Genomic DNA, 115,343 nt, shown 5'->3' with positions numbered 1-115,343 from the left:
TCGATGTAGGTCGGCGGCATGTTCGTTCGCAGACAACGGTGTCTGCACATGCTTCCGGACGGAAAGGACGCTACGACTGGCATCAGGGTTGCAATCGTGACTGGGACGGCGCGCGGCATCGGACGCGGCATCGCCGTCAAACTCGCCAAAGACGGCTTCGACGTCGCCGTGGCTGACCTCGAGGGTCAGCGGCAGGAGGCCGAGGAGACGATCCACCAGATCGAATAGGAGGGACGCCGGGCATTCTTCCGCCCTACCGATGTATCACAGCGTGATCAGGTATTCGATTTGGTTGACGATACCGTAAATGAGCTCGGCACGCTGGATGCCATGATCAACAACACTGGCATATGCCAGATCAAGCCGATGCTCGACGTTACGCAAGAGGAGCTTGAGACGATTTACCGCATCAACCTGTTCGGCATGGTCTATGGTGTGCAGGCGGCGGCGAAGAAGATGATCGAGCTCGGCAAGAAGACCGGGCACATCGTCTCCGCATCCTCGATCGCCGGGTTCGAGGGCTTCCCCACCCTGTCGGCATACAGCTCGACGAAGTTCGCGGTGCGCGGGTTCACGCAGGCCGCAGCGCAGGAGCTCGCCCCGTACAACATCACAATCAACGGGTATGCTCCGGGCATTGTGGCCACACCGATGTGGACGTTCATCGACGAGGAGATGAGCAAGCTCAACGGCAAACCGCTCGGACAGAATTTCAAGGACATGGTCGACACCATCGCATTGAAGCGCTGTGAGACTCCGGATGACGTGGCGGGTGTGGTTTCATTCCTCGTCAGCAATAATGCCCGCTATGTGACAGGTCAGACCGTCATTGTCGATGGCGGCATGCAGTACCGCTAGCCAGTTCAGCACTGCATACGGCGATGGGGTGCGACAGGCAATCCGGCCCGCACCCCATCGCCGCTTCATATGCTATCGGTCACTCATTGCTTATTGAGCGAGCCGCAGGGCTTGTAGGCTATGCCGTCGCTCTTCACCTGGAAGAAGCTGCGAAGCTGCTCGATGAGCGTCTTGGCGCTCATGATCTGCTCGCGAACACGATTCGGCGCGGTGCCGCCCTTGCCGGCTCGGGCCGATACCGATCCTTCGGTGGAGAGCACTTCCCGAACCTCCACCGCGACATCCGGTTCGACGAAGCCACGGAAAATCTCAATGAAATCGTCATCGGAAAGATCCCATAGCTCCACCCCCCTGTTTTCCGCCACCTTGACGCACGCGCCGGAAAGCTCATGGGCATGGCGGAAGGGCACACCGTTCTTCACCAACCATTCCGCAATGTCGGTGGCCAACGCGAATCCGGTGGGAGCTTCCTCCTCCAGCCGCTGCTCATCAAAGCGCATCGTACGAATCATGCCCGTGAATGCGGGCAGCAGCACTTCGAGCGTGTCGACCTGATCGAACACCGCTTCCTTGTCTTCCTGAAGGTCGCGCGCATAGGCTGTGGGCAGACCCTTGAGCGTGGCAAGCAGGCCAGTGAGGTCGCCTATGAGACGGCCAGCCTTGCCTCGGGCGAGTTCGGCGATGTCTGGATTCTTCTTCTGAGGCATGATCGACGAGCCAGTGGAATAGGCATCGTCAAGCTTCACGAAACCGAACTCCTGGGTATTCCAGATGATGATCTCCTCCGACAGACGCGAGATGTCGACACCTGCCATGGCCATGACAAATGAGAACTCGGCAACGAGATCGCGACTTGCAGTGCCATCGATCGAATTCTCCGTCACGTTGGTGAAACCGAGCTCCCGGGCCACGGCCACGGGCTCCAATCCCAACGTGTTACCGGCGAGGGCTCCCGAACCGTATGGGCTGGCGTCCACGCGCTGATCCCAGTCGTGCAGACGCTCCACGTCACGCAGCAACGGCCAGACATGGGCCATGAGCTGATGTGCAAGCAGCACGGGCTGGGCATGCTGCATATGGGTGCGCCCCGGCATCACCGTATGGCCGGCGTCCTTGGCCTGCACAATAAGCGCATCGGCAAGGTTGAGCAGCTGGTTTGCGACCACGCGGGCATGACGGCGCATCCACATGCGGATGAGCGTGGCGATCTGGTCGTTGCGCGAGCGGCCGGCACGAAGCTTGCCACCCAATTCGTCACCGGCAATCTGCAGCAGGCCGCGCTCCAATGCGGTGGCTTCGTCCTCGTCGTCGTCAATCGGCGTGAATTCACCGGAATCCACCTGACGCTGCAGTTCATCCAATGCGGCTTCCATGCGCTGCAACTCATCTGCGGTGAGCAGGCCTGCACGCCCCAGAGCGCGGGCATGGGCACGGGAACCGGCTATGTCATCGTCAGCGAGACGCCAATCGAACTGAGTCGACTTGCTCAGCAATGCGAGCTCGGGCGAGGGGCCGGACGAGAATCGCCCTCCCCACAAAGCCAGGTGATCGTGGGATTCGGGCTTGTGATCGTCGCTCATATCTCTCCTTTTGCGAAGACGGCCATGCCGTCCGTGTTGGCTTGGAATACGAAAGAAGAGGCGTTTTCACGCCTCTTCCCCGCATAAGCATTCCATGGGAACTGCGCCGTGAGACTACTCTACGTCGTTCTGCGGAACTTCGATGCCGTTGCCGAAGCGAACATCCCGGGCTGCAGCGACCTTCGTCGGCAGTCCGTAGATCTCGATGAAACCGTTCGAAGCGTTCTGGTCGAAGGTGTCACCGGAATCGTAGGTGGCGAGATTGTAGTCGTACAACGAGCTGTCGGAACGGCGCCCCACCACCACGGCACGGCCGCCGTGCATGACCATGCGAATCTCACCGGACACATACCGCTGGGTGTCATTGATGAACGCGTTGAGCGAATGCACGGCCGGGGAGAACCATTGCGCATCATAGACCAGTTCGGCCCAGCGCTTGTCGATGTCGCGCTTGATGCGATGCTGCTCACGTTCGAGACACATGTTCTCGAGTTCCTCGTGGGCCGTGATGAGAGCGATGGCACCAGGTGCCTCGTAGAGCTCACGGGACTTGATGCCCACCAGGCGATCCTCGATCAGATCGACACGGCCGATGCCCTGAGCACCGGCACGGCGGTTCATCTCCTCGATGGCCTGCAACGGCGTCACCTCGCGACTATCGATCTTGACCGGCACACCTTCCTTGAATTCGATGACCACTTCATCTTCGACCGGCGGGAAGTCCGGATCGTCGGTGTAGGAATAGCAGTCTTTGGTGGGCGCATTCCACGGGTCCTCAAGGAAACCGGTCTCGATGGCGCGACCCCACACATTCTGGTCGATCGAGAACGGGCTCTTCTCGGTCTGCACAATCGGCAGGTCATGCTCATTCGCATAGGCGATCTCGACATCACGGGTGAGCGAAAGATCGCGAATCGGGCTGATGGCCTTGAGCTCCGGGTCTATGGACTGAATCGACACCTCGAAACGAACCTGATCGTTGCCCTTGCCCGTGCAGCCATGGGCGATCGTGTCTGCACCGAACTGGTGCGCCGCACGAACCAGATGCTTGGTGATCAACGGGCGGGAGATGGCGGAGACCAGCGGATAGACACCCTCATACATGGCATTGGCCTTCAGGGCCTGCATGCAGTATTCATTGGCGAATTCGTCGCGGGCGTCGACAATATATGCCTCGACGGCACCGCAGGCCAGAGCGCGCTCCTTGATCGTCTCAAGGCTCTCACCACCCTGTCCGACGTCCAGAGACACTGCCACGACATCTTTGCCTGTGCGGTCTTTGAGGTATGGGATCGCCACGGAGGTGTCGAGACCTCCCGAATATGCCAGCACAATACGGTTCTTGTCGCTCATATTCAGCCTTTCACAATTGCAGTTGATATTACAACTATATACAGCTTACTGTATATTTATTCATTTTCGACACGCAGTCTCACGATCGGGACGAGATTCTGAGCATCCATTCGGCTCGGCGGCCAGCTGTGTCGTCATCCGAACAGATGATGAGTATCGTATCGTCGCCGGCGATCGTTCCCAGCACCCCATCAATCGAATGCTTGTCGATGCCGCTGGCCACGTACTGTGCGGCGCCGGCCGGCGTGTGTACGATCACGAAATTCGAAGCGTGGGCCACGGAGACGACAAGACCGGTGAGAATCTTTGCAAGCTGCTGCTCACCCCGTCCCTGACCATTCGATTCAGGCACGGTGGCCAGGGGGACCTGATCGGCCACAGCGTAGGCAATGGTACCGTCGGCGAGTCTGGTCTTCGCGGCGTTCACCTCATCGAGATCACGGCTCATTGTCGCCTGCGTGACGGGGAAGCCCTCCCGTGCAAGCAGTTCCGACAACTGCGCCTGTGACGTCACCACATTGTCGGCCAAAAGTTGACGCACCATCTGCAGACGCGCTGCACGCGTGCTCGGTCGGCCGACACCACTTGCGCCGTTGCTTGACTCCGATCCGGTCTGTTCACTCAACTGCGTACTCCTTAATCTTTCAGCTCAGCAGACTCTCATCACCACGCTGCTTGCCGATGAGCCATGTCAGCAGTGCCTTCTGCGCATGCAGACGGTTTTCCGCCTCATCCCAGACCACCGACTGCGGTCCGTCGATGACACCAGTGGTGACCTCCTTGCCGCGATATGCAGGCAGGCAGTGCTGGAAGAGCGCATCCGGCTTGGCCAGACCCATGAGACGTTCGTTCACCTGATATGGCCAGAACGGCTTCGAGCGAATCGCGTATTCGGCTTCCTCGCCCATCGAAACCCAGGTATCGGTGAAGATGCAATCCACATCGTCGACCGCCTGCTCTGGATCCACGGTCACCATGATGCTGCCACCCGTGGTCTCGGCGATGGCCCGGGCATCCTCGACGATCTTCTGGTCCGGCAGGTAGCCGTTCGGCCCTGCGACACGCACATCCATGCCGGCGACCGCGCCCGCAAGCAGGTACGAATTCGACATGTTGTTCGCGGCATCGCCCACATAGGCAATCTTCAGATTCTCCAGATTGTCCACGCCGCCCTTGAACTGCGCCAGCGTGAGGAAATCCGCGAGCACCTGGCAGGGATGGAACTCGTCGGTCAGCGCATTCACCACCGGCACGGTGGCGACACGTGCCATCTGTTCGACACGGGACTGCTCGAACGTACGCCACACAATGCCGTAAGCCATGCGTGTCAGCACTTCGGCGGTGTCGGCAACCGGCTCTCCGCGGCCAAGTTGCGAACCGGACTTGTCGATGACCAGCGGGTAACCACCCAACTCGGCCACGCCGATGGAGAAACTGGAACGCGTACGGGTGCTTGGCTTGTCGAAGATCACCGCCACACCCTGAGGGCCCTCGAAGGGTCGACGGTAGAACCGATCGGCACGGAATTTCATGCCGAGTTCGAGAATCTGCTTCTGCTCCTCATGGTTCACGTCGTCGTCGCGCAGCATATGACGCAGTTCGCCCATTGCAACACTTCCTTTGCTATAGATATTGGTTACCGATGCTCAGATAATCGTATGCGCCCACTGGCGCGGGTCGCTTGCGTATTTCAGTCATTGGGCAGGTCGGAGGGGATCGCAGCCAGTACGTGGACCGCCTCGTCAACATCGTTCTCGCTCACCACGAGCGGCGGTGCGAGACGTAGGGCGTTAGGTGCCACGGCATTAATGATGAGCCCGTGCTCCAATGCCCAATCCATTGCCGCATGCGCGCAGGGATGCGTAAGCACGATCGCATTGAGCAGCCCACGGCCACGCACGGATTCGAACAGTGGATTACCGCATGCGCGAATCTGCCGCCGCAGCTGTTCCCCGCGCGCCTCGGCGTTGACGAGCAGATCCTCACGTTCGATCACACCGATTGTCGCCAGTCCGGCGGCGGCGCCCAACGGGTTGCCCGCGAATGTGGAACCGTGGGTGCCTGGCGAGAACAGGGCGCTGAGCTCCTCGCCAAAGGCAATCATGCCTCCCATCGGGAATCCGCCGGCCACACCTTTCGCGAACGTGACCATGTCAGGCGTAATGCCCCCCAGATCGTCGCGTTGGAAGGCGAACCATTTGCCGGTGCGCCCCATGCCGGTCTGGACTTCATCCACGATGAGTTTGGCGTGGTGTTCGTCGCACAGACTCCTCACGCCGCGTACGAATTCGGGATCCAGCGGCAGCACGCCGGCCTCGCCTTGAATGAGCTCCATGATCACGGCCGCAACCGGTCCCGAGTCCGTCGCTTCGAATGCGGCACGCATCGCATCGAGGTCATTGGCCGGCACGAATTCGAAATTTGGCACCAACGGTTGGAACGGTTCTCGAATCGCCGGCTTCCAGGTTGCCGAAAGCGCGCCCATGGTACGACCATGGAACCCATGTTCCAAGGCGATGATGCGGTACGGCTTATCGGCACCCAGACTGCGGCCATAGAGCTTGGCGAGCTTCAACGCCGCTTCATTCGCCTCCGCCCCCGAATTGCCGAAGTACACATGGGAGCCCTGTGGCGCACCAGCGAGTTCGACGAGCTTGGCAGCCAAGGAGATTTGTGGTCTCGTGGCGAAATAGTTGCTCACATGGGCAGCCTGCGCGGCCTGTGCGGACACGGCCTCGATCCACGCGGGGTGTGCGTATCCAATGGAATTGACGGCTATTCCGGCGAGGAAATCGAGGTACTCGTTGCCATCGACGTCCCAAACATGGGTGCCTTGGCCATGATCGAGCACTCGAAGCGGCGTGCCGAACACATGCATATACACTTGCTCGTATTCGCCGATCAGTTCGGTGTCATGCGTCAGATCAATTTGTTCAGAGGTCATAGGAGCTCCTTAATTCCATACCCTCGCCGGGCTCCACCATAGTGCCCACACCGGCGGTGGTGAAAATCTCATTGAGAATGGAGTGCGGCTTGCGGCCGTCGATGATATGGGCCTGCTGCACTCCTCCATCGATGGCCCGTACACAGGCCTCCATCTTGGGACGCATGCCGGATTCCAATTCCGGCAGCAGGTCTCGTAGGTCCTCGACGCCGATGCGTCCGACCAGAGAGTTCTTGTCGGGCCAGTCGGCATACAAGCCGTCCACATCGGTGAGGATCACGAGTTTATGGGCACCCAGAGCCGAGGCCAGCGCGGCTGCCGCTGAATCGGCGTTCACATTCAGCACCTCGGTGGCATCGTCCTCGTTGGGGGCCACGGAGGAAACGACGGGAATGCGACCGGCATGGATGAGGTCGACGACGGCGGAGGCATCTACCCCCACCACATCGCCCACCAAACCGATGTCGGTGGGTTCGCCGTCGATGATCGGCTTGCGCTGGCTGGCCGAGAACAGGGCCGCATCCTCACCCGAAAGACCCACCGCCAAAGGTCCGTGGGCATTGATGAGCCCGACGAGCTCGCGTGACACCTTGCCGGTGAGCACCATGCGAACCACATCCATCGCCTCCGGAGTGGTCACGCGCAGGCCGCCCTTGAATTCCGAATGAATGCCCAACGCCTTGAGCATCTGGGAGATCTGGGGGCCTCCACCGTGCACGACAACGGGGTGGATGCCCACCTGACGCAGGAACACCATGTCTTCGGCGAAACACTCCTTCAAGTGGTCGTTCACCATGGCATTGCCGCCGTACTTGATCACAATGGTCTTGCCGAAGAACTCCTCCAGCCATGGGAGCGCTTCAATGAGTACCTCCGCTTTCTGATCGGGCCCCAGATCGGTATGCACATCGAGATGATACCCGGGTCCGCGCAATGGGCTTGCCATGAGTCACACTCAGCTTTCGTAATCCGCGTTGATATGTACATATTCGTGGGTAAGGTCGTCGGTCCACACGCAGGCTTCGCTCTCCCCGGCGTTCAGGTCGATGTCTATGTCGATCTCGCGCAGCGTCATGTCCACCTCGCTCCGGTCCCGGTCCGGACCGCCATTGGCGCAGATTCTCACGCCATTGATGGTGACTGAGACCTCGTTCGGATCGTAGGGGGCCACAGCGGCGGGAACGGTGCCGAGGGAACTGACCACACGACCCCAGTTCGGGTCATTGCCGCTGATGGCGCACTTGAGCAGGTTCGATGCGGCAACCGCTCGCCCGCACGCCAATGCGGCATCCTCACTGGTCGCACCGGTGACCCGGATTCGAATGTCATGGCTGGCGCCCTCTCCGTCACCGATGATCTGCCGCGCGAGACTGGAGCAACAATCGGCCACCAAGCCGTTGAATTCGTCGGGGTCCGGGGTGATTCCCGAGGCACCCGATGCCAACAGCAGCACGGTGTCGTTGGTCGACATGCAACCGTCCACATCGATGCGGTTGAAACTACGATCGACGGCGGCGGTGAGGGCGGCCTGCAGCTGACCTGCCGAGACGACGGCATCGGTGGTGATCACGCATAGCATTGTGGCCAGCTGCGGGGCGATCATGCCGGATCCCTTCACCATGCCGCCAATGCGGAATCCATTCGATCCCAGACGATTCACCGTTTTAGGCTTTGTGTCGGTGGTCATGATCGCATGAGCCGCGTCACTGCCTGCCTGGGCGCTGGAATCCAATGAGTCAAAGGCCTTCTGCGCGCCTTCGATCACTTTGTCGAGAGGCAGCAGTTCACCGATAAGGCCAGTGGAACACACGGCTATCTCCGACGGCTCCACATGCATCATCAACGCGACGGCTTCCGCGGTGCGCACCGTCTGCTGGTAGCCTTCCTCGCCCGTGCAGGCGTTGGCGCCTCCGGAATTGAGAATGACCGCCTTGAGCTCCCCGTCTGAGACCTGCTTGCGGGACCACTGCACGGGTGCCGCACAGAAACGGTTCGAGGTGAATACGCCTGCCGCGGCATTGAGCGGCCCGTTGTTGACCACCAATGCGACGTCCTGCTTGCCTGTCTGCGAGGAGATGCCGGCAACCACACCGGCCGCCTCGAATCCCTTTGCGAATGTAACGCTCACGGTGCCACTCCAATCTTGCTCAATCCTGTTGCGTCGTTCAGTCCGAATGCGATGTTCAACGATTCAATGGCCTGCCCCGCCGTCCCCCGGTTGAGGTTATCGATGGCGGCGAAGGCATGCAGTGTGCCGGATCGTCGATCGACAGCGACCTGCACATGGGCCGCGTTCGACCCGAGTACGTTCTGGGTGGCCGGCATGACGCCGGGATCCAGCACGAAGATGAATTCCTGACCTTCGTAGGCCTGCACCCAGATGTCATGGATCTGTTCATCGGTGAGCGCGAGGGCCTCATCGGTGAGCTTTGCACTCACCGAGGCCAGGATTCCACGTGACATCGGCACGAGAATGGGGGTGAACGCAAGCGAGAACATATCGGCCTGTGACGCACCACGTCCGGCTGCATGGGCGAAATTCTGCAGTATCTCCGGAATATGCCGGTGCGTTCCGCCAACCGAATATGGCGACGCCGACCCCATGGCCTCCGAAGCGAGCAGGTTAGTGCGCTTGAGGTTCTTGCCCGCACCGGAATACCCTACGGCCAGATCGGCGACAATGCTCTTCGTATCGACGAGCCCTTGGGCTATCGCAGGCTGCAATGCCAGAGTGGTGGCCGTCACGTTGCACCCTGGACCGGCGATGCGCTTGGCTCCGGTGAGTTCGCCGCGCTGACGAACATACTTGCCGTCGGAACCGATTCCAAGAATGAGCTCGGGCATGCCATAGGTCCAATGCGGGTAGAAATCTCCCCCATAATAGTCGTCCCACGCCTGATGCCGCTCAAGTCTATGATCCGCACCCAGATCGACCACCACCGCATCATCGTCGAGCTGCGTCGCCAAGACCCCCGAGGCTCCGTGAGGCAGCGCGAGGATGATCACGTCATGCCCGTTGAGCACGGCTGGCGTAGTGTCCTCCACAATCAGATCCGCGAGTTGCGGAATATGCGGCTGGTATTCCCCCAGTCGATGCCCTATGGACGAATGGCCGGCCACCGTCGTGACCTCGAAGGCCGGATGTGCGGCCAGGATCCGCAACGCCTCCCCTCCGGCATAGCCTGTGGCCCCTGCCACGGCAACCGTGTATTTCGTCATATGCTCTTCTCCCATGTCGACGTCATTACAACTTTGCCCATATCCTAACAAATATACAGTACATTGCATAAACATGCATGCCTGAATGATGTCAGAATATGGGCAAAGGAAATTTAACCGCTGGAATACTAAGCTTTTACGGAATCGGAGCCACCGGAACCATTATTCAAAGTATTCAACATTTGGTTGAGATATTCAGTTGGTGAGACACCTGAGACAAGGAAGTACAGCCACATGATTGTATAGAGCACGTTGATCACCAGCGCCGCCACAGCCAATCCATAGCCTTTCATATGGTAGATTTTCGTGCGACGCATGCTGAACCAACCGAAGAGCGCCGGCAACACCGGCAACGGGAGAATCAGCGCGAACACGAACGCGATGATGGCGCCCGGATCCCAATGCCCATACAGTGGATTCTGATTGGGATCGTCCGGGTTCATCTGGTTCATGCTGTTGATGAAGTTGGGGTCGTTCAGATTGAATGGCGGCTGGTTTCGTCCTCCATCGCCCTGACGTCCGGAACCGGGCTGGTTCTGAGTCTGGTACGGCAGTCCGGCCTGCTGCCCGTAGGCATTCTGTTGGGACGGCTGGCCATACTCGTTCCCCCGCTGGGCCTGGGCTCGCGCAGCGGCTGCCCCCAAAGCATCGTCGGTATCCGGATGCCCGTAGATATACGGGTCATAGGTGGCAGGGAACTGACTGTCCAAAGCGCCGTACTCCAGGCCATTGGAGGAACCGACGCTCGGCGGGGCGTCGTCGAAACGCCCATCGAGCACCAGACCCCTCACATCGTCCTGTGCGGCATCCGGATTGATCGCATGGCGTTCGCCGTGGGCGGTCGGAGCAGCATGATGCTGGTCGTTCGGCCCGTTCGGAACACCGTTGGGGGTGTCATGCTGCTCTTGTTCGCTCATTTCCCTACCTCATTTCATATGCCGGGATGCCTACCGACGCTAGGCACGCAACTGCGCACCAAGTGTAGCCGTCTTCTCAACAATACGCTGTCGGATTTCCTCACTGTCTTGCGACGTGAGCGTGCGATCCGGTGCACGGAATGTGACGGCATAGGCCAGTGACTTCTTGCCATCCCCTACCTGATCGCCCGTGTACACATCGAAGAGCTCGATGGATTCCAGCACATCGCCCACCGCCTGACGAATCGTCTCGGTGAGTTCGTGCGCCGTGACCGAGGTCGGCACCGTGAACGCCAAATCCTGCTTGACCGGCGGGAAGGTGGAGATCGGCTTCGCCTGAACCGGCTTGTTGCTCAGGGTGGAGAACAGAGCGGTCAGATCGATTTCGAATGCGGCGCTATGGCGTGGGAAACCGAGTGCATCGTCCACCTTAGGGTGGAGCTCACCTACAACACCGACCGGGGTGTCGCCAGCCATGATGCACGCGACGCGACCCGGATGCCATTGGGCACCCGCCTTGTCGCCGTCCGACTGGTCGAGCACGATCTTCGCCCCCAAACGATCGGCGATGCGATGCACAGCCTCGACGGCATCCGTCCAATCCGCAGGACGCTTGTCACCCAACCATCCATCGTCCTCGGCATTGCCGGTGAGAATGGCTGCAACGTGCAGCGGCTGCTCGGGCAACCCCGCATCAAGAGCCGCGAGCTGGTCGTCGCTGGGACGCTGTGCTCCGGGGAGGGCCGGAACAGCAGGAGCTTCAGGATCTGCCAGATATACATGCCCGAGTTCGTAGCAACAGATGTTCTCGAGACCGCGGTGCAGGTTTCGTTGCACCGCGGTCGCCAGCGTCAGCAGCACCTGCCGGCGCAGGAACGGGCGATCGCCTGCGAGAGGATTGACGATCTCGACACTCACCTTCTCGACCTCTTCCGGGTCGATTTGGAAGTTCTTGAAGTCCGCTTTGCCTACGAACGGGTAGCTGAGCACTTCCACCAGACCATATTCGGCAAGCTCGTCGGCCACCTGACGCTTGTGCAGCTGATCGTCGGTGAGTCCGACATGGCCTTCCACCGGGGCATGCGGGACTCGTACAGGAATACGGTCGTACCCATAGATGCGGGCCACTTCCTCCACCAGATCGCAGGCTGCGGTGAGATCGGGTCGCCAGCTGGGGGCCGTCACCGAGAATTCGCCGTTGCCACCTCCGGCGACACTGCATCCGATATCGGTGAGAATATCGCTGATCTTGTTGATGTCGAGATCGAGCGAGGTCAGTCGCTTCACCTCTCCGGCCTTGAAGGCGATCGGATGGCCACGCTTGACGTTGTTCACGTCTCGCGGGGTGTCGCTGGCCTTCGCATCACCGTATTTGGTAAGCAAGTCGACGGCCATCTGAGCCGCAGCGGGTTGGATCTGGGTGTCCACACCGCGTTCAAAGCGACGGGATGCTTCTGAGGGAATCTTGTGGCGGCGTGCGGAGCGTGCCACGGTGATCGGGTCGAAATGCGCTGCCTCAAGCAGAATGTTCGTGGTCTTGTCCGTCACCTCGCCATATTCTCCACCCATGACACCGGCGATGCCGAGAATGCGCGATCCCTGCTCGCCATTCGGGGAATCGGTGATGAGCAGATCCTCGGGGTCGAGGTCATGCTTCTTGCCATCCAATGTGACCAGCGTCTCACCAGCCTTGGCGCGACGCACGACGATCGGCCCGCTGATCTTGTCGAGGTCGTACGCATGCATGGGCTGCCCCAGATCGAGCATGACGTAATTCGTCACATCTACCGGCAGGCTCAACGAACGCATCCCCGCTCGCGACAGACGGTGACGCATCCAATTCGGTGTCGGGCTGCCTGGCTTGTAGTCATGAACCGCGCGTGCATAGAAACGGTCACATCCGACCACACCATGGATCGGATTGTCGTCATCAATGATCACATCGATGTCGTGCGCCTGACCGTTCTGGTCCTCAAGTTGTGGCGCACGCTCTTCAAGGGCGGCCACCGGATCGGTGAACTCCGCCCCGGTGGAGTTGTGGAACTCGCGTGCGATGCCGCGATACGAGAAGGCATAGCCGCGGTCGGGGGTCACATTGATCTCGAGGATCGGCTCGTCGAGATGCAGCAGGTGCATGGCATCATCGCCGGGTTGCAACGCCTCGTATTCCTCAGGCGTGAAGCCATAATCGCGCAGCAGTATGATGCCGTCATGGCTGTCGCCCAAGCCAAGCTCACGTTCCGAGGCGCACATGCCGTCGGAGATATGCCCATAGGTCTTGCGTGGCTCGATCTTGAAATCACCTGGCAGCACCGCGCCGGGCAGTGTGACGACGACCTTCTCGCCGGCTTTCATGTTCGGCGCGCCGCAGATGATGCCACGTGGCACCTTATTGCCGTGCTCGTCGACGTCGTTGTATTCTTCACCGACATCCACATGGCACCAGTTGATGACCTTGCCGTTCTTCTGCGGTTCAGGGGTGGCGTCCACCACATAGCCGACGACGATGGGACCCGTCACGTCGCTGGTGTGGATCTCCTCCTCCTCAAGGCCGACCCGTACCAGGTCACGGGCGAGTTCTTCATAGGTCTCGTTCTCCGGCACGGCCACATGCTCACGCAGCCAGCCCATATCTACCATTGGCATATTCTCACTCCCCCATCACGAACTGTTCACTGAAACGCACATCACCCTCGACGAGATCGTGCATATCGTTGATGTCATGGCGCAGCAGCAACGTGCGCTCCACGCCCACACCGAAAGCGAATCCGGTGTATATGTCCGGGTCGATGCCGGCTGAACGCAGCACATTCGGGTTGACCATGCCGCAGCCGCCCCATTCGATCCATCCGGGACCGCCCTTCTTGTCGGGGAACCACAGATCGAGTTCGGCGCTCGGCTCGGTGAACGGGAAATAGCTCGGACGCAGGCGGCTCTTGGCCTCCGGGCCGAACATCGCGACGGCGAGCTTGTCGAGCACGCCCTTGAGATCTGCCATGGTGAGGTTCTTGTCCACCGCCAGCGCCTCGACCTGATGGAACACCGGGGTGTGCGTGGCATCGAGTTCATCCGTGCGGAACACTCGTCCCGGGCATGCGATATACAGCGGCACGCCGTGGGAGATCAGCCCGCGCACCTGATCCGACGAGGTCTGCGTGCGCAGCACCATGTTGGAGCCGATGAAGCCTGCGGCATCCTTGGACTGGTTGCCCTTCACATAGAAGGTGTCCTGCATCTGGCGCGCTGGATGGTCCGGGCCGAAGTTCAGCGCATCGAAGTCGAACCATTCGGTCTCCACCTCAGGGCCGTCCGAAATCTGCCATCCCATGCCTACGAAGAAGTCCTCGACGTCCTCCATGAGCTTGGGCAGCGGGTGGCGGGCACCAAGCGGCTTGCGGCGAATCGGCAACGTCATGTCGACGGTTTCGGCGGCCAGCTCGGCAGCCTCCTGGGCCGCCTTCACGTTTGCCTCCTTCGTGCCATAGGCACGGCCGAAATCGGCACGCAGCTTGCCCATGACCTTGCCGGCTTCCTTCTTCTCATCCTTCGCCAACGAGCCGATCGCCTTGCTGGCCCTCGTCATCGCGGAATTCGCACCCGCGTACTTCGCTTTGATGGCTTTCAGTTCCTCCATCGTGGAGGCCTGTTCTATCGCGGCGATGCCTTCGGCGACGTCTTTGGACACCACATCGGCGTCGAATACTATGCCTTCTGCCACAAGAACCCTTTCCTACATCGTGCACACATATGCAAAACCCTGTTGCGACAATAGAGAAAGTCGCATCATTCCAACGGTTTACCGACTTCCCATTGTTTCAATACGACTCGACATGGCCAACGTGGTGAGCATCACCGCCGCACTGGTTCCCAGATTGAGCGATTCGGCTTTCCCGTAGATCGGAATGGAGACGCTCATCGCGCATTCGTCAAGCAGTTCCGTGGTGAGGCCACGAGCTTCATTGCCGAACAACACGGCCTTGGACCCCTCGACCAACTCTCTGTTGCGCAGCAGATCCGGCAGACTCACCGGAGGCTTGCCCTCGGTGCCGTACACGTCTGCGGCCAGCACGGTGGTGTCGCGCTCCCTGCACAGGTCAAAGAATGCCCGCTCATCCATGGCAAGCACCGGCAGATGGAACAACGAGCCGGTGGTGGCACGAATCACTTTCGGATTGAATATGTCCACGCAATCGCCCACCAGAACGACGGCGTCACAACCAGCGGCGTCGGCACTGCGGATCACGGTGCCTGCATTGCCGGGGTCGCGCACCTGCCAGAATGCGGCAAGGAACGGATGGGGGGTCTGCGGAACCCGTTCAAGCAGGTCACGGCAGGCATTCAGGTCGGCAACCGCAAACACCCCCTGAGCATCATGGGAAACCCTGTGCTCCACCTCCTGCGTCATCTTGTGCACATGGATCTGCTCTCCCATCGCCTCACCGGCAAGCTTGCCCAACGTGGCTGAGGCGATCGGGGAATCCGGTTCCGCACCATCGGTGCGCACATAGACATCCTGAATGATCTGCGGCTGCCATGTGAGCGCCTCGTGAACGCACTGCGGCCCTTCGATGAGGAACCTCCCCGCCTTCTGACGGTGCTTTCGGTTGGTGAGCTCGGCTATGCGGCGGATACGTTCCGCCTTGGTGTTCGTGAGTACCTGCTGATCTATGGGCATATCGCCAGCGTAGCGCGCGGTGCCCATTTTCAGAAAGCTCCCACCAAACTTACGGGAAGATGCCAGCGCGTTTGCCACTCCTCCCAACCCGCACCGGATACGCTATGGGCAAATGCACACCATTCCGATATTTGTATAAGGAGAGCCATATTCATTGTGCACAACGCCATACGGAATCTATGGCGCAACAAAGGACGCAGTGTGCTGATCATCATCGTGGTGACGATCATCGCCGCCGCTTCGACGATCGGCTTCGCCATTGTTCAGGCGGCACAACGCGCCCGTGCCTCTGCGTTGGAGAACACGACGATCAGCGCGCAAATCTCACTGGACCGAAACAAGATCATGCAATCCGCGAACTCCTCCGGGCAGAAGCCTGATATGAGCAGTTTCGGCAAGGCCATGCAGGAGAAGCAACTCACGCTCGACGACTATGAGCAGTACGCGAAATCCGAGTACGGCGTGAGCAGCTCGTATTACATCGAGACGAGTTCCGCAGCCGCAGTGGACGGAGGAATCGAAGCGGTCGACACGAACAACGGTTCCTCGCAGGAATCCTCAGACAACGCCAATTCAAGAACCGATACCGGGACCGCAGGAGCCGAAACCGAGGGCGCCATGCCGAATGACATGCCGCGGGACATGGGCGGTCAGAACGGCGGCCCGGCCATGACCACAGGCGACTTCTCGTTGGTGGGCTTCTCCAGCGACGAGGCACTGGAGAACGCACCGAACGGCTCGTTCACCATGGACTCCGGCAAAGCGTTCGACTATGATGCTTCCGACGGGAATCCGGTGCTCGTCTCGAAGACGCTTGCCGACGCGAACAATCTCAAGGTTGGCAGCATGTTCAACTCGCCAACGTCTCCGATTCGAAGAAGACCTACACGTTCACCGTGGCGGGCATCTATTCGAACACGCAGGAATCGAACATGCCGATGGGCGGCACCATGGCGTCGATCGCGAATGACGCCGCCAACGCAATCTATATGTCCGCCGCCACACTCGGCAAGATCGATCTCGACAGCACGAAAACCCTGAGCATCACCGATTCGAAGGACAATACGCGTGAGACCTCCGCCACCCAGTTGAGCTTCACATACGTCTTCGACGGCAAGACGGACTACGACAGGTTCACCGAGGAAGTGAAGAAAGCGGGACTCTCGGACGACTACACCGTCTCATCGATGGACATCGAACAGTACGAGCAGTCACTCGTGCCCATCGACAATCTCTCCAAATTCGCAAAGACGATGCTCATCGTCGTGCTTTCGGTGAGTGCGGTCGTACTGGTGATCCTCACGATCTTCAACATTCGCGAGCGCAAGTACGAGATCGGCGTGCTCACCGCCATCGGCGTGAAGAAGTGGAAGGTGTCCGCACAGTTCGCAGTCGAACTGCTCACCGTTGTACTCATCGGACTCATCGTCGGCACCGGGATAGGGGCATCGACCTCCGTGCCGGTATCGGATGCGCTGCTTTCCTCGCAGGTGGCTTCGCAACAATCACAGCAGGAATCCCGGCGAGCACAGTTCGGACGCGATATGCAAGGTGCCCCAGGCGCAGCACCGGACGGCAACGCTCAGTCTGCGAAACCGAATACCGACAATATCCAGGGCGAATCCGCGGAACCGAACGACGGGAAGCAGTCTCAAAGCGGCATGCCGCAAGGCCTGCAGCGCGCATCGAATGCAATCAAACAGGTGAATGCGACGGTGAGCTGGGCGACCATCGGATGGATGCTGCTCATCGGATTGGCGCTCACGCTTCTGGCTTCCGTCACCGCGGCGATATTCGTGATGCGTTACGAGCCACTGCAGATTCTCGCAGACCGTTCATGAACGGAATCCCCACCCACCTAACAGAATGGAACACCGGTGACTATGTATACCGAAACCGAAACACCCACCACGCATAGCGCCGCGGCGGGCGGCAAGATGCCCGCGCCGATTCTGCAGCTCAAGAACGTGAGCTATGCCTACGACAGAGGAGGACGCAATGTGCTCTCCGACATCAATTACACCTTCCCCAGCGGGTCGGTGACTGCGATCGTCGGCCCGTCAGGTGCCGGCAAAACCACGCTGCTGTCGCTCATCAGCGGATTGACCACACCCACCGGCGGCGAGGTGCTGTTCGAAGGGCGCAATCTGGCAAAGATGGACCGGTACAACTACCGCAGCCGCGATATCGGCGTGATCTTCCAGAGTTTCAACTTGCTTCCCGGTCTCACCGTGCTTGAGAATATCATGCTCACGATGGACGCGAGCGGTAAGAGATTCGACAGGCCGAAGCGCGACATTGCACTCGATCTGCTCAAGCAGGTGCATTTGCCCGAACGGTATGCAAACGAGCGCATCCTGCACCTGTCGGGTGGCGAACAGCAGCGCGTGGCAATCGCCCGCGCATTGAGCACGAACCCGCAAGTGGTGATCGCCGATGAGCCGACCGGCAATCTCGACCCTGCCACGCAGGACGACATCTTGCGTATCTTCCTTGAACTCGCGCATGAGCAGAACAAATGCGTGATCATCGTGACGCATTCACCCCAGATTGCCGAACGATCCGACCGCGTGTTCCCATTGAGCAAGCGTGATTGAGATCTGAAATATGCGAAGACCGCACGACATGTGCCGCGCGGTCTTTGCCTGCTCCCTGCGGAATCGCGAGAATAGCAGTGAGTCAATTCCCCATGAAGCTGAAGGTGCCGGCGAATGCCGCACTTGCCAACGCAATGACTGGGATGAGCAGGCATCCGGCAAGGAACCAATAGTCGCGGACATGCACATGGCTCACGCGCGCATGGCTTCGTGGTGCGGTGCCCCCGAACCCGCGCGCCTGCATCGCAACCGCCAGGGTGGTGGAACGGCGAATCGAGAGCACAAGCAACGCGAAGGATTGCGGGAAGAACGATGCCACTGCGCTGTCATCACCGAGTCCTCGCGAACGGCGCGAGGCGGTGAGCGCGGTCCAGTCATCCTGCAACACCGAGAACAGTCTCATGCCCGCCAAACCGCCATATACGAAACGGTCCGGCAGATGCAGGATCTGGCTGAAGCCATCCGCCAGATCGGTCGCATCGATGCCGAGCACCGCGATGATGGCCGGAATACCTATCGCGAGAATGCGCAGCGCAGTGGCCAACGCAAGCTCGGCGGATCGGTCGGTGATGTTCACCCACCCCCATTGCCACCAGGTGTCGCCACCGGACTTGCCGTACAGCAGCACGGCAAGGGCCGAGCCGGGCGCACCGATGAAGATGGGCCAGGTGGAGCGCACGATGCGCCACGGAGTGAAGCCGATGGCCATGAGCACCACGAACTCCAAGCCGAGCGCCACGCTGGATGAAACCCAGTCCAGACTGGCCAGCAACGGCAGCGAGGCGAGAAATGCTCCAAACAGGCGGTACACGGGATTGATTGAGGCCAGGAACCGCGAACGGCTTGCCGGCCTGGCCTCCTCCACACGCTCGTTCACTTGGCTGACCGGCACGAGTGTGGTGTCCGCCGCATCCTGGGGCGATGCCAGACGAGCGGCGATGGTCGCAGCAACGTCGTCGCCCAGATCCTGCGGATCGCGGGTCGGAACGAGTTCCACCACCCGTGCGCCCAACGCGGTGACGAGCTCACGGTCGTGGGTGACGACGACGATGCTCACGCCGTCGGAACGCAAATCGTGGATCAGCCGCACAATCTGCATCCAGGTACGTCTGTCCTGTCCGAAGGTCGGTTCATCGAGCAGCAGCACCTTCGGTGCGGAGGCGAGTGCGGAGGCGACGGTGAGTCTGCGTTTCTCGCCACCAGACAACGTGTACGGGTTGACGTGCGCGTATTGGTCGAGGTGGAATCTGCTGAGCAGGTCCATGCCCCGTGCGCGCGCCTGTTCCTCAGGCATCCCAGTGCGCAACGGGCCGAGCATGACCTCGTCGAGCACACTCGAACAGGCGAATTGGTGCTCGGGATTCTGGAACACGTAGGATATCCGCGAGGCAAGCTGACGTGACGTCCAGTCGATGGGCCACACCTTATCGAGTTCGCCGGCGAGCCCGTCATGGGCGATAACCTCACCCTCCACCGGTTTGAGCAATCCCGCCAGCGTGAGTGACAACGTGGATTTTCCGGCCCCATTCGCTCCCACGAGTGCGGTGATCTGACCTGGGTGGAATTCCAGATCGATGTGCTCGGCGATGGCGTTGCCGTCACGTCCGATGCCGAGCTCCTTTGCGGAGAGCAGGACTTCGGGCAGACCGGTCTGTGGAGCATATTCGGGTTCGTCCGCCGTGTGGATGCGCGTGATCTCGTCTTTCGCGGCACGGAACCTCTCCGGCACCCAGATTCCGAGTTCGTTGAAGTCGATGTCGGTGTTGTGGAACACCTCGTCAGGTGTGCCGTCCGCCACGACCACGGTGTTTCGGAAGTTCGTGCGGGCGATCTCGCTCTCCTCGCCGCTGTTGCCGACCTGCCGGGTGTCGTCGGTGCGCTCGAGACCGAGCACCACCACACGGTCGATCATGTCGATCCACCGGTCGGCGCGGTGCTCCACAAGCACCATCGTCGCATGCGTCTGCCGGAGCACGTCATCCACCGCACAGACCACCTGCACCACGCCATCGGGATCGAGATTGGCTGTTGGTTCGTCGAGCAGCAGCACCTCCGGGCGCATGGCGAGTGCACCGGCGAGGGCGAGCCTTTGCATTTGGCCGCCCGACAGGTGCATGACCGAACGGTCGAGCTGTACACCGGCCAGACCAACGGCATTGAGGGCCTCATCTACACGTTGCCATGCGAGATCACGCGGCACGTTGAGATTCTCCGGCCCGAATACCACGTTATCCCCCAGTCGTTGGAAGATCGCCTGTGCATCCGGATCCTGCAGCACCAGCCCGACCTTGCCGCGCGCGGCATGCACCTCGATGCCATCAACGCGGATGACCCCCTCGGTGATGCCGCCGTCGGCGTCCTCCACTGCAACCGGAGGCTCTCCCTCTGCCGCATTTTTCATCCGGGATGCATCGGTCTGCCCGGTCTCGTCACCGAGCAGACCGGCAGCCCCCTCCAGAATGGTGGATTTGCCTATGCCGGAAGCTCCAAGGAGCAGCACATGCTCACCGGCATGAATTTTGAGATCCAGGCCGCGCACCGCGAAATGCTTGCGCGAGGCATGACGGTAGCCCCAATGGTCGAATTGCAGGGCGATGCCCGTCGTGGGTTCCACGCAGGCGGATTTCACAGTGGTCATAACGTGCTTTCCGGTATTCCTCAGAGTTGTGGTGCTGAGCTCAATGCTTGGCGCCGCGCACGGCACGGCCCGATGCGAACTGGTCGAGCGCTCCGGTTCTGGCGATGCCAAGATACAGGTACCACATGGCCATGCCGGCGACGAGCGCGCCGGAAAGCACGGTGGTGATCAAATACACGACGCCGTAGGAGCCGCCCAGATCGATGGCCTGCAGGTGGGTGAAGAACGAATACCCCCAGCAACCCACGCCGCTCAATGCGCCAGAGAGCACGGTGACGCCGAGGTTCCATTTTTTGTAGGCGAAGACGGCGAATGCGATCTCAGCGAACAGACCCTGAACCAATGCGATGAGGAAGGTTTCGACACCTCCCCACATGTTGCCCATGAGTGCCTCGAGCACGCCGGCGACGATCTCCGCATAGAGCGCGGCGCCCGGCTTGCGCACGATGATTGCGGCGAGCGGTCCGGCGAACAGCCACAGACCGTTGAAAATACCGGCGAGCCCGGGCACTACTCCTTCGAGCAGCGACCACGGTGCCGCTGTGGCGAATGCCACGAACCAATAGATGAGCGCGGAAGCCACGCCGATGACCGAGGCGACGGCGATATCGACCACACGCCATTTGAGGACCGGTTTCGCTTCGATAACAGAAGCTGACATGATGTGTGCCTTTCTCAATTCCCTATTTGAATACAGGCACGGGTGTAGAGCGACGTCCGTGCGCCGGCATTGCCCGGATTCACGTTCAATCGGTCGAGGTTATCCTCTCTCAGCCGGTGCTTTGCACCAGCTCCCGTGTCGATGCCGAGTCTAATGCATCCCGCTGACCGGCGACGCACGTTCCCTCACAATGTGGGCGCACAGCGTGGGTGCGACTATCGTCATCTCATTCAGCGTCGCTTGAACAAGCGGAACAATTGCGATTGGCGCACTGTCATCCCCATGGCGATGGCGCCGACGAACGTTCCGGAGCACATGGCCAATGGTGCCCGGCAGGAGGCGAGCATCACCGATGCAACGTCACCAATGGCCATGCGCGCACAATACGCACAAATCAACGCGCATGCGCTCAATGCTCCCAATCCGGCCCAGACGAGCACCTCCGTGCAGATGCCGAGCAGCTGCGCCGGCTTCGACTCCCCCGAATGCAGCGCGGCGGCGTATTCCAGTCGCCGTACACGCACCGCAAGCGCACCGATGGCCACGCCGATGAGTATGGACAGGTAGGGAATCCAATGTGTCATACGCCCCATATAAGTGGCATACGGGTCGTAATGCGAGTCAAATCCCTTGTTGAGGGAGGTCACGCCAGCCTGCCCCGACCCCTTGCCTCCACCACTCGACGGCTGCACCAGCGACGCGCCGAGTTCACTGGTGATGATGCGCACCGGTACGACATGGGGATTGTCGAACGTGCCGATGGCGATGCATGCCGAGGTCCCATTGATACCGAACACCGAACCGGCCGGCACGCGTAGGGCCTGGATCGTCTTGTTGAGCGTGAGCTGGGCGTCCATGCCGGCGGCGCGTTCCTCGGCGCTCTTGCCTTGGTAGCCTTCGGTGGCTGCGATCCGCTGCAGCAGTTCGCCGTTCGTGATGTCGATGCTACCGGGCGCCAACGGGGCGGCTACGCCGAATACCGTGAGCGTGCGCTCTTCATCGGAAGGTTTGCCGCCGCGGATCGCCAGTCTCACCAGCCCTCCCGGCACGGTGCCCAACGGCGCTCCCGCCTGCATCGCGCTGCCCTGAGTGGCGCTCCATCCCTGCACCTTCACCGAATCCGAGGGAATCCACATCGTGTCCGACAGCCGCAGATTCATGTCGTCTTCGCCAGCGCCATCCGAATTTCCGGCGTCCACCATGAGCTGGCGCCAGCCATTGCCGGTGTTCCAGTTGTACTCACCGGATTGCGGCACGCTGTCGTATCTGAGCCGTGACAGTTCGTCGTTGAGCGAGCGCACATCCTCGCCGCGGTCGCCCACCTTGAGGTCGCGGTAGAGCGGTGTTGCGGTGTGCAGAACGACGACCGTGCGGTCGTTCACTTGGTAGGCGCGGGACCCGGAGCGCAGCTCGCCGCCCGTCCAGTTCTGGGTCACGGTTCCGGTGGCATTGCCGAGCAGCTGCCGGTCGGCCGCGACGGTGGGCACCACATTCACCTGTTGCGTGCCGGAATACTCCTGCGAGCTTGCAGGCGCCGATTCGACGGTATGCGGCATACCGAGCATCGTCGGAGCCCGATCGGGCAGCCAGAGCGCGCATGCCCCTGTCGTGAGCGCGGCCGCGGTGATGGCGGCGAGCAGCACCCATACCACTGCGGTACGGCGACCGCGGGTCTGTTCGCGGCGTGGCCTTGTCCCCTTCTGCTTCATGTTTCCGCACATCCTCGTCGATATGGCCTAGTTTCAGCCTTATATGGTTTGCCTCCGTTTCGCAACCTGTCTACACGTTTTGCTGATGTGGTTTCGAATTCGGCGCACCACCATCCTCCTGAGACGAGCCACGGCGTTTCTCAACAAAACACGCAGATTGCGGCACGCATATCGGGTGCTTCATGGTGGAGAGACTTAGGATGGGCATTTGCTTGTTCTGACACGTATCAAAGCGTTGCGATAGACATCTTTACCACCTTGGGAAGCCGAACATCGGCTATAGTTGACGTATCGTGTTTGGTTTTCCGTTCTGCAAAGGGGCATGAATGAAGAGAACACGCAGCATATCATCTTTGATCGCCGTCATCGTATGTGTCCTGAGCGTCTCAGCCTGCTCGGGGAACGACTCCAAGACCGACGACACCATGGCGGGGCCGACACGGGCAAGTTCGCAAGTAGTACAACAGATCTTATCAACTCAATGTTGAACAATAGACAGTATGGCGAATCTCAGAAGAAAGTGCTGCGCACCGCGTTGCAATATGATGGGAAGATCCCGTATGCGGCATACCGCACGGCGTGGGAATCCTATAAGCAATGCCTAGTGGAGCGGGGGTACACCAAGCCACCGCAGAACCAGAGCAACGGAGTATATTTCACGCCCACCTACGTTTCCTCCGAAGGCCTGTCTGACGCGCAGAGCCGGAAAATTGGACGAGGACATAGACGAATGCAAGGACCTGCATGTTTCTGCCATCGACCTGGTGTATCGAACCCAGCTGGGCAATCCCGAATTCTACGGAGATCCGGAGGTGGCGCTGATCGATTGCCTCCACCGCGGGAATCTAATACCCACGGATTACACGATCAACAAGTATCGGCAGCAATTCGAGGAATATAGGAACGACACCAAGGTAGGTAGCGTGCCTGACGATTGGTTCAACTTCGATTTGAATGACAACGCCGTGCTCACCTGCCTTGCATCGAACAAATCTCCACTGCTGCAGACCAGATTGGAGGCATGGAAGCCATTCGGGTGACTCTCAAACTTCCCTCCCTTACCGCAACGGGATCTCGACGGTGCCGTTCCATTCGCCGTCGCGGGCATCATGCGAGAAGTCGCCGCCCATCGAGGTGATGAGCGATTGCAGTGAGCGCAACCCGCTGCCACCGCCGGCCACCGACTGCTCGCCGATACCATTGGCGTAGCGGATGCATACGCGCGATGAAGACAGCGAGATCGAGACGTGGTATGGGCGTGCGGTCTCGGCATGCTTGAGCATGTTCGTATAGATCTCATGACAGATGAGGCTCAACAAGCCGCCAAGTTCCGACGAATGCATGTTTGCATCCTGTGCCGAGTCCAACACGGTCTCGCCGGAGAACCCATGGTCATGCAACAGCTTGTCACCTGCGGCGGCCTCCCGCCGCAACAGCGCCACCACATTCTCCGGCTCGTCGCCATCCTTTTTGAAGTCGCCGTCGTCGCGCAGTTGGGTGATGATGCCGCGAAGGTCCGCGAGCGCATTCTGCGTGTAATCGGACACGCGCCGCCAGCGTTCCTCGTCAGGCACGCTCTTGTCGACGGCGTGCAGCTGCGTCTCCATCGAGATGAGCGCCAACTCCTGAGACAATGCGTCGTGCAGATGCGCGGCCAGATACTGGTTCGCCTCGAGTTGCCTGAGGCGGCTTTCGACCATCACGCTCTCACGCATGCGCTCCGTTCGTCGCTGCTCCCATGCCATGTATCGGCCGACCGTCGACGCCACGGCATAGACCATGCAGAATGCCAGGCATCCGTAGCCGGTGAACGATCCTGGTCGGATCATCGTTTCTAGGCAGGTGTACGACATCATCAGCAGGCATAGTGCCGCAGCGATGCGATTGGACGTCTTGTAGCAGATCAGTATCACGGACAGGAACATGAAGTACGATGTGAACTGCGCATACCCCGGAATGGCGTATTCGCCTACGCCGTTGAGCAGAAGCAGTGCGACCGAACACCAGACCGGTGACCAGTAGCAGCCGATGGCGAGCGCCTGCGCAAGCATGAGCACACTGATGAACCACCATTGTTTTGGTGGTGTGAACAACCAGACATCGCATTCGAAGACCAAGGAGAATGCCGCGATGATGAATGCGAGGAATGGGTGGGCGATGTTCTTCAGGCGTTTCAGCATGGTGCAACCAGATGCATCAGCACCAACCCAACGCATGCATCCAAGCAGGGCACTCTCTTGCGGCCATTGTGGCCATTGCGGTCGCTGTGGTCGCTGGGAGAACATCGACCCGGGAAGACCAGACCATGTCGGCGCACACCGGCACCCCGACCTGCGTCGAGGCTGCAAACAACACCGAAACCACCGCTGATATGACCGACATGGCGTCTCCTCTCATTTGCCGCTACAGGGCATGGACTTATGCTCTGCCCAGTTTATCAAGAAGCAGCGCCTCGGCGACGACGTCCTTCCTCAACCCTGACACGCTCACGGATTCGTTGGGGCTGTGCGCGTTCGAGATCGGGTCCTCCGGGCCGGTGACCAACACCTGCGCGTCGGGGAAAATCTTCTGCAGTTCGGGAATGAACGGGATGGAGCCACCCTCACCCTTGTTCACCGGGTCGACGCCGAAAGCCTCCTTGAGCGATGCGAGCGCGTCCTGCGTGGCCTCGCAGCCCGGATCCATGGCCCAGCCCATGCCGGCCTCCAACGGTTCGACGTGCACCTCGGCGCCGAATGGCGCGTTCTTCTCGAAGAAATCCACCATCGCGTCCATGGCCTCATGCGGGTCCTGCTGCGGCGCCACTCGAAGGCTCACCCGGAACGTGGTCTCGGGGCTGATCACATTGAACGAGTCCTTGACCGGATGGGCGTCGAAACCAATCACCGTGGCGCTCGGCTTCGTCCACAACCGTGACGCCAGCGAACCGGTGCCCACCAACGTGAACGAGTCGACCACGCCGGCGGCCGCGCGCATGTCGGCCTCATCCAGATCGCGCTGCAGGCCGCCGATCGGCTCGCCCGCCATAAGCCCCGGAATCGCCAGTTCACCCTTCTCGTCATACATCTTCGCGATGAGCATCGAGGCCAGTGTGTTCGCGTCGAGCACCGGGCCTCCATACTGGCCCGAATGCACCGGGTGGCCGAGCACCTTCACATGCACATCACAAGTGGCGTTGCCGCGCAGACTCGTGGTGAGCGACGGCACATCCGGCGCCCAGTTGCCAGAATCGGCGACGATGATCACATCTGAGTCGAATTCGTCGTGATGTGCTTCGATGAACGGGATGAAGCTCGCCGAACCCATCTCCTCCTCACCTTCGATGAACACCTTGATGTTCACGCCAAGCTGGTCGCCCAACGCCTTGAGCGCCCCGTAGTGAATCGCGATGCCACCCGCGTCATCGCAGGCGCCACGCCCATAGAGCCTGTCACCTTTCAACGTGGCCTCAAAGGGTGCGGTATCCCATTCCTTCTCGTCGGGCACAGGCTGCACGTCATGGTGGGCGTACAACAGCACGGTCGGGGCGTCCGGATTGACTTCCAGAGAGCCGATCACTTCCCATGCGCTTGGATTGCCGTCCTTGTCACGCGCCTGCACAGCCTTGGCGTCCACGCCCACCTCGCGCAGCTTGGTCGCCACATATTCCGCCGATTTGCGCATATGCTCGCCATTGATGCCATGCGCGGAGATGGGACGCAATGCGATGCGGTCCTCCACCACGCCCAGGATCTGCGGCCAATCGGCGTCCACGCGTGCGCGAATCTGATCTGCTGTCAAAATCATGTCCGTCCTTTCCGAGGATTCCAAATTGTGTGAAATCCGGTTCCGTAACGCCATTGTAATCGGCTTTCCCCACGATTTCGCGTCGAGAGTTGCCCGTACCCTAGCAGATTATGGCTTTGTTCAAGAAGAAAGAGACGGAAAGCAAGCAGGACGCGGCTCAGGCTCCTGCGGAGCCGACCGTGGGCAAGGGACGCCCCACCCCCAAGCGCAAGGATGCCGAGGCAAGAAATCTGCGCCCATTGGTTCCCGAGAACACCAAGGAGCAGCGCAAGCTCGCCAAACAAAAGCTGCGCGAGCGTGAAAACCGCGAGTACGAGGCGATGCGTACCGGCGACCTCAACAACATGCCGAAGGCCGAACGCCTGCCATGGCGCGTATACACGCGCGACTACATCGATGCGCGCTTCAACATCGGCGAATACTTCATTCCCGTCGCATTGGTCATGCTCGTCGCCTCGGTCATCTTCACCGTGCTCTTCCCGTCACCGCTCGTGTCGATCATCATCATGACATTGCTGTACCTGTACCTGTTCGCCATCGTCATCGACGAGGTGGTGATGTGGCGCAAGCTCAAGAAACTGCTCATCGCCAAGTACGGAGAGCAGTCGGTGGCGCGCGGCATGCGCACCGGATCCTATGCGTGGAGCCGTTCCATCCAGTTCCGCCGCTGGCGCCTGCCCAAACCACGCTATGCCAAGCGCGGGCATTTCCCGGAGTAGTCGCACCCAATCCGAGACATACAAGGAGGGGAACGCATTGCGTTCCCCTCCTTCATTACGACCAGCCTTGCCCATGCCTACGGAAAGTATTTTCCGAGGAGGTCCTCCAAAACACCGGTTGCACTCTTGTGGCATGCGGGCTGGGCGAGTAATCTGTATGCAGCGTGCACGACGGCCAATGTCGCCGTGTATGGGAACAAACGAAACAGGAACGAAGCGTATGACGAGTGAACATTACGACGTGGTGATTATCGGCGCAGGCCCCGGCGGCTACACAGTGGCGCTGCGCTCGGCGGAACTAGGCAAATCAGTGCTGTTGGTGGAACGCGACGATGTGGTGGGCGGCACATGCCTTAACCGCGGGTGCATTCCGTCGAAGGCACTCATCACGGCAGCGCGCACCATTGACACGATACATCGCGGCGAACAGATCGGCATAGACTGCCAACTGCAGGAAATCGACTTTGGCAAACTATGTGCATTCCGCGACGACACGGTGTCGACGATGCGTGGGGGATTGCTCGGGCTGCTCACCTTCCGTGGCGTGCATATGGTGCAGGGCATCGCCTCAATCGAAGAGGACGGCCATGTGCGTGTGGTGCCGGCGCAGGGTGAGAAGACCGTCCGTGGGCGCAACGCGGGCGGTGATTTCGAAGACGGTGAGCAATCTCTCGACGTCACCGCAGGCGATGTGGTGATCGCCACCGGCTCCCGGCCAAAACCACTCGACGTGGCACCATTCAACCATGCACTCATCGACTCGACGGCCGCATTGGCGCTCAACTCCTTCCCACACAGCGCCGTGGTGATCGGTTCGGGGGCCACGGCGCTTGAATTCGCGACGATGTGGAATTCCGCAGGAGCAGACGTCACACTCATCATGCGCGGCGGCATCGTGCTCTCTCGCTCCGACAGGCGCGCGGCGAAAGTGCTGATGCGCGAGCTGAAACGGCAGGGCATCACGATTGTCACAAAGGCCACCATCACGGCAGTCGACACCGGGGAGAATCTGGGGGCCACCGTGCATTACATGGACGCTGACGGCAATGGGCAAGAGGTATTCGCCGAGTGGGTGCTCGCAGCCATCGGGCGTGTGCCGAACACCGACGGCGCATGGTTCGAGAAGGCATCAATCGAGCTCGACGAGAACGGTTTGGTGCAAACGGATGCCTACGGCCGCACCAGCCGAGAGCATGTGTGGGCGTTGGGCGACATCACCCCAGGGCACCAACTGGCACACCGTGCATATCAACAAGGTTATGTGGTGGCCGAATCGATTGCCGGGCTCGACCCTTCCCCGGTAAACGAGCATACGATCCCCACCGTTGTGTTCTCGAACCCGGAATTCGCCTCCGTCGGCTACACGCTGCGCGAAGCCAAGGCTGACCCCAGATTTGCCGATGTCAGTGAGACACTCATTCCGGTCATGGCAAACGCCCGCATGCTGATGAGCGGAGCCTCCGGTTCGGTGTCGGTGGTGAGCGGAAGAAAGTCTGCGGATCAATCGGATGACGTCCATGTGCTCGGCGTGCACATCGTCTCCCCCGACGCCAGCGATCTGATTGCCGAGACACAGCAGATCATAGGCAACCATGTCCCATTGAGCGCTGCCGCGCGTAATATTCACCCGCACCCGACCTTCAGCGAGATGCTCGGGGAAACGCTGCTCAAGGCCGATGGCCGACCATTGCATACCCGCTGACCCGTTGCCGGATACGCAACCGTCACATTGGGACAGCGCATGCTGATACAGTAAATACATTGCCCGTATTCGTGTTGAAACAAGCTAGAGAGGGATACATGGCGCAGCAAGAGAAGTCTGAGAAGCCAAAGAAACGCGGAATGTTCAAGCAGATCGCCACGATCTACAAGTTCACGGCAGCCGAGGACAAGGCGCTGCCATGGATCACTGGCGCAGTGTTCGCCGCCCCGATTGTCGTGGGTATCATCTGCGGCATCGTGTTCCATTGGGGTTGGGTCTCGTGGATCACGCTGATGATTCTCGCCGTGATGATTGGCCTGCTGCTGTTCACGATCGTGCTCACCCGCCGTGCCAACAATGTCGGGTACAAGCAGATGGAAGGCAAGTCCGGTGCCGCGATCAGCATTCTCGGCAACATGAAGCGCGCCGGATTCGATTTCCCGCAGGAACCGGTGTGGGTCGACCCGCGTACCCGTGACGCAGTGTGGCGCGGCACCGGGTATCAGGGCATCTACCTGATCGGCGAAGGCAATTACGGTCGCGTGATGCAGGCGATGGACCGTCAGGAGAAGCAGATCAAAGGCGTGACGGCGGGTTCGCATATTCCCGTCTACCGCATCTGCGTGGGAGACGGCCCCAAGCAGGTTCGTCTCAAGGATCTGCGCAATACGGTGCTCAAGAAGAAGACGTACGTGCCGAACAACTACACCAATCCGATCATGCGCAAGCTTCGTCCGCGCCATCGTTTCGCACTCTCCAAACCGCAGCTCATCACACTGAACGACCGCTTGCATACACTGCAGCGCCGTAGCGGCATGGGCATTCCCAAGGGCATGGACCCGATGAAGACGCACAAGGTGAGCCGTCGCGCTATGCGCGGCAGGTGAGCCATTCGCATTCGACGATCCCGGCCATCTGGCCGGGATTTCTTTTTGGACCTTCGGCTCTGTGAGGCATGCGAATCCAAAAGCCAGACAGCCCCGAAGGTGGCACGAATCTGGAATATGACATGGCATGGCACATGTCCACTATTTGAAAACCGTTGAAAACACAACGTTTTCGAAGTATCAATCTACGTATGAAACATGTTGTTAACTCAAATTACGAGTGGGCGAAATGCTAGTCCCTATGCTTGTGGAACGTAAGCAACATTGTGAAAGGAGCGGTCCCGTGACCCCACTCAAAACCAAGGCAGACGCCGAAGCTCTTATCAATCAGGAAGGCATCGAATATGTTTCCGTGCGCTTCACCGATCTGATTGGCGTTCAGCAGCACTTCACGGTTCCTGCCAGCGAATTCCTCAAGGACGCGTTCGATGAGGGCATGCCATTCGACGGCTCCTCCATCGAAGGCTTCCAGGCCATCAACGAATCCGACATGAAGCTCGTTCCGGATATCGAGACCGCCTTCGTCGACCCCTTCCGCAAGCACAAGACCCTCGACGTCGCCTTCTCAATCGTCGACCCACTCACCGACGAGCCTTACTCCCGTGATCCCCGTCAGGTCGCTGCGAAGGCGGAGGCATACCTCAAGTCCACCGGCGTTGCGGACACGGCATCGTTCGCTCCCGAGGCCGAGTTCTTCATCTTCGACAAAGTGCGCTTCGGCAACGACATGCGCGGTTCCTTCTACGAGGTCGACTCCATCGAGGCCCCATGGAACTCCGGACTGGACGTCGAGGAAGACGGCACTCCGAACATCGGCTTCAAGAACCGTGTCAAGCGCGGTTACTTCCCGGTTCCGCCGGCCGACCACACCCAGGATCTGCGTGACGACATGGTCGCCAACCTGCAGAAGGTCGGTCTGATCCTCGAACGTGCACACCATGAGGTCGCCGGCGCAGGCCAGCAGGAGATCAACTACCGCTTCAACTCCCTGCAGCATGCAGGCGATGACCTCATGAAGTACAAGTACGTCATCCACGAAACCGCCGCTCTCGCAGGCAAGGCAGCCACCTTCATGCCCAAGCCGATCGCAGGCGACAACGGCACCGGCATGCACTGCCACCAGTCCCTGTGGAAGGACGGCAAGCCGCTGTTCTACGATGAGAAGAACTATGGTGGCCTCTCCGACATGGCCCGTTGGTACATTGGCGGCCTGATCAAGCACTCCTCGTCGGTGCTCGCCTTCACCAACCCGTCACTGAACTCCTACCACCGTCTGGTTCCGGGCTTCGAGGCGCCGGTCAATCTGGTCTACTCCGCCCGCAACCGTTCCGCCGCGATCCGCATCCCGCTCGCAGGCACCTCGCCTGCCGCCAAGCGCATCGAGTTCCGCGCGCCGGATCCGTCGTGCAACCCGTTCCTCGCCTTCTCCGCACAGCTCATGGCAGGCCTCGATGGCATTCTCAACCACATCGAGCCGCCGGAGCCGGTCGACAAGGATCTCTACGAGCTTCCTCCGGAGGAGCATGCCGGCATCAAGCAGGTGCCGTCCTCGCTCGCCGAAGCCCTCGATGCGCTCGAAGAGGACCATGACTTCCTGACGGCCGGTGACGTGTTCACCGAGGATCTCATCGAGACGTGGATCGACCTGAAGCGCGGCGAGATCGATCAGGCTCGCCTGCAGCCGACTCCGCTTGAGTACGAGCTCTACTTCCACATCTGATCCGCTGTATACCAGCATTTCCAAGGTGGGTGCGCATACGTGCACCCACCTTTTCCGTTGTTATGCACACGCGCGTGCCCCGCGACCGGTCCGGGTCGTGGCAGTGAGACGAAGTATGCCCGATCCTGCATGCCCATGTGATGGCGCTGACGCCATTGGCTCAGCCAGTGGTACCTCTGGCGCGTTGGGAGGTTATGCAATATAGTGGGGCGTTGATCGTGACACCGATTTCTTTGAAGTTGAGAAAGGCATGGCATGACTGATCAGACGCAGATTATCGAAACCGCCGTCATTGAGCGGCTCAGCCACGTGATCGACCCTGAGCTTGGCCGCTCGGTCACCGATCTGGGTATGATCTGCGGCGTCGATGTTCGCCCCACAGGCCCGGATTCCTTCAATGTGCGGGTCAATGTGGAGCTCACCGTGCCTGGTTGCCCGCTGTCTGCCGAGATCAGCAGGCAGATCGAGGCGGCCGTGACCGGTTATGCCGAGGCGCGGCTCACCGCCGAGATCGTCGTCGGCGCGATGGACGAGGAGAAGCTCAAGTCGCTGGTGAACAATCTGAAAGCCGCCCGTCGTGAGAACCCGTTCACCAAACCAGGTACGAAAACGCGCATCTTCGCCATTGCCTCAGGCAAGGGCGGCGTGGGAAAGTCTTCCATCTCCGCCAATCTTGCGGCCACCTTCGCAGCCCTCGGCTATGACACTGCGGCCATCGACGCCGATATCTACGGCTTCTCACTCCCCCGCCTCTTCGGCGTCCACGACCAGCCCACGAATCTGAACGGCATGCTGATGCCGGTGACCGCGTGGGGCGTCAAACTCATGTCGATCGGCATGTTCGCCGGTTCCGACCGTGCCATTCTATGGCGAGGCCCCCGTCTGCAGCGTTCGCTCGAACAGTTTCTGGCCGATGTGTGGTGGGGCGAACCCGATGTGCTGATTCTTGATCTCGCCCCCGGCACCGGCGACATGGCGATTTCAGTGGCGCAGGCATTGCCGAACGCTGAGCTCGTTGTGGTCACGACTCCACAGCCCTCCGCGTCGGACATCGCCGTGCGCTCCGGTCTGGTCGCACTTCAGGTGCCGATGCGAGTGCGTGGCGTGGTGGAGAACATGAGCTATTTCGATCATGCCGGCGAACGGCTCGACATATTCGGCACGGGAGGTGGAGCGCGCGTGAGTTCCCAACTGACCGATGCGCTGCACTATGAGGTGCCGCTCATGGCGCAATTGCCACTCGACCCGCGCATCCGCGAGATTGGCGAAAGCGAGGGACGACCGGCCGTGCTCAACAACGACGGCACGCTCCGTGATGACGACTTCGGTCGTACCTTCGAACATCTGGCCAAGAGTCTTCTGGCATAGCAAACTGGCATGTGGGCAGCGTGGGATTGCAACGCTGCCCACATGCCATCGCCTTATCCGGATGTCGAATCATTGCACGTCGCCGGTGGCGAGCAAAGTGTCGAACTGTTGCTCGTCGATGATCGGAATGCCCAATTCCTCGGCCTTCGTGGCCTTTGAGCCGGGATTGGCTCCGACGACCACCCAATCCGTCTTCCTGCTCACCGATCCGGAGGCCTTGCCGCCACGGCGTTCGATGGCCTCCTTGGCCGATTCGCGGGAGAAATGCTCAAGGGTGCCGGTGACCACCACACTCTTGCCCTCCAAGGTCTGAGGAAGCCCTTCGTCATACGTGCTCATGCCCACCCCGGCGGCTTTCCACGCCTGTAGCACACGACCGCGCCAATTGCCCGGCATGCGAGCCTCCGCGAAGAATGTCGCAATGGAATCGGCGATCTCCGCTCCTATGCCGTCGATCTGTTCGAGTTCCTCGGCACTGGCGTCGGCCAACGCATCGAGTGTCTTGAAATGCTTGGCCAGCGTGAATGCGGTCGGTGGGCCCACATGGCGAATGGAGAGTGCTACAAGGACGCGGCTCAGATCGGTGTGCTTGGCCTTCTCAATCTCATCGAGCATCTTCCTGGTGTTCTCGGTGGGTTCCTCGATGCGCGGCCGCCCATTCCTGCCATGGCCCACGATCACGGCATCCGGTTTGACCTCGTATTCGGGGTTGCCTTCGGCGTCTCTCACCGTCTTGCGATTCGCGTCCTTCTTCAGCGGGGCATCCTTGACGCCGGACCAGAAAGCCGGCTCCCTATGCCACAGGCCGGAACCACCGAGACGATGGCGCACCTTCCTCTCCTTGCCATGCGAATCCACGTGCCTGCGCACTTCGATGATCTGCGCTTCACGCCACACATAGACATCCCGGAGGTCGCTTGCTTCGAGGTCGAACAGATTCGCTTCACTGGTGAGTACGGGCTCCTGGATGGGCGGAAGTTCCAGCCCGCTCGGAGCCAGATACGGCGCCGGCTCCTCGCCTGGCTCCACCACGATCTCGCGCACACCCGGGGCGTAGGCTTCCACCGAGTCCGGCCTGTTGTCTTCGGGGTTCGTCAGCGCCACCGCGCTTTGGTCACCCAGATGCTCGATGTCGAATGCCTTGCGGGCCGCCAGATTGATCACACGTTCGGCAAGCTGGGCCGGGCAGCTTTCTGAATTCGGGCATCGCAGGTCCTTGTCCCCCTCCTTCTCATACCGCAACACGGTGTCGCAGGATGGGCATCGCGTGGGCATGACGAACTCGCGTAGGTCCTGTTCATGCCCTTCACGTTTGGCGATTACTGGGCCGACCAGTTCGGGGATCACATCGCCAGCCTTGCGCACCACCACGGTGTCGCCTATGAGAATGCCTTTGCGTTTGACCTCGTATGCATTATGCAGCGTGGTGCGTGACACCGTGGACCCAGCCACATACACCGGGTTCAGTATGGCCACCGGTGTGACCCTGCCGGTGCGCCCGACCTGCACCACAATATTGAGGAGCTTCGTATTGACCTCCTCGGGCGGGTATTTGTAAGCGATGGCCCAACGTGGTGCGCGTGAGGTGCTGCCCAGCCTGCGTTGCAATGCCAGGTCGTCCACTTTGACCACAATGCCGTCGAGCGCATGCTCGATGTCACCCCGGTGCTCGCCGTAGTATTCGATCATGTCGAGGATCTGGTCGAAGTCGGTGACCTCGCGATTATGGGGCGAAGTCGGCACCCCCCATTTGCGGTACATCGTGTAGGCATCCGACTGATTCCGCACCTCGTCGGCCACATCCACCGGTTTGCCCGGCCCCCATATCAGTTCGCCGATGCCATGTGCATAGAAACTCAGGTGCCTCTGTGCGGTGATGCGCGGATCCTTCTGGCGTAGCGATCCCGCGGCTGCATTGCGTGGATTGGCAAACGGAGGTCTGCCCGCGTCTTCGTTCGCCTCGTTGAGTTTGAGGAAATCATCCCACCGCATGAACACCTCGCCGCGAATCTCCACCATATCGGGAATATCGCCTTCCGGACCCTCCAGATTGGCGGGGATGGAGTGTATCGTACGCACGTTCATCGTGATGTCCTCGCCGGTGACCCCGTCGCCGCGAGTGAGTCCCTGCGTCAGAACTCCGTTGCGGTAGATGAGGTTCAGGGCCAGACCGTCTATCTTCACCTCACAGGTCATGGGCAGCGGCTTGTCCTCCGGCCATTCGAGGTCCTTGCGCACACCATCGTACCAAGCACGCAGTTCCTCGAAGGAGAATACATCATCGAGGCTCATCATCTGGGAGGGGTGCCGTACCGCCGTGAAGTCGTTCGAGAAGGTGCCACCCACCCGATGGGTCGGTGACTGAGGCGTGTCAAGCTGAGGAAACTCCGACTCCAGCCGTTTGAGGCAATTCATGCGCGCATCGTACGCTGCATCGGAGGAAAGCGGGGCGTCCTTGACGTAATAGGCCACCTGATCGCCCTCCACCCAGGCACTCAGACGCGACCACAGGCGCACCGCCTGCTCCACATTGAGCTTCGACACGTCGAGGTCATCAAGTTCCATCGCATCACTGTCGATGTCACGCAATGAGTCAATCCACGGATCCGAACCGATCGGATACCTGTCGAGCTGCTCGTCTGCAATCAATGCATCTTCCATAACCGGATTCCTCCAAATCCTACCCAATCCGAAACGCCACGGTCATGGCCCATTGGTCAATCCTACGCATACACGCACCAGCGAGGGTGCCGGACGCGTCCTATGCCGTCGTCCTACGCATTCAGCGAGCGCAGGAACTGCATGCCTCCTGGACCCAGATTACCTCCCTGCAGCGCATACCAGCTCACGTTGAGTGCCTGTGCCACGGGGAAGATCTTCTCGTTGGTGGCGGTGAAGGCAGCGTCGCGAATAATCTGCGCGCATTCCACCTGCGGCCACACCGGCACGTCATGTCGCATCAGGACGCCGACGGCCTGGACACCGGTCTGTGCGATCTGTTCGCCCTGTGCCATGGCGAGGTTGCGGAATCGTTCGAGCTCGGCACGTTGCGCGGGTGCGAGGTTCTGGGTGAGCGACGTGGCGAGGTTGCCGGCCGCCACTGCGACGGCGGTGTCGCCTTTCATCCAGCTGGCGCAGGCGAAGTAGTAGTATGCGTTGGCGGCATCCACCGGGTCGCAGGCCACGCGCAGTGCGTTCAATGCGGCGGCGCGCACCGAGTTCCAATCCTCCGACGCGCATAGTCGTATGGCCTGTTGGATGTGTACGCCGGCGGTGGCGGGCGCATATCGCACCAACGTATTGAGATGGGTCATCGCCTCCTCGCCCCTGTCATAGCGGAACAGTACTTCGCCCATGTCGAGATGAGCTTGGAACAGCGCATCGGGCACGAGGGCGATGCGCTCGTCCGGCATGGCGAACAGCCGGTTGTACACCACCCGGTCGGTGTAGGAGGTGAAGTAGTGCGGCACCACGCCGTCCGATTCGAACATCTCGTCGAGTTCGCCGATCACGCGTTCCATGTTCACGATTGCCCCCTCCTCATCACCGGAGAACACCATCTCCTGTGATTTACGCCGTGCGTCGGCGAGTGCTCTCTCCACGGTGCTGGTGATCTGCGGTATGGGGGTGCCGTCGATGATTGCGGTGGTGATCTCGGTGGCATGCCCGCGCAGTTCGGGGTCGCCGCATTCCTCGATCAGATTCATTGCATAGGTGGCCTTCCGGTCGGCACGTAGGTTGTCGTTCTTTGCGGTGTCCGCAATGAGTTCTAAGGTGCCCCGGAACAGTTCCTCTCGCGAGATCGACAGGTCGCGTACATTGTGTGCGCCCAGTGATCGCGCCACTGTTGCATCGAGAGGCCTGTCGCGTCGTTCCGGAATCGTGTAGGCGGCGTCACCGGTGAAGCGTGTCTCGTCCATGCTGAAGCCTGGTTCGACCGGTCGGAATCCTTCGGTGCCATCGTAATCGTATTGCGCACCGAACGCGTCATATACGGCGAACGGGTCGGCACAGCTGTTGGCGTGCATGTAGTCGATGAATTCATCACGCGTGAATGTGACGGTGAGCAGGTGCTTTATGGAGGGATTGCTGTTGCGCAAGCGGTCGAATTCCTCGTCCACGTTCAGGAGGGATTGCACTGTGTCGTCCTCCGATTCGGCATGATGCATCGTCGTCTCATCGGACGATGTGGATCCGTCGTGCTCGAGCAGGTCGCGCAATTCGCGGTCGAAGTCGGTATCGGCCTGCATGTCCTGCGTCTGAACCCCATCATGCTCATCGTCGCCGACTCCCGAGGTTTCTTCCGGGTCGGAGAACAGGGCGCTCCCGCGTTCGCCGAATCTTCCCTGACCGGCGTGCGCGGTGAAATCCTCAAGATTCGTCAGATCGGAGATTTGCGTCATCGCGTTGTCCATGAGCGTCTTGATGGCGTTGTCACGCTCGTATACGGCCTCCTCCAATCCGAGGGAATCCATGCGCAGTGAGACGCATCTGACCTGCTCGCTGGCACCGAATGCGAGGGAGGCGAAAATGAGTCCGATCTGCAGATTGTATTCCGCACTGATCCGCGAACGCTCGGCCTCATCAAGTTCGGTCATGGCGCCGGATCGCATGTTGATGAGCTCGTCGGGCATAAGTGTGCGACTCGCCGAGGTGAAGGCGAAGGACACCTCACCTTGCTGCAGGTTCGAACGGAAATCCGTGTCGAATCTGAAGGGCAGCCATAGGGCATTGACTGCATTTGCAAGGGCATGCCGGTATATCCATTCGCTGCCGGCGAGATGCCGGACGTCAACGGCAATGCCGGCCTGTGAGGCGTCGAGCGACGCAGACAGCGACATACCTCTGCCGAAATGCAGGTAATCGTCTACGCGGAAACATTCGGGGTCATCGAGAATATGCACCGGATGGGTCGGCGGCAAGGCGGACAGCGATGGATTGCGCAATAGACGGCGGTCGATGCGGGCGACCTGTTTGAACGTCACGGTGTCTTCGATCGGCTGTTCGCTGTGGGCGGCATTGTAATCGAGCCACTTGTCGATCAGCAGGAACCGGTTGACCGCCCCTTCGAGCTTGAGGCTCGTGAGCATCGCATCATATGGCATGCGCTTCTCCCATACGAGGAAACGCGCATGGGAGACGGACGATTCGATCATATACAGCGGCTCCCTGCCATGGTCTGCCTCCAATTCGGACAGGTCGCCCATGACGCCTATGCGTCTCATCGTGTCGGCGAAATACTCCTCGAGACCACTCACCCGCATGCGATGCGCACGTGCCGTGTCCGTCTGCGCCACGCTGGTGCGAATGGCTGCGAGCGGTGAGAATCGACGGAAATTCGAAATGATGTTGCCGGCGCCATATCCCTGCAGACCGCCATTGACCGACACCGCAAGATAGAGGTGGAAGAAGCACACAGCCATGAGATCTCGGTATTCGAGATCCGTGCGCAGGCGTGCAGGCAATTCGGCACGGGCGTTTTCAATCGTATACCGGTTCGCCGATTTGAGGAAACGAGCGAGCCAGGCCATGCGTCCGTTGCCGTCACGACCCTGAATATCGCCGACAAGTGCTCGTGCCGAACCCTCCACGGTGGCGATGTGCGCCGGTTTCGTCCCGCCGAATCGGGAATCATCATCGGTCACGAGCGAATCGGTGACGTCAAGCTCCAGATCCGGTTCGCGCACATCGAGGTTCGCATACAGGTCGCCGGTCATATACACGGCGCCTGTGTCATCGGCCATCGCCAGCGTGCCAAAACGGCCATGGGAAGTGAAATAGCCGAGGGCGAATCTGCGCAGGCCGGGCATCTGCACCCAACCGACGCGATCGAACGGCAGTCCTGTCCCGTCCACCGAGAACGACCGGCGGCGCATCAGCGGATTGAGCACGATCGTCTCCGCCGACGGCATTTTGACGCCAAGCAGCGGATTCGTCGGAGTCGGCGTGAACATGTTATGCATGGGCAGCGCGCCTGCGAACATGCTTTGCGCCGTCGACTCCACCTGACGCGCATATCTGGCCGCATTGACACCCAGGTTCCTCAGCCATCGCGCCGGCTTGCGTGGCCGCGGGTCGGAAGTGTTCGAATTCGTGCCTGTCATGTGTTCCAATCTACACGCCAAGGCGCAATGTGTCTGCCGATTACCCGCACAACGTCACGGCAGTTACTCGCATGCCGTTAGAATGACGCATGTGAACACACCTGCACGCCGGACCCATCCGCTCATCGCCGCGCTCGTCGCCGCGCTCGTCATTGTGCTCGTGGAATGCCTCGTATTCAATTTCGCATGCCTGCGCTCACACTCCGCGCGTCCTGCCAATGCCTCGCAATCGTTGATCGAGCAGGGGGCGAACGGCGCCGCCAATCCGCTGGTGGCACTCGGCCCAGGCCTCGCATTGCATGGCACCGGTCTGCTGCGGGTCACCGATGCAACCAAGGCATATGTTGACGTGTCTTCGAATGGCTCATCACCCTACGCGCAGGTGCTCATGACCTCGCCGAATGACATTGCCCGCGCCAGAACGACCATGACCCAGGCCCAACGCGACGAGCTCTACCGCGAGCTTGTGCATGTGCGGCTTGACGGAGGTCGCATGCAGACCGTTGCCGTCGATGCCCCGCGCTCCACCTACCTGCCCTACCAGGATTCCGAAACCCGGCATGCGCAGTCTAACGGTGACCACACGGTGCGCCTGTGGATCGAGGAGGCAACCGATTCCCTCATTCCGATCGTGGGCCTTGACGCCAACGCACGCGTACCGTTCAGCTGGAACTGGGCGCAGGTGCTGCTCATGGCCGCGTTTGCCGCCTTGCTTATCGCATTCTCACCCAGAAGCCGCCTGTGGCTCATGCCACTCGACACCGGTTCGCGATTGCAACGTGGCGCATTCACCATTGGGGCGCTGGCGCTCGCCGGCTATACGGCTGTCCAGATCTACTGGCAGATCGCCGGGGCCGCACCGATGGCATACCATACCCCGGGCCGATACTCCTACGACTACGACCAATACGACCATGTCGCACAAGCTCTCATGAACGGCCATGCGTGGCTCGATCTTCCCGTGCCGGAACAGTTCGCCCAATTGCATAACCCCTATGACACGGCTGCGCGCGACCATCTGCTCGAGCAGGGCGTGACGCACATCTACTGGGATTACGCATATCACGATGGCCATTGGTATTCCTATTTCGGTGTGCTTCCTGCGCTGCTGCTCTTCCTGCCCTACCGTGCCATCACCTCGCTGTTCGTTCCCGGCGGTCTCATGTTGCCGAATGCGAGCGCCGACATGCTGCTCATGCTCGGTGCAGCGATCTTCGGCTGCCTGCTGGTAATTCGCCTGCTCAAACGCATGCCGGTGCAGGTGAGCGTGGCCACCTGCGCGCTCTCCTGCCTTGCATTCGTGCTCGGTTCGAACCTGCTGTATTTCTGGCATCGCACGAATTTCTATTCGATTCCCTTCGCCTCCGGCCTGTGCCTGACCTTCCTGGGAATGTGGCTTTGGCTCGGCGCCCCCGTCACGCGAAAACGCACATGCACGCTGGGGTGTTCCGATTCCGCGGATGACTCCCCCTCACTGAGCCTTCGGCATGTGGCATTCGGCGCGCTGTGCATCGCCGCTACCGTCGGCTGTCGCCCCACCTTCGCATTGACGGCATTGCTTGCCATTGCCCTGTTCTTCCCGCAGGTGCGCGCGGTGTTCAGCGCATCCACATGGAGGGAACGTGCCATGCGCATTCAGGCGTTGCGTTTCCTGTGCGCGCTCATCATACCTGCCATGCTCATCGTGATTCCGGTGATTGCCTATAACGCCATGCGCTTCGGCTCGCTCACCGATTTCGGCAATGCCTACCAGATCACTGTGGCGAACATGACCGACTTCCACACGCCGCTCTCGCAGATGCCACGCGCATTGTGCTATTACCTGTTTCTGCCGCTCACCTTTGGCAATGACTTCCCATGGCTTGAGCTCACGGCTGCACCGACGCCCACCTGGTTCTTCACCGAGACGACGCCCGCCGGCCTGTTCGTGCTGATGCCGCTCGCCCTGTTGGCCTTCGCCGTCCCGTTCATGAGACGCCCGCTCGGCAGACTGTATGCCACGCTGACCTCCATGCTCGCCCTGGCCATGGTGCTGCTCGTGTTCGATGCCTATGTGGGTGGGTTCGCGTGGCGGTATTTGGCGGATTTCTCCTGGCTCGTCATGCTGTGCGCGTTGGCGGTGATGGCATGGCTTGTGGAACGGCGCCCCATCTGGCGTGTGGTCTTCGTCATCGTGCTGGTGTATGCCATCATGCTCGCATTGGCCTCCATGTTCGTCATCGGTCGTGATGACGCCATGATCAACATCATGCCCTCGAGATTCGCCGACGTGCGTTCATGGTTCACGTTGCTGCCGTGAGGCGGCATGCAGTCGCCCTCCGCTGTTCGTTCTGCGTGTAGGCCACCATGCACATATTTGCAGACTACAATGTTCGGCATGGGATTGCTCACATCGCTGTTCAAAACGACCAGACCCGTAACACCGCCGCAGAAGGTTCGGTTTGGCTTCGACCATGCCACATACGCATACGATGCTCAGACGTACGGCGTGCGCGACATCTCACTCGATCTGTCATGTTCAAACGGCAACACGGCGATCATAGGACTCAACGGAGCTGGTAAATCCACGCTCATCGACCTCATGAACGGCACGCTCACGCCGAGTTCCGGGAAGATCGTCGTCGAGGCCGATGGCAGGAGCTACGATGCGTCGCATGGCGGCAGGGCGCAGATTCAGCGCATTGTGGGCACCGTGCAACGTGAGGCGGATCTGTACCGATTGCGGCACAATGTGAGCATCGAGCAATCCATCGATGAACTGCTCAGGAAATACCGGCTCACCACCGTACAGCGTCTGGCGATCGCCGGTGACGCACTCGCGAAGTTCTCATTGGACGCGAACATGCGCACCCCGCTCGACGAACTCGATGGCGAGCAGTTGCACCTATTCGCCATCGCCCGCGCATATGCCGCCAATCCGGGTGTGCTGCTTGCAGACGAGCCCATGCGCGGGCTTGATGAGATCAGTTCGCGGCATGTCGCGCGCCGTTTGTTCACCTGCGGCAAGCCGGTTGTCTTCGCCACGCATAATGTCGATCTCATCCGCAATGACGAATTCAACATCACGCGTGTCGTTGTGATGGACGAGGGTGAGATTGCATTCGACGGCGAGCCGGCGAGTGCATCGGCGTACTATGCACAGCTCATCCGCAGCAAATACCGTCAGATCTCCTCGACACAGTGACGCACGGCACTGAGCACCAGACGCACATGCGCGTCGAACCGGTCCGGTTCCGGCAGCAGTGATATCGCCAAATACCCATTGGCTTCCATGTCGAAGAAGTAGCCGGGCTGGCCGGACGTGGCATTGTCGCGAATCATCGTCGTCACCAGCTCGTTCTCGTCGATGAATGAAGGGAAGCGCAGCAGCACGTTCCATCCTCCTTCGGCGCGGAGCACGCTCACCACACCGAGATCGTCCGCATCGAGCAGCCGGTGCAACGATTCCAGATTCCGTGTGATGCGCTCCTGCACGCGGTTATGTTGACTGTCGAGTTTAGCGATCATGTCATCCATGCGTTCGGCAATGAGTTCGCTCATCGGCAGGAAGTCATCGGCGATCACGTCGAGCCGGCGCATCGCCTCCCGAACATCGTCGTCGGGACCGCTGATCTCGATCCAACCCACCTTGGCGTGCGGCGCGGCGAGACGCTTCGAGAAACCGTCGAGCGCGAACGTGAGCGCACCGCGCTCGCCAGCGAATCTTCTGTTGCCCTCGAATGGCTCCAGCGCATAGTCGAAGAACACCTCGTCCGCAATGAGTGCGATGTCGAACTCGCGGCACAGTTCGATGAGATGCTCCCGTTCGCCGGCTTTGACGTATTGGCCGGTCGGATTGTTCGGATTGATCACAATAAGCGCACGGATGTGTCGCGCCTCTTGCCTGTCGCGCTCCAGCATGGCCCGCAATGCCGGGATGTCCATGTACCAGGAACCGTCGAATTGCAATTGGTATTCCACCGTCTTCGCGCCGCAGAGACGTGCGATCGACTCGATGAGCGGGTATCCCGGTTTCGGCGCGAGCACCGTCTCCCCCGGATTGCATAGCAACATCATGAGCCATGCATAGGCCTGCGATGTGGAACTGAGCAAATACAGTCGCTCCGGATCCGGGCATCCTATTGCCTCGGCAAGGCGACGCCGTGCCTCCATCTGGCCACGTGGCTGTGCCCGATACACCTGCGGGAGCAATTGCGGCGCGAGGCCGTGCGCCGTGGGATTCGAGTCATTGAGTTTGTCGAGGTCCACCCCACGAGCCTTGGCCTCTGCTTCGCACGCGGCGATTGGATTCGGCTGGCTCACATCGATTCTGCTGGAAAAACGCACGACATAATACTACTCCCATCGTCGTCCATATCAGGGCGAATACGATTGGAGGCGCCATGGGATCCCATGGCGCCTCCAACCTTGCATGAATGTAATGCGACCTACTTACTTGGCCGACTGCTGGCTGGCGTAGTAGGCGGCACCCACGATGCCCGCCTCGTTATGCAGCTTGGCGGCGACGATCGGGGTTTTGATGTCGATGTACGGCAGGAACTTCTCGGAGACGCGGCTCACACCACCGCCGACCACGAACAACTCGGGGCTGAAGTACAGCTCCATGAGACCGTAGTACTTGGTGAGGCGCTTGGCCCACTTCTTATAGCCCATGTCGAGCTTTTCACGGACCGAAGATGCCGCATACTTCTCCGCATCGCCCTTGCCCTTCGGCAGTTGGATGTGGCCGAGCTCGGTGTTGGGGATGAGCACGCCATCGTAGATCAGAGCGGTGCCGATACCGGTGCCGAGGGTGGTGGCGATGACAAGCCCCTCCTGGCCTGCCGCCGCACCGAACGCCTGTTCCGCCAGACCGGCCGCGTCCGCGTCGTTGACCACGGTGACCGGGCGACCGCATGCCTCCGAGAACACCTCGGTCACGTCCACACCAATCCACGACTGATCGAGGTTCGCCATGAAGTCGAGCTTCTTGCCCGGCTTGATCGGAGCCGGGAACGCAATGCCCACCGGCACGTCCTCGGGCACTTCGAAATGCTCGAGCTGCTGGCGCACGATATCTCCCACGGCCTTGGGAGTGGAGTGCTCGGGGGTGAGGATCTTCAGGCGGGGTTCGGCGAATTCGCCCTTCTCCAGATTCACCGGGGCGGCCTTGATGCCCGAGCCACCGATGTCAACGCCGAATGCTTGTGCAGTGTCAATCATTGCAATCTCCCTTGCCGTTCGAATCCGAGGCGTGCACTCGTTGCATGCCCCATACCCCATATTGTGGCGTATTTGTCGGACATGAAAACGCTGGATAGCTTGATTTTCCTTATACGGTACACAATTGGTAGGCATCGGAAAGCAATCGTTTGCCGTTCCGGCGATTCATTATTAATACATCGCATTAACAAATAGGCGGCCGATACGGGCCGCGCCCCATCCGATATCGCCCATATTGTGGATAACGGTTCGGCAAATCCGTGCGGTGGACTATACATGGGTAGTGCAATTTCAGGGAAGGTGAAACTCCTTACTGGCGGTAGCGCAACGGGCCCTGCCCGCATGCGGAGCCCGCAACCCGCGCAAGCGGTGGATCTGGTGCGAGTCCAGGGCCAACGGTTACAGTCCGGATGAAAGAAATGAGCTCACATGAGTGTTTTTTCACACCCAGATTCGACTTCAACCAACCAAGTCTCCAGCAGTCACTCCACTGGGACGGCAGACCGTGGACGTTGGTCCACGCAGCGCATCGCCATGTATGCGCTGTTCGTCGCGCTCGCCATGGCGGTCAGTTTCATCGAGATCCCGTTGATGCCCGCCGCACCTTGGCTCAAATACGACCCATCGGGCATCGTCTGCATTCTCGCAGGCTTCGCATTCGGCCCCTCGGGTGCGGTCATCGTCAGCGTGCTCGGGTTCGTGCCTCATCTGTTCGTCAACCCGCTGGGCGCAGTGATGGCGATTCTCGTGGCGCTCGGATATTCGCTGCCGGTCGCCTTCATCTACCGCAAGCGCCCCACACGCGCAGGTGCGCTCACCGGCATTCTCTTCGGCGCCGCTGTTGCACTCGTGGCGGCCATCGTGGGCAATCTGTTCATCACCCCGCTCTACGCGCATATGAGCATGCAGCAAGTCGCCTCGATGATCGTGCCGATTCTGCTGCCGTTCAATCTGCTCAAATTCGTAATCAACGGCGTCGTGAGCTTCCTGTGCTACCGCCCAGTCTGCAAGCTGCTCACCCGATGAGCGACACGGGATTCCAGATCGAACTTCGGCATGTCGGATTCTCCTATGACGGCGGCGCGACATGGGCACTCGACGATGTGAACCTTGGCATTCGTGCCGGCGAGCGCGTGTGCATCGTCGGTGCGAACGGGTCGGGGAAATCCACATTGTTACGTGTGATGGCCGGACTCAGCGCGCCCGACACGGGTTCCGTGACGCTCATGGGGCACACGGTGTTCACCGACGAAGGTGGTGCCGACGCCGATGCGTATGCATGTGCACGGCGTGGCATCGGCGCGGTATTCCAGAATCCCGAGGATCAGATCGTCACAACGGTGACCGCCGACGATGTGGCATTCGGCCCGGAGAACCTCGATGTGCCCTCCGATATGATCGGAGCGAGGGTGCATGATTCACTTGCCTGCGTCGATATGCTCGCGGCATGGGGGGCCGACCCCACGCATATGAGCGGCGGTGAGCAACAACGCATCGCCATCGCCGGTATGCTCGCCATGCGCAGCCGTCTGCTTGTGCTCGATGAACCCACCGCCATGCTCGACCCGCAGGCGCGCGCCGAGGTGCTGGCGTTGCTCGACCGCATCCAGGCATCGGGAACGACCTTGCTGATCGTCTCGCACCTGCCCGAGGAACTGCGGCATGCCGATCGCATCGTGCATATCGAGCACGGCAGGATCACCAGTGAGGATTGCGCACGGCACACGCCGCAATACGACCAACATTGCCCCAGTGTGACCACGTTCGCCCAGCTCGACGCGTTGGCCCGACATGTCAACACCGAGCATGCCGCCATAATTGGGGCCGCCCTAACCGCCGTGGAGTTCGATAACGTGTCGTTCCGCTACGAGCGGGAATCGGCGGACGTGCTTAACCATATGAATCTACGGATTCCACGAGGATGCCTGACGGCCATCATGGGCCCGAACGGATCCGGGAAGACCACATTCGCACGCCTGCTGTGTGCGCTCGACAAACCGCGCGACGGCCGAATCGTGGTGGAGGGCATCGAGGTGACGCGAGCGAGACGACGCGAGCGCAGACGCTTGCGTCGAGTGCTCGGATTTGTGATGCAGCACCCCGAACGCCAGCTATTCGCCGGAACGGTGGCCGACGATGTGGCGTTCGGTCCAACCAACCAGGGTTTGGATGCGGCACAGGTGCGTGAACGCGTCGATTGGGCTTTGGAGCTCGCCGGCGTGTCTGACCTGCACGACAGGAATCCGTTCGAACTGTCAGGCGGCCAGCAGAGGCTGGTCGCCATCGCCGGAATCATCGCCTGCGATCCGTCAGTGCTGGTGTTGGATGAACCATGTGCAGGGCTCGATACCTCGGCGAGCAGACGCATCGAGCATCTGATGCAGACCCTTCGCGACAGGGGGGTCACCATCATCCTCATTTGCCATGACCCCGATCAGGTGGACCGTTTGGCCGATCAGGTTATCCTGTTCGGCAATGATCAACAGGCACTGGATCACGCAGATAGCGGCGGTGAGATCCAGCGTGAGGCACTCTCCCCCACCGACACGGGTTACTCCTGGGTGTCCGGCCTCGACCCACGCGTGAAGATCGTATGCCTCCTCACGGTGATGTGTGCGGCCTTCGCCATGAACACCTGGGCCCAGTTGGCCGTGGGTGTGCTGCTGACGGCCGCTCTCTGGGCCGCCAGTCGTGTCGGCTTCACCGGACTATTGCATTCGGTGCGTGGCTTCCTCGCCCTATTCACGGTCATGGGTGCCCTCAACATCGGTGTCGTTCATACCGGTGATGTGCTGGTAAGAATCGGTCCGCTGCCGATCACGACCGGCGGCGTGTCCGTCGCCATCATCTACACGGTGCGCTTTGCCATCGTGCTGATATTGGGTGCCCTGTTGCTTGAGACCACGACCCCCACCCGTCTGACGGCGGCGTTCTCTTCGTTGCTCTCACCGCTGCGTCGGCTGCATTGGCATACGCAGGAGACGGCACTAGTACTGTCATTGGCCCTGCGGTTCGTGCCCACGTTGACCCAAGAGGCACTCTCCATTCGAGATGCGCAGGCGATTCGTGGCGGTTCCATAGAATCGGGATCCCTGCCACAACGGGTCAACGCAATGTGCGCGACCATCATACCGGTGTTCGCCGGCGCCATACGCCATGCCAACAACCTGTCGTTGGCTCTGCAGGCTCGCTCCTTTGAAGAGGGGCGTCCCCGCTCCATCTGGCATGTCATGCGCATACGTGGCCGTGACATCGTGCTCATAGCGTTCACCGTGGCGACGTTGGCGGCCATAATCGCCATGAATGTGTTCACAATATGAATTGCAGTTGCGCTCAAAGCGAATACTCATGCAAAATATTCACAACGACACCCGTCATGTACGATGACACAATCACCGCGCACGGCGGCGCCGACGAATGAGGTTGACGCGAATGGCATTGAGCGCCGTTCCACCCACGTCGAATGTATGACGCACGGTTCGTCCCACAAGGACCCAATGCCGTAGGCGACGCACATGAGTCGTGACCACCCGCCGCATGGCGGGTGGTTTTTTATTTCCGCACTCCTCTCCACTGCCGCCTTGTTCTCACAGAGCACGATGCTGCATGTCCGTTGTTCAGGGCCATTAAGATGAAACGCAGAAGAATATGCCCACCGCAACTACAGAAACGAGGAAGTCATGGCATTGCAGGATGGCGAACATACCATCGCACTGAACAACGAGGTGCTCATGCCCGAAATCGGCTTCGGCGTATGGCGCGCCGAAGAGGGCCCCGAGACGGTGAACGCCGTCAAGGCCGCGCTGGCCAACAACTACCGCCTCATCGACACGGCGGCGTTCTACAAGAACGAGAAGTCTGTGGGAGAGGCCATCGCCTCGTCCGACGTGCCGCGCGACCAGATCTTCGTGACCACGAAGGTGTGGAACGACGACATTCGCGCCGGCAAGACGAAGGAGGCCTTCGACAAGAGCCTCAAGCTCCTCGGTCTCGATTATCTCGACCTCTACCTGTTGCACTGGCCGGTCGAAGGCTGGCAGCAGGCATGGAAGGAGCTGGAGACGCTCTACCGTGACGGCCGCGTCAAGGCCATCGGCGTATGCAACTTCGAGCAGGACCAACTCGAAGAGCTGCTGGACCTCGCCGAGATCAAGCCTGCCGTCAACCAGATCGAGTCCAATCCGCTCTTCGCCAATCAGGATCTCATCAACTTCTGCCACGGCAAGGGCATCGCAGTCGAGGCATGGCATCCGATGGGAGGTCGGGGCAGTGATTTGTTCGAAAACGAGACGCTGCGCGACATCGGCGACAAGTACGGCAAGTCCCCTGCCCAGGTGATGATTCGCTGGCACATGCAGCGTGAGGTGATTCCACTGCCGAAGTCGGTACACGAAACCCGCATCGTGCAGAACATCCACGTATTCGACTTCGAACTGGGCGAGAACGACATGGCCCGGATCAACGCGATGGACACCGGCGAACGTCAGGGTGCGGATCCCCACCACGTCGACTTCTGATCGCCACTGATTGGCTGCACGGCATGGCTGCCGGTTGGTCGCATCCGGAAGGGTTGAGGAACGTAAAAGGGCGCTTGCGATTCAGTGACGATACCCTTCCGGATGCGACCAACCGGCAGCCATGCCGTACATCCCTCGTCGCATTCAAACCGCCATTGCGGTCGGCACGCATTGACCCAGCGCTCCGGTACGATGGAGCGGACTGTTACGCACGGAATCTGTAAGACAACTGGGTTTCCAAAGGTAGGAACAAGAATATGGCATTGACGAAGAAGCAGATCAGGCAGCTGCGCGCGATGGCGAACCAGCTCAAGCCGCTCGTGCAGATCGGCAAAGGCGATCTGAGCGGCAACGTGATCAAGCAGGCGGACGAGACGATCGAGAAACGCGAGCTCATCAAAGTGCAGGTGCTCGACGGTTCGGGCATCGACGCCAAGGAGGCCGCACAGGGGCTTGCGGATCGCATGGGGGCCGAGGTCGTTCAGGTGATCGGCAACCGTGCCGTGCTCTACCGTCGTTCACATCGCGACGACATCGAGCACATCCAGCTTGTGCGCGAATAGAACGAATGCAAAGCCTTTACGGATGAAAACGCCCGGCCCACATGAGCCGGGCGTTTTCATTGGCACATCAGTCGCGTGCGGCGAGGCGCGGAGCATCCGCGAATCTGCACACCGATACCGGATCAGCGCGACGTGAGGCCCTCCCACTGCGGTTTCCAAGTCATCTGGCGGTCATAGGCGCTCGCCCAGAACATGTACTCGTATTCGACACCACGCACGAACGAATCCACCAGTCCACGCCGGCGCTCCTCGCCCACGTCGGCAACGCGGCGTTCGATCTGTGCGAGCAGCCATACGGAGCTCTGCCAGAACTCGTCGGTCTTGTACATGTCGATCCACTGCCGGTATGGATTGTGCTCGAGTCCCTGCGCAAAATCACGTGCCAGCCGCTCGCCATAGTCGGCGTACACCCACGCGCAGGGCAGCACGGACACCAGGATGTCGAGCAGATCGCCCGAATACGCGGTGGTGAGCATGTTCGTCGTGTAGGCGCGCGCGAATGCGGACTGCTGGCCGTGCAGCACCTTCTCCTCGGTCAGGCCGAATGATGCCAGATAGTCGCGATGCAGTGAGGTCTCCACATGCAGGATCGCGTCCTGCACACCCGCCATCCATGCCATCACCTCGCGGTCGTCGGTCTTCGTCACGGCGAGCGCATGCACCTTTGCATAGGCGCCAAGGTAGAGCTCGTCCTGCATCAGGTAGAACGCGAACTTCGAACGGTCAAGGGTTCCAGCGCCGAGTTCCTGTATGAACGGCTGCCTGTAGCCCTCTTCCCATACAGGATCGGCGGCCTGACGCATGCGCAATGCGAACGGTGGCAGGTCGGTTCTGGTGATGGTGATCGGCATGGATTTCGCCATATGATGTCTCCCTACGTAGGTATTGACCAACAGGTTCAAAGGGTCACGCTGCCGCGTTCTCAACTCGTCTGAGTTCCCCCGCATTCCCGTATTGTCACATGGTCGGCAGACGAAGCGGCATGTCGTCTCCATGCATGTTCGCCGATGGACATCGTGCGTTTGGCCGCGTATCCATGCCGGCCTACACTGTCGGTATGAGATTCATCGGTAATTTGATCTGGCTTGTTCTGGGCGGTCTGGAGATCGCCTTCGCCTGGTTTGTGGTCGGCCTCGTGCTTTGTGTGACAATCGTAGGTATCCCGTTGGGTGTGCAGTCGTTCAAAATGGCCCAGCTCACGCTCACCCCCTTCGGCAAACACGTCGTCTACGGCGGTTCGGTGGGTTCGCTGCTACTCAACATCGTATGGGTGGTCCTGGTCGGCTGGTGGATGGCGCTTGGGTATCTCATTGCCGGTGTGCTGAATTGCATCACGGTGATCGGCGTGCCTTTCGGCATTCAGTCATTCAAGATGTGTAAGCTTGCCCTGTGGCCTTTCGGCACCACCATTGACTGACCCCACACGCAATGACGGTGGCCGGCGACCTTGGTTCCCAAGGTCGCCGGCCACCGTCATTGCGTATATTCACCAGCATCAGTAGCCATGGGAGTGCAGGTATTTATCGTCGAATCCGAAATAGTGCCCCAGCTCGTGGAGCACGGTCTTGCGAATCTGTTCGATCATCTGCGCATGCGTGGCGCAGATGCGTTCATGGGGACCTTTGAAGATCGTGATGCGGTCCGGCAGCACGCCGGCGTATCCGGTGGTGCGCTGGGTGATTGGCGTGCCTTGGTAGAGGCCGAGCAGCTCGCCATCTCCGTGGGTCATGCTGACGTATTCGCTGTCCGTTGGCTCGTCGGCCACCGTGATCGCGATGTTGGAGAGGGCCTTTTTGAACCGTTCGGGGACGGAGCGGACCGCCTCGGTGACGGTCCGCTCGAATTCAGGTTCGCTCATATGCATGTCGACGCCTTTTCGAATCAGTCACGACCGAGCGGATTGACGCCCTCATTGGCCGGCGACGTCTCGTTGTCGAACATCAGCGCATGCAAGTGGTTGTCGAGGTAATCGGCTTCCTGATGCGCCTCGGTGTCCTCCTTCGGCGTGTGGGGTTCCATGGGCATCTCCATGCGACGCACCATGCCGCGATTCTCGTAGAAACCGTAGTCGCAATCTGTGTCGGTGTACAGGAAGTAGTGCTCCACATTGTTCACTTTGAATTCATTGAGCATCCAGTCGAACAGATGCTGCCCTACGCCCTGACCGCGCATGTCCTCGCGCACAATGAAGAGCACGATCTCGCCGTCATAGGCGTGGCCGTCCTTCTTCGCCTGCTCGATCATCTGCCGGTCGGCTTTCTCGGCGTTGAGCATGTTCTTCAGCGCCTGATGAGCCGACTTGTTGAAGAAGAGCGGTCCCATGATCTTCATGACGCTGCGATGATGCTGGTTGATTCCCTTGCGGGTCTCCTGTGCATCGATTCGTCCCAGAATGGCACCGACCACTTCACCATCGCGTACAGCCACTTCGGCGGTGGTCGTGCGTGCCAGACAGTATTCGAGATCTATCTGGGCAAGTTTCGTCTGCAGATCCTCATCCATCTGTGGATCCTGCTTGTGCCACGTCTCGCACAACATCTTCGTCAACGCGGGGTAATCGGTGCGCTGCAACGTCCTGTAACTGATCGAATCATTCATAACCCCAAGTGTATCCCCACAGCCGCATGTGGCCGCCAGCTTCAACCTATTGGCGTATGCGCCGTGACCGGCGATCCTTGCCTTCCTCCACAAGTTCCCTTATACGCTTGAGCAGCCCGACGAGCACGCCGTTCTCCAAGCATTCGGCAAGGTAACCGTCGGAACGGCGTTCACGGTACACAATCATGGTGATCAGAGCGCTCACCAATTCCATGTCCAATGAATGCACATTCAGAATCTTCGGGTCCACATCTGCATCGAGTCCGTAACGACGCAACGTCTTGGTGAAATCCGCCGAGCACCGGGTGAGTACGGAATCGATGAAGCCGAGCATGATCGGCTCGTATACCACGTACGACACGCTGCTCATCACGCCGGGCATTGTCATGAACTCGGTGTGGTACAGGTCGCCGGTGTCGCTTTCAAGGGGTTGAATGTATGCGGTGAGCCATTCATAGGTATCCCGGGAATCCTCATGCTCACGCATCACGTCGAGCATATTGGCGTAATGCTCGAACTGGCTGCCCGTTCCCCGCTCCCCTTCGCGCATCGACACGCCGCGTTCGACGTCGAGATCAATGGCGAACCGGAACTGCTGGGCCAACTGCAGAATCGTGGCCACCTCATGCCGACATACGTGCAGACTTTGTGCCTGCTCACACGAGCACATCATGCGCGACAGCAAATTATGACGCATAATGATGTCGACGGTGTGCATCTCGGTATCATCGGCCACCTCGGCATGGAAAATGCCGAATGGCACGAAATGCAACTCGCGGACATCACCGTTCTCCCATAGCTGCTTGCCGCCCATCAACGATTCAAGGGAGGCGAATCGAGCCAGTTCGGTGAGCGGCCTGCCGAGTCTCATCGACTTGTCAATGAGACTCAGTCGTGCATGCGTGCCGGTGAGCAGAAGCCTCTTGGCGACGTCGCTGATTTCGAGTTCCTGCGCCGCCCGCTTCATTTCATCGGTATCGGAGGCCGTGTGGCGCATGGGGTCCCGGTTCTCCTCGATCACCCGCCGCATGTCGGCGTTGAGTATTTCGGTCCCCGGCACACGATGCCATGCAGCGACGAGTCGCAGCACCTTGGAATTCTCATACAGCACGATGAAGTTGCGTCCGATCGAGGCCTGCCACCACTCATCGAGGGCACAGTTCTCGGGGTCGAGCAGCGCGTCCTTCACCACCTTCCAGCTGGGTAGGTGGTCGATGTCCGTGTCGAAGAGCTTCGCGATGTTCTCCTTGAACGCTTCGGAATACATGACGCCGCCAGTGACGCCCGAAAACATGAGCGCTCTGAACGAACGGTAAGTGAGGGGCACCGATTCAATGTCACATTGTTCGTACACGGTGCCGGGACCATAGGTGATGAGAGGGTCCTCCCCCCGTTTGGAACCGTCGAGGGTGGGGTATTCACACAGCACGATGGCACCACAGTTCTCGCATTGCTCGAGAATGCGCCCACCAGGTAGCGTGACTCCGGTGTTGAATTCGCAATCGTAGTTGTAATGCGCCAGTGATGACGACGGGATGAAACCGAACATGTTCGGGCCGGTGTGGCCGAGGCCATAGAGGTGCGCGCCGCAGATGCATTGCCGTCGGACCATGCCTACCCTCTTTCCACTCCCCTGTTCACATGTGCATTCCGTGTAAGCGTTACGAGAATTTCCAGAATGCACGTCCATCTGGACTTTATCCGATCCGAAGGGAGCTGTGCGTCGTAATATTTTTAGAGGAACCGTCTAAGATGCCATTGATTGTCTGTTCATTTGTCTAATTTGAGCATAGTTCGCTTTCAGCAAATTATCAAGCGCGATTTACACTCTTCAAGCTATTTTGTCTATTTTTGTATGGGACTCTATCGGCAGTTTTGCACGGCTTACGGGTTACTACGCCGTAGGAAACACCTAAACGGGATTTTGTATCCTCAATCCTGTATTCCTTAAGTATGACAAGTGAAAATCATTCCAACGCGCAGCAGCCCGCACCAAGCGCAGACGAAGTGACCAACGCCGGCATCGTCAAGGAGTACACCACCCCACTCAAGCACGAGATTGATCCGGACATCAATCTGTTCGACTTTCTGGAAGGGCGCGCGCAGCGCAATCCCGACGGCTCCATGGTGAGCTACAAAGACGCCAGCGGCATCTGGCAGACCTTCTCGGCCACCGAGTTCCGAGACAAGGTGGCAGACATCGCCAGGGGACTTATCGGATGGGGCGCACGCGCAGGCGAATCCATCGCGATCATCGCGCACACCCGTTGGGAGTGGGTTGCTCTTGACATGGCCATCATGTCCATCGGCTGCGTCACCGTGCCGGTGTATGAGACCAACTCACCTGCGCAGATCCGCATGGTGTTCAACGACGCCGAAGTGGTGCTCGCCTTCGCCGAGGACGACGCGCAACGCGACAAGCTCGAATCCATCGCCAACGACACCCCGTCGATGCGTGGTTCATTCGTCATAGATTCGGCCGCTATTGACGCAATCATCGCCTTCGGGGCCAACGTGACCGAGGAGCAGTTCCTCGAGCGCAAAGCTGCCGCCCATGGCGACACGTTGGCCACAATCATCTACACCTCCGGATCCACTGGCACCCCCAAAGGCGTGGAGATCAGCCACGGGAACATGGCCGCCGAATGCATGGACGCCCTACAGTACATGCCTCGCGCAATAGACATCCCCGACCGCCGCTTGCTGCTGTTCCTCCCGCTTTCCCATGTGTTCGCACGATTCATGGCCACGGTGGCCTTTGCCGGCACACTCACTCTCGGCCTCACCAGCAATATGAAGACGATCATCAAGGACTTCGAGGACTTCGGCCCCACTCTGCTGCTCGCCGTTCCGCGCGTATTCGAAAAGGTGTACAATGCCGCCTCCCAACGTGCCGGCACTGGTTTCGCCGGCCGCATGTTCGCCCGCGGCGTACGTGTGGCACGCGAATGGAGCAAGGCCGAGCAATCCGGCAACGGAATTCCCGCAGGCTTGCGCATGCGCCATGCGTTCTATGACGCCGTTGTCTACAAGAAGATTCGCACGGTGTTCGGCCCCAATGCCGACTTCGCCATCACCGGCGGTGCGCCGATGGATTCGGATCTGGCCCATTTCTACAATGGCATAGGCATGCCGCTGCTCGAAGGCTATGGCATGACGGAGACCTCGGGGCCCGTCTGCGTCTCATTGCCTGAGAACAACCACATCGGCACCATCGGGCAGCCTCTGTGCGGCACGACCGCAGGCATCGCCGAAGACGGTGAACTGTGCTTCAAGGGGCGCGACATCTGCATGGGGTATCACAACCAACCGGAGGTGACCAAGCAGCAGATCGTGGATGGCTGGCTGCATACCGGTGATCTGGGTGACATCGATGATGAGGGCTTCATCCATCTCACCGGCCGTAAGAAAGACCTCATCATCACCGCCGGCGGCAAGAACGTCTCCCCCGGGCATTTGGAAACCACCGTGATGACTTCGCCGGTCGTAGCCCAATGCCTGGTGATCGGTGACCGCAAGCCGTTCGTGGCGGCTCTCGTCACCCTCGACCTCGAAGATGCGAATGCATGGTTGACCTCGCAGGGAGCCAAACCGGCAGCCGATCTGGAAGAGCTTTCAAAGAACCCAATCGTGCACACCGAAGTGGAGCGCATTGTGAACAAGGCGAACGAAGGGGTCTCCCGGGCTGAATCGATCCGCAAGTTCGAAATACTGCCCGACGAATTCACTTCGGAAAACGGCATGCTCACACCAAGTCTCAAGACGCGTCGCAAGCAGATCATCGACCATTACCGCAAACTCATCGACACGGTCATCTACGTGCCACGCAAAAAGGCCAGCTGACCAGCTTTCGGAATGCATATAAGGAGGCCTGTGCGATTCCCGGGAATCGCACAGGCCTCCTTATATGCACATGGCCTCATGCACGCCGCTCCATGCGGGCTTTGTTCAGGGCAAAAGCCCGAGCCAGCATAATCCAAGACACTGCGACAATGGCCAGCATGACGGCGAAAGTCCATGTGCCGCCAACCGCAGTGGCACGCCTGTATACAGACGTTCCCTCGGCACCATGGCCAGCCTGCGCGATGGCCAGGATGGTGGAGAACAGCGTGGTGCCGGCCGCGCCACCGAATTGCAACGCAGTGTTGAATACGGCGTTCCCATCCGGCGTGAACTCATGATGGATGCCGGAGATGGCGTCCGTCATGATATTCGAGAAGCCGAGGGCATACCCCACACCGAAAATGAAGTAGAACGACGCCATAAGCACGGACGTCAGATGCAGGGAGAAGACCAGGAACAGCGCCAAGGCGCCAAGGCAGCAGGCGAATGCCCCCAGAATGGGCTTGGTGGGACCGTGCTTGTCGTACAGCATGCCGCCAACCGGTGCAAAGAACGCGCCGATGAGGGCCCCCGGCAGCACAAGCATTCCTGCAACGAGCGCACTCGTGCCAAGGCTCAGCTGCGCAAGGTTGGTGATGACATAGCCGAAGCCGATTCCCACCATGGGCAGCAGCATGTATGGAATGAGGTGGAGGACCACCACCTTGTCTTTGAGCCATCCCAAACGGATGAGCGGCGAGAACGAGCGGCGAGACGACCACACGAAGAACACAAGGGCAGCCATGCCCGCAGCGAGACTCACGATGGCGATGGCGGCCGACCGGCCCCACGGCTCACCGGACACGCCCTCACTTATGGCCACGCCACCTTGGTTCAGTGCAAGAATCATGCCGGCAAGCCCCACGATGATGGCGAGGAACTGCAACGGATTCAGACTCACCGCCTCCGTGGGCTTCGTCTGCGTGATGCACTTGAGTCCTATGGGCAACGAGATGAGCACAATAACGGGGATGACGATGACGAAAATCGAACGCCACGGCCAGATACTGGCCACAGCACCACCAACGGTGGGACCTATGGCCGGGGCGACGGTGATGACGAGCGACCCCACGCCCATGAGCCTACCCACCTTGGAGCGGGGAGACTGTTCAAGAATGATGTTGATCATCAGCGGCGTCGCGATGCCGGAACCCACACCTTGAATGACGCGGGCAATGATGATGACAGGGAAGCTGGTGCCCACGATCATGATGAACGAACCGACAACAGCGAGCGCCACAGCTGTCACGAACACGGATTTCATCGTGAAACGACGCTTGAGATAAGAGGAGACGGGCATGGTGACACCCACCGATAGCAGATAGATCGTGGTGATCCATTGCACGGTTGCAGTGTTCACCGAGAACTCCACCATAAGTTCGGGGAACAGTACGGTCATCACGGTCTCGGTCAGGATTCCTATGAACGCCAAGGATCCCACCGAAACGATCGAGCCAATGAGCTTCGGGGAGATGCGGTCGTCATTCGCCGCCGTGTTCGCGATCCTCTTCTTTCCGGCCTGTGTCGGTCGCGTCGTCATTCTTGCCTTTCATCTGTGAGCGTTGAGTTTCACCGGGATGCTCAGTATGCGCAGGATCCACCGGTTCCGTCGGTTTCCGTTCCGTCTGGGTCGGGGCCGGTGGAGCCGGTTCGCCGTGTATGATGGCGCGAATCCGGTCGAGCCGCGGACCTATCTCTCGTTCATAGCCGCGACTGTTGGGATGATAGTATTCACGCCCGACGAGCTCGTCAGGCATGTACTGCTGTTCCACCACCGCATTCGGGTAATCATGGGCATAGCGGTATCCCTCGTGATTGCCCCACGATTTCATCAATGTCGTGGGTGCATTGCGAATATGCAGCGGCACCTGACCTATGAGCCCCGCATCCACATCGGCCAATGCCTGATTGATGGCCATATAACTGGCATTTGACTTCGGCGCGGTCGCCACCGCTATCGCAGCCTCCGATAGAATGATCCGGGCCTCCGGCATGCCGATCATCTGCACCGCCCGAGCCGCAGCTACGGTGGTCTGCAGGATCTGCGGCGCTGCCATGCCGACCTCCTCGGCAGCGGCGATCATGATGCGGCGCGCGATGAACCTCGGATCCTCCCCGGCCCGGATCATGCGGGCCAGGTAATGCAGCGTGGCGTCCACATCGGAACCTCTCATCGATTTGATGAACGCCGAGATCACATCGTAGTGATCGTCACCGTTCCTGTCATACCTCACAGCCGCCACGTTCATCACGGTGGAGACCACGTCTGCAGTGATCTCGGCAGGAACGTTCGATCCCGATTCGTCAACGGCACCTGCTGCCGCCTCAAGTATGGTCAGAGATTTCCTGGCATCTCCACCTGCCAGACGAATGATCTCATCCACGGCATCGTCTTGCACACGCACCTTGCCCCCCAAGCCACGAGGGTTCGACACCGCCCGTTCGATCACCGTCCGGAGCTCTTCAGGTTCCAACGATTCGAGTTTGACCACGACGGAACGGCTCAGCAGCGGTTTGATCACCGAGAAGCTCGGGTTCTCCGTGGTCGCCGCGATGAAGGTCACGTCACGGTTCTCCACGCTGGGCAACAATGCATCCTGCTGCGATTTGGAGAAGCGGTGCACCTCGTCGATGAACAGAACGGTCTCTTTGCCCTGACTCACCAGTCGCTCATGGGCACGGCGCAGCACCTCGCGAAGATCCTTGACGCCGGACGTGACGGCGGAGAGTTCCTCGTACTGCCGCCCGGATTGCTTCGCGACTATATGGGCCAGTGTTGTCTTGCCCACACCCGGAGGGCCGAACAGAATCACCGAGCTCGGGGCGGTGAGCGAACCCGTCGAGGCGGGGTCGGCGAGACGACGCAATGGGGAACCCGGCGCAAGCACATGGCGCTGCCCCACCACCTCATCGAGGGTGGTCGGGCGCATACGCACCGCCAGCGGTCTCACCACGTCTTCGGATGGGTCGCTCGCCGCGAACAGGTCGTTCGTCATGTCATCGCTCATAGGCAACAGTGTAACCACTACAACGAATTCGAACAAATGTTCGACGTTATGGTGTGTCCATCATGCTCTTCGACTAGCATTGCAACGGAATATGGATGCGCAGGCGTGAGGAACGAACATGGCAGAGGTAGATGACGAACGGACGGCATTGATGAGATTGGTGCCCTCCCGCGGGGAGGACAACAGATCACTGGATGCCGATGAGATCTATGAACGATTCTTCGACTGGGTGGTCGAGGAGCGTGGCATAGAGCCATGGCCGCATCAGGAGGAGGCGGTGCTCGACCTGCTCGCTGGAGACCATGTAATACTCAACACACCTACCGGCTCGGGAAAGTCGCTGGTCGCGCTGGGTATGCATTTCGCGGCATTGTGCACTGGACGGCGCTCGTACTACACCGCGCCGATCAAGGCGCTGGTCTCCGAGAAGTTCTTCGAGTTGGTCAATGTGTTCGGCAGAGAGAATGTGGGTATGATCACCGGTGACTCGCATATCAACGCCGAAGCGCCAATCATATGCTGCACGGCCGAGATTCTCGCTAATCAGGCGCTGCGTGAAGGCCGTCGGGCTGACATCGGCTGCGTGGCCATGGATGAATTCCACTACTACGGCGATCCGGAACGCGGCTGGGCGTGGCAGGTGCCGCTGCTTACCCTTCCACAGACCCAGTTCCTTCTCATGAGCGCGACGTTGGGCAATGTGGACACGATTGCGGATTCGCTCGAGGACCTCACTGACACCGACGTGGACATCATCGCCGAGGCACGCCGGCCTGTGCCACTCAGCTACCGATATACCACCGATCCGCTCGAGAAAACGGTGGAACTGGCGGTACAGAACGGTGAGACCCCCATATACATCGTGCATTTCTCACAGGATGCCGCACTCGACACCGCGCAGTCACTGTCGAACACCGGTGTGTCCACCAAGGAGCAGCGCGAGGCAATCGCCAAGGCGATGTCGGGCACGAAGTTCACAACGGGCTTCGGGAAGATCCTCCAACGGCTGCTCCGTACCGGCGTGGGAATCCACCATGCAGGTATGCTCCCCCGTTACCGTCGTCTGGTGGAGCAACTCGCCCAGCAGGGGCTGCTGCCCGTCATTTGCGGCACTGATACGCTTGGCGTGGGCATCAATGTACCGATCCATTCGGTGATCCTGACGCAGCTGACCAAATTCGATGGCATCCATATGCGAAAACTGCGCGCACGTGAGTTCCATCAGATAGCCGGACGCGCAGGCCGCTCGGGCTTCGACACCGAAGGACTGGTGATCGCCGAAGCTCCCGAATACGAAATTGAAAACGCCCGTGCCGTGGCGAAGGCGGGGGGTGATCCGAAGAAACTCAGGAAGATCAAGCGAAAGAAGGCACCGGAGGGATTCGTGACATGGAATGAGTCCACATTCGACAAGCTGATCGAGAAAGAACCGGAAACGCTGATCCCCCATATGAAGATCACCCATTCGATGGTGCTCAATGAGGTCGCCCAGGGCGGCGATGCCAGAAAACGCATCGAGCGACTCATCGACGATTCCGCGCAGACCGAGGAGCAGAAGAATGCGTTGCGCACCCGCGCCGATGAGATCTTCCGCACACTCATCGACACCGATGTGATCGAAATCGAACAGGAGGACGGCCGCGACTACTACTACACCACCGTCGATCTTCCGCAGGATTTCGCGCTCGACCAACCGCTGAGCCCATTCCTCATTGCCGCCCTTGAATTGCTCGATCCCGACTCCCCGTCATATGCACTCGATGTGATCTCAATGGCCGAAGCCACGTTGGAGGATCCAAAGCAGATCCTGCGCGCCCAGGAGCGGCAGGCCCGGGACAGGGCGATGGAGGAGATGAAAGCCGATGGCGTCGATTACGATGAACGTCTCGACCGTCTGCAGGACATCACCTATCCCAAACCATTGAACGACCTGCTCACTGAGGCATTCGACCAGTATAGGAAAGACGTTCCCTGGGCCAACGACTACTGGATCAATCCCAAGTCCGTGGTGCGCGACATGGTCGAGACCGCTTCCGATTTCAACGGCTACATCACACGCTACAACGCGGCCCGTTCGGAGGGGACGCTGCTGCGCTATCTCTCCGATGCATACCGCGTGCTGGCCAGAACGGTACCCCCGGAGAAACGCAACGAGGAACTCGACGACATTATCGCATGGTTGCGCGTTCTGGTCCGCTCGATTGATTCCAGTCTCGTGGACGAATGGGAGAATGCCGGTACACAGGCGCAGGAGGCCGCGAACCTCGCCGCACCGAATGTGGCGAACGCCGTGGTGGAAGATCGTCGCGGGCTCATCGTGCTCATTCGCAATGCGATGTTCCGCCGTGTGCAGCTCATGGACCTCGACCGGCCCGATGAGTTGGGGGCACTCGACAAGGCATGGTATTACGATGTGCACACGTGGGAAGATGTGCTCGATGACTTCTATGATGAGCACGAATATGTGAACACGGATGCCAGAGCTCGCGGCGGTGAGTATTTCGTCCTCGATACCCGCCATGAGCAGGATTGCCACGAGTGGACGGTGCGGCAGATCATCGATGATTCCGACGGCGACCACGATTGGGCGATCACCGGCACTGTAGATCTCGATGCCACGCAAGATAGCGGAGAAGTGGTGTTCACCGACTACTCGGTGCGTGACGTAGTCAACGACAACGATGCCGCCACCGTGAAGGCGCGCTGAGACCCAACTGTTCACTCGACGCCGAGTCTGGCCAGAGCCTCGTCACGATCGGCGTCGAGTGGCGGCCATGTCTGATTGAAATTCTTCATGGTCGTGCGCAGCAACTCCGAAACGACCATGCGGGAGTACCATCTCTTGTCCGCGGGGATCAGATACCACGGTGCAATCGAGGTGCTCGTCCGTTCGAACACCTCCTGCCAGGCGGCCATGTAATCGTCCCATCTGTCACGGGCATCGAGATCGGAGGGGTCGAACTTCCAGTATCGTGTCGGATCGTCGAGACGTCGCAGAAAATGCTGCTTCTGCGCTTGCCTGCTCGACACGAGGAAAATCTTGATGATCGCACAACCTGACCCCGCGAGCTCTGCCTCGAAGTCATTGATCTGCCCGTATCGTGCGCGCCATGTCGCCTCAGGCAGGGAACCTGTGATGCGCGGCATCACGATGTCCTCGTATTGCGAACGGTCGAAGATGGATATCCAGCCATTTGCCGGCAACTCCCTGCGAATACGCCACAGGTAGTCGTGGGCGAGATCCTCCTCGCTCGGCTTGCCGAAGCCATGGTAGTGAATGCCCATTGGATCCACCTGACTGAATACATGGCGCACAATGCCACCTTTGCCGGAGGCGTCCATGCCCTGCAGCACGATGAGCACGCGATGCGCGTCACCATGGATGCCGTTGGCGTACATGAGCCGCTGATAGTTGGCTATTTCGGAGCTGCTGTCGGCGATGAACTGCTCACCGGCCGCCTGGTCACCGTCAAACCCTGGTTTTGATCCGGCATCGATATCGACCAAACGCGTATGCGAATGGAACCGCAATAACTGCGCCGGGGGCAACGACCATGCGGCGCTGAGCGTTTCACTGCTCTTTGCCTCCCGCGCGAGGCGCTCAGCCATCTTCCTGGCCTTGCGTTCCACCGCTGTGATGGCTTCGCCCTTTTTCGAACCTCTGCCGTTTTTCTTGTCGCTTGCCATACCAACATTCTAGGCATGTGACACGTGCACTGGTCAAAAAAGAATGTGGGGTGCGCAAGTGCGCACCCCACATCGCATGCCGTATGCGTTACGGTTCACATGGCACGGCCGGTCATCGACCCCCTGCACCCTTCGAACGGTGGTGCATGTGGTGCTCGGCCGGAACATGCTGGCTCTGCGGCTGTGTTTCATCATAGCCCTGCACATAGCGCGTGCGACGCCATCCGTGAATCCTCGCATTGGTGCCACGATGATGCACATGATAGAGACGCTGGGAGCCGCCGAGCGGGCGCCCCTCCTTCGCCACCGCGATCTGGTTGACGTTGGACGGGTCCATGATGGCGATCGGCGCCACCGGTTCGGGCTCGGTGGGTGCGAGCGTGTGTTGCTGCATGCGTACCGGCAACCATTCGGCCAGTCTCGACAGCAGCCAGCAGATGATGAAGTAGATCACAGCGGCCACAACGAGCGTCTGCAGAATATTGAAGTACATCGAGCCCAAGCGCCGCGATTCCTGTAGCAGATCGGTGTACATGATGATCGAACCGAGCGCCGTGTCTTTGAGCACGACGACGAGCTGGGTCACGGCAGCGGGGAGCATCGCGTAGATGGCCTGCGGCACTTCGATGCTCATCAGCGACTGTGTACGGGTCATACCCAGTGCCACTGCGGCCTCATGCTGGCCGCCCGGCAGGTTTCCGACACCCGAGCGGATGAGCTCGGCGACGACCGAACCGTTATAGAGCACGAGCGAGATCACGACGGCCCAATAGGAGGGGCTCGGCAAATCCAGGAAGGCGAATGCACGCCAGAAGAAGATCATCATGATCAACACCGGCACGGCACGGCAGAACTCGATGACGATCGCGCAGATCCCCTGCACGATTCTGCTCGGCAGCAGACGACCGATGCCGAATACCAGACCGAACACGACCGAACCGATCACCGCCAGGAACGCGGCGCGCAGTGTGGCCCACAGGCCCGGCAGATAGAAGTCCGACCACGCCTCGCCATCCAACGCCGGCTTCCACAATTCCCAGCTGAGCTGGTTCTCGCCGTCCGGTGGATTGTGCAGACGCAGCACAATGAGCACGAGCACGACCACGAACAGAATCGTGGCCACCCAGTTGATGATGCGGATGCGCTTGAGGCCCTTGGGGCCCGGCTGGTCGAACAGCAGGGAGCTTTCGTCTGAATTACCCACGGTTCACCTCCTGACTGCGAGCTTGTTGGACAGGTACGTGGTGAGGATGCCGATCGGCAGAATCAGAATCACGTATCCCATCGCGAAGATGAGGAAGATCTGGATGATCACATCGGGCCGGAATTCGATCATCTCGCTCATGAGCGACGAAGTCTCGGTGGCCACCGACGCCGCTGCGGCGACGGTCGAGTTCTTGAGCAATGCGATCAGCGTGTTGCCGAGCGGCGCAACAGATCCTCGAATGGCCTGCGGCATGATGATCAGTGTGGCGGACTGCATGAAGTTGAGGCCCATGGCCCGAGCTGCCTCCGCCTGCCCCTTGGGCACCGTGTTGATGCCCGAGCGCAACGATTCCGCCACGAACGCGGCGGTGTACAGACTTAGGCCCGTCGCGGCGAGCCAGAAGAAGTTCGTCTGGAAGTTGTCGGAGAAGCTCAGCTTGAGCTGCGCGAACGCACCCAGCACCATGAACACCATGATGATCGTCAATGGCATGTTCTTGAACAGCTCGACATAGCCGGCCGACACCCTGCGCAGCGACGAGACCGGCGAGATGCGCATCATGACGAGAATGAGGCCCAGAACCGTCGAGAACAGCGCAGCCCATAGCGTCAGTTCGATGTTGACGAGGAACGCACCGGGAATGTTATAGCTTCTGAACAGGGAAATGAATCCTTCCATGCCGCTCACTCCCCTTCGTCCGGTGTCGGTGGATTATATTTCGGATCCGGCTGGTAATCGGTGCCTTCGGTGTTCTTCTCGATGGCCCGTTCCCACTCACCGCTCTTGATCATGTCTTCAATGGCGGCATTGATCTGCTTGGCGAATGCGGTGTCACCCTTCTTGATGCCCACCCCGTAGTATTCCTGCGTGAAGGGCTTGCCCACCACACGCAGCTTGCCACGAGACGCCGAGGCCAGACCGGCCAGAATGATGTCATCGGTGGTCACGGCGTCGACAATGCCGGAGAAGAGCGCCGTGGCGCATTCGGCATAGCCGGGCTGCTCCATCAGCTGGACCTCCTTGGCGAATTTCTCCTTCACCACCTTGGCTGACGTGGAGCCGGTCACGGAGCACAGGCGCTTGCCATTGAGGTCCTCCGGGCCATTGATCGAATGGTCGTCTGCACGCACCATCAGATCCTGCCCTGCCACGAAGTACGGCCCCGCGAACGAAACCGCCTTCTTGCGCTCGTCGGTGATCGAATAGGTCGCCAGGATCATGTCGACGTCACCGTTTTGCAACATGGCTTCGCGTTGTTTCGACGGAGCCTCGAGGAACTCGATCTCGGCATCGGTATACCCCAGCTGGTTGGCTACATATCGCGCCACATCGACGTCAAAGCCCTCGAATGTGCCGCTCTTCTTGAATCCCAAGCCGGGCTGGTCGTATTTGATGCCGATTCTGATTTTCTTCTCGCCGTCCGCAGACGACGAACCGCAGGCCGCCATCCCGAACAGCGCACTGGCGGCGCACACCATGGCGATTGCCTTGCGCGCCAACCCCTTCTTGTATCTATGTTTCATCGTTCTCCCTTCACCGAGCCATGCATGACGAACCAGATTCCGCTCTCCTCAACGGGACCCATAGGACGTGCATGGCCCATACTGCATCAGTGCGTGAGAATCTTCGACAGGAACTCCTGGGCACGCTCCGTCTGGGGGTGCTCGAAGAACTCGTCGGGCGTGCCACGTTCGAGAATCTGGCCGTCGGCCATGAACACGATCTTATTGGCCGCCTTGCGCGCAAAGCCCATCTCGTGCGTGACACACAGCATCGTCATGCCTTCCTGGGCGAGTTCGACCATGACGTCGAGCACTTCGTTGACCATTTCAGGATCGAGCGCCGAGGTCGGCTCGTCGAACAGCATGACCTTCGGATGCATGGCCAGCGAGCGCGCGATGGCCACGCGCTGCTGTTGTCCACCCGATAGCTGCGACGGCATCTTCATGGCCTGCGAATCGACGCCAACTCGCGCAAGCAGGTCCATGGCCTCCTTCTCGGCCTGATCGCGGTCCATGTGACGCACCTTGATCGGCGCAAGTGTGACGTTCTCGAGGATCGTCTTGTTCGCGAACAGATTGAACGACTGGAACACCATGCCCACTTCGGCGCGCAACTGGGCCAGCCCCTTGCCCTCCTGGGGCAATGCCTGACCGTCTATGCGGATGACACCGGAATCGATGGTCTCCAGTCGGTTGATGGTGCGGCACATCGTCGATTTGCCGGAACCAGACGGTCCGACGATCACGAGCACCTCGCCCTTGTCTACTTTCAGATTGATGTCGCGCAGCACATGCAGATTACCGTAGTACTTCTCCACATGCTCGAGTTCCACGAGATGATGGGCGTTCTCGCCGCTCGGCGACAATTGTTCCACAGTGTTGTTTTCGCTCATAGCGGCATAGTTTATAATCCTATGTGTAACGAGATGTTACCTTCGTTCGCTCATCACGGAATATTGGGCCGATATCATGCAAAATCAATGCCACTGACGTCTCGCATTCCGAAATAACTAGACATATGAAGAACCTTTGCATAGTTCGGCACAATGAGTGCCAACGAGTCAGGCCACCTCGTGATGCGTCTGAAGGAATGCCACTGCCTCGCCTATCGCGCGCATGCGGTCATCGCCGTTGAACTTGTGGTCGAGGTTCGTGTACAGGCTCACGGTGCAGTTCGCCATCGCGTTGCCGTAGTTGCGCGCGCAGTTGGGATCGATCACCTTGTCCTGCTCGCCCTGAATCGCCAGAGCGGGTCCCTTGAACATGGCAGCCGCCTCATACACCGGAATCGTCTTGGCGATGCGAGAGTACTTGCCGGTGACCTCATGCTTGCCATCAGCGAGCGTAATGCGCCGCGGAATGTGATAGGGGTCGAATGGGACTCCCAGCACACGTCCGCGCAATGCGTCATCCTTGATCGAAGCCGCAGGCGCAAGCAGGGCCAGGGAATGGACCACATCGGCATACATGCCTGCCGTCATGCCTGCAATCACACCGCCCTGTGAATGCCCGAGCAACGAGATCTCCGCCGGTTCGAAGCGGTCGCGTACAAAATTGAGTACCGCGATGGCGTCCTCCACTTGATTGTAGACGTCGGAATTCGCAAATGAACCATCACTGTTGCCACGACCGTTGAAATCGAACCTCACGGACGTGAATCCCGCTTCGACGAGCTGGTCGCTCACCTGCTGAAGCAGGCTGCCGGGTTCATACCCCAGATCGGCCATGAACCCGTGCATCAGAATCACCACCGGCCCCTTCGGTTCGCCCTGCGGTGCGTCGATGCGTCCATGAAGCTTCAGCCCATCACGCATCACGGTGATTTCCTCGGTATGTGTGCTCGTCGTCATATTGCCTCCTGCATGGGATGCGCGTACTGGTGTTCTGCATCTCATCGTAATGCGAAGAACCCGGTTCTTCTCGATTCAAGCTATTGGCTATAACAGGCACACCATACATGACGGAAGCGGCCGACCCGCCTAGGGTCGGCCGCTTCCGTCATGTATGGTGGCGTGATTGCGACGTAATCACATGATGGCGTTGAGCCATTGCTCCTTGGTCGCCTTCTCGGCTTCCAGTTTGGCCTTCTTCTTGGCGTCGGACTCCTTGGCAATCTGCTCGTCCAGCTCGGCGAGCTGCGCCTTGAGTTGGCCTTCGAAGCTCGACTTACGGGCGTCTGCCTCGGGGTCGGTCTTCTTCCAAGCAGCATCTTCGACGGCCTTGATCTGGTTGTCCACGGCATCCAGACGCCCCTCGATGCGGCGCATGTCCTCACGCGGCACATAGCCGATCTGATCCCACTCCTCCTGAATCTGCGCGAGCTTGGCACGTGCCTGCTTGGCCTGTTCCTCGGTCTTCACCGGCACGAGTGCCTCGGCCTTCACCAACAACGCCTCCTTCTGCGCCAGATTCTCCTTCTCGTTGGAGCTGATCTGTTCACGGTCGGCCTGACGCGCATTGAAGAACGTATCGGCAGCAGCGCGGAACTGCGCCCACAGTGCATCATCCTCATTCCGACCGGCGCGACCTGCCTTCTTCCAACGGTCCATGAGTTCGTTGAACTGGCGCGAGGTCTCGCCCCAAGCTGTGGAATCCTTGATTTCGTTGGCTTCGGCGATGATCGCCTCCTTCTGCGCCTTGGCGTGGGACCGCTCGGCGTCACGGGCCTGGGCCCACTTGCGACGAGCCTGATTGAAGGTGGTGCGGGCACCTGAGAAGCGCTTCCACAGAGCATCCGCCTCAGACTTATCGATGCGGATCGTGGTGCGCTGATGCTCCTGCCACTGCTCGAACAGTGAACGGAACTTGTCGGCGGTGGAACGCCAGTTCGTATTATCGCCCAGTCCGGCGGCAAGGGCCTCGGCCTTTTCCACAATGGAGGTGCGTTCGGCGATCGCCTTGGCCATGGCCTCCTTGCGAGCCTTCGCGATGGCCTCCTTTTTCGCGGCGGCCTTCTTGCGCAGCTCCTCCAACTGGGATTGGAGTGCGGGGATGTTGCCCACAACAGCCGGCTGCTTAACCTCCTCGGTCAGCGCGGCGAGCGTCTCGTCGATTTCACGGGGCTTAATCGAGTTGGACTTGAGTCGGTTTGCGAACACGTCGAGTTTGGCCTTGAGATCGAGGTAACGTCGCGCGTACAGGGCCAACGCCTCGTCTGCCGACGCGTCAGGGAATTGCCCCACCTCACGCTCGCCCTCGCCTTCCTTCACATATACGGTGCCGTTGTCATCCACACGGCCGAAGCTCTCCGCCTCCTTGAGCTCGACATCGTCATGCGACGACGATGGCGCCGGATGCGCCACAGGGCTCTTGGCGAGAACAGCCGGGGAGGGAGCATGCGCCTTCATGGCCGCCGGGCTCGGCGCGGCTGCGGTCGGCTTCGTCGCCTCGTCGTTCGCGACTGCGTTGTCTGTGATCTTGGATTCGGTGACGTTGGAATCGGCCATGGTCAGCTCCTTAGCTTGCGAGATGGGGAGGGAAGCACATTCCCTTCCTCGGAACACACTAGCCCAGTATAGACAAGACTCACGATAGTCCGCCACCGACGTTTTTCCCCGACCTCACTTATTATATGGAACGTGGCAAAAGGTGCATCTATATCAGGTTTCCCAGAATGGCTCCCCGCTGAACGCGTGGTGGAGCAGCGTGTCATTGACACGCTTCGTGAGGTATTCGAGCTCAACGGGTTCATCGGCATCGAAACACGTGCCGTCGAACAGGGGTCGAGTCTGTTGAAGAAAGGCGAGACGAGCAAGGAGATCTACCTGCTCTCCCGTCTTCAGGAGGTCGGCCACGAATCCGACGCCCCTGTCGAACAGCGACTCGGCCTGCACTTCGATCTGACGGTTCCGCTGAGCAGGTACGTGGTGGAACATTCCGGCGCGTTGCCGTTCCCGTTCAAACGCTGGCAGATCCAGAAGGTGTGGAGGGGTGAACGCCCTCAGGAGGGGCGTTTCCGCGAGTTCGTGCAGGCCGACATCGACGTGGTCGGCGACGGCACGCTCCCCTCGCACTACGAGGTGGAGCTTCCGTTGGTCATGGTGAACGCATTGGAACGGCTGCGTGAGTTCGGCCTGCCGAAGGCCACCGTGCATGCGAACAACCGCGAGCTGTCCGAGGGCTTCTACCGCGGGCTTGGTCTGACCGACATCGAAGGCGTGCTGCGTGAGATCGACAAACTCGACAAGATCGGACCCCAAGCGGTGACCGATCTGCTCGTTGAGACCTGCGGTGCCACCGAGGCACAGGCTAATGCCTGCTTGGAGCTTGCACAAGTCACCGCAAAAGACGGCCAGGAGCTCATTGAGAAGTTCAATGGACTGTGCGAAATCCACCACATCCCGTTCGACGGCGACGAGTACGCCATGGCGAAGGAGGGTCTGGACACCCTTTCAATGATCATCGACGAGGCCTGCCGCATTCGCCCCGGCTCGGTCATCGCCGATCTCAAGATCGCCCGCGGTCTTGATTACTACACGGGCTCCGTATACGAGACGTTCCTCGAAGGTGCAAGCGATCTGGGATCGATCTGCTCAGGTGGCCGTTACGACAATCTGGCCACGCAGGGCAACCGCAAATACCCTGGAGTGGGTCTCTCAATCGGCCTGTCTCGCCTGGTCTCCTACATGCTGCACAGGGCGGGCGCCACGGCAAGCCGCATGTCGCCGGCGTGTGTGCTCGTGGCCGTATGGAACGAGGAGAACCGAGGGGACTCGAATGCCATCGCCAATACGTTGCGTTCCCGCGGCATCGCGGCCGATGTGGCCCCCACGGCGGCCAAACTCGGCAAGCAGATCAAGTACGCCGACAAACTCGGAATCCCATACGTCTGGTTCCCGAATGAGAACCCCGAGAACGACGGCGGTGACGAGGTGAAGAACATCATCACCGGAGATCAGCGTCCAGCTGATGCACAGTCGTGGCAACCGGATACTGTGTATGCCCAGCAAACCGTTTCCATCAATGCCGACAACCGTTGAAAAATCGGCGTTCAGAACAGTTTTACCCAAGAACAATGCAATGGAGAATAGAGGAAGCATGAGCCAGCAGACGGCTTATCGTACACATCACGCCACCGACGTGACCGAAGGTCTGGTCGGCGAGCACGTCACGCTTGCCGGTTGGGTGGACCGCCGCCGTGATCATGGCGGCGTGGCATTCATCGATCTGCGTGACAACACCGGTCTGGTGCAGGTGGTCATCAACGACGAGGAGATGGCTCATCCGCTGCGCAGCGAATACGTGATCGAGGTGGACGGCAAGGTTCGCCTGCGTCCGGAGGGCAACGAGAACGACCATCTGGCGACAGGTAAGGTCGAGGTCGTGGCCGAGAAGATCCGCGTGCTCGCAAAGTCCGACGCGTTGCCTTTCCAGGTGTCCACCGCACTCGAAAACGAATCCGAGAACAAGCTGCCGGGCGAGGATGTGCGTCTCAAGTACCGCTACCTCGATCTGCGACGTCCGGCCATGCAGCGCAACATCAAGCTGCGTTCCGACATGATGCGCGCCGCTCGCACCGAACTCGACAAGCTCGGCTTCACCGAGGTCGAGACCCCGACGATGATCAAGTCGACGCCCGAGGGCGCCCGTGACTTCGTTGTCCCGGCACGTCTGGTTCCCGGTTCCTGGTATGCGCTCCCCCAGTCCCCGCAGCTGCTCAAGCAGCTGCTCATGGTGGCCGGTGTCGAACGTTACTACCAGTTCGCGCGCTGCTATCGCGATGAGGACTTCCGCGCAGACCGTCAGCCCGAGTTCACCCAGCTTGACATGGAGATGAGCTTCGTGGATCAGGAAGATGTCATCGCCATGGCCGAACAGGTGATCAAGGCCATCTGGAAGGCCGATGGATACGACATCGAGACGCCGATCCGCCGCATCCCGTGGCAGGAGGCCATGGACAAGTATGGCTCCGACAAGCCTGATCTGCGCTTCGGAAACGAGCTCATCGAACTCACCGATTATTTCAAGAACACGCCGTTCCGCGTGTTCCAGGCCCCATACGTGGGCGCGGTGCTCTTCAAGGGCGGCGCCTCCACCCCCCGTCGCCAGTTCGACGCCTGGCAGGATTGGGCCAAGCAGCGTGGCGCCAAGGGTCTTGCGTACGTCGTGTTCGGCGAGAATGGAGAGCTCAAGGGACCTGTCGCAAAGAACCTCTCCGACGAGGAACGCAATGGGCTCAAGGAAGCTGTGGGTGCCGAGGATGGCGATGCCGTGTTCTTCGCGGCAGGTGCCCGCGAATCCTCCCAGTTGCTGCTCGGTGCCGTACGCGTCGAACTCGCCAACCGCGCCGGTCTGCTCGACCCGAAGAAATTCGCATTCTGCTGGGTGGTCGACTTCCCGCTGTTCAAGCGCACCGACGACCCGGACGACGATGACGTGGCAGTCGGCCATTCCAAGTGGACGTCGATGCACCACCCGTTCACAATGCCGTCGAAGGACTGGATCGACACCTTCGATGAGGATCCCGAGCATGCGATGAGCGATTCCTACGACATCGTGTGCAACGGCAATGAAATGGGCGGCGGCTCGGTGCGTATCCACCGTGACGACATTCAGGACCGCGTGCTCAATGTGCTTGGCATCACGCCTCAGGAGGCTCAGGATAAGTTCGGCTTCCTGCTGGAGGCCTTCAAGTACGGCGCGCCGCCGCACGCAGGCATCGCCCTCGGTTGGGACCGCACGGTCGCGCTGCTCGCCGGTGCGGATTCGATTCGCGATGTCATCGCCTTCCCGAAGGCAGGTGGCGGTCGCGATCCGCTGACAGGCGCACCTGCCCCGATTTCCGACGAACAGCGTGCGGAAACCGGTGTGGATTACGATCCGGAAGAGGATGAGGACTGACTTCCTCACTCAACCGCTCAGAGCATGGAAGGGGGATGCGCAAACTGCGCATCCCCCTTCCATGCGTTGTGGTGCGTTTTCCTCTCCGTACAGATGCATGCCACAACATCTGCCGTCGCATGCCCCCCCCTTGCACACCCGGCCTGATTCCTGTTTCCCTTTTCTATATGTGCCACCCTCCCCTATGCTTCCGACTATACAGCTTTCCGAAATACGATACCCTATTTCTTAAATATTCTTCACATACTACCCATATTCAGTATTTTTTCTTGTCTTTAACGGTGTTTTCCAATCACGATTCAACGGTGTCTTCAATGGAGGGAAAAAGAAGAGGCGGTGCAGACGAATTCCGTCTGCACCGCCTCCAATTCGGCGTTCGTTGTCTCGACTGTTATTCGGCCTCACTCGCCGCAGCCGCAGGTTCGGGCACGACATCCTTCGACTCGTCCCCTTCGCCTGCTGCCGGGAGCTCGAAAGGCTCGCCGCGGAACGTAAACTCCCCGAGAATGCCATCACCTTCGGCATCGACGATCACACGTTCGTTGTCGTGCAGATCGCCCATGAGGATCTTCTCGGAAATGGTGTCTTCAATATCACGCTGAATCACACGACGCAGCGGTCGGGCACCAAGCAACGGGTCGAAGCCCTTTTCCGCGAGCAGATCCTTGGCCTTGTCGGTCAGGTCGAGTTCCATATGACGTTCGAACAGACGATCGTTGATCTTCGTGACATCGAGATCGACAATCTGACGCACCTGCGGTTCAGTGAGCTGGCGGAACACGATGATGTCATCCAAACGGTTGAGGAACTCGGGGCGGAACTGCTGCTTGAGCTCGCTCGACACCTGGTCCTTCATGCGCTGATAACTCGACTCGGTGTTGCCCCCCATCGTGAAGCCCGTGTTGGCGGTCTTCGCGATGTCACGCGTGCCCAGATTGGTCGTCAGAATGATGATGGTGTTCTTGAAGTCAACCTTGCGGCCCTGACCATCGGTCAGGTGGCCATCATCCAGCACCTGCAGCAATGTGTTGAAGATGTCGGGGTGGGCCTTTTCAATCTCGTCGAACAGCACGACGGAGAACGGCTTGCGGCGCACCTTCTCGGTGAGCTCGCCGCCCTCCTCATAGCCAACGTATCCCGGAGGGGCTCCGAACAGGCGCGAAGCCGCGTACTTTTCTGAGAACTCCGACATATCGACACGAATGAGTGCGTCCTCATCGTCGAACAGGAACTGGGCAAGGGCCTTGGCAAGCTCGGTCTTGCCCACGCCAGTGGGGCCGGCGAAGATGAACGATCCCGCCGGACGCTTCGGGTCCTTGAGTCCCACACGCGTACGACGGATGGAACGAGACAGCGCAGAAACAGCCTCATCCTGACCGATGATGCGCTTATGCAGTTCCTTCTCCATCGACATGAGCTTCTTGGACTCCGCCTGGGTGAGCTTGAACACCGGAATGCCCGTGCTTTGCGAGATCACCTCGGCGATCACATCCTCATCGACGACCATACGGACGTCGGATTCGCCCTCACGCCAGGACTTCTCCTTCTCCTTGCGCTCGGCCTCAAGCTTCTCCTGCTTGTCGCGAAGCTCGGCAGCCTTCTCGAACTGCTGGTCCTTGATCGTCTGGTCCTTCTCCTTGGCAATGCGCGCGATGCGATTGTCGAGTTCCTTGAGCTCGGGGGGCGCGGTCAGGCGCTTGATACGCAGACGCGCACCCGCCTCGTCAATCAGGTCGATCGCCTTGTCGGGAAGGTTGCGGTCCTGAATGTACCGTGCTGAAAGTTCAGCGGCGGACTGCAGCGCACCATCGGTGATCGTCACATGGTGGTGATTCTCGTAACGTGCACGCAGGCCCTTGAGAATCTCAATCGTCTCGGCGATTGACGGTTCCGACACCTGAATCGGCTGGAAGCGGCGTTCCAGGGCAGCATCCTTCTCGATGTACTTGCGGTACTCGTCGGTGGTCGTGGCGCCAATGGTCTGGAGTTCGCCACGTGCCAGCATCGGTTTGAGCATATCGGAGGCCCCGAGGGCACCATCCGCAGAACCTGCTCCTACGATCGTATGAATCTCATCGATGAACAGCACGATGTCGCCGCGAGTCTTGATCTCCTTGAGCACTTTCTTCAAGCGCTCCTCAAAATCGCCGCGATACCGCGATCCCGCGACCATGGAACCCAGATCGAGCGAATACACCTGCTTGTCCTTGAGCGTCTCCGGCACGTCACCGGCAACGATCTTCTGCGCAAGCCCCTCGACCACCGCCGTCTTGCCCACACCCGGCTCGCCGATCAGCACCGGATTGTTCTTCGTACGGCGCGAAAGCACCACCATGACGCGTTCGATCTCCGTGCTGCGGCCGATGACCGGGTCGAGTTTGCCGTCCTTCGCCTCGGCCGTCAGGTTGCGCCCGAACTGATCCAGTATGGCGGAACCGCTCTGGCTGCGCTTGTCCTGCACGGAACCCGCGTTGGCCATGTCGCCCTTGTCACCCTCACCGTTGCCGGAGTTGCCGCGGATCATGTCGATCGTGGTGCTGCGCAGGTCGGAAAGATCGACATCCATCTTGATGAGCACCTGAGTGCCCACGCCCTCACCCTCACGGATGAGGCCCAACAGAATATGTTCGGTTCCGATGTAGCTATGCCCCAGCTGCAACGCTTCACGCAGCGAAAGCTCCAGCACCTGCTTGGCGTGCGGAGTGAAGGGAATGTGGCCTGTTGGAGCCGCAGTGCCCTTGCCGATCATCTCCTCGACCTGCTTGCGGGTGTCTTCCAACGTCACGCCTTTGGCCTCGAGAGCCTTGGCGGCCACGCCATCTCCCTCACGAATCAGCCCAAGCAACAGATGCTCGGTGCCGATGTAGTTGTGCTGGAGGGCACGAGCCTCTTCCTGCGCGAGCACGATGACCCGGCGCGCACGGTCGGTAAACCGTTCGAACATGCTTGTCCTTCCATAATCAATACAATTCCAAACCACTCTACAGAATTCATGGAACGTTTATTTCCGGTTTCCCGCGAAATTGCGGGATAGGCGTAGACGGCGCGTGCCGCATACGCCAGGTGAATGGTATGTATACGCTGAACAGGTTCGTCTATTGTGTTATTCCCGCCATTGCATTCCGCGCCGCGAGGCAGACCGGGGGCAACGCACCCTTTCCGGGCGGTTCATGGATATGCGCCGGAGCATGACACCTCCAACTGCTTACACTATGCTTAGGTGATAGTGATTATTCGACCAAAGGCAAGGAGATGTCATGGAACCGGCAACAGTGCAGTCGCTGAACCCACAGGGAGATCTGGTGGTGGGTGTGGATGGCTCTCAGGAATCGTTCGGCGCATTGCGTTGGGCGTTGCGCCAAGCCGCCCTTTCCGGGCAGACCGTGAACGCCGTGTACGGCTGGTCATACTCATGGGACATGGGCCCTGAACCCACCACCGACGACGAGCTTGCGAAACTGCGTACGCAGATTGCCGAGAAACTGCGGGATTGGGTGAAGGACGCAGCCGAGGGCATCGACATCTCCTCCGACCAGATCCGCCTTACTTCGTTCCGTGCCTCCGGCGCATCTGCGCTGCTTGAGATTGGCAGCGACGCCCAGCAGATCGTCGTGGGGCGGCGCACACTCGGGCGCGTCGCCCGCTGGTTCTCCGGCTCCCTGTCTTCCTCGCTTGCCGAGGAATCGCAGATTCCAGTGACGATCATTCGCGTGGAGAACGAGGATCAATCGGTGCAGGATGAGATTGCCAGCGCGCTGACGCCCGGTTCTCAGGAGGTCCACTTCGAACTTCCCGCCCCCGACACGCCTCGAACAAGTCGTCCGATCGTCGTAGGCGTGGACGGATCGGACACGTCCCGTCGAGCACTCGAGTTCGCCGCATGGTTGGCGAACCTGAACCATGCTCCCCTCCATGTGATGTACTGCTGGCAATTGAAGGACATGACCGGGATCCCCGGCTATGAGACAAGCGTGCCGCCGCTCGATGTGGCCCAACAGCATGCCGAGCAGGTGGTGCAGGAGCTCATCGCGTCAAGCACGTTGCCCGAAGGGCTCCCCATCAAGACGGACGTCTTCCATATCAGCGCAGGCAAGGGATTGGTAAGCGCCTCACGTTACTGCCGCCATATTGTGGTGGGTTCCCGCGGGCTCTCCGGTGCCGATGCGCATTTCCTGGGTTCGGTCTCCAAGCAGCTCATCAACCTCGCGGAATGCAACCTCACCATTGTGCACTGATACTCGGTTGTCTGCTTCCACCCGAGATATCGGCACCATGAATGAGCAGATGGCCTTGCGCTGACACGCCATCTGTTCACCTTGAGCGACACCTCTATTGCCGCAACCAGAGCCACTCCCTACACTGGGCTCTGGTATGGCAATGGATAGGTGAGTGGTTAATGAGTACGGATGACGAGTCTGCAGACAATGTCGGCGAAACGAGCGGCCAGATGACCGCAGACCCAGAGTCTGCGAAGCAATCGACAACGGACGATCAGGATGGAATGCACGGCGCGGCAGTCCCGCCATCGTTTCCCCCACACCATGATGAGGCGGATCCGGCCGAAAACACCCATGCCACGCGGCACCCTTCGGAAAGCGCCCGTGGCGGAACCAGACGGCGTCTGCCCCTGCATATCACCACGATTGTGCTCGGTGTCATTGTGATCCTAATCGCCGGATTGTACCTGTATGCCAATGGGAACATCTCGGGAACGCCCCGCGCGGCTGCGATGAGCGATTGCCGAGCCAACGTCTCCCATGCGAATTCGGCGCGCAACCTGCTCACCACCGCGGTGGGTGATGCGAAAACGTACCGGGCATCGCATGTCACAGATATGTCCGACGAGCAACTGCGCAATGTGACCTCGTATCTCGACCAATCCGCACAGCAGCCTTCGGTGCCGTCATGCTCAATCATCGCCAACGATGGCGTTCTGCAAACCAATGCCGTTAACGCCAAGAAGCTCGCACAGAACGCCACGACGCTGACCCATGACCTGCTGTTGGCGACGACCGGCGTGCTTCCCCAGGAGCTGCAGGGCGATGGACAGGCGGATGCGCCCACATATTCGCCGTCAGATACGCAGGAACCGACCGAATCACCGGAGACACGCACCTCCCCCAGCGCCGATTCCAACGCCCATGACATGACATCGGACGATGCGCAATCGCAGAACGACGAAGGCGAAGCCGGGGAATCCGCATCCCCTTTGCCACAACCATCCCGCACTTCCAAGCCTTCTCCGGAACCCAGTCCCTCGCAATCCGCCAGCGCCTCACCAGCCTCCGGGAACGCGGGCACCGGCAAGCACAAATCGAAGGAGGCTGACACTACGACATCCTCGCCATCCACAGGAAACGGTTCAAACACCACGAAATCCAGCGGAACGGAATCCGGGAACGACATGTGATCGACCCGATATTGCATACGAATTCAGAAGGGTGTCTTTCATATGGATTCACATATGAAAGACACCCTTCTGAATTCGTATGGCGTTTTATTCGCCAGCTTCCTCCGCAATCACCGTCTCGCTGGTGCGCACCGAATCAATCTGCTTGGAATCTTCGCCCTCGGGTATCTCTGCGGCAGCGGGTGGCTCCGCTGTAGATCCTCCTTCCGGTTCCTGCGCGTCGGAAGAATCCTGCGGCGGTACCGACTCGACACTGAACGCATTGACGTCGGATGGGTCATCGTTCGTACTGAGCGTCTTCTGTTTGAGTTCTGCCAGCGATTCCGCATCGATCTCATCCAGGCTTTCGAGCAGTTCCTCATCCTTGCGCTCGTCACGGCCCTGCTGGGCCACCACATCAATATGCAGATCATCATAGGCGGGCTTTGTCTGCACCCACATACGACTCGGCTCTGGCGGACGAATCTCGGAATGTTCTCCACAACCATGATCCACTGAGACCACTTTCCCGTCATCCGGGCTCCAACGGTTTGCGCATACGCCGAACATCGTTTTGAGGCTTCCGGTGAGCGGAATGAAGAACCCGCAGGTTGAACACAAGTTGCCATCGGCGGTTTTCGTGGAGAGCGACTTGGGGCCATGGGGACCTTCATACCAACGCTGCGCCGTCTGCGTCTGCCCCAATTCCGAAAGCACATGACGCCTCGACAGGTCGAGTTCCTCGACGGCCTCCACCACATCTTCAACGGCGGTCAACGCGTCAGCCTGCTCATCGGGGGATCCCGCCTCCTGAGACTCCACGGCTTCAGCCGCCTGCTGTTCGGCATTGAGCTCCTCCGTGCGGCTGACCGCCTCGTCAATGCTGATGCCATCATCAAGCCGTTCATCGTCCTCCGAAGTACCGATTGAATCGGTCACGGAGAGGTCACTGGGAAGCAGACGATCCTTCCAAGGCACCCATTTCGGTGGCAGAAGGGCCTTGTCCGTGGGGATCAGCGACGATTCGTCGATGGTCCAATGGTCGAGCTCGACATCGTGGTACAGCGTCACCGACCACTGCCAGCCCTCGTATCCCTTCATGAGCGCCTCGAAGCGGAAATCGGTCACACCATCATCGTGGGACTCGCTGGTGACGAACTCACCAACATCCTCCGGTTCATGCGCGGTGTCGATTGCCTCCGCCCTCGCCAAGGCGATGGGATCGAATTCACTTGTTGCCATATCAGTCCTGTACATCGAAGTCATCGGCCACGGCACGCAGCAGTGTGGCCAGCTTTCGGCTATCCGCCGCCGACGGGTAGCGGTGGCGTCGCAAACCATTGCCGGCGGAGTCGAGGAGCTTGATGAGATCCTCCACAATGGCGGCCATGTCATCCGGTTTCGGCCTGGTGGCCTTCACCAAGGATGGCGCCGAAGCGACCATGGTGACCCCCATGGCGACCTGTCCACGGTTGCCCTCGATCACCGAATACTCTACCTTCGCGCCTTTTCTCGGGTTTCTCACTCCCTGCGGCAATGCGGTCTGGGGCAGGAACACATCCTTGCCGTCATCGCCTGCAATGAATCCATAGCCTTTCTTCGCGTCAAACCAACGAATGCGTCCGCTGGGCATGTTCACCTCTATCGTCTCGAATATGTGCGGCCCCGCCGCATACCAAAAGTTCATTCTACCGCCAGCGCGCAACGCTGGCAAAACCATTGCAAGCTTACGCGGGGGCTCACCTAACAACCAAGCTACCCCGTGCGCTATTCCGGTACAAGCCCTCTGGAGCCTTGGGCGAACGTCGCCCCGTCAGTCCGTGCCGGCCTCCATGGGCAGAATGATCGTGAAGGTTAGCCCATTGCCCTCGGTCGGACTGGCATAGATGCGACCCCCGTGCGCATTCACAATTGACAACGCGATGGCGAGGCCAAGGCCGGTGCCGCCCTTCTGACGATCCCTGGATGGATCGGCGGTGTAGAAGCGTTCGAATATGTTGTGCAGCGATTTCTCAGGCACGCCAGGGCCATGGTCGCGTAACACGGCCACCGCGTACATGTTCAGAAGCTTGCCGGACTTGCTTTTGCGAGCCCTCTGCAACAATGCTCCAAGCATGTCGCCGTCCTGAGGCATTGCGGCGAGTTCCTCGGGGGTACGGCTCGACTCTATGACGCCCAGACCGATGTCGACGGGCGAATCCGAAGGAGTGTAGCGGTGGATGTTGCCCACGATATTTGTAATCACCTGATGAAGCCGAGTGGCGTCACCGGTCAATGCAATCTTCGGCAACGGCCCCGGAGTCTCGCTCAGCTTCGGTTTCCTCGGCACACTCAGATCGAGGTCGAGTTGCATGGTGGTGATTTCACGATCCGGATCGAGTGCATGAAGGTCATCCACGGAATCTTGCATCACCGAGGTGAAATCGACACGCTGATTCATTGAGACGCCGCGCCCCTCATCCAAGCGGGCCAACGAGAGCAGATCCTCGACCAGCACCGTCATGCGCGAGCTCGATGCCTCGATATGAGAGATGGCATCATCCGCCCGTTCCAACGTTCCGGGCGCATCCCGTTGCATCTTGTACAGTTCGGCATAGCCATGGATGGCGGCAAGTGGCGTGCGCAACTCGTGACTTGCGTCGGAGACGAACTGCCGCATCTTCTGTGTCACGGCCTCCTGCTCATGGAAACTTCGCTCGATTTGCGTGAGCATGCTGTTGAGCGATCTGGCCAGCGAACCTATCTCCGTGGATTCACCGCTTTCGGGCACGCGTTGGGAAAGGTCTCCGGCCGCAATCTTTGCAGCGGTCTTCTCGATTCGTTTGAGCGGGCTCAGGGTGCGTTGTACCACCAGTGCGCCCAAGGACCCCCCAAGCAGCACCACGGCTATGCTCACCATGATGCAGAACCGGGTCAATGTGCTGATCACATCAATCTGGTCACCCAGCGAGAGGCCTATATACACGATGCCGAGATCCTGGAACTCCCCCTTGCCTGATTTCGTCAGACCCTTGAGGGCCACAACGCGCCAGGGGCATTCGGCGAACTGCATGGTGGCATGATCGGGAACTCCCACCACGTTCTTCGTATTCACCACGGCAGGCGTGGTGAACGGCACCCCGAGTTCATGGCCGTCCAACGAACCGTCATCCGGCAGCTTCGGACTGGAGACTACACCATCTTTGAGCACTGGCTGCAACATCACCGCCGATGAGCCGGTGTTGGTGTTATACACCTTCACGTAATAGCTTGTGAAACCGTTTTGGGTGTTCGCGTCCGTATTGAGCATCTGCGGGAACACCAGATCCGCCTGCTCCAACAACTGCTGATCCACACGCTCCATCAGATAGCTACTTACCAGCCACCGTATGGAGAAGGTGATGACGATGGTGCCGATCGAAAGCATGACCACAATGATTGACATGAGCCGCACGCTCAACGGAATGCACTCATTGAGCGCAGTAAGGCGCTGTGATCGGTGGAAGTGCGGCTGATTCTGCGAGGATCGCCCTTTCTTGGCATCGGCTGCGGCCGCCTGGGCCAACGGCGTGTCTTTCACCGCTGATTTCGGGGAGGGTAACGCCGAATGATCTCCGCCCGGTTCCCGTGGCTGTTGCCCCATGTCCCCTCCGTCTACTTCTGTGCCTTCGGTGCACGAATCATGTATCCGATGCCGCGCTTCGTCTCGATGAGCGGGGTCACTTTATGCGTGGTGCCATCCTCATCGGTCACTGTGACGTCGTCCACCTTCTTACGCAGGTATGAGATGTATGATTCCACAATTGCGGCGTCGCCACCCCAATCGTATTGCCATACATGGTCGAGAATCTGCGCCTTCGAGAGCACACGGCCCTCGTTGTCCATGAGGTAGCGCAGCAGCTTGTATTCGGTGGGGCTCAGATCTATGGTCTGCCCGGCGCGGGTCACATCGTGTGAATCCTCGTTGATCTCCAGATCACCGACGCGAATGATCGGATCATCCTCCACCTGCTCGCGGGTGCGACGCAGTATGGCGCGGATGCGGGCGACCACCTCCTCGAGGCTGAATGGCTTGGTCACATAGTCGTCACCGCCCACCGTCAGGCCCATCACCTTATCCTGCGTGTCGTCACGCGCGGTGAGGAACAGCACCGGAGCCGTGATGCCCTCCTGACGAATGCGTCGAGTGACGGTGAATCCGTCGATATCGGGCAACATCACGTCGAGAATGATCATGTCGGGTTTCGTACGACTGATCACCTCGATGGCCTCGGAGCCGGATGCCGCCGTCTCCACCTCATAGCCGGCGAAATGCAGCGACGCGACGAGCAATTCGCGAATGGAGGGTTCGTCATCGACAACCACGATTGTTGCTTCAGTTGCTTTACTCATGGCACCTATAATCACGCAACACTCTGGAAGTTTTCTGAATGCTCTCTGAAAACTTAATTCGGACGTTTGAACCGTTCGTCGTCACGCGGTGGCGCGGCATGTCGGCCACGCCGTGGGGCACCCGTTTCAGACGTCTCGGGAGCCGGATTCCGATCTTCCTCCGTCTCTTTGCCTTCGGATTGCCCAGCGGCCTCCTCCGGGGCCATGGCAGTGACATCAAGGTCATCATCGGCGTTGTCCAACTGCATGGAGTCGTCGTTCCGCGTCTTCCCAACCGCCTCGGTCTGCTTGGAGTCTTCGCTCACTTCACGCTTACGACGCATGAAGATCATGACCAGCACGACAACGATGAGCACGACAAACACAATGATCATGACGATGATGCTCACTGAACTCACGGCATGGGTGGTGGCGGTCGATTTCGCGCTGGCAATGGCATCCATCATGTCGATGGCGGATTGGGACCAGTTCGGCCCCTGCCCAGCCTGCTGATCGAGCAGCGGTTTGCTCGCGGCCTCCGAAAGCTGGTCCACGGTGCTTTGGCTGCGAAGCCATTCGTCGGAATTCGGTGAGACCACAACGACGAGATTGCCATCATGGGAGGCCACCGCAAGCATGACGGTGTTGGCTGGAGGGTTGAGCGACTCCAACAGTTGAGAGGCCCATTGTTCCGGCTTCTCTGTGGTATTGAACGATTCGAGGTAGAGCAGACGCACCGTCACGCCCGTCTCCTGCTTCGTCCGATTCGCCGCATCGATCACCTTGGTGAGATTGTCGCCAAGCAGGTTCTGCGGATCGGTGATGTACCCCTGAGAGTCCTCCACCGAGGCACTCGGACTCGACGATTCGCTGGCAGACGGCGACGGGGAATCATCTGCCGCGGCCATTTGGGCACCAGTGGCGCCTACGAGGAGCGCCGCGAACAACATAATGACGGAGAGAACCGCCGTCCAGACGCGGTCCTGCCGCTTGAGGCCCCCGAAGTTATCCACAATGACCGGATCGTCACCACGTCCTCCGACCACAATTGCCTGTTGCGCTGTCCATTCATTGTTGTTCGCCATAAATTCAACAGTAGCGGGAGAGCTGCACGTTGTCCCGCGGTTTTTATTACAACGAACACGATGCAAAGGAGCATGCAATGTCACAATACCAAGTCGATTCTGAACGCATCGCCGCCTCGAGCGCGGCCGTCTGCTCATCTATCACCGCCATCCGCGATGCGGTCACCACCATGTATGCGAACCTGAATACCCTGCAGGATGCATGGCGCGGAGCCGCCGCGGCGCAGTTCAACATGGTTGCCACCGAATGGCGTCGCACCCAGCAGCAAATGGAGCTATCGCTCGAGGCCATGCAGCAGGCCCTGACGCAAGCCTCCACAGTTTATGCGGATGCCGAGATGCAGGCGACACGGCTGTTCGCGACATCGTGAGGTCGCCTCGAGCTGCGCGATCAGGAAGGAACACATAGAAAATACATACAAAAGAGGTGGGGTGTTCTGCAGATCGATCTGCGGAACGCCCCACCTCTTTTCTATGTATGTCCCGGAACGGTACCGGAAAGACCCTAGATCAGTAACCCATGTCCTGACCGGCGGCTGGTGCCGCTGCCGGCTCCGGCTTGTTGGCGACAACCGCTTCGGTCGTCAGGAACAGACCCGCGATGGAGGCCGCATTCTGCAAAGCAGAACGAGTCACCTTGACAGGATCGGTCACACCGGCGGCCATGAGATCCTCATAGGTGTCAGTTGCCGCATTGAAGCCCTCGCCCTCAGGCAACGAACGAACCTTGTCTATCACCACGGCACCAGAGAGACCTGCATTTTCGGCAATCTGCTTAATCGGAGCCTCGATGCCCGAGAAGACGATCGCGGCACCGGTGGCCTCGTCGCCTTCGAGGTTGAAGTCCTTCTCAACCTTCTCAGCAGCTTGCACCAGCGCGACGCCGCCGCCTGGAACCAGACCCTCTTCGATGGCAGCCTTGGCGTTGCGCACGGCATCTTCAATGCGGTGCTTGCGCTCCTTGGCCTCGACCTCGGTAGCCGCGCCGACCTTGATGACGGCAACGCCACCTGCCAGCTTGGCCAAACGCTCCTGAAGCTTCTCACGATCGTAATCGGAATCCGTCTTCTCGATCTCGGCGCGAATCTGAGCGACGCGTGCGGCCACATCCTCCTTGGAGCCGCCACCGGAAACGATGGTGGTCTCATCCTTGGAGACAATGACCTTCTTGGCGGTGCCAAACACCGACAGGTCGATGGAATCGAGCTTGAGGCCCAGATCCTCCGAGACGACCTGACCGCCGGTCAGAATCGCCATATCCTGCAGCATGGCCTTGCGGCGGTCACCGAAGCCCGGAGCCTTGACGGCGCAGGACTTGAAGGTGCCACGGATGTTGTTGAGAATCAGCGTGGGCAGCGCCTCGCCATCGACATCCTCGGCCACGATCAGCAACGGCTTGCCGGTCTTCATCACCAGTTCGGCGATGTGGACCACATCCTGCTGCGAGGAGACCTTGCTCGAGGTGAGCAGAATGTACGGGTCATCGAGCACGGCCGTCTGGTCTTCCGCATTGGTGACGAAGTAGGGGGAGATATAACCCTTGTCGAAGCGCATGCCCTCAGTGAAATCGAGATCGAGGCCGAAGCGGTTGTTGTCTTCGACGGTGACGACGCCATCCTGTCCGACCTTGTCGAGAGCCTCGGCGATCTTCTCGCCCACCTCGGGGTCACCTGCGGAAATCGTTGCGGTTGCAGCGATCTGCTCCTTGGTCTCCACCGGCTTCGCGGAAGCGACAAGCTGCTTGACGAGAGCGTCGGAAGCCTTCTCGATGCCGCGGCGCAGGGCGATCGGATTGGAGCCGGCCACCACGTTCTTCAGGCCCTCATGCACGAGGGACTGAGCAAGCACAGTTGCAGTGGTGGTGCCATCGCCGGCGACGTCATCGGTGCGCTTGGCCACTTCCTTCACCAGTTCGGCACCAATGCGCTCGAACGGATCCTCAAGATCGATCTCCTTGGCGATCGAAACGCCATCGTTGGTGATGGTTGGCGCGCCATAGGTCTTGTCAAGCACGACGTTGCGGCCCTTGGGACCAAGCGTCACCTTGACGGTATCGGCCAGCTTATCCAGGCCGGCGAGCATACCCTGACGAGCTTCCTCATCGTATTCAATGATCTTTGCCATTGTTCCTCCACGAGAAATTCATGCTTACCCACTTGGGTCCGAGACGGGCGTCAGCTCCCGCACCCGTTCCCGAAGTGCTACAGGGCAGATTAGCACTCTCAGTGGTCGAGTGCCAACTTTTCGGACCGTCTTTTGCGCTATGGGCTAGATGACGGCGTTTCGGGAATATCGGGGCAGAGTCTCGCGCAGATATCGTGAACGAACTCCGTAACCGTTCAGGAATGACGAATCTTGACCACCCTCGTGGCAAGTTCACCCTTGTCAGTGGGCTTGCTGTCGTACTCCACCAAATCCCCCTGGCGAAGCGCCTTGAACCCCTCGGCCTCGATGGAGGAATAATGGACGAACACATCCGCCCCACCATCCTCGGGAGTAATGAACCCGTAGCCGCGACCTACATTGAAGAATTTAACCGTTCCCCTTGGCATACCCTTGTATCTTCCTTCGTGAAGGACTCCGTGAAGGCGAACGACTCATGAGAGGAACGCAACGCAAACTTCCCCGATTTGCGGCCCGGAACCATCCACCCCTTCCCCATGATAGTTATGAGGGGGTATTAACACAGCTTCGGCGTTTCAAACCGGTTCTTATATAAGAAAATACCGCAGAACGCGCATCTGCCTAACCGACAATCCAACTTTACTGATTTTACAAAGTCCAAATTAGCATAAGAAAACCGGCCCTCGGGCCGGTTCGTCGCGGAAGAACTCCGTCGGCATGCGACGCAGGCGACTCAATTCATAAGCACAACGGCCACTGGCACTGCAATGCCCTCAGCTTTCTGAACGGTGCTCACCCCAAGGGTTTCTGCCACCTTCTGTGCAGTGGCCAGATCAGCGTCGTTCTGATACCACACCACGCTTTGGGAGGGAAGCTGCATACCGTTCGGATTGCTGGGCGCCACGTTCGTGAAGCCAGCGCCCTGCAGTCGCTGCGCCTCCTGGGCGGCGTATCCATTGGTGGCAGTGCCGTTGATCACACTGATCGAAGCATCGAGATTGACTTTCTGCTCGGGCGTCTGCTCTTCGTTCGGGCTCTGAGACGGCGACTCACTAGGCTGCGATGGCGACGGCGATTCCGACGCAGAGGCGCTGGCACTCTGTGAGGGGGATTCGCTCTCACTGGCACTCGTCGACGACGGCATGGTGGTCGTGGTTGCACTGGTGGATGCCACCACGGTCTCTCGATCGCCATGTTTGAACATGTTCGCAGCCTCCCCGGAGAACGCGCTCCAGAACAACACACCAACGGCGGCGGCCACGACAATCACGATCGCATAGGGGGTCAGACGCACTGGCCAGGAACGACGGCCATTGTGGACGCCGACCGGGCCGGTCGGCGGATTATCGAAGGAATCCTTCGGATACGACTCATACTTATGGTCATCGTTGCGAGCCATGGCCGTCCCTTCCCGTGCGCAATGCAAACAAGTGTCGGCTCCAATATACCAAGTCGGGGTATACCAAGTCGGAGTCACAAGGGCCATCGCACACGAATACCGGCAGCCGACGTCTATACGCCGCGGCCCCATTCGCGCAAGAATCCTAGAGTTGCACGGGCGGGCTAGAGTGGAGGCATGACCGAAATCAAACCTCTTGAGGAACTCATGGATCCGGGGTGGGCCGAGGCGCTGCGCCCGGTGGAACCGCAAATTCGCCATATGGGGCGTCTGTTGCGTGAACGTATCGGGCATGGCGAACATATCGCCCCCGCCAGTCGGAACATACTGCGCGCCTTCACCATTCCCTTCGACTCCATCCGTGTACTCATCGTGGGTCAAGACCCCTACCCCACTTCAGGCTACGCAGTGGGATTGAGCTTCTCAGTGGCGCCAAACGTCCACCCGCTGCCGAAGAGTCTTGTCAACATATTCAAGGAGCTTGAGGATGATCTGCACGTGCCGCCACCCTGCAACGGCGACCTCACTCCTTGGACCCACCGGGGGGTGGAATTGCTCAACCGCTGCCTCACCGTCACGATTGGCAGGCCGAACAGCCACCAGAGCCTGGGCTGGGAACCTGTGACCGATTGCGCTGTGCGTGCACTCAACAACCGTGTCGATGAGCACGGCAAGCCAAAGCCGCTGGTAGCGATTCTCTGGGGGCGTAACGCCCAGACCCTGGAGCCGTTGCTGACGAATGCCGCCATCATCAAATCCGCACACCCCAGCCCGCTGTCGGCATCGCGCGGTTTCTTCGGATCACATCCCTTCTCCCGCGCGAACGCGGCACTCAAGCAGATGGGAGCCGAACCGGTCGACTGGTCGCTGCCATCGTCCGATTGCCCTGCACGGTAATAGCTGGAGGCACATGAAGGCGAGCACACTGCACGGCTGCGTCGTGTGCCCATTGCACGGCCATGCATTACACTAACCAACTGAAACAGAACAGCATACGAAACGCTCAAACATAGTAGGTGGCACATGCCTTTCTTCTCCCCCTCCCAACCGACCACGCCTCCGCCAGCCCCCTCCACCCTCCAGTCTCCAACCGTCCCGATCTCAAGAAACGATACGGAACGGGCCGGCCGGTTGGTCAACAGCATCCGTTCGCGATTCGCGCAGACGCTTGTCGGCCAGACCAATCTACGAGAATCCCTGATCACCACCTTGGTGGCAGGAGGTCATATTCTCATAGAATCTGTGCCCGGCCTGGCGAAGACGACCGCCGCGCAGACATTGGCCACCTCCGTCTCCGGTTCGTTCAAACGCGTGCAGTGCACGCCGGACCTCATGCCTTCGGACCTTGTGGGAACGCAGGTGTTCGATTTCTCCACCCAACACTTCACCACGCAAATCGGACCGATCCATGCCAATTTCGTGTTGCTCGACGAAATCAACCGAGCCAATGCGAAAACTCAGTCCGCCATGCTGGAGGCCATGGCCGAGGGTGCCACCACCATTGGAGGTCAACGAATCGAACTTCCCAAACCGTTCATGGTGATCGCCACTCAGAACCCCATCGAAGAGGAGGGCACATTCAATCTGCCTGAGGCGCAGATGGATCGCTTCATGATGAAGGCGATCATGACCTATCCCAGCGCCGACGAGGAACAGCGCATGCTGGGGCTGCTGATCAATCGTGGATCGGATGCCATCGATCCGACGAAACTCCCCCGCGATGTCATTTCTATTCAAGATGTCGACTGGCTGCGTGAGACCGCGCGCCGCGTGCATGTCTCCGATGCGATCATGCAGTATGCGGCTGCACTCTCCGAGACCTCTCGTGGCGCCGGACCAAAACCCATTCAGGGCCTTTCCTCCCTGGTGCGTCTCGGAGCCTCCCCCCGCGCCTCGATTGCATTGGTACGCATTGCACAGGCTTCGGCATTGATGGCAGGCAGGGATTATGTGATTCCGGAGGATGTGAAGGGCTTCGCGCACGAAGTGTTCCGTCACCGCATCCTGCTCACGTTCGAGGCGCTCGCCGACGGCGTGACCAGCGATCAGATTGTCGACCAGATTGTTCAGGTGGTGCCCGTTCCATGATCGGCACCAATCATGATGCCGATCGATCGGATCCGATCCGGCGTAAGATCGAGATGCTCGGCACATCGTTGAGTCTGCCCACCGTGCGCCGCGCCATGGGCATCCTCGAGGGGGAGCATGCTTCCGCACGACGTGGTGGCAATGACGACCTGCTGGACATTCGTGCCTATGAGGTGGGCGATGAAGCGCGGCAGATTGATTGGAAGATCAGCGCGCGAAATGGCAGGGCGATGATTGCGCAGCGCGAGCGTCTCTCCAGTACCCGTGTGTACCTGCTGCTGGACGCAGGCGTGGAGATGACCGAGGTGTGCCCTTCAGACGAGATGGCGTATCGCATTGCAGCCAATGCCTTATGCATGTTCGCGGCGCTGAGCCTGCGGCGTAGCGACGAGGTGTCGCTCGTCTTCGGTGACTCCTCGAACATCACCCGGGTGCCGTTCCATGGAGGTCTGGCCCAATTCGAGCACACACTCGACAAGGCTCTTGACCGGAACTGGCTCTTCCCGCGCAATATCGACGCACTGCTCGACTATGCCGCGCATATTCGCGACCGTGAGGCGCTCATTGTGCTCGCCACCGACGATCATGCCCTCGACGACACGCATATGCGCGCAATCCGGCGAATCACACAGACGCATCCGCTGGTATTGATCAATGTGGGCACGGTTAATCCGTTCTCAAACGATCCCATTCCCTCCATGCCGCATGCGCCCCTTGTCGACGGTGCGACCGGCAGGAGGATTCCCGCGTTTCTGCGCAACACGAAAGCGGCGCAGGAACTGGACACCCACAGGGCCTACTTGTTGCAGGCGCTTGACCGGGAACTGTCTCGCTGTGGATCGCGTATGATTCATGCCTCGTCGAGCGAGGGGATGTTCCACGCATTCGTGCGACTTCTCTCCCTTTCCCATGCATCGGTCTTCACGCCCGTCACGATTCCCGAAGGAACTGCGAACGCATAAATGATTGTGGCAATAGACACCCAGAACCTCCATCCGCGCGGAGCCATCGCCATCACGCAATCGCTCTGGATTGCACTGATCTGCGCCATCGTGCTGGCGTTGATCCTCATTGTGGCATGCTGCGTACTGTCAGGCCCTCGACGTCGCCCGGAAACCGCCAGGTCGCAAGATGAGGAGACTCTTCCCAAGGAGGAGTGGGCCGCGCGGGTGAACCAGGTGGTCGCTCGGTATGACGCTCAGGACATCACGCGAGACGAGGCCTTCGCGCAGCTGGCCGCGATTGCGCGCGATTTCGCATCGAATATGTCGGGACGACGCATGCAGGCGAACACGTTGACTGATCTACGCCGTCTGCGCCGCACCGGCGTCGCCGGCAACTGGGATCTGCTCCGACAGACGATCGCCGCGCTGTATCCGCCGGAGTTCGCGCAAGCCGAGCATCCACAAGCGCGTGGCGTCAGCGTGAGGCAGGCGGCCGACTGGGTGCTCGACCTGATTGAGAGGTGGCAATGATGCTTCGTTGGCAATGGCCGTGGGCATTGGTGGCCGCACTGCTGATCGCCGCCCTGGTATGCCTGATGATCGTCATGGTATCGTCACATCGGCGCGCCGACCACGATGAAGCGAAAATCTACGGTGTGCAGGATGATCTTGAGACCGAGCATGCCGGTGCGCTGATGCGCGTCTGGCGCCGTCTGAATCGCATCGCCGTGGCATTGCTCGTTTGTGCGCTTGTCCTCTCCTGCATTCTCGTAGGCAGGCCTGCGCATGTGGATGCACAGGACGAGCGATCATCGAACCGCGACATCATCCTGTGTCTCGACGTCTCTGGATCCACGCTTCCCTACGATCATCAGGTGCTCTCCACATATTTGGATCTGCTGCAGCATTTCAAGGGTGAGCGCATAGGCCTGAGCATTTTCAACTCATCGTCGCGTACGGTGTTCCCGCTCACCGATGACTACGCGATGGTGACCGAGCAACTCACGCAGGCGAACGACATGCTCAAAGGCGTGCAGACCCAAGACGATATCGATAAGATGAGCGACGAACAGTACCAGCAGATTGCCGACTGGCTTGAGGGCACACAGAACCGCAAGAACGCCACTTCGCTCATTGGAGATGGATTGGTGGGCTGTGCCGCAATGCTTCCCGGATTCGCCTATTCGAAGGCCGACACTGCGCAATCTCGGTCGCGGGAGGCATCGATTGTGCTGGCCACCGACAATGTGGTCTCGGGCTCCCCCACCTATTCGCTGGCTCAGGCGCTTGATCTCACCTCCCAAGCCGGCATCAATGTGGACGGTCTGTATTCGGGACCGCAATCCAGTGAGGGTGACGCCACAACCAACGAGATGCGCCAACTCATCGAGCGGCATGGTGGTCTGTTCCTCACCCAGTCGAACAGCGCGTCGATCGATGAATTGGTGCGTGAGATAGACGGTCGTCGTTCACATGAGGCACAGGCCCAATCACAGACTGCCCTGACGGACGCCCCGGGATGGTGGACTCTCACTGTGGCGATTCTGCTTGCGGGCTGGTTGGCTATGGCGTGGAGGTTGAAGCGATGAGTACGTTCGGCTTTGCACCGGCCCTCGGCTGGAGCGGCGGCTCCCTTGTGGCCGCGGCGATGGTGGCATGCGCTGTGACGTGTGTCGTGCTGCATGCACGTCGCGGCGCCGATGGTACCGATGAGACACTCTGGTCGTGCGTAAGGCGTGTGCTGGCATGCGTCATCGTGGCGCTCATGGCCTTCACACCAAGCATGATGACCAAGACCACCAGCCGTGCCATCAGCACCACGGATGTGGTCATTGTCTCGGACATCACGCCGTCGATGGGTGTGCAGGATGCCCGCTATGGCTCCAAGTCCGACCTTTCCCGCCTCGAAGCGGCGAAGTCCGCCATTGCAGACATCGTCGGGGATTACCCGAATTCGAGTTTCTCCGCAGTATCCGTTGGGGCATCGGGAGCGGTGGATGTGCCGCTGACGCCCGACACCCGTGCCATCACGAATTGGGCGCAGTCCCTTGATACCGAGGACTCCTCGAGTTCCAGCGGTTCATCGCTTGATGTGGTGATCGATCCGTTGCTGCGTGCACTCAAATCGATTCGCGACGCCCACCCAGACGATCGCATTGTGTTGTACGTCATCACGGATGGGGAACAGACTGTGCAGAACACACGCCGCACATTCTCGTCGCTGCGCCACTATATTGACGATGCCTGCGTGATCGGCGTCGGCTCCACCACCGGTGGCCGGATACCTTCGAAGACTGCAGGTCAATGGGTCACCGATCCCTCTACGGGCCAGCCCGGCGTATCGATCATGGATGAAGGACAGATTCGGTCGCTGGCCGACGAGCTCAGTGGCAAAGTGGTGATCACCTCGGCGAACGACACGGTGGCGAGCGCACAGATCGCGCAACAGGCCGGGCGCTGGCGTGAAGACGACACGCAGAAGGAGCGTACGCGCATCAATCCGATTGTCTGGCCACTGGCCATTGCATTGGCTGCGTTGCTGGCATGGGAGCTGGGCACATGGATCGCCACTTCGAGGAGGCTTCTATGAGCGGGAACATATCCGGGCGCCTGGATCGCGACACGGCGAGCAGGTCTTTCACGAAACGCTCGCCTCTCGGCGTGCGCATCATGCTTGCGGCATTCGCCGTCCTGGCCATTGCATTCGCCGTATTGGCCGGCGTGAACATCGACGCACAACGTCAGTATGATGCCGCGACTCAAACGCTCACCGAGAATCTTGAGACCGCGTCCCGCAACGACGCCGATCTCAAGCAACTGATGACCTCACAACACGAGCTGGACGCACGATTCGCCAGTATCACCGGAACATCGGCGGTGCTGCTGCCGCAGATCAGCGAGAGCACCACTTATAACGCGCAGGTTTCGAAACAGCTGACCGACTTGGTGCAACAACAGGTCGACGCCGATGCCGCGAAGAACGACAGCCAGCAGTCGGGGCAGCACGGTGAGCAGCCTAAATCACTCGACTCGCTCACCGAAGAACAGCGCAAGCAAGTGGAGGAGTTGCTGCGCAGCAACGAAGAGCTGGGCAAATCCGAGGATTCCACGAACGAATCGAATGGCGGCCAAGGCGAGAGGGAAAACAATAGCCCCTCTCGCCCGTCGAATGTGAAACCGTGGTAAACCACGACGGTGAATGGCTATGCAGTGTTGCACTGTGGATAGTTTCCGGAGTCAATGCATTCACGCCGTTCACTGACCACAATCGTCGATTCAGTTGGATTCATAGTCGACTACGGTGTGCAATGGAATCATGATCGGTTCCAATTCAGCGTTCAACGCCACGTCGGGCACCACGACGCAGTGCGTATGTGCGGGCAATGCACAGGAATGCATCGCATTGCTCGTGCCATTGGTGCGCGGTTCGTTCCATGCGCTTGATGGCCTGATGGCCGCGTGCCGGTCCGATACAGGAACATGGAGCGGCCGTGCCGCCGAATTGTTCCATGAAAGGCTGCAGGCCATGGAACCACGAGCATCTGCATGCATGCAAACGCTGCAGATGCTCGACGGATTGCTCTCGGCAATGTAGGGGCTGCCATGACGAAGATGGTGAGATCATCCATTCATGGTGGCGCTCAGTATGCCACTGCCACGCTCGACCTCGTTCACGGCATCTGCTCACGGTTGGGGGCCTGCGCCGCCGATTTGAAGGCACAGGCCATCGCCTTGTCGAACGCCAGAATGCGTGTTGCCGTGCTGCGCACCTCAACTCTTCAATGGTGTCCGGAACAGAACGGCATGGCGGCATTGCGAGCTCCCGTCTGTGAATCAAGTGGATTCGGTCGTTCCCTCCATGTCCATGTCGAGTACCTTCGCCTGACGGACCACGCTGAATCCGCCGGATTACAGCTGCATGCGCTGGCCGTCCAATGCGAGAGAATCGCCGATGTATTGGCGCGTGCATACGGCCTGTATTCCGAGGCCGAAACCAAAAGCCGCATGGCCACTAATAGGGCACTGCAATGGGCCGCACGGGTGGCACCTGCGACAATGGCGAAATTCATCATTGCACAGGCTCTGGGCGGATGGCTATACGGTGTGGTCACTGAGGGCAATTTCTCGGCAGCCCATGCCTTGAATGCCATCTCATGGCAGCAGGAGGGGCTGATGCGTGCGGCCGGCGCAGCCATAGGCCTGCATGACGGTCAATCACCGGTGCCGTCAGGAGCATATGCCATCGCGGGAATCTCATCGCGAGCAACGAATCTGATTCAAGGTGATGCGCTGACCGTCGAATCCGTGGATCCCCATGAACCATCCGTCGCCCCTGTGTCGGACATGGGCGGTGCACTAGCGAATCTGCGAAGGCTCTCGGCAGCGAACGCGGACAGCGCGCATGGTGAATATGCAACCATCGCCATCTCACGGTATATGGATGCCGATGGCCGGCGTTCCTGGCTGGTGACCATTCCGGGAACCGACGGCAACTTCGACTCCCCCTTGGGATGGGAGCAGAATGTGGAGCTCATGAGCGCCAATGCCATGCAACGACGTAACGCAGACAGCGCACGTATGGTCGTCGGAGCCATGCGGCAGGCGGGTATCGGCCGCGATGAGCGCGTGGCGTTGATCGGTCATTCTCAGGGCGGCATCATCGCGGCAACGCTGGCCAGCGATTATGCCGATGAGTATCGCATCGAACATATCGTGACCGCCGGCTCCCCCATCGCCAACCATCCGATGGGCAAGGGGACATGGGTGACCAGCATCGAGATGGAAGACGAACTGGTTGCCGCGTTGGACGGCGAGGTGAATCCTCGGAGCGAGCAGTGGCTCACCATTCGAGGCGAGGTGCGCAATGTGGCCGACGGGTCACCTGCCGATGCGAATGGCGCCGTGGATGACGGCACCGCCGCCATGACCGCCGTCGATCAATCCCATCAGGGGAAATACGAACTCACACACGACCTCGCCTACCATACCGCCGCCTATGAGAATGCGCTGTCGCTGGGGTCCGAGGCGCTTGCGAACCATGACAGCCATTTCATGGCGACCATTCGCGGCGACTATATGGAGACCACCTACTGGCGCGGCCGCATGAAACACGGCAAGCACGGCATCGAGATGGATGACACGCACACGCAGTGAAAATGGACATACACCATCCATGGCTCAAGGGCTTGGTTTAGGGTGGAACCATGAACCTTTCCGAGATCTCACCAGCCATCGCCCTCACCCCTCTGGATGGGCGCTATCATGCCCAGACCGCCGCTCTGGTGGAATACTTGAGCGAACCGGCACTGAACCGCGAACGCATGCGCGTGGAAGTCGAATGGATGATTATGCTCGCCAACGGCTTCGCCGGAAACGACTGGAAGCCGATTGTCAACGGCGTCAAGCCGCTCACCGAACAGGAACAGGCATTCCTGCGTTCCATCCCCGAGGAGTTCGGGGCACAGGGCATTGCCAGGCATGCCGCGCATGAATCCGTTACCCACCATGATGTGAAGGCTGTCGAATATTACATCGACGACTATCTGGATAGCGCGGAGCAGGTGCTCGGTGCCCCCACCCAGCTCACCGACCTGAAAACTCTCGTGCATTTCGCCTGCACCAGCGAGGACATTAACAACCTCTCCATCGCACGCTGCGTGAAAAATGCAATCGAACACGTATGGCTACCGGGCGCGGATGCCATTGTCAGCCTGCTGGCTCAGCGTGCCGAGGAGTTCAAGGACATGCCGTTGCTCTCCCTCACGCACGGGCAGCCGGCCACACCGACCACACTCGGCAAGGAGCTCGCCGTCTACGTGTACCGGCTTGGGCGCCAGCTCAAGCATGTTCGTGAGCAGGAATACCTGGGCAAGATCAATGGCGCCACCGGCACTTTCGGTGCGCATCTGGCCGCATTGCCGAATGTCGACTGGGTCGCCGTCTCACATGAATTCGTGGAGAACCGCATGGGCCTGACCTGGAACCCGCTCACCACCCAGATCGAATCGCATGACTGGCAGGCGGAGCTGTTCGACACGATCTCGCACACCAATCGCATCATGCACAATCTGTGTGTGGACACATGGATGTACATCTCCCGTGGCGTGTTCGCCCAGGTACCGGTGAAGGGCGCAACCGGTTCGTCCACGATGCCCCACAAGGTGAACCCGATCCGTTTCGAGAACGCGGAAGCCAACTTCGAAATCTCCTGCTCGCTGCTCGACACGTTGGCGGCCACGCTTGTGGAGTCCCGTTGGCAGCGCGATCTGACCGACTCCACCACGCAGCGCAACATCGGCTCAGCATTGGGGTATTCGGTGCTGGCGCACAACAACCTGCTCGGCGGCCTCAAGTCGGTTCATCCGAACACGCAGGTGATGGATCGCGAGCTCGATGAGAACTGGGAGGTGCTGGGCGAGCCGATCCAGACCGCCATGCGCGCCCAGGAGCTGGCCGGCCGCTCCGGCATGGAACGCCCCTACGAGAAGGTGAAGGAGCTCATGCGCGGCCACTCCATCTCGCAGGCCGATGTCGAGAGCTTCATCGATTCGCTTGACTTCGACGACGAGACCGCAGCCCGTCTCAAGGCTTTGACGCCGGCCACCTATGTGGGCCTTGCATCGATGCTGGTCGGTTACGATCGCCCTTAGTCCTTTTTCAATCCATCGCGTAGAATATACGTGCTGATGTGCGATGCTCATGCTTGGGCCTTTCACCCGGGCATGGGCATTCTATATGAAGGACTGATATGACAACGCCCAATTCGTCCGGCTCAGGTCGGGTGCCCTCCGATCAGACGGATGTGCAACAACCGTCCATCGAGAAGACCCCCGAGCATGCACTGGCAAGTAGGTTCCCCAACGTGAAGGTCAACGATGTGGCACCGAAGCGCAACCACGTGACCAGCGATCTGCTGCACGCAGGTGCGGCTCTCGTATTCGGGATTCTGGTGATCCTGGTCGCCGTCTATCTCCATGGGCTCACCACCGGCGTCGAAGATGACGCCCATTCCGCCAGTCAGGCATTCGACTGGCTTGTCGACCTGCCATCGTCGTTGCTGCAACAGCTCATTGTGATTTCCATCGTGGTAGGGGTGCTCATCCAATTGGTGCTCAACCGGGAATGGCTTCAGTCCGCCTGCTCGGTCGGCGCGCTGCTCATCGGCTTCCTTGTCTGCTGGGGTGTCTCCGAACTGCTCTCCTACCACAGCAGCGCCATGCTCATCAACACATTGCTGTCGAGTGGCACCCGTGTAGGGCCCTCTCTGTTGCCCGACTTCTACGCCGCCATAGCTTCATTCCTCACGGTCGCAGGTCCCCGTGACACCCGGTCGTCGGTGAAGTGGAGCTGGAATATACTCCTCGCCGGCGCCGTGATCTTCATCATGACCTCGTGGAGCTCGTTGCCTGGTGTGCTGGTGGCCATTTGCATCGGTCGCATGGTGGGACTGTCCATCCGTTTCGGCGTGGGCACGAAGAACTCGGGAGCATGGGGATATCAGATCGTGCAGGCGCTGAGCTCAATAGGCTTGCATCCGGCCGTCCTTGACCGACGCCCCGAGGCATCCGACCATGCACCGATGCTTGCGGACGACCTGACCGACCATTCCCGACTCTACGATCTGACTGATGAGAGTGGCGTGCACTATGTGGTGTCGGTGCTTGACAACCAAATGCAGATCACCGGCTATTTCTCACAGCTGTGGCAGCTCATTCGGCTCAGCGGCGTCGCGGTGCGCCATGATCGCTCCGCCGTGAGCGCCACGCATCACCACTATTCCATGCTGCTGGGGCTGCGTGACATAGATCTGACCTGTGCAAGACCCTATGGTGTCTGCGACTACGGTGAATCCTCCATAGTCGTGTTCGAACACCGCGAGACCATTCACGCCGTGGATTGCGAGGAGCTCGACGATACCGAAGTGCTCTCGCTTATGAACTATCTGCAGCATGCGCATCAGCGTGGCTTCACTCACCGCCAGATCACGGCGGACACCATTGCGCGCTCCGCCAATGGAGATATGGTGATTGCCGGCTGGCAGAATGGCGATTACGCGTCCGCCACCACGAACATCACGCTCGACAAAGTGCAGCTGCTCACCTTGTTCAGCACGATGCTCGGCATTGAACGCACCGTCTCGCTCGCACGCCGTGCCTGGGGCGAATCGACACTCATCTCGTTGATTCCGTTTGTGCAGAAGGCCGCCGTCCCCACCGCCACCCGGCAGATGGAAGGCTGGAACAAGCAGATCGTCGAGGATCTGCGCACCGCACTCAGTAAACTGGCCCCTGAAGAAGTGGCAGAATCGATGGAGCAGGTGACGCTCACGCGATTCAATGCGCGATCGTTCTTCGGTCTTGTGTTGCTGGTGATCGCCGTCTACGTGATGCTGACCCAGATGCGGCCGGACGAGATGATTCGCGCCGTGAAGCAGGCGAATCTCTGGTGGGCATTCGTTGTCATGCTGTTCGGCTTCCTCGCATGGGTGGGTTCGGCCATGGCCCTCGGCGCCTTCATGGACAGGGACCGCCGTCGGCCTTTCGGTTTGCTCTGCTCGCAGATTGCCGCCGGATTCACTGCGGTGTCGATGCCTGCCGGCATCGGCCCGGCCTTTGTGAACCTCCAGTACCTGCGCAAGAGCGGCTACCGCAATACGACCGCCACTGCCATCATGAGCGCCGTGCTCGCCGTGCAGGGGGTGATCACAGTGGTCCTGCTGCTGCTCATTGGCATTTTCACCGGCCGTAACACCCTTTCCGGCATGATTCCCACGAACACACTGATTCTCACTATCGCGGTCGTCGCCCTAGTGATCAGCGTGATTATGGCGATCCCCTCGGTGCGCAGGAAGATCGCCGACAAGTATCTTCCCCTGGTGAAGTCATATGCCAGATCGTTGTTGGAAACGCTCACGCAGCCGCGTAAGCTGCTCGGTTCGGTGGCCGGCTCCCTCATTCTGAATCTCTCCACAGGCTTCGGCTTCTGGGCGGCGCTCATGGCGTTTGGATTCAACATGAACCCCATCGAGACGACGTTCATCTTCCTGCTGGCGAATACACTTGGTTCAGCGGTGCCCACACCGGGTGGCCTCGGTGCCGTCGAGGCCGCGCTGTCGGTGGCGTTCAGCGCCGTCGGGGTCCCCGCCGCATTGGCGTTATCAGCCACATTGCTCTACCGTATCGTGTTCTACTGGTTGCGTATTCCGTTGGGTGCGTTGGCTATGAAGTGGCTGGATAAGCACAATCTGATCTGATTTGTTTCATTTTGTAAGCTTTTGATGCCCAGAACGTGGCCAAATGCGAAAAAATCGAGGGAAATCGTTGCAAACACGCGGATTTGACCGAATCTTGAGGTAAGATGCTTCTTGAACATGTGGTTATCCGCAATGAGGATTACCCCTGACAAAGAAGGACGCTTCTATGGCATACAATAAGTCTGATCTCGTTGCAAAGATCTCCCAGAAGTCCGGTCTCACCAAGGCTCAGGCTGAGGCTGCCGTCAATGCTTTCCGCGATGTCTTCATCGAAGCCATGAAGAACGGCGAAGGCCTCAAGCTCACCGGTCTGCTCTCCGCAGAGCGTGTCAAGCGCGCCGCCCGCACCGGCCGCAATCCTCGTACCGGTGAGACCATTGAGATCCCGGCCACCTATGGTGTTCGCATCTCCGCTGGCTCCCTGCTGAAGAAGGCAGTGAGCGAGTGATTCGCAGCCTACGCTAGAAAATGACCCGACCAGTGACGGCCGGGTTTTTTCATGTCAGACCGCCTCGGAACCCATGCTCAGACGGGCGCTTCATCGCCATCCTCTCGCGAATCACGCAATTCGCCCATGAGTTCGTCATATTGCTTGGTCGGCTCGTCGCGGAACGGATCGAGCAGCACCGCCTCCATATGCACCGGACGCACAAGCTTCAGCGTCGTCCAATCGCAGTCGTAGACGGCATCGGTGTGCGATGCCGCCGCCACGAAACGTCCACGCAGCACGGCACGCGTATGAGAGGGTGGCGTGGACACGGCATCGCGAATCTGATCCGCATCCACCAAGGTGCGCATCAGGCCATGCGCGCACAACGACGGGTAGAGCCTGCCGTTGGCGATGTCGTGATAGTCCAGGTCAAGCTGGCGTAATCTGGCCGGTGTGACGGTGCCGCGCAGCCGCAACCGAGTGAAGAACATCTGCTTGGATGCCCAATCGATCACATGCGACAGCGTCTCGATGTCATTGGCCGCCAATCTGTCGAGGATCCACCGCCATTGGCCCACAATCCATTCGACATTGCACTGCGCGTCATACCGCAACGACGCACCCAACGCATCACCATGGTGTGCGGAGAAGGTCTCGACCTGCTCCAGCATCCGCTGCTGCAGTTCCAGTGCGGTGGTCGAACACCCCGATGCCAGTGCGATGCGGGCATGCGGCCCGTCGGCGTTGATGGCGTGGTTCGCGGCGATCGGATCCGCGAGCGCGAATGCCTCGAGCCCACCATCACATCCGCTGCGTGCTGCATGCTCCATCATGCACAGCACGAGATGCGTGGTGGCGCATTTCATAAGGGTGGCCCACTGGGAACGATTGGAGTCGCCTATGATCACATGGAGACGCCGGTAGTCCTCGGGGTTGGCGTGCGGCTCGTCACGGGTGTTGATCATGGGGCGCGACCGTGTGGTGGCGCTGGAGACTGTCTCGTCCACAAATGCCGCACGTTGGGTGAACAGGAGACGTTCACCGTCGAACTTGCCGGCCCCGGTGTAGATCTGCCGGGTGATGAGGAATGGCAGCAACACATGCTGTATCATGTCCAGATTCACAAAACGGCGCACGAGGTAGTTCTCATGGCAACCGAATGAATGACCGGCACTGTCGGCGTTGTTCTTGTACAGATGCAAGGTCGCACGCCGATTCCGCGCGTCGGATTCCCGCAGCCTCCGCTGGGCGTCAAGCCCCATCGAACGCATGATCTGCTCCCCCGCCAGATCGCTCAGCAACGCATCCGAGGGGCATATCGCCTCGGCGGTCGCATACTCCGGATGGGATCCCACATCGAGGTACAGACGTGAGCCGTTCTCCACGTAGGTGTTGGTGGAACGGGCCCTGCGCACGACGGGCTGGAACATGGTCATCGCCACATGACTGGCGTCCATGGGTTCCGGAATATCGGTGACGCTCACACCGTATTCGGTCTCAATGCCGAAGATGCGCGCGAAATCATGCCTATGCGTCTGGTCTGACGGCTGTATCGCCCTGCTGCCACTGTCGTGCAGCTGTGGCATCACTCGCCGCCTTTCTGCACGAAGCTGTTCACATATTCCTCGGCGTTCGTCTCGAGAACGGTTTCGATGTCGTCGAGAATCGCATCGAGATCGTCAGCCTGCTCCTGTGCGAGCATGGCCGCCGCGGAAAGACCCTGGGCCGTTCCCTGGGTCTGGTCGTCATCATGCCGCTGTGTCTCGGCGGGGATCTGATGGTGTTCGGATGCAGATGGCATTGCTCCCCCAATCTGGTGTGGATTCCAATATCGACGTCGGATGTGCCCTGTGCCACATGTGCTGTTCAAGGTGGCTCAGGATTTGAGATCACTGTTGTCCCGCTGGCTTCTGCTCGTGATGATGGTAGGATTCCCCGCAATCGGAGTTGATGAGGTAGGGCTGTAGCTCCTGTATGATCTGCCCGTTGGTGGCCACGAGATCGTTCTGGCTGCGCCAGTGGATGAGCCCGCCCTCCCATGTGCTCAACTGCCCTTGGGCCTCCCAGAGCACCACGGCGGCGGCTGAGATGGCCGGCACGTCACGTTCATGCAGATGCGGTTCGAAATATGCGTCATAGGTACCATCGGCCACTTTGCACACATCGAGCGAGACGGGCCCGATCCGTTTGATGTCGGCGGGCTTGCCGGCGAGGCTCGCGACCACATTGAGGGCATGTTGTGCCTCCTGTGGCACATACGACATGCCGAAGCTCACGATGGAGCCATCGAGGTGGCTGATTGTGGATGGCATGATCTTCTCGCGCTTCTCCCCCACCGGCGTATTGCGCATACGAATCGCGCCCTGCTGTCGGGCGGCCAAATAGGTGAGGTTCAGTGCCGGCGCGTGAATCACCCCCAGGATCGGCTGGGCCGATCCGAACTCATTGAATTCGAACAGCGAGATGGTCACGCTCCATTCGGCCATGCTGCGCGAATAGTTGATCACGCCATCGACACCGCCCACGCACCAGTACCGGTCTCCGGGCGCCCATTCGTCGGTGCGGTCCTCCCAACGGCCTTTGAACGGATCGATGTAGGTGAGACGATTGTAGATGAACTGCGACAGGCGGTCGTCCACCTTGAGCCCGCGTGAGTAGTCACGCTGCACCGTGTTCAGCGTCACCAGATCCTTCGGCATGAGCTGGTCCTTGAGCGCATGCTTGCCGGCATCCTCGGCGATGCGGCTCACCTGCACTGCGAGCTCCCGTAATCCGGCCTGCATACCAATGCCTCCTGTGACCTTATGTCTTGGAAAAATCTGTTCCAAGACTAGCAAATAATCTGTGAGTATTCTGAAAAACTCGCCCTATGCGAGCGCGCTGGATACAGCGGATGCACGACCTACGAATGTTCACAGATGCCGCCGAGACTCCTGATGAGCTGCGCCGCGCTGGACGCCTCCTCCACCTGCCGTTCGGTGTCATCTTTGGTGAACCGCGTGGGATCGCGCATGTCGAGCGTCCAGGAATCACCGGCTCCATCGGCAACGGTGGTGATTCGGGTCCAGGAGATCGCACGCAATTCATCGGGGAACCTGTACAGTATCGCGGCACGGAGCCATGCGCGCGTGTCCGCCGGGGCATCGGTCGCCGCCGCGGCTATACGCTCATCCGTCACCACACGCTCGGCACGGGAGCGCACCTTGGCGAACACCGCCTCGTTCTCGGGAGCGAGTGAAGCCCATCGCAATTCGAGCGCGCGCACCTGTGGATTGTCCCAGCTCGAGGCGGAGGATGCGCCGCAACCGGCGATGCGTCGGCGCATGCGTTCGAGCAGCTGCCATTTGAGCAGCCATTCCAGTCGAGAGGCCTGCGCGGTCATCGTCATTCGGGTGTCGTCGTCGGCATGGCGCACCTCGGCCACGTCGATCAATGCCTGACGCCACATCGCCATGACCGAGCGGGTCTGCGAATCCGGCCATACCGGCTCCCCGAGCGAATCAGTGCCGTACACGATCGACGCCACCTCATAGACGAGCCCGTGCAGCGACACCTGCAGCTGCCACGCCGTGCTCGAACCTCCATCGGCCAAAGCGAGTGGTTCGTCGAAGGTCAGGTCGTGCGACACCGTGTGCATGGCGGCGACCGGGTCGAGAAGCGAAAGGGAACGCAACTCGTCCGTCAGGTCGTAATCCAATGCAGATGCCTGCTCGGCCACCCACAGCAGCATGCTTGTCGTACCGAGCTTCAACACGTCCGGCACTTCCAGGCGGTTAGCATCGCCCACGATCACATGGAGTCTGCGCATCTCGTCAGGCGCATGCGACTCGTCGCGGGTGTTCACGATCGGCCTGTCGAAAGTGGTTTGCAAACCCACTTTCATATGGAAGTAATCGGCACGCTGACTCAACTGGTAGCCTGCCCGTTCGCCACGCTCGCCGAGCCCCACGCGTCCAGAGCCCGTGTAGATTTGCCGGGTGGCGAAATGGACCAGCATGAGCACAGTCACTACATCGAAGTCCACATCGCGACGCAGCAGATAATTCTCATGGCTCCCCCACGCAGCGCCCTTGCCATCCGCATTATTGCGGAACACCTCGAACTGATGCCGCTCAGTGCTCGCGGATTGGGCGGCCCGGCGCATAAGCAGATCGCCGGCGAAATCATAGGCCACGGCCTCAAACGGATCGCGCGTCTCCGGCGCGGAGTATTCGGGATGCGCATGATCCACGTACATGCGCCCTCCATTGGCTGCGAAGGCGTTCGTGATATTGCGTTGCGGTTCGTCGGTAAGCATGTCGGGACGTGCAGCAGCGCGGGGCATCGTCATACCCCGCATATCATGCACCGGATCCTCCTGCCGGTAGTCCCAACGAATATGCCTCGTCTCCTCATCGCCTGCATGGGCAATCACATCGAATGACGACTGCACCGGGTTGGCATGGGGATCCTGCCGTACCGACACGGCATACTCGGTCTCCGTCCCCATCACTCTGCGCACGCTCATTCACTCCGCTCCTCTCACGACATGTTCCATGCCAACGGCACATTTCGAACACATTCCATTCCATCGAGACACGCTGCCGGGATCAGACGCCGTCGGCCGCCAACGTCAACGCGTTGATTCTGAGCCATTGCCCCGGATCCGTCTCGTTGATCGTGGAGCGGTTCTGTTCGTATTCATCGTCAATGGCCTCATGGATCCGCGCTTCGGTGATGCCTTGCGGTTCATCGTCCCCGCTCGTCGACCCATGGAGGATTTCGGCCTTCACCGCCTTGGTCTTCGCCCGGTCGACGATGTTGCGCAGCATCGCACCGCTGACGATGTCGGCCATGTAAATCCCACGCCGATGGCCCTGTTCATCGAGCATGGCAAGCAACCGGGATTCATCCCTGCGGAAAAGATCACGCACCAGCGAGGCCACCAGCGCATCCGCGTCCCTGCCGGGCTCAAGAGGCAGCGCATCGGTGAGGTAATGGCGGGTGATGGCCAGGGCGGCCGTCTCGTCCGGCCGTGTGACATGAATCTTGACGTCCAGACGTCCCGGACGCAATACCGCTGGATCGATCATGTCGATGCGATTCGAGGCACCGATCACCATCACGTCGTCCAGGCTCTCCACGCCGTCGAGCTCGGTGAGGAACTGCGGCACGATCGTCGTCTCCACATCACTGGAGACGCCTGTGCCTCGGGTGCGCAGCAGCGAATCCATCTCGTCGATGAACACGATGACGGGGCGTCCGGCACCCGACAGCTCCTTCGCCCGCTCGAAGATTCTGCGAATGAGGCGCTCAGACTCGCCTACGAACTTGTTGAGCAGCTCCGGTCCCTTCACCGACAGGAACACGCCGTCGTTACCACTGCCCGCGGCCAGCTCATGCGCGATGGCCTTGGCTATGAGCGTCTTGCCATTGCCTGGAGGCCCATACAGCAACACGCCCTTCGGCGCTTTCAGGTCGAACCGGGCGAAGAGGTCGCGATGCTGGAACGGCAACTGCACGGCATCGCGAATCCGTGCGATCTGCTCATCCAGACCTCCGATGTCGGCGAAGGAGACATCCGGGGTCTCCTCGAGAAGCAGATCCTGCGCCTGTTCCTGCGGCAGTACAGACAAAACATAGGTACCGGAGGGATCGATCACCACACGGTCGTCAACGTTGATCGGAGTTCGTGCCACCGCGCTCGCACGCATGACCACACCGCGATTGCCTCCGGCATCGGAGACGATGAGCTTGCCGTCGGCAAGGCTTTCCGAGACCGCACGCATCGGACCGGTAGTAGGTGTCTCGCAGGAATCGACAATCACCATGTTGGCATCGAGCAACACGCCTTGGCCGCTCCCCAACCGTGCGGGATTGACAGTCGGCGATAGCGGGACGATCTGGCGTCTGTTGCCATTGAGAATCTCCGCGCTTGCACGCCGCACACCATGCTCATCGGTGGAACAGCGATGCACGCGGACCATGGTCGCCATTGTCAATGGCGGTGCCATGAACTGCTCGAGCTGCGCCTTCGCCTTGCGAAGCTCCTCGGTGGCACGGGTGAGCGCTTTGGCGAGCGCGTGGTTGCGCTGCCGCAGCTGGTCGTTCTCATGCGCCGCCACAGCCTCGGGATTCACGGACTGCGAAGCCGCGTCCGTGTGCTTCTCCTGCCCCATACCCACCTTCGTTCAATCCGAATGTTCCGTATGCCATTGTAATGCACGGCCCCGCAAAGAAAAACGGGTCCGTGCAGGAGAGCACGAACCCGAACTGACTTCAGCGCCTAACGCGCATCGACAGTCTACTCATGAGATTGCGTCGAGCGACGTTCGCGTATCAGATTGCGAACCCACCGCCACGCAAAGAACACCAGCACCAGCGCGAACACCACGATGATCACATCTTCGAACACATTGAGCACACCGAGAATGGAGCACCACTGGTCGCCGAGCATGTAACCGGCGGTGACGAGCACTGTGTTCCAGATTGCCGAGCCGAGGAAGGTCCAGCCGGAGAACTTCACGAAGTTCATCTGGTTGAATCCGGCCGGAATCGAGATGAGCGAGCGAACAACGGGAATCACGCGTCCGATGAGCACCGACCAGGTGCCATACTTGTTGAACCATTCGTTTGCCTTGTTCACATCCTTGCGACTCACGCCCGGAATCCTATCGACTGCCTTGTGGATGCGGTGGAGACCAAACCAGCGTGCGATGCCGTACAGTGCCCAGGCGCCGAGCAGCGATCCCATTGTCGCCCATAGGATCGCACCGAACAGGCTCATGCTGCCACGGGCAGCGGTGAAACCGGCAAGCGGCAGAATGATCTCGCTGGGAATGGGAGGGAAGATTGATTCGAGGGCGATGGCCAAGGCCACGCCCACACCGCCCACATGTTCCATGAGAGAGACGAGCCACGCCGTCATGGCGCCAATCAGGCCATCGGAACTCGTGGCGCATTGCAGTTGGGCCTCAGCCAGGGTAACAGTAAAATGCATGTTTTGATTGTCCCAACGTTTTTCGACAATCAAAGGCATGAGCGCACCACTTTCGCAACATCTCGACGACACCGACACACTCGCTGGCCCATTACCCGCTCTCGGCATGCCGGGCCTGCTTGTGATGGATGTCGATTCCACGCTCATCGATGAAGAGGTGATCGACGAACTCGGCGAGGAGGCGGGTGTGGGCGACGAGATCGCGGCCATCACCGCGCGGGCGATGAACGGCGAGCTTGATTTCCGGCAGGCATTGGACGAACGTGTGGCGCTGCTGAGAGGAATGCCAGCACAGATCTTCGACCGCGTGTACGAACGGTTGCATTTCACCAATGGCGCACATGAACTCATCGACACGCTCCATGCGCATGGTTGGAAGGTGGGTGTCGTCTCAGGTGGCTTCCACGAAATCGTCGACAGGCTCGCAGTGGACGCGCATCTCGATTACCATATTGCGAACCGGCTGAGCGTGGATGCTCGCAACGGCATGCTCACCGGCGAAGTGGTCGGTGATGTCGTGACCAAGGAGGTCAAGCTCTCCCGGTTGCGGTCATGGGCTCAAGAGAACGACATCGCGCGCATCCAGACGGTTGCCGTGGGCGATGGCGCGAACGATCTGCCCATGATCGGCGCTGCCGGACTGGGCATCGCATTCTGCGCCAAACCCACTGTGCGCACGGCGGCCCCCCACACGATTGACGAGCGCGATCTTCGCAAGGTGCTTGATTTCCTGCAGTAGCAGAACAATGTCTGCTGTCAGGAAGCCACAGCGATTCACTGGGATGCCCGGCGCCGGCACCTCGATGAAAGCCGGCTCCGGGCATTCTGGTGAGACACGTCAGTCGAGATAGGCACCTTCAGCCAGATGGGCGCCACGGGCCCACTCCGGAGCCCCCATCTCTCGCTTGCCAGCAGCCTTGACGACCAGCAATTCCAACGGATCGGTGGAAGTGCCCACCCACACATGATGCTTGGTGACGTGCAGCTCGCCCGGCTTGAGATTCCGAGGTGATTCATCGACCGTCATATCCGCCGGGATGGCCTTCGACACATGCAGCGTCTCGCTGGCATCATCACCATGTGGATGCAGATTCGCCCATGCCCCCGGCACCGGCGTGCAGGCGCGAATCTGGCGATCAAGCGCGAAAGCCGGCACGTCGAAACGCATGTGAGCGTCCTGCGTGGCGATCTTGGCGGCGACATCGTAGGAGCCTGCCGGCTGATCGACGGCGTTGACGACTCCTTCGTCAAGGGCCTGCAGCGATGCCGCGAGCAGACCGGCGCCATCTTCGGCGAGACGGTGGAGCAGCTCGCCGGCATTCTCATGCGCACCTATGGTCACCGTGCTCTGTCCGAGCACCGGCCCACGATCCATACCTGCAGTGATGCGGAACACCGAGCATCCGGTCACTTCGTCGCCAGCCCAGATCGCGCGCTGAACCGGAGCGGCGCCACGCCACTGCGGCAGCAGCGAGAAATGCAGGTTGTACCATCCCAGCGGCAGCGCCTCCAGCACCGATTCGCGCAGAATCTTGCCGTAGGCCACCACCGCCGCGCATTGGGCTCCGGTGGCCTTCAATGCGGAGAGGAAGCATTCGTCGGCCGGATCGCACTCGATGACATCGAGGCCGAGTTCACGGGCGGCCATTTTCACCGGGCTGGGCATAATCTTGCGGCCGCGCCCCGTGGGCGCATCAGGCCGGGTGAGCACTGCGACCACTTCGAAATGCTCGGTGTCTTTGACCAACATACGCAAAGAGGGAACCGCCACCTCCGGGGTTCCCGCGAACAGCACTCGTAACATTGATGTCCTCTCTTCCGCCCGTGCAACTCATGGGCTGTGGTTTTCACTGAATCCCAAGCATAGTACGCACAAGGCGCAGGCAGTCGGCTTACGGTCACAGCTGAGTAGGATGCCGCCTCACAGCAGATCTTTCGGGTCCATTCTGAACCGCAGTTCCCCACTTTCGCGAGAGGCCACATGACGCGCCACCTCAGTGCGCAACCGCAATGCGAGTTCGGCACGTCGGGCATGCGAGACGCGCACGACCGCCTTCACCCTATCGCCCATCTCATCGAGTTCACGGGCATCGATCGTGCGATCTGGAGCGAGAGGGGTGATGCCGAGCAGTGAGGGGACCTTCCCTTCTTCGCTTTCGACCCACGCCCAATCTCCGTTCGCAATGCCTATGTTGTGCAGGGCACGTTCCACCGCATCACGTCTCCCCCAAATGCAGGCGGCGCTAACGACTGGGGGCAGCCCCGTCTCAGTGCGGTCCGCGAGCTCATTGCCTGCAACCACGCGTGGATCCCAGAGCATGAGTGAACGAGCCAGCGTCGGATACGTCTCGCCAATCAGCAGTCCCCTGCCTCCGGCGGCACGTGATTTGCACAGCGACATCGCCTGCATCCAATTGGACAGCACATCCACACGAGCATCGAGACGCAGGTCGTACAGACTCGTCCAGGCATCGAGAATCGCCACCGCCTCATAGGTTCCCGTCGTACCGTCCTGCGTATGCACCATGGGTTCGCATCCCGGAGTGGCGACGACAATGCGTGGGGTGGCATCCACATGATCCACAACCCCTTGGCTTTGGCTTGAAACGAGCATGGGAACGCCACGGAACAGCCCCTGCAACTCCTGCACGGTCCCCACCGCCCCCACCCGGATCACACGCAACCGCTCTGCTCCGCAATGCCGGCAATGCCAGTCCACGGCGGATGAGCCACACCAGCTGCATCGCGGGGCATCGGCCGCGGGAACACGCACCAATGGTCCACTGCAACGCAGGCATCGAGCCAGTTGCAGGCACTGCGCGCAACTCAACGACTCGGTGACGCCATCGTGCGGTATGGAGAACAGCACGGGGCCATGCTCAAGCGCCTTCGACAGCACACGCACCGCAGTGTGCGGCACCCTGGCACCGACGCTGGGATCGGCGAGTCGGTTGAGTTCATCACGGTTCAGCCACCGTACCGGCGGTGCCTGGCTTTTAATCACATCGGAAAAGCCGTGCACCGCCACACTCGGGCCAGCAACTTCCAACACGACCGAGGAGGTCTGGCTTTCCCATTCGCTCAACACGCTACGCGCCCTTCCGATCGCGACGAAGACGCCTCCATGGAGCTTGGCGCGCAGACGGCACACACCACGCGCATTCGCATAGGGCATGAGGCCATCCGCATACTGGTAGGCGTCGTCGTCCACAACCGCAAACAGCGCCTCGTCCGGTACGGGCGCGTACATGGCCGCCCTCGTACCCACCACACAATTGACCCGTCCCTCGCCAATGGCCAGATACGCCCGGTATCTGTCGGCCGGCGAGAGCGCTCCGCTCAACACCGCGATGTCTCCCTCATATATCTGCTTGGCATTTGGCGCGAACACATGGAGCCCCATGTTCTCCAACGCATGCACCATGCTCCACACCTCACGCATGCCGGGCATCACCAACACGGCGGATTTCCCCGCTCCCATGGCGGTGAGCGCCATCCAGGCCAGTGTCCGTTCCCATGCACCAACCCCCGGAAGGGCATCGATGACGAACGCCGAGAACCCCTGCGGTGCAGTGAGTGAGGCACGTAGGGTCTGTGCCTGCTCATAGGCTTTGGCGATCACGGGGAAATGGTCTTCGGCACGTGAGGCGAAACGACCTCTGCGATCAACCATCGACGAATCGGCATAGGGCGCCTCATCGGCAGCCGACTCTGCGTCGCTTGCCGATTGCAAGGTGACGTTAGGCTCCTTCTCCACTCCGGCGACCCTGCCCGGCATGGCCACGCGCAACACGTTCGCTATGGTGCCGCCGTAGGCATTGGCCACGGCGGTGATGTCGCGGCGCATCTGACTCGGTACGAGCACGCGCGGCGAAACGACCTTCTCGATGTAGCGAATGGCACTTGTCGGCGTATCGCTGTCGTTCACCCGTTCCCAAATAATGCCGTTGACACGCTGGCCTCCGAACCTGACCCGGACCAGCACACCCGGCTGCGCGGCTTCGCTCATGCTATCGTCGACGAAATAGTCGAAGGGCTGCCCCAGATGCGTGGCCTGCACATCCAGCACCACCCGCGCCACCGGCAGCTGGGCAGCAGGCTTTCTGGGCGCGGCCTTGCGCGGCGAGCGCCGCCGCATGCCCATGCCGTCGAAAGCCGGCTGCATCGCTTCTTCGGGTGTTCCACTCATAGTGCCCCAGTCTAGGCTCTCCCCTCATTCAGGTAAAGGCGTCAGCATGCGCGTGTCCAGCTCCATACATACGGAAAAGCGGCATGCGTATGAGCATGCCGCTTTCCACGTGGGCGTCAGCTTACCGACTCAGTGGTTCGGCCACCATGGACGCAACGGGTAGGTGTCAGTGCCCTCATCGTTTGGTTTGATGGCGAGGAACTGATGCACCTGAATGTTGTTCATCTCGAAATTGAACGCGCAACCGGCCATATAGAGCCCCCACAAACGGGCCTTCGGCTCACCGACGAGCTTGACGGCGTCATCCCAATGCACCACCAGATTCTCGTTCCAACGGTGCAGCGTGAGTGCATAGTGCTGGCGGAGGTTCTCCTGATCGATCACCTCGAAGCCCGTGTCTTGGATCACCATCTCGATCTCGGCCGGTGAGGAGAGCTCGCCGTCCGGGAATATGTAACGGTCGATGAACTGACCGGCTTTCTTGCCCTGATGCGAGTTGCACCGGGTGATCTGGTGGTTAAGCAATTTGGCGCCCGGTTTGAGCTTGTCGTAGATCTCCTTGAAATACGACGGGTAGTGCTTGTGCCCGACATGCTCCATCATGCCGATGGAGCAGATGCCGTCGAAATCGCCTTCGGGAACGTCACGATAGTCCATGAGTCGCACCTCGGCAAGGTCCTCCAGTCCTTCGTCTTTGATCCAGCGTTGAGCCCATTCGACCTGCTCCTCGCTCAGCGTGACGCCGAGGGCCTTGATGCCGCGTTTGGCAGCTTCGATCACCATGGACCCCCAACCGCAACCTATGTCGAGCAGTCGTTCTCCCGGCTGGAGTGCGAGCTTGTCGAGCACGAGGTCGATCTTGTTCTTCTGCGCGGCCTCGAGCGACATGAGCGGGGAGTCGAACACCGCGCAGGTGTAGGTCATGGATGGTCCCAGGAACATCGAATAGAATTCGTTCGACTGGTCGTAATGGTAGCTCACCGTGGCCTCGTCGCCGGCCTTCGAATGCGGCAGCAGTCCTTCGCTGATGCGGCGGGCACGGCTTGGGCCCTCGATATCGGGAGGCGCGGGACGGTGGAACCCATGGTAGGCCACCGAAGCGAGCGCCTTGGCCAGTTGGGCTGGATTTGGTGTACGCAGGTACGACTTGAGCGGTACGAGTTCCTTGAACAGCGCATATGGATTGCCGGGCACGAGCTGCGGCGAATCGATGTCCCCCTGCAGGTAGGCGCGGGCCAGGCCGAGCTCGCTCGGCGCATTCACCATGTAGTAGATGGCGCGCGAGTTCTTCACTTGCAACGTCAGCGGAGCATCGTCGGACCCATACGACGACCCATCGAAACTTTCAATATGCACAGGTGCACCCGGCTTGAGGAACAGCTCAATCATCTGTGCTACGGTCATTGCGGCCATATTCATCTCCTTTGGAGATTCCTTGCTGCACGGCACATGCGGTGCAGCTGTTGTATTGAGATATGCCGTTGCCCATCCTGCATGAGCAGCATGCCGGGATGGACTTGGTGGTATTCGTGTCAGTCGACGAGGGTGGCGATGGCCTGCTTGAGCTCATCGACCTTGTTGGTGTGCTCCCAAGTGAAGTCATCGTCCTCACGGCCGAAGTGGCCGTACGCAGCCGTCTTCGAATAGATCGGACGCAGCAGGTCGAGCTCGTCCACAATCGCGGCAGGACGCAGATCGAACACCTTGCGCACGGCTTCCTGAATCTGCTCGCGGGTCACGCCGTCCGCCTCGGTGCCGTAGGTCTCCACATTGATGCTCACCGGCTCGGCCACGCCGATGGCGTAGGCAACCTGCACCTCGACCTTATGGGCCAAACCCGCGGCCACGATGTTCTTGGCGACCCAACGTGCGGCATAGGCCGCGGAACGATCCACCTTGCTCGGATCCTTGCCCGAGAACGCGCCGCCGCCATGATGGGCCGCACCGCCATAGGTGTCGACGATGATCTTGCGACCGGTCAGCCCTGCATCCGCTGCCGGACCGCCCATGATGAACGAACCTGTCGGATTGACGAGCACGCGGTAGTCGTCGTGCTTCACCGCATCCCCCAGCACCTCATCGAGCACCGGCTCAATCACATGCTCCCGCAGATCCTCGCGCAATGCCTCCTGCGAGACCTCGGGATCGTGCTGTGTGGAGATGAGCACGGTGTCGACGCGCAGCGGTCTGTTCTCCTCATCGTATTCAATGGTCACCTGCGTCTTGCCGTCAGGGCGCAGGAATTTCACCTCGCCGTTCTTACGCACCTCGGCGAGCCGGTATGCCAGACGATGCGCCAGATGGATCGGCAATGGCATGAGCACATCGGTTTCGTCGCTTGCATAGCCGAACATGACGCCCTGGTCGCCCGCCCCCTGGGCCTCGTAGCGTTCCTCGCGCGAGACGGCGTTCTCCCGGTCCGACTCGATTCGGGAAACACCCTGGTTGATTTCGGGGCTTTGTTCGCTCAGTGAAACAAGAACGCCACAGGAATCCGCATCCAGACCAATCACCGAACTGGTGTACCCGATCCTACGCACTGTATCGCGCACAATGCTCTGGATGTCGGAGTACCCTTTGCTCGTCACTTCGCCGAACACCCAGAACTGGCCCTTCGTGGCGGATGTCTCCACCGCCACATGGGAATGCGGGTCCTGGCGGAGCATGTCGTCGAGAATGGCGTCGGAAATCTGATCACAGATCTTGTCGGGATGCCCTTCGGTAACGGATTCCGCGGAGATCAGCTTCACTTCTGCCATGACTCTTCCTCTCTATTTCAATATGCGGGCGTTTGTCTCCACAATTCAATCACATCTTCGCTACTTTCATACGCAAGCGTAACTTAGCACTACCGGAATTTGCGCTTGAGCCGAGCTGGGATGGCAAAACAAAAACGCCCTGCCAATACCTGGCAGGGCGCACATGCATGTTCGTGAAAGTCTAGTTGCCTTCGCTCAGATCGTCTTCGCCGAGCGTCTCCTCAAGCAGGCCTTCGTCGATCTCACGGAACGCGATCGACAGCGGCTTCTCCTGGCTCTTGTACTCGACGAGCGGACCGACGTTCTGCAGCAGACCCTCATTGAGCTGCGTGAAGTAGGAATTGATCTGGCGAGCACGCTTGGCAGCGAAAATGGCCAGTGCGTACTTGGAATCCGCATGCTCCATGAGGTCGTCGATCGGCGGATCCGCAAGACCGGTCGGGGTAGGCTCAGTGCCGAATGCCATTTGAAATCTCCAAATCACTAGCAAATGCTTATGCAAAGGTTCAGTATACTTCAAGTCAGCGAAAATAGGCAAACTCTGACAGATGTGCCTATTCTGTTGAGATTACGGACGGAAATTCCAGCATGCGGAAGCGTTGCCCACTCTCCGCGAAGTTCGAGTTGAATAGATGCTCATGGAAATGCGATCTGCAAAAATCATGAACGGACGAATGTTCGCCGGTGCCCGTGCGCTCTACCGTGCGGCCGGCGTTGACAGCAAGGATTTCGGCAAGCCGATCGTCGCCATTGCCAACTCCTTCGACGAATTCGTCCCCGGGCACGTACATCTCAACAAAGTAGGACGTCTCGTCTCCGAGGCCGTGAAGAAGGCCGGCGGCATCCCACGCGAGTTCAACACCATGGCCGTCGACGATGGCATCGCCATGGGACACACCGGCATGCTGTACTCCCTGCCTAGCCGCGAGATCATCGCCGATACCGTGGAATACCAGGTGAACGCGCATTGTGCGGACGCGCTGATCTGCATCTCGAACTGCGACAAGATCACACCGGGCATGCTCATGGCGGCGTTGCGTCTCAACATTCCGACCGTGTTCGTCTCCGGCGGCCCCATGGAAGCCGGCACCACCGTGCTGCCGGACGGCACCGTGAAGGAGAACACCGATCTCATCGACGTCATGTACGCCTCTGCCGACGATTCCATGAGCGACGACGACCTCCTCGCCTTCGAGCGCACCGTGTGCCCGACATGCGGCTCATGCGCCGGCATGTTCACCGCGAACTCGATGAACTGCCTCACGGAGGCGATCGGCCTTGCACTGCCCGGCAACGGCACGGTGCTCGCCTCGCACGGCTACCGCAAGCAGCTGTTCGAGCGGGCGGCACAACAGGTGGTCAAGATCGCCAACCAGTACTACCAGCATGACGACGAATCCGTGCTCCCCCGTTCGATTGCCACGAAGCACGCCTTCGAGAACGCCATGACGATGGATGTGGCGATGGGCGGCTCGACGAACACCGTGCTGCACATTCTCGCGATGGCACAGTCCGCGGACGTCGACTTCACACTCAATGACATCGAACGCATCTCGCATACGGTGCCGTGCATCTGCAAGGCATCGCCATCCGGCGAATGGGAGATCTCCGACGTACACCGAGCCGGAGGCATCACCGGAATCCTGGGTGAGCTCGACCGTGCCGGCAAGCTCCACCGCGATGTGCATTCAATCGACTACCCCTCGCTCGAGGCCAAGCTCGACGAGTGGGACATCATGCGCGACTCCTGCACCGAATACGCCAAGGAGTTCTACAGGGCGGCTCCAGGCCACATCGTCTCCCCCGAGCCATGGACCCATGAGACGAAATTCGATTCGCTTGACACCGACCGTGTGAACGGCGCAATCCACGACATCGACCACCCCGCCGTGACCGAAGGCGGTCTTGCCG

At 59.9% G+C, this 115,343-nt stretch carries 92 protein-coding genes, 1 pseudogene and 2 riboswitches (2 of these 95 running past the window's edge); of the genes and pseudogenes, 38 read left to right on the top strand and 55 right to left on the bottom strand.

Annotation, left to right across the window (positions count from 1 at the left end; translation table 11 throughout):
* Positions 1-20: the beginning of an HD domain-containing protein gene (locus BANAN_RS03625; protein ID WP_014697585.1), read on the bottom strand. It extends 568 nt beyond the left edge of the window; 20 of the gene's 588 nt are visible here — the first part of the coding sequence; the start codon lies at positions 18-20; its stop codon lies beyond the left edge, outside the window.
* On the opposite strand from BANAN_RS03625, the pseudogene BANAN_RS03620 reads away from it, so the two are divergent.
* A pseudogene (locus BANAN_RS03620) lies at positions 19-858 on the top strand (acetoin reductase). The gene BANAN_RS03625 and the pseudogene BANAN_RS03620 overlap by 2 nt on opposite strands.
* A gap of 83 nt (positions 859-941) precedes the next feature.
* Here the strand turns inward: BANAN_RS03620 and argH are convergent.
* From argH to BANAN_RS03560, 12 genes are all read right to left on the bottom strand, one after another.
* On the bottom strand, positions 942-2,438 hold the full coding sequence (argH, locus tag BANAN_RS03615; protein ID WP_014697584.1) for an argininosuccinate lyase: 1,497 nt from the start codon (positions 2,436-2,438) through the stop codon (positions 942-944).
* A gap of 114 nt (positions 2,439-2,552) precedes the next feature.
* On the bottom strand, positions 2,553-3,791 hold the full coding sequence (locus BANAN_RS03610; protein ID WP_014697583.1) for an argininosuccinate synthase: 1,239 nt from the start codon (positions 3,789-3,791) through the stop codon (positions 2,553-2,555).
* Positions 3,792-3,870: 79 nt separating this feature from the next.
* Positions 3,871-4,416, bottom strand: a complete 546-nt coding sequence (locus BANAN_RS03605; RefSeq protein WP_014697582.1) for an arginine repressor — start codon at positions 4,414-4,416, stop codon at positions 3,871-3,873.
* A 19-nt stretch (positions 4,417-4,435) separates the two neighbouring features.
* Positions 4,436-5,398, bottom strand: coding sequence for an ornithine carbamoyltransferase (gene argF / locus BANAN_RS03600; RefSeq protein ID WP_014697581.1), 963 nt, complete (start codon positions 5,396-5,398; stop codon positions 4,436-4,438).
* A gap of 83 nt (positions 5,399-5,481) precedes the next feature.
* Positions 5,482-6,735 (bottom strand): acetylornithine transaminase, encoded by a 1,254-nt coding sequence (locus tag BANAN_RS03595; protein WP_014697580.1) that lies wholly within the window; start codon positions 6,733-6,735, stop codon positions 5,482-5,484.
* Positions 6,725-7,681 carry an acetylglutamate kinase gene (gene argB / locus BANAN_RS03590; RefSeq protein ID WP_004218079.1) on the bottom strand — a complete coding sequence of 319 codons (957 nt, stop codon included), beginning with the start codon at positions 7,679-7,681 and terminating at the stop codon, positions 6,725-6,727. Before argB ends, BANAN_RS03595 begins: the two co-directional genes overlap by 11 nt.
* Before the next feature lie 9 nt (positions 7,682-7,690).
* Positions 7,691-8,863 (bottom strand): bifunctional glutamate N-acetyltransferase/amino-acid acetyltransferase ArgJ, encoded by a 1,173-nt coding sequence (gene argJ / locus BANAN_RS03585; protein WP_014697578.1) that lies wholly within the window; start codon positions 8,861-8,863, stop codon positions 7,691-7,693.
* The gene (gene argC, locus BANAN_RS03580) at positions 8,860-9,954 is read right to left on the bottom strand and encodes an N-acetyl-gamma-glutamyl-phosphate reductase (RefSeq protein ID WP_014697577.1); all 1,095 of its coding nucleotides are present in this window, start codon (positions 9,952-9,954) and stop codon (positions 8,860-8,862) included. The genes argJ and argC overlap by 4 nt, the downstream gene beginning before the upstream one ends.
* 128 nt (positions 9,955-10,082) lie before the next feature.
* A complete protein-coding gene (locus tag BANAN_RS03575; protein WP_014697576.1) occupies positions 10,083-10,871 on the bottom strand; it encodes a DUF4190 domain-containing protein in 789 nt (262 codons plus the stop codon).
* 39 nt (positions 10,872-10,910) lie between these two features.
* Complete coding sequence (gene pheT, locus BANAN_RS03570) at positions 10,911-13,517, bottom strand: phenylalanine--tRNA ligase subunit beta (protein WP_080571627.1); 2,607 nt, start codon at positions 13,515-13,517, stop codon at positions 10,911-10,913.
* Positions 13,518-13,521: 4 nt separating this feature from the next.
* Positions 13,522-14,589 carry a phenylalanine--tRNA ligase subunit alpha gene (pheS, locus tag BANAN_RS03565; protein ID WP_014697574.1) on the bottom strand — a complete coding sequence of 356 codons (1,068 nt, stop codon included), beginning with the start codon at positions 14,587-14,589 and terminating at the stop codon, positions 13,522-13,524.
* A 78-nt stretch (positions 14,590-14,667) separates the two neighbouring features.
* A complete protein-coding gene (locus BANAN_RS03560) occupies positions 14,668-15,573 on the bottom strand; it encodes a TrmH family RNA methyltransferase (protein WP_014697573.1) in 906 nt (301 codons plus the stop codon).
* Positions 15,574-15,747: 174 nt separating this feature from the next.
* On the opposite strand from BANAN_RS03560, the gene BANAN_RS08600 reads away from it, so the two are divergent.
* The 3 genes from BANAN_RS08600 to BANAN_RS03550 are packed head-to-tail and all read left to right on the top strand — an operon-like array spanning position 15,748 to position 18,143.
* Positions 15,748-16,587 carry a hypothetical protein gene (locus BANAN_RS08600; protein ID WP_237705846.1) on the top strand — a complete coding sequence of 280 codons (840 nt, stop codon included), beginning with the start codon at positions 15,748-15,750 and terminating at the stop codon, positions 16,585-16,587.
* On the top strand, positions 16,479-17,387 hold the full coding sequence (locus tag BANAN_RS03555) for an ABC transporter permease (protein WP_237705845.1): 909 nt from the start codon (positions 16,479-16,481) through the stop codon (positions 17,385-17,387). The genes BANAN_RS08600 and BANAN_RS03555 overlap by 109 nt, the downstream gene beginning before the upstream one ends.
* A 36-nt stretch (positions 17,388-17,423) precedes the next feature.
* Positions 17,424-18,143: an ABC transporter ATP-binding protein gene (locus BANAN_RS03550; RefSeq protein WP_041776984.1), complete on the top strand. Its 720-nt coding sequence runs from the start codon at positions 17,424-17,426 to the stop codon at positions 18,141-18,143.
* Between the two features lie 82 nt (positions 18,144-18,225).
* Here the strand turns inward: BANAN_RS03550 and BANAN_RS03545 are convergent, their stop codons facing one another.
* From BANAN_RS03545 to BANAN_RS08595, 3 genes are all read right to left on the bottom strand, one after another.
* Entirely contained in the window at positions 18,226-20,781 is a 2,556-nt protein-coding gene (locus BANAN_RS03545; protein WP_014697571.1) for an ATP-binding cassette domain-containing protein, read from the bottom strand.
* 40 nt (positions 20,782-20,821) lie between these two features.
* A complete protein-coding gene (locus BANAN_RS03540) occupies positions 20,822-21,442 on the bottom strand; it encodes an ECF transporter S component (protein WP_014697570.1) in 621 nt (206 codons plus the stop codon).
* Between the two features lie 230 nt (positions 21,443-21,672).
* Positions 21,673-23,151, bottom strand: coding sequence for a hypothetical protein (locus tag BANAN_RS08595; RefSeq protein WP_014697569.1), 1,479 nt, complete (start codon positions 23,149-23,151; stop codon positions 21,673-21,675).
* 710 nt (positions 23,152-23,861) lie between these two features.
* On the opposite strand from BANAN_RS08595, the gene BANAN_RS03525 reads away from it, so the two are divergent.
* Positions 23,862-24,191: a hypothetical protein gene (locus BANAN_RS03525; RefSeq protein ID WP_014697568.1), complete on the top strand. Its 330-nt coding sequence runs from the start codon at positions 23,862-23,864 to the stop codon at positions 24,189-24,191.
* A gap of 18 nt (positions 24,192-24,209) precedes the next feature.
* On the opposite strand, the gene BANAN_RS03520 is transcribed toward BANAN_RS03525, so the two are convergent.
* Positions 24,210-25,367, bottom strand: a complete 1,158-nt coding sequence (locus BANAN_RS03520; RefSeq protein WP_041776983.1) for a sensor histidine kinase — start codon at positions 25,365-25,367, stop codon at positions 24,210-24,212.
* A 202-nt stretch (positions 25,368-25,569) separates the two neighbouring features.
* A complete protein-coding gene (locus BANAN_RS03515; RefSeq protein WP_014697565.1) occupies positions 25,570-26,937 on the bottom strand; it encodes a dipeptidase in 1,368 nt (455 codons plus the stop codon).
* A 110-nt stretch (positions 26,938-27,047) separates the two neighbouring features.
* Between BANAN_RS03515 and BANAN_RS03510 the strand changes: the two genes are divergently transcribed.
* The 5 genes from BANAN_RS03510 (at position 27,048) to BANAN_RS03490 (ending at position 33,333) form a co-directional block, all read left to right on the top strand.
* Entirely contained in the window at positions 27,048-27,656 is a 609-nt protein-coding gene (locus tag BANAN_RS03510; protein WP_014697564.1) for a DUF3043 domain-containing protein, read from the top strand.
* Between the two features lie 220 nt (positions 27,657-27,876).
* Positions 27,877-29,358, top strand: coding sequence for a dihydrolipoyl dehydrogenase family protein (locus BANAN_RS03505; protein WP_014697563.1), 1,482 nt, complete (start codon positions 27,877-27,879; stop codon positions 29,356-29,358).
* A gap of 98 nt (positions 29,359-29,456) precedes the next feature.
* Positions 29,457-30,245 (top strand): DUF4191 domain-containing protein, encoded by a 789-nt coding sequence (locus BANAN_RS03500; protein WP_041776982.1) that lies wholly within the window; start codon positions 29,457-29,459, stop codon positions 30,243-30,245.
* Between the two features lie 283 nt (positions 30,246-30,528).
* On the top strand, positions 30,529-31,965 hold the full coding sequence (glnA, locus tag BANAN_RS03495; RefSeq protein WP_014697561.1) for a type I glutamate--ammonia ligase: 1,437 nt from the start codon (positions 30,529-30,531) through the stop codon (positions 31,963-31,965).
* Between the two features lie 255 nt (positions 31,966-32,220).
* A complete protein-coding gene (locus tag BANAN_RS03490) occupies positions 32,221-33,333 on the top strand; it encodes an Mrp/NBP35 family ATP-binding protein (RefSeq protein ID WP_014697560.1) in 1,113 nt (370 codons plus the stop codon).
* A 69-nt stretch (positions 33,334-33,402) separates the two neighbouring features.
* Here the strand turns inward: BANAN_RS03490 and ligA are convergent, their stop codons facing one another.
* Both ligA and BANAN_RS03480 read right to left on the bottom strand, forming a co-directional pair.
* Positions 33,403-35,994 (bottom strand): NAD-dependent DNA ligase LigA, encoded by a 2,592-nt coding sequence (gene ligA / locus BANAN_RS03485; protein WP_014697559.1) that lies wholly within the window; start codon positions 35,992-35,994, stop codon positions 33,403-33,405.
* A gap of 113 nt (positions 35,995-36,107) precedes the next feature.
* Entirely contained in the window at positions 36,108-39,437 is a 3,330-nt protein-coding gene (locus tag BANAN_RS03480) for a hypothetical protein (RefSeq protein WP_014697558.1), read from the bottom strand.
* Positions 39,438-39,519: 82 nt separating this feature from the next.
* Here BANAN_RS03480 and BANAN_RS03475 point away from each other — a divergent pair, with 82 nt between their 5' ends.
* The gene (locus tag BANAN_RS03475; protein ID WP_014697557.1) at positions 39,520-41,736 is read left to right on the top strand and encodes a hypothetical protein; all 2,217 of its coding nucleotides are present in this window, start codon (positions 39,520-39,522) and stop codon (positions 41,734-41,736) included.
* A gap of 69 nt (positions 41,737-41,805) precedes the next feature.
* Positions 41,806-42,621, top strand: a complete 816-nt coding sequence (locus tag BANAN_RS03470) for an ATP-binding cassette domain-containing protein (RefSeq protein ID WP_014697556.1) — start codon at positions 41,806-41,808, stop codon at positions 42,619-42,621.
* On the opposite strand, the gene BANAN_RS03465 is transcribed toward BANAN_RS03470, so the two are convergent.
* Positions 42,600-43,763, bottom strand: coding sequence for a pyridoxal phosphate-dependent aminotransferase (locus tag BANAN_RS03465; RefSeq protein ID WP_041776981.1), 1,164 nt, complete (start codon positions 43,761-43,763; stop codon positions 42,600-42,602). The genes BANAN_RS03470 and BANAN_RS03465 overlap by 22 nt on opposite strands.
* A gap of 105 nt (positions 43,764-43,868) precedes the next feature.
* A complete protein-coding gene (ppgK, locus tag BANAN_RS03460; protein WP_014697554.1) occupies positions 43,869-44,639 on the bottom strand; it encodes a polyphosphate--glucose phosphotransferase in 771 nt (256 codons plus the stop codon).
* A 283-nt stretch (positions 44,640-44,922) separates the two neighbouring features.
* Positions 44,923-45,065: riboswitch (FMN riboswitch) on the top strand.
* Between the two features lie 3 nt (positions 45,066-45,068).
* Between ppgK and BANAN_RS03455 the strand changes: the two genes are divergently transcribed.
* From BANAN_RS03455 to BANAN_RS03440, 4 genes are all read left to right on the top strand, one after another.
* Positions 45,069-45,665: an ECF transporter S component gene (locus tag BANAN_RS03455; RefSeq protein ID WP_041776980.1), complete on the top strand. Its 597-nt coding sequence runs from the start codon at positions 45,069-45,071 to the stop codon at positions 45,663-45,665.
* Positions 45,662-47,959, top strand: coding sequence for an energy-coupling factor transporter ATPase (locus BANAN_RS03450; RefSeq protein WP_014697552.1), 2,298 nt, complete (start codon positions 45,662-45,664; stop codon positions 47,957-47,959). Before BANAN_RS03455 ends, BANAN_RS03450 begins: the two co-directional genes overlap by 4 nt.
* A gap of 360 nt (positions 47,960-48,319) precedes the next feature.
* The gene (locus tag BANAN_RS03445; RefSeq protein WP_014697551.1) at positions 48,320-49,156 is read left to right on the top strand and encodes an aldo/keto reductase; all 837 of its coding nucleotides are present in this window, start codon (positions 48,320-48,322) and stop codon (positions 49,154-49,156) included.
* A 257-nt stretch (positions 49,157-49,413) separates the two neighbouring features.
* Positions 49,414-49,719 (top strand): YhbY family RNA-binding protein, encoded by a 306-nt coding sequence (locus BANAN_RS03440; RefSeq protein ID WP_014697550.1) that lies wholly within the window; start codon positions 49,414-49,416, stop codon positions 49,717-49,719.
* Positions 49,720-49,841: 122 nt separating this feature from the next.
* Here the strand turns inward: BANAN_RS03440 and tenA are convergent, their stop codons facing one another.
* Positions 49,842-50,582 carry a thiaminase II gene (gene tenA, locus BANAN_RS03435; RefSeq protein WP_014697549.1) on the bottom strand — a complete coding sequence of 247 codons (741 nt, stop codon included), beginning with the start codon at positions 50,580-50,582 and terminating at the stop codon, positions 49,842-49,844.
* A riboswitch (TPP riboswitch) is annotated at positions 50,573-50,672 on the bottom strand. Its footprint overlaps the gene before it by 10 nt.
* Before the next feature lie 104 nt (positions 50,673-50,776).
* On the opposite strand from tenA, the gene BANAN_RS03430 reads away from it, so the two are divergent.
* Positions 50,777-51,136 carry a YccF domain-containing protein gene (locus BANAN_RS03430; protein WP_041777112.1) on the top strand — a complete coding sequence of 120 codons (360 nt, stop codon included), beginning with the start codon at positions 50,777-50,779 and terminating at the stop codon, positions 51,134-51,136.
* A 78-nt stretch (positions 51,137-51,214) separates the two neighbouring features.
* Here BANAN_RS03430 and BANAN_RS03425 read toward each other — a convergent pair whose 3' ends face one another.
* From BANAN_RS03425 to BANAN_RS03415, 3 genes are read right to left on the bottom strand one after another with little or no spacing between them, the layout of a single operon-like run.
* Complete coding sequence (locus BANAN_RS03425) at positions 51,215-51,583, bottom strand: metallopeptidase family protein (RefSeq protein ID WP_014697547.1); 369 nt, start codon at positions 51,581-51,583, stop codon at positions 51,215-51,217.
* A gap of 17 nt (positions 51,584-51,600) precedes the next feature.
* The gene (locus tag BANAN_RS03420; protein ID WP_014697546.1) at positions 51,601-52,317 is read right to left on the bottom strand and encodes a GNAT family N-acetyltransferase; all 717 of its coding nucleotides are present in this window, start codon (positions 52,315-52,317) and stop codon (positions 51,601-51,603) included.
* A gap of 46 nt (positions 52,318-52,363) precedes the next feature.
* Positions 52,364-53,929: a DUF6508 domain-containing protein gene (locus tag BANAN_RS03415; RefSeq protein WP_014697545.1), complete on the bottom strand. Its 1,566-nt coding sequence runs from the start codon at positions 53,927-53,929 to the stop codon at positions 52,364-52,366.
* A gap of 341 nt (positions 53,930-54,270) precedes the next feature.
* Between BANAN_RS03415 and BANAN_RS03410 the strand changes: the two genes are divergently transcribed.
* Complete coding sequence (locus BANAN_RS03410; RefSeq protein WP_048340834.1) at positions 54,271-56,160, top strand: AMP-dependent synthetase/ligase; 1,890 nt, start codon at positions 54,271-54,273, stop codon at positions 56,158-56,160.
* Positions 56,161-56,236: 76 nt separating this feature from the next.
* Here BANAN_RS03410 and BANAN_RS03405 read toward each other — a convergent pair whose 3' ends face one another.
* Positions 56,237-57,739: an MFS transporter gene (locus BANAN_RS03405; RefSeq protein WP_014697543.1), complete on the bottom strand. Its 1,503-nt coding sequence runs from the start codon at positions 57,737-57,739 to the stop codon at positions 56,237-56,239.
* Positions 57,681-59,195: a replication-associated recombination protein A gene (locus BANAN_RS03400; RefSeq protein WP_014697542.1), complete on the bottom strand. Its 1,515-nt coding sequence runs from the start codon at positions 59,193-59,195 to the stop codon at positions 57,681-57,683. Before BANAN_RS03400 ends, BANAN_RS03405 begins: the two co-directional genes overlap by 59 nt.
* 130 nt (positions 59,196-59,325) lie before the next feature.
* Here BANAN_RS03400 and BANAN_RS03395 point away from each other — a divergent pair, with 130 nt between their 5' ends.
* Positions 59,326-61,914, top strand: a complete 2,589-nt coding sequence (locus BANAN_RS03395; protein ID WP_014697541.1) for a DEAD/DEAH box helicase — start codon at positions 59,326-59,328, stop codon at positions 61,912-61,914.
* Positions 61,915-61,925: 11 nt separating this feature from the next.
* On the opposite strand, the gene BANAN_RS03390 is transcribed toward BANAN_RS03395, so the two are convergent.
* The 7 genes from BANAN_RS03390 to BANAN_RS03360 all read right to left on the bottom strand — a co-directional run bounded on the left by BANAN_RS03390 (position 61,926) and on the right by BANAN_RS03360 (position 69,049).
* Complete coding sequence (locus BANAN_RS03390; RefSeq protein ID WP_014697540.1) at positions 61,926-62,894, bottom strand: PPK2 family polyphosphate kinase; 969 nt, start codon at positions 62,892-62,894, stop codon at positions 61,926-61,928.
* Between the two features lie 112 nt (positions 62,895-63,006).
* Positions 63,007-64,098: an amino acid ABC transporter permease gene (locus BANAN_RS03385; RefSeq protein ID WP_014697539.1), complete on the bottom strand. Its 1,092-nt coding sequence runs from the start codon at positions 64,096-64,098 to the stop codon at positions 63,007-63,009.
* A gap of 3 nt (positions 64,099-64,101) precedes the next feature.
* On the bottom strand, positions 64,102-64,779 hold the full coding sequence (locus BANAN_RS03380) for an amino acid ABC transporter permease (RefSeq protein ID WP_014697538.1): 678 nt from the start codon (positions 64,777-64,779) through the stop codon (positions 64,102-64,104).
* A gap of 5 nt (positions 64,780-64,784) precedes the next feature.
* Positions 64,785-65,624, bottom strand: coding sequence for a glutamate ABC transporter substrate-binding protein (locus BANAN_RS03375; protein WP_014697537.1), 840 nt, complete (start codon positions 65,622-65,624; stop codon positions 64,785-64,787).
* 86 nt (positions 65,625-65,710) lie between these two features.
* Positions 65,711-66,496 (bottom strand): amino acid ABC transporter ATP-binding protein, encoded by a 786-nt coding sequence (locus BANAN_RS03370; protein WP_004218146.1) that lies wholly within the window; start codon positions 66,494-66,496, stop codon positions 65,711-65,713.
* 168 nt (positions 66,497-66,664) lie between these two features.
* Positions 66,665-67,453, bottom strand: coding sequence for a chlorogenic acid hydrolase (locus BANAN_RS03365; protein WP_014697536.1), 789 nt, complete (start codon positions 67,451-67,453; stop codon positions 66,665-66,667).
* A gap of 177 nt (positions 67,454-67,630) precedes the next feature.
* Positions 67,631-69,049, bottom strand: coding sequence for a DUF349 domain-containing protein (locus tag BANAN_RS03360; protein WP_014697535.1), 1,419 nt, complete (start codon positions 69,047-69,049; stop codon positions 67,631-67,633).
* Between the two features lie 132 nt (positions 69,050-69,181).
* Between BANAN_RS03360 and hisS the strand changes: the two genes are divergently transcribed.
* Both hisS and aspS read left to right on the top strand, forming a co-directional pair.
* A complete protein-coding gene (gene hisS / locus BANAN_RS03355; RefSeq protein WP_041776979.1) occupies positions 69,182-70,582 on the top strand; it encodes a histidine--tRNA ligase in 1,401 nt (466 codons plus the stop codon).
* 58 nt (positions 70,583-70,640) lie between these two features.
* Positions 70,641-72,443, top strand: coding sequence for an aspartate--tRNA ligase (gene aspS, locus BANAN_RS03350; protein ID WP_014697533.1), 1,803 nt, complete (start codon positions 70,641-70,643; stop codon positions 72,441-72,443).
* 391 nt (positions 72,444-72,834) lie between these two features.
* On the opposite strand, the gene BANAN_RS03345 is transcribed toward aspS, so the two are convergent.
* Entirely contained in the window at positions 72,835-75,387 is a 2,553-nt protein-coding gene (locus BANAN_RS03345; RefSeq protein ID WP_004218154.1) for an ATP-dependent Clp protease ATP-binding subunit, read from the bottom strand.
* A 313-nt stretch (positions 75,388-75,700) separates the two neighbouring features.
* On the opposite strand from BANAN_RS03345, the gene BANAN_RS03340 reads away from it, so the two are divergent.
* The gene (locus tag BANAN_RS03340; protein WP_014697532.1) at positions 75,701-76,678 is read left to right on the top strand and encodes a universal stress protein; all 978 of its coding nucleotides are present in this window, start codon (positions 75,701-75,703) and stop codon (positions 76,676-76,678) included.
* Positions 76,679-76,839: 161 nt separating this feature from the next.
* Positions 76,840-77,853, top strand: a complete 1,014-nt coding sequence (locus tag BANAN_RS03335) for a hypothetical protein (RefSeq protein WP_014697531.1) — start codon at positions 76,840-76,842, stop codon at positions 77,851-77,853.
* Positions 77,854-77,940: 87 nt separating this feature from the next.
* Here BANAN_RS03335 and BANAN_RS03330 read toward each other — a convergent pair whose 3' ends face one another.
* The 5 genes from BANAN_RS03330 to BANAN_RS03310 all read right to left on the bottom strand — a co-directional run bounded on the left by BANAN_RS03330 (position 77,941) and on the right by BANAN_RS03310 (position 83,267).
* On the bottom strand, positions 77,941-79,074 hold the full coding sequence (locus BANAN_RS03330; RefSeq protein WP_014697530.1) for a DUF3027 domain-containing protein: 1,134 nt from the start codon (positions 79,072-79,074) through the stop codon (positions 77,941-77,943).
* A gap of 1 nt (position 79,075) precedes the next feature.
* A complete protein-coding gene (locus BANAN_RS03325; protein ID WP_014697529.1) occupies positions 79,076-79,465 on the bottom strand; it encodes a cold-shock protein in 390 nt (129 codons plus the stop codon).
* Positions 79,466-79,645: 180 nt separating this feature from the next.
* Positions 79,646-81,391 (bottom strand): sensor histidine kinase, encoded by a 1,746-nt coding sequence (locus tag BANAN_RS03320; RefSeq protein ID WP_014697528.1) that lies wholly within the window; start codon positions 81,389-81,391, stop codon positions 79,646-79,648.
* A gap of 74 nt (positions 81,392-81,465) precedes the next feature.
* Positions 81,466-82,203, bottom strand: a complete 738-nt coding sequence (locus BANAN_RS03315) for a response regulator transcription factor (RefSeq protein ID WP_014697527.1) — start codon at positions 82,201-82,203, stop codon at positions 81,466-81,468.
* 53 nt (positions 82,204-82,256) lie between these two features.
* On the bottom strand, positions 82,257-83,267 hold the full coding sequence (locus tag BANAN_RS03310; protein ID WP_014697526.1) for a hypothetical protein: 1,011 nt from the start codon (positions 83,265-83,267) through the stop codon (positions 82,257-82,259).
* 77 nt (positions 83,268-83,344) lie between these two features.
* Here BANAN_RS03310 and BANAN_RS03305 point away from each other — a divergent pair, with 77 nt between their 5' ends.
* Positions 83,345-83,638, top strand: coding sequence for a WXG100 family type VII secretion target (locus BANAN_RS03305; RefSeq protein ID WP_014697525.1), 294 nt, complete (start codon positions 83,345-83,347; stop codon positions 83,636-83,638).
* 139 nt (positions 83,639-83,777) lie between these two features.
* On the opposite strand, the gene groL is transcribed toward BANAN_RS03305, so the two are convergent.
* From groL to BANAN_RS03290, 3 genes are all read right to left on the bottom strand, one after another.
* On the bottom strand, positions 83,778-85,391 hold the full coding sequence (groL, locus tag BANAN_RS03300; RefSeq protein ID WP_004218937.1) for a chaperonin GroEL: 1,614 nt from the start codon (positions 85,389-85,391) through the stop codon (positions 83,778-83,780).
* A gap of 215 nt (positions 85,392-85,606) precedes the next feature.
* Entirely contained in the window at positions 85,607-85,819 is a 213-nt protein-coding gene (locus BANAN_RS03295) for a cold-shock protein (RefSeq protein ID WP_014697524.1), read from the bottom strand.
* 305 nt (positions 85,820-86,124) lie between these two features.
* Positions 86,125-86,790: a LytR C-terminal domain-containing protein gene (locus BANAN_RS03290; RefSeq protein ID WP_014697523.1), complete on the bottom strand. Its 666-nt coding sequence runs from the start codon at positions 86,788-86,790 to the stop codon at positions 86,125-86,127.
* 177 nt (positions 86,791-86,967) lie between these two features.
* Between BANAN_RS03290 and BANAN_RS03285 the strand changes: the two genes are divergently transcribed.
* From BANAN_RS03285 to BANAN_RS03230, 12 genes are all read left to right on the top strand, one after another.
* On the top strand, positions 86,968-87,687 hold the full coding sequence (locus BANAN_RS03285) for a uracil-DNA glycosylase (protein ID WP_014697522.1): 720 nt from the start codon (positions 86,968-86,970) through the stop codon (positions 87,685-87,687).
* A gap of 126 nt (positions 87,688-87,813) precedes the next feature.
* On the top strand, positions 87,814-88,878 hold the full coding sequence (locus BANAN_RS03280; protein WP_041776978.1) for an AAA family ATPase: 1,065 nt from the start codon (positions 87,814-87,816) through the stop codon (positions 88,876-88,878).
* Positions 88,875-89,840 carry a DUF58 domain-containing protein gene (locus tag BANAN_RS03275; RefSeq protein ID WP_014697520.1) on the top strand — a complete coding sequence of 322 codons (966 nt, stop codon included), beginning with the start codon at positions 88,875-88,877 and terminating at the stop codon, positions 89,838-89,840. The genes BANAN_RS03280 and BANAN_RS03275 overlap by 4 nt, the downstream gene beginning before the upstream one ends.
* Complete coding sequence (locus BANAN_RS03270; protein WP_014697519.1) at positions 89,841-90,353, top strand: hypothetical protein; 513 nt, start codon at positions 89,841-89,843, stop codon at positions 90,351-90,353.
* Entirely contained in the window at positions 90,350-91,411 is a 1,062-nt protein-coding gene (locus BANAN_RS03265) for a VWA domain-containing protein (RefSeq protein WP_014697518.1), read from the top strand. Before BANAN_RS03270 ends, BANAN_RS03265 begins: the two co-directional genes overlap by 4 nt.
* On the top strand, positions 91,408-92,412 hold the full coding sequence (locus BANAN_RS03260; protein WP_014697517.1) for a vWA domain-containing protein: 1,005 nt from the start codon (positions 91,408-91,410) through the stop codon (positions 92,410-92,412). The genes BANAN_RS03265 and BANAN_RS03260 overlap by 4 nt, the downstream gene beginning before the upstream one ends.
* The gene (locus tag BANAN_RS03255) at positions 92,409-93,008 is read left to right on the top strand and encodes a DUF6466 family protein (RefSeq protein WP_014697516.1); all 600 of its coding nucleotides are present in this window, start codon (positions 92,409-92,411) and stop codon (positions 93,006-93,008) included. The genes BANAN_RS03260 and BANAN_RS03255 overlap by 4 nt, the downstream gene beginning before the upstream one ends.
* Positions 93,009-93,138: 130 nt before the next feature.
* Complete coding sequence (locus tag BANAN_RS03250; RefSeq protein WP_014697515.1) at positions 93,139-93,417, top strand: hypothetical protein; 279 nt, start codon at positions 93,139-93,141, stop codon at positions 93,415-93,417.
* 8 nt (positions 93,418-93,425) lie between these two features.
* Positions 93,426-94,976 carry a PGAP1-like alpha/beta domain-containing protein gene (locus tag BANAN_RS03245; protein ID WP_014697514.1) on the top strand — a complete coding sequence of 517 codons (1,551 nt, stop codon included), beginning with the start codon at positions 93,426-93,428 and terminating at the stop codon, positions 94,974-94,976.
* A 50-nt stretch (positions 94,977-95,026) separates the two neighbouring features.
* A complete protein-coding gene (purB, locus tag BANAN_RS03240; RefSeq protein WP_014697513.1) occupies positions 95,027-96,472 on the top strand; it encodes an adenylosuccinate lyase in 1,446 nt (481 codons plus the stop codon).
* A 98-nt stretch (positions 96,473-96,570) separates the two neighbouring features.
* Positions 96,571-99,075 carry a lysylphosphatidylglycerol synthase transmembrane domain-containing protein gene (locus BANAN_RS03235; protein ID WP_014697512.1) on the top strand — a complete coding sequence of 835 codons (2,505 nt, stop codon included), beginning with the start codon at positions 96,571-96,573 and terminating at the stop codon, positions 99,073-99,075.
* Between the two features lie 166 nt (positions 99,076-99,241).
* Positions 99,242-99,523, top strand: a complete 282-nt coding sequence (locus BANAN_RS03230) for an HU family DNA-binding protein (RefSeq protein WP_004218914.1) — start codon at positions 99,242-99,244, stop codon at positions 99,521-99,523.
* Between the two features lie 77 nt (positions 99,524-99,600).
* Here the strand turns inward: BANAN_RS03230 and BANAN_RS03225 are convergent, their stop codons facing one another.
* The 6 genes from BANAN_RS03225 to BANAN_RS03200 form a co-directional block, all read right to left on the bottom strand.
* A complete protein-coding gene (locus BANAN_RS03225) occupies positions 99,601-101,091 on the bottom strand; it encodes a proteasome accessory factor PafA2 family protein (protein WP_014697511.1) in 1,491 nt (496 codons plus the stop codon).
* Positions 101,091-101,306: a ubiquitin-like protein Pup gene (locus BANAN_RS03220; RefSeq protein ID WP_014697510.1), complete on the bottom strand. Its 216-nt coding sequence runs from the start codon at positions 101,304-101,306 to the stop codon at positions 101,091-101,093. The genes BANAN_RS03225 and BANAN_RS03220 overlap by 1 nt, the downstream gene beginning before the upstream one ends.
* Before the next feature lie 88 nt (positions 101,307-101,394).
* Positions 101,395-102,288, bottom strand: coding sequence for an inositol monophosphatase family protein (locus tag BANAN_RS03215; protein WP_014697509.1), 894 nt, complete (start codon positions 102,286-102,288; stop codon positions 101,395-101,397).
* 119 nt (positions 102,289-102,407) lie between these two features.
* Positions 102,408-104,012, bottom strand: coding sequence for a depupylase/deamidase Dop (gene dop / locus BANAN_RS03210; protein ID WP_014697508.1), 1,605 nt, complete (start codon positions 104,010-104,012; stop codon positions 102,408-102,410).
* A gap of 82 nt (positions 104,013-104,094) precedes the next feature.
* Complete coding sequence (gene arc, locus BANAN_RS03205) at positions 104,095-105,669, bottom strand: proteasome ATPase (RefSeq protein ID WP_394295946.1); 1,575 nt, start codon at positions 105,667-105,669, stop codon at positions 104,095-104,097.
* 119 nt (positions 105,670-105,788) lie between these two features.
* Entirely contained in the window at positions 105,789-106,412 is a 624-nt protein-coding gene (locus BANAN_RS03200; protein WP_014697506.1) for a DedA family protein, read from the bottom strand.
* Positions 106,413-106,521: 109 nt separating this feature from the next.
* Here BANAN_RS03200 and serB point away from each other — a divergent pair, with 109 nt between their 5' ends.
* Complete coding sequence (gene serB / locus BANAN_RS03195) at positions 106,522-107,223, top strand: phosphoserine phosphatase SerB (protein WP_014697505.1); 702 nt, start codon at positions 106,522-106,524, stop codon at positions 107,221-107,223.
* A 99-nt stretch (positions 107,224-107,322) separates the two neighbouring features.
* Here the strand turns inward: serB and fmt are convergent, their stop codons facing one another.
* The 5 genes from fmt to rpoZ all read right to left on the bottom strand — a co-directional run bounded on the left by fmt (position 107,323) and on the right by rpoZ (position 113,898).
* Positions 107,323-108,288, bottom strand: coding sequence for a methionyl-tRNA formyltransferase (fmt, locus tag BANAN_RS03190; protein ID WP_041776977.1), 966 nt, complete (start codon positions 108,286-108,288; stop codon positions 107,323-107,325).
* Positions 108,289-108,405: 117 nt separating this feature from the next.
* Positions 108,406-110,649, bottom strand: coding sequence for a primosomal protein N' (locus tag BANAN_RS03185; protein WP_014697503.1), 2,244 nt, complete (start codon positions 110,647-110,649; stop codon positions 108,406-108,408).
* Between the two features lie 153 nt (positions 110,650-110,802).
* Complete coding sequence (locus BANAN_RS03180; RefSeq protein ID WP_014697502.1) at positions 110,803-112,086, bottom strand: class I SAM-dependent methyltransferase; 1,284 nt, start codon at positions 112,084-112,086, stop codon at positions 110,803-110,805.
* Between the two features lie 119 nt (positions 112,087-112,205).
* Positions 112,206-113,432, bottom strand: coding sequence for a methionine adenosyltransferase (gene metK, locus BANAN_RS03175; protein WP_014697501.1), 1,227 nt, complete (start codon positions 113,430-113,432; stop codon positions 112,206-112,208).
* 181 nt (positions 113,433-113,613) lie between these two features.
* Positions 113,614-113,898 carry a DNA-directed RNA polymerase subunit omega gene (gene rpoZ, locus BANAN_RS03170; protein WP_014697500.1) on the bottom strand — a complete coding sequence of 95 codons (285 nt, stop codon included), beginning with the start codon at positions 113,896-113,898 and terminating at the stop codon, positions 113,614-113,616.
* A 172-nt stretch (positions 113,899-114,070) separates the two neighbouring features.
* Here rpoZ and ilvD point away from each other — a divergent pair, with 172 nt between their 5' ends.
* A protein-coding gene (ilvD, locus tag BANAN_RS03165; RefSeq protein WP_041777110.1) for a dihydroxy-acid dehydratase crosses the window boundary here: on the top strand, positions 114,071-115,343 show its 5' portion. Its footprint extends 587 nt past the window's final position; only the first 1,273 of its 1,860 coding nucleotides appear in the window; it begins with the start codon at positions 114,071-114,073; the stop codon falls past the right edge of the window.

The sequence above is a fragment of the Bifidobacterium animalis subsp. animalis ATCC 25527 genome (assembly GCF_000260715.1).
GTDB classification, from domain to species: domain Bacteria; phylum Actinomycetota; class Actinomycetes; order Actinomycetales; family Bifidobacteriaceae; genus Bifidobacterium; species Bifidobacterium animalis.
This window is presented reverse-complemented; position numbering and strand designations above follow the sequence as displayed.

Coding starts and splice junctions, on each gene's coding strand:
- argH (WP_014697584.1), bottom strand. CDS start 2,438: ATGAGCGACGATCACAAGCCCGAATCCCACGATCACCTGGCTTTGTGG.
- BANAN_RS03610 (WP_014697583.1), bottom strand. CDS start 3,791: ATGAGCGACAAGAACCGTATTGTGCTGGCATATTCGGGAGGTCTCGAC.
- argF (WP_014697581.1), bottom strand. CDS start 5,398: ATGGGCGAACTGCGTCATATGCTGCGCGACGACGACGTGAACCATGAG.
- BANAN_RS03595 (WP_014697580.1), bottom strand. CDS start 6,735: ATGACCTCTGAACAAATTGATCTGACGCATGACACCGAACTGATCGGC.
- argB (WP_004218079.1), bottom strand. CDS start 7,681: ATGGCAAGCCCATTGCGCGGACCCGGGTATCATCTCGATGTGCATACC.
- argC (WP_014697577.1), bottom strand. CDS start 9,954: ATGACGAAATACACGGTTGCCGTGGCAGGGGCCACAGGCTATGCCGGA.
- BANAN_RS03575 (WP_014697576.1), bottom strand. CDS start 10,871: ATGAGCGAACAAGAGCAGCATGACACCCCCAACGGTGTTCCGAACGGG.
- pheT (WP_080571627.1), bottom strand. CDS start 13,517: ATGCCAATGGTAGATATGGGCTGGCTGCGTGAGCATGTGGCCGTGCCG.
- BANAN_RS03560 (WP_014697573.1), bottom strand. CDS start 15,573: ATGGGCACCGCGCGCTACGCTGGCGATATGCCCATAGATCAGCAGGTA.
- BANAN_RS03555 (WP_237705845.1), top strand. CDS start 16,479: ATGCCGATGGGCGGCACCATGGCGTCGATCGCGAATGACGCCGCCAAC.
- BANAN_RS03545 (WP_014697571.1), bottom strand. CDS start 20,781: ATGACCACTGTGAAATCCGCCTGCGTGGAACCCACGACGGGCATCGCC.
- BANAN_RS03540 (WP_014697570.1), bottom strand. CDS start 21,442: ATGTCAGCTTCTGTTATCGAAGCGAAACCGGTCCTCAAATGGCGTGTG.
- BANAN_RS08595 (WP_014697569.1), bottom strand. CDS start 23,151: ATGAAGCAGAAGGGGACAAGGCCACGCCGCGAACAGACCCGCGGTCGC.
- BANAN_RS03520 (WP_041776983.1), bottom strand. CDS start 25,367: ATGCGTTGGGTTGGTGCTGATGCATCTGGTTGCACCATGCTGAAACGC.
- BANAN_RS03515 (WP_014697565.1), bottom strand. CDS start 26,937: ATGATTTTGACAGCAGATCAGATTCGCGCACGCGTGGACGCCGATTGG.
- BANAN_RS03510 (WP_014697564.1), top strand. CDS start 27,048: ATGGCTTTGTTCAAGAAGAAAGAGACGGAAAGCAAGCAGGACGCGGCT.
- BANAN_RS03505 (WP_014697563.1), top strand. CDS start 27,877: ATGACGAGTGAACATTACGACGTGGTGATTATCGGCGCAGGCCCCGGC.
- BANAN_RS03500 (WP_041776982.1), top strand. CDS start 29,457: ATGGCGCAGCAAGAGAAGTCTGAGAAGCCAAAGAAACGCGGAATGTTC.
- BANAN_RS03490 (WP_014697560.1), top strand. CDS start 32,221: ATGACTGATCAGACGCAGATTATCGAAACCGCCGTCATTGAGCGGCTC.
- ligA (WP_014697559.1), bottom strand. CDS start 35,994: ATGGAAGATGCATTGATTGCAGACGAGCAGCTCGACAGGTATCCGATC.
- BANAN_RS03480 (WP_014697558.1), bottom strand. CDS start 39,437: ATGACAGGCACGAATTCGAACACTTCCGACCCGCGGCCACGCAAGCCG.
- BANAN_RS03475 (WP_014697557.1), top strand. CDS start 39,520: ATGACGCATGTGAACACACCTGCACGCCGGACCCATCCGCTCATCGCC.
- BANAN_RS03470 (WP_014697556.1), top strand. CDS start 41,806: ATGTTCGGCATGGGATTGCTCACATCGCTGTTCAAAACGACCAGACCC.
- ppgK (WP_014697554.1), bottom strand. CDS start 44,639: ATGATTGACACTGCACAAGCATTCGGCGTTGACATCGGTGGCTCGGGC.
- BANAN_RS03455 (WP_041776980.1), top strand. CDS start 45,069: ATGAGTGTTTTTTCACACCCAGATTCGACTTCAACCAACCAAGTCTCC.
- BANAN_RS03450 (WP_014697552.1), top strand. CDS start 45,662: ATGAGCGACACGGGATTCCAGATCGAACTTCGGCATGTCGGATTCTCC.
- BANAN_RS03445 (WP_014697551.1), top strand. CDS start 48,320: ATGGCATTGCAGGATGGCGAACATACCATCGCACTGAACAACGAGGTG.
- BANAN_RS03440 (WP_014697550.1), top strand. CDS start 49,414: ATGGCATTGACGAAGAAGCAGATCAGGCAGCTGCGCGCGATGGCGAAC.
- tenA (WP_014697549.1), bottom strand. CDS start 50,582: ATGGCGAAATCCATGCCGATCACCATCACCAGAACCGACCTGCCACCG.
- BANAN_RS03430 (WP_041777112.1), top strand. CDS start 50,777: ATGAGATTCATCGGTAATTTGATCTGGCTTGTTCTGGGCGGTCTGGAG.
- BANAN_RS03425 (WP_014697547.1), bottom strand. CDS start 51,583: ATGCATATGAGCGAACCTGAATTCGAGCGGACCGTCACCGAGGCGGTC.
- BANAN_RS03420 (WP_014697546.1), bottom strand. CDS start 52,317: ATGAATGATTCGATCAGTTACAGGACGTTGCAGCGCACCGATTACCCC.
- BANAN_RS03415 (WP_014697545.1), bottom strand. CDS start 53,929: ATGGTCCGACGGCAATGCATCTGCGGCGCGCACCTCTATGGCCTCGGC.
- BANAN_RS03410 (WP_048340834.1), top strand. CDS start 54,271: ATGACAAGTGAAAATCATTCCAACGCGCAGCAGCCCGCACCAAGCGCA.
- BANAN_RS03405 (WP_014697543.1), bottom strand. CDS start 57,739: ATGACGACGCGACCGACACAGGCCGGAAAGAAGAGGATCGCGAACACG.
- BANAN_RS03400 (WP_014697542.1), bottom strand. CDS start 59,195: ATGACGAACGACCTGTTCGCGGCGAGCGACCCATCCGAAGACGTGGTG.
- BANAN_RS03395 (WP_014697541.1), top strand. CDS start 59,326: ATGGCAGAGGTAGATGACGAACGGACGGCATTGATGAGATTGGTGCCC.
- BANAN_RS03390 (WP_014697540.1), bottom strand. CDS start 62,894: ATGGCAAGCGACAAGAAAAACGGCAGAGGTTCGAAAAAGGGCGAAGCC.
- BANAN_RS03380 (WP_014697538.1), bottom strand. CDS start 64,779: ATGGAAGGATTCATTTCCCTGTTCAGAAGCTATAACATTCCCGGTGCG.
- BANAN_RS03375 (WP_014697537.1), bottom strand. CDS start 65,624: ATGAAACATAGATACAAGAAGGGGTTGGCGCGCAAGGCAATCGCCATG.
- BANAN_RS03370 (WP_004218146.1), bottom strand. CDS start 66,496: ATGAGCGAAAACAACACTGTGGAACAATTGTCGCCGAGCGGCGAGAAC.
- BANAN_RS03365 (WP_014697536.1), bottom strand. CDS start 67,453: ATGACGACGAGCACACATACCGAGGAAATCACCGTGATGCGTGATGGG.
- BANAN_RS03360 (WP_014697535.1), bottom strand. CDS start 69,049: ATGGCCGATTCCAACGTCACCGAATCCAAGATCACAGACAACGCAGTC.
- aspS (WP_014697533.1), top strand. CDS start 70,641: ATGAGCCAGCAGACGGCTTATCGTACACATCACGCCACCGACGTGACC.
- BANAN_RS03345 (WP_004218154.1), bottom strand. CDS start 75,387: ATGTTCGAACGGTTTACCGACCGTGCGCGCCGGGTCATCGTGCTCGCG.
- BANAN_RS03340 (WP_014697532.1), top strand. CDS start 75,701: ATGGAACCGGCAACAGTGCAGTCGCTGAACCCACAGGGAGATCTGGTG.
- BANAN_RS03335 (WP_014697531.1), top strand. CDS start 76,840: ATGAGTACGGATGACGAGTCTGCAGACAATGTCGGCGAAACGAGCGGC.
- BANAN_RS03330 (WP_014697530.1), bottom strand. CDS start 79,074: ATGGCAACAAGTGAATTCGATCCCATCGCCTTGGCGAGGGCGGAGGCA.
- BANAN_RS03325 (WP_014697529.1), bottom strand. CDS start 79,465: ATGCCCAGCGGACGCATTCGTTGGTTTGACGCGAAGAAAGGCTATGGA.
- BANAN_RS03315 (WP_014697527.1), bottom strand. CDS start 82,203: ATGAGTAAAGCAACTGAAGCAACAATCGTGGTTGTCGATGACGAACCC.
- BANAN_RS03310 (WP_014697526.1), bottom strand. CDS start 83,267: ATGGCGAACAACAATGAATGGACAGCGCAACAGGCAATTGTGGTCGGA.
- BANAN_RS03305 (WP_014697525.1), top strand. CDS start 83,345: ATGTCACAATACCAAGTCGATTCTGAACGCATCGCCGCCTCGAGCGCG.
- groL (WP_004218937.1), bottom strand. CDS start 85,391: ATGGCAAAGATCATTGAATACGATGAGGAAGCTCGTCAGGGTATGCTC.
- BANAN_RS03295 (WP_014697524.1), bottom strand. CDS start 85,819: ATGCCAAGGGGAACGGTTAAATTCTTCAATGTAGGTCGCGGCTACGGG.
- BANAN_RS03290 (WP_014697523.1), bottom strand. CDS start 86,790: ATGGCTCGCAACGATGACCATAAGTATGAGTCGTATCCGAAGGATTCC.
- BANAN_RS03285 (WP_014697522.1), top strand. CDS start 86,968: ATGACCGAAATCAAACCTCTTGAGGAACTCATGGATCCGGGGTGGGCC.
- BANAN_RS03280 (WP_041776978.1), top strand. CDS start 87,814: ATGCCTTTCTTCTCCCCCTCCCAACCGACCACGCCTCCGCCAGCCCCC.
- BANAN_RS03275 (WP_014697520.1), top strand. CDS start 88,875: ATGATCGGCACCAATCATGATGCCGATCGATCGGATCCGATCCGGCGT.
- BANAN_RS03270 (WP_014697519.1), top strand. CDS start 89,841: ATGATTGTGGCAATAGACACCCAGAACCTCCATCCGCGCGGAGCCATC.
- BANAN_RS03265 (WP_014697518.1), top strand. CDS start 90,350: ATGATGCTTCGTTGGCAATGGCCGTGGGCATTGGTGGCCGCACTGCTG.
- BANAN_RS03260 (WP_014697517.1), top strand. CDS start 91,408: ATGAGTACGTTCGGCTTTGCACCGGCCCTCGGCTGGAGCGGCGGCTCC.
- BANAN_RS03255 (WP_014697516.1), top strand. CDS start 92,409: ATGAGCGGGAACATATCCGGGCGCCTGGATCGCGACACGGCGAGCAGG.
- BANAN_RS03250 (WP_014697515.1), top strand. CDS start 93,139: ATGATCGGTTCCAATTCAGCGTTCAACGCCACGTCGGGCACCACGACG.
- BANAN_RS03245 (WP_014697514.1), top strand. CDS start 93,426: ATGACGAAGATGGTGAGATCATCCATTCATGGTGGCGCTCAGTATGCC.
- purB (WP_014697513.1), top strand. CDS start 95,027: ATGAACCTTTCCGAGATCTCACCAGCCATCGCCCTCACCCCTCTGGAT.
- BANAN_RS03235 (WP_014697512.1), top strand. CDS start 96,571: ATGACAACGCCCAATTCGTCCGGCTCAGGTCGGGTGCCCTCCGATCAG.
- BANAN_RS03230 (WP_004218914.1), top strand. CDS start 99,242: ATGGCATACAATAAGTCTGATCTCGTTGCAAAGATCTCCCAGAAGTCC.
- BANAN_RS03225 (WP_014697511.1), bottom strand. CDS start 101,091: ATGCCACAGCTGCACGACAGTGGCAGCAGGGCGATACAGCCGTCAGAC.
- BANAN_RS03220 (WP_014697510.1), bottom strand. CDS start 101,306: ATGCCATCTGCATCCGAACACCATCAGATCCCCGCCGAGACACAGCGG.
- BANAN_RS03215 (WP_014697509.1), bottom strand. CDS start 102,288: ATGCAGGCCGGATTACGGGAGCTCGCAGTGCAGGTGAGCCGCATCGCC.
- dop (WP_014697508.1), bottom strand. CDS start 104,012: ATGAGCGTGCGCAGAGTGATGGGGACGGAGACCGAGTATGCCGTGTCG.
- BANAN_RS03200 (WP_014697506.1), bottom strand. CDS start 106,412: ATGACGGCGTGGCTCGTCTCTCTCATGGAACATGTGGGCGGTGTGGGC.
- serB (WP_014697505.1), top strand. CDS start 106,522: ATGAGCGCACCACTTTCGCAACATCTCGACGACACCGACACACTCGCT.
- fmt (WP_041776977.1), bottom strand. CDS start 108,288: ATGTTACGAGTGCTGTTCGCGGGAACCCCGGAGGTGGCGGTTCCCTCT.
- BANAN_RS03185 (WP_014697503.1), bottom strand. CDS start 110,649: ATGCAGCCGGCTTTCGACGGCATGGGCATGCGGCGGCGCTCGCCGCGC.
- BANAN_RS03180 (WP_014697502.1), bottom strand. CDS start 112,086: ATGGCCGCAATGACCGTAGCACAGATGATTGAGCTGTTCCTCAAGCCG.
- metK (WP_014697501.1), bottom strand. CDS start 113,432: ATGGCAGAAGTGAAGCTGATCTCCGCGGAATCCGTTACCGAAGGGCAT.
- rpoZ (WP_014697500.1), bottom strand. CDS start 113,898: ATGGCATTCGGCACTGAGCCTACCCCGACCGGTCTTGCGGATCCGCCG.